Below are 115343 nucleotides of genomic sequence, written 5' to 3' on the forward strand. Positions count from 1 at the left end.
CGGGCACGGGCGGGCGGCGCACGAGCACGACCGGCAGGCCGAGGTGACGGGCGGCGGCGAGCTTGGCGGCGGTCATGGCGCCGCCGCTGTCCTTGGTGACCACGACCTCGATCCCGTGTGCCCGCAACAACTCCAGCTCACCGTCCACTGTGTACGGACCACGGTCGAGCAGGACCTGGACGCCGGGCACCGGCGGGTCGGGCGGGTCGACCGTGCGGGCCACACCCGAGGCGAACGCGGCCAGCTCCTGGCGTCCGGTGGTGATGAACGCCCGCCGACCGGCCACGGCCGCCGCCGCTTCGCGCACGGAGTCGACCCAGTGCCAGTCGTCGCCGGGCACCGGCGTCCAGCCGGGTCGGCGCAGGAGCAGGAACGGCACGCCCGCCTCGCGCGTGGCGGCGAACGCGTTGGCGGTGATGCGCCCGGCGAACGGGTGGGTGGCGTCGACCACCGCGTCGACCGCCTCCCGGCGCAGGTAGGCGAGCAGTCCGGGCACGCCGCCGAACCCGCCGATCCGCACCTCGCCGACCGGCAGCCGGGGCGCGGCCACCCGACCGGCCAGCGACGACACGACCCGCAAGCCGGTCAGCGCCGCCGCGAGCGCCCGGCCCTCGCCCGTGCCACCCAGTACGAGCAGGGTCCTCATGGCCGGCGCATCCTGTCGTGGTGACCCTGCGCTTCGGGTGGACCACCGGCGCCTGCGCGACGGCGGCGACCACGGCCGCCTACACCGCGCTGCTGACCGGCGAATTCCCCGACCCGGTCGGCATCACGCTGCCCAAAGGGCGGACGCCCGAGTTCGCACTGGCCCGCGAGGAACTCCACGCGGACCGGGCGATGGCGGCGGTGGTCAAGGACGCGGGCGACGACCCGGACGTCACGCACGGCGCGCTGGTCCGCGCGACCGTCACGCACGGCGAGCCGGGCAGCGGCGTGGTGTTCCGCGCCGGGCCGGGTGTCGGCACGGTCACCAAACCCGGCCTGCCGCTGGACGTGGGCGAGCCCGCGATCAACCCGGTGCCGCGCCGGTTGATGCGCGAGCACGTGGCCCGGGTGGCGGCCGACCACGGCGGCACCGGGGACGTCGTGGTCGAGGTGTCCGTCGACCACGGCGAGGAACTGGCCAAGCGCACGTGGAACCCCCGCCTGGGCATCCTGGGCGGCCTGTCGATCCTGGGCACGACGGGCGTCGTCGTGCCGTACTCGTGCTCGGCGTGGATCGACAGCATCCGGCGCGGCGTCGACGTCGCGCGGGCCGCCGGGTACACGCACGTGGCCGGGTGCACCGGCAGCACGTCCGAGAAGGTGGCCGCCGAGCTGCACGGCCTGCCCGAGGACGCGTTGCTGGACATGGGCGACTTCGCGGGCGCGGTGCTCAAGTACCTCAAGCGGCACCCCGTGCCCCGGCTGACCATCGCGGGCGGCGTGGGCAAGCTGTCCAAGCTCGCGGACGGCCACCTGGACCTGCACTCCGGCCGGTCGCAGGTGAACCTGGAGTTCCTGGCGTCGCTGGCGCCCGACCTGGCCGCCGAGATCCGCGAGGCGAACACCGCGCTCGGGGCGTTGCGCGTGTGCCAGGCGGCCGGTGTGCCCTTGGGCGACCTGATCGCCGCGCGCGCCAAGGAAACCGCCGACGGTGTCCTGCGCGGCACGCCGGTGGCCGTGGACATCGTGGTGATCGACCGCGCGGGCGTGATCGTCGGCCGGGCCTAGGCATCCGGCCAGGTCCGAACTCCGAACCGACGGCCACAGCGGGCGCGGGTCCGGCCGGACGTCCGGCGTGCCGGGCGCCTCTTCGGACGCCCGCCCGGCGCTCAGGACCGGCACCGGGCCGCCGAGTACAGGTGGCTGTCGACGAACCCCTCGGCCGCCAGCACCCGGCCCACCACGATGATCGCGGTCCGGCGCACGCCCGCGTCCAGCACCTGTCCGGCGATGTCGGCGAGCGTGCCGCGCAGCACGAGTTCGTCCTCGCGACTGGCCCGGGCGACCACCGCGACCGGGCAGTCCGGTCCGTAGTGCGGCAGCAGGTCCGCGACCACCTCGGTGATCCGCTGCACGGCCAGGTGCAGCACGAGCGTGGACCCGGTGCGCCCCAACGACTCCAGATCTTCACCGGGCGGCATGGGCGTGGCGCGTGCGGCCGTGCGGGTGAGCACCACGGTCTGCCCGACGCCGGGCACGGTCAGTTCCCGCTTGAGGCTCGCGGCGGCGGCGGCGAACGCGGGCACGCCCGGCGTCACGTCGTAGGGCACGCCGAGCGCGTCGAGCCGCCGCATCTGCTCGGCCATGGCGCTGAACACCGACGGGTCGCCCGAGTGCAGGCGGGCCACGGCGTGCCCGGCCTCGTGGGCGGCCAGCAGTTCGGCCACGATCTCGTCGAGCGTGAGGTTCGCGGTGTCGACCAGCCGCGCGCCCGGCGGACAGTGGTCGAGCACCTCGACGGGCACCAACGCGCCCGCGTACAGGCAGACCGGCGCGGCGGCGATGAGCCTGGCCGCGCGCAACGTCAACAGGTCGGCCGCGCCCGGCCCGGCGCCGATGAAGTGGACGGTCACGGGATCTCCTTCTCCACCGGCACGATCGCCGCGCCGACTGCCCGGGTGGTCACGGGAACTCCTTGCGCACGGACCAGATCGTCACCGGCAGCTGCGGGCGCCACGCGGTGAACCCGCCGACGGCCGCGTCCCGGCTCACCTCGATCCGGGTGAGCGAGCCGCCCAGCTCGCGCTGCCACCGCGTCAGCACCGCCTCGGACTCCAGGGTGACCGCGTTGGCCACGAGCCGTCCGCCGGTTTTCACGGCACGCCAACAGGTTTCCACCGCACCCTCGGCCGTGACGCCACCGCCGATGAACACCGCGTCGGGCGCTTCGAAGTCGAGCACGTCGGGGCTCTCCCCCACCACCACCCGGATCGTCGGCACGCCCAGGCTCCGGGCGTTGCGCGTGATCCGGGCGGCCCGGGATTCGTTGCGCTCCACGGCGATCGCCCGACAGGTCGGGTGCACCCGCGACCACTCCACGGCGAGGGAACCCGACCCCGCGCCGACGTCCCACAGCAACTCGCCCGGCCGGGGCGCGAGCAGGGCCAGGGTCACCGCGCGCACCTCGCGCTTGGTGAGCTGGCCGTCGTGCTCGTAGGCGTCGTCGGGCAGGCCGGGCACGAGCGCGTACCCGCCTTCGCCGCACTCCACCGCCAGCACGTGCAGCGGGTCGGCGGACGGCAGGTCGTGGTGCACGCGTTCGAGCGGGCCGCCGAGCTGTTCCAGCACGGTGATCCGCGCGTCCCTGGCCACGGCCGCGACCTCGGCGGGCACGCCGCCCAGCACCAGCACGCGCCGTCCGGGGTGCAGGAACGGCACCAGCGCCGCCGTCGGCCGACCGACCAGGCTCACCACGTCGACCGCGTCCAGCGCCCAGCCGAGCCGGGCGCAGGCCAGCGACGCGGACGACGGGTGCGGCACGGCCTTGACGCTCCCGGCGCCCAGCAGCCGCACCAGCGTCGAGCCGATGCCGTGGAACATCGGGTCCCCGCTGGCCAGCACGCACACGGCTTTGCCCGCCAGATCGTCGAGCAACGCCGGCAGGTTGGCCAGCAGCGGCGAGGGCAGCTTCACCCGCTCGTACTGGCCGGGCACGAGGGCCAGCTGCCGCCCGCTGCCCACGAGCACGTCGTGCGTGGCGACGAGGTGGCGGGTCGCGTCCGGCAGGCCGCCCCAGCCGTCCGCGCCGATGCCGACGACGGTGATCACACCGTGCCCAGCGCGCGGGTGACGACGATCTCGATCACGGCCCGCTCCGGGTTGGGTCGCGGCGTGCGGTAGCGGCGGGCGTAGCGCTCCTCCGCGTCGGCGACCGACGCGGCGTCGGTGCGCAGCACGGCCGTGCCCTCCAGCGTCGACCACCGGGCGCCGTCGACCTGGCACACGACGGCACGGCCCGTGGCCACGACGTTGCGCGCCTTGCGCGACCCGCGCGAGGTGATCACCCGGGCGACGCCCGCGGCCACGTCCAGCGTGACGCCGACCGGGACCACGTGCGGTGTGCCGTCCGGTCGCAGCGTGGTCAGCGTGCACAGGTGGCGCTCGGCCCAGAACGTCGCGAAGTCCTCGCCCTTGCTCGACAACATGGGTGCATCATGCGACATCGACCCGCTACGCTGAAAACGTGACGCAGCGATTTAGCCGCCCCCGGCCGGGAATCCCGGCCCTCGGGGCCGTGCGCTAGTCCACCCGCGGTCCCGTCGGCGGACCGGCGCGGGGGTTTCCTCCGTCCACGCCGTTCCCGAGGGGATTCACCCGATGTCACGTGATCTCAGCGATCCCGCGTACGGTCCGCACGCGATGCAGGTCCTGCTCGACGAAGTCCTGGCCGCCCTGCCCGGCGAGGTCCGGGTGGTCCGCGACCACCCCGAGGTGTCCGTCGACGACAACTACACCCGGCTCGGCTACCCGCCGGACGCGATCACCCGCGACGCCCGGTACACCCGCTACACCACGCCCGGACGCATGCTGCGCAGCCACACGACCGCGATGGTGCCGCCCGCGTTGCGCCTGCTTTCCCGGGATGACTGGGCGGACGTCACGCTCGCGTGCGCCGGCATGGTGTTCCGGCGGGACGTGATCGACCGGGTGCACTCCGGGACGCCCCACCAACTCGACCTGTGGCGGATCACGCGCACCCGCCACGACCTGCTGTCCTGGGTGGACACCGTGCTGGGCGCGGCGGTGCCGGGCCTGGAGTACCGCACGGTGCCCGCCACGCACCCGTACACGACGTCCGGGATCCAGGTGGACGTGCGGGTCGACGGGCAGTGGCTGGAGGTGGGCGAGGGTGGTGCAGCGGCTGCGGCCGTGCTGCGCGGTGCGTGGCTGCCGGAAAACGCGCACGGACTGGCGTTCGGGCTCGGGCTCGACCGGTTGTTGATGCTGCGCAAGGGCGTGCCCGACATCCGGTTGCTGTCGTCCACCGAGCCCCGGGTCGCCGCGCAGATGCTCGACCTCGCACCGTACCGGGCCGTGTCGCGGCATCCGGCCGTGGTGCGCGACGTCTCCGTGGCCGTCGATCCCGGGCACGACGGCGAGACCCTGGGTGACGTGGTGCGGGCCGCGGCGGGCGACCTCGTGGAGGAGGTGACCGTGCTGTCGCGGACGCCGGTGGCGGAGCTGCCCGCGGTGGCCGTGGCGCGGTTGGGCGCGAAAACGGGTCAGCAGAACGTGCTGTTGCGCCTGCTGCTGCGGCACCCGACCCGGACTTTGACCGACGCGGAGGCCAACCGGGCCCGGGACGCCGTCTACGCGGCGATTGTTGAACGATCCAGTCATTGAACAATCGCACCCGTCGGCCGCGGGATTGTCAGGGACCCCGGCTGCGGGGAATCTTCTCGGTAACGGAATCGTTGTAGGCGGTGACCGGAGCCGATCCCGGCGTGACGAGGAGGACCGATGGCCACGGTTGAGCTGACCGCGGAGAACTTCGACGAGGTGATCGGCGGGTCCGACCTGGTGCTGGTCGACTTCTGGGCGTCCTGGTGCGGTCCGTGCCGCCAGTTCGCGCCGGTGTTCGAGAAGTCCGCGCAGAAGCACGACGACATCGTGTTCGGCAAGGTCGACACCGAGGCACAGCAGCAACTGGCCGCCGCGTTCCAGATCCGCTCGATCCCGACGCTGATGATCGTGCGCGACGGCGTCGTGCTCTACGCGCAGCCGGGCGCCCTGCCCGAGACCGCGCTGGAGGACCTGATCGAGCAGGCCCGCCAGGTGGACATGGAGAAGATCCGCAAGGAAGTGGCCGAGGCAGAGCGGCAGGGCTGACCGGGGACGGGGGCCGGGCACCGGGTCAGGACCGGTGCCCGGCCCTTTGTCGTCCGTACTCCGATCGTGTGGGCGTACACCGTGACCCGAGTGGGTAGTCGGTGACGGAGACGAGAGGAGACGGCCATGACCCGCGTTCAGGAGGCGTCGACCGCCGAACTGGTCGGCCGACTGTCCGAACAGGTGAGTCGGCTCGCGCGCGAGGAGATGCGCCTGGCGGTCGCCGAGATCAAGGAGAAGGGCCGCCACGTCGGCATCGGCGCGGGCCTGCTCGGCGGTGCCGGTGTGCTCGCCTGGTTCGGCGTCGGCACGCTGATCGCGGCGCTGGTGCTGACCCTGGCACTGGCGATGCCCGCGTGGTCGGCCGCGTTCGTGGTCACCGTCGCGGTGTTCGCCGTCGCCGGGGTGCTGGCGCTGATCGGTCGGCGGCAGATCGCGCGCGGCACTCCTCCCGTTCCCGAAGAGGCCATCGAAAGCATGAAGGCGGACATCTCCACTGTGAGCGAGAGGGCGCACCGATGAGCGACGTGCCGAACGACCCCGACGCGTTGCGCGCGGACATCGAACAGACCAGGCGCGACCTGGGCGACACGGTCGAACAGCTCGCGCACAAGGCCGACGTGCCCGGGCGCGTGAAGGACTCCGTGCACGACGGCGTCGAAGCCGTCAGGGACACGGCAGCCGAGGTGGCCGACCGCACCGGCGACCTGGCCGGCCAGGTCGCCGACACGACCCGCGAGGTCGCCGGCCAGGTGGAAGACCGGGCAAGCCGGCTCGCGGACCAGGTCGGCGAGACCGCTCACGTCGTGGTCGACCGCACGCAGCAGATCGCCGGCGAGATCGCGGACCGGGCCGTCCGCGCGGTCGAGTCCCTGCCCCCGACGGTGCGGGAGCGGGCCCGGCAACCGGTGGTCCTGGCCGCCGCGGGCGCGGTCGTGCTGATCGCCGTGGTGTGGCTGGTGCGCGGGAGGCGCTCGTGAGCAAGCTGCTCTACCGACCCCTCGGCCTGGCGTTCGGGCTGCTCGGCGGGTTCCTCGCGGGCAAGGTCTTCGACCGGCTGTGGAAGCTGGTCAGCGGCGACCGCGTGGCACCGACGCCGACCCAGAAGGACCGGGGCTGGGGCGAGATCCTCCTGGCCGCCGCCCTCCAGGGCGCGGTGTTCGGCCTGGTGCGCGCGGCGATCGACCGCGCGGGCGCCATCGGCTACGACAAGCTGACCGGCGAGTGGCCCGGCGACACGCAGGACGTCGACTAGGTCGCTTGGCGGCCCGGGCCACGACGGTCGGGCCCGCCGGCGGCCTCAGGCCGGTTCGTCGACGTCGCCCGCCCGCCGACGCCGCTCCTTCTCGTCGTCCTCCAGGAACTGTTCGGGGTCCACGTCGAGATCCGGTGGTTCCGGGGTCCCGGGCGCGTACGGCGGGTCGGGATTGATCGGGTGTGCCCCGGGCTGGGTCGTCTCGGACTGGGCCGTTTCGGACTGGGTCGTCTCGGACTGGGTCATGTCGACCTGGTACCCGGCGGCGGCCTCCGGGAACCGGGGCGGGCGCTTTTCCAGGAACGCGGCCACGCCCTCCGCGTAGTCGGCGCTGTGCGCGGCCTCCTCGTAGAGCGCGCGCACCCCGTCGTCCTCCCGCCCGCCCTCGGCGATCAGGTCGACGATCGTCCGCGCCCCGCGCACGCTGACCCACGACCGTGAGGCGATGACCTCGGCCAACTCCTTGGCCCGCACGCGGACGTCGTCGTGCACCTCGTTGACCAGGCCGATCCGCAGCGCCGTCGCCGCGTCCAGCAGCTCCGCGCCGTACAGGATCTGCTTGGTCCACGCCGGGCCGACCAGGTCGACGAGCCGCTTCGTCGACGCGAACCCGTAGACGATCCCCAACTTCGCCGGGGTGATGCCGAACCGCGCGTCCGACGCCGCGATCCGCAGGTCGCAGGCGACCGCGAGCTGGCACCCGCCGCCGACGCAGAACCCGTCCACCGCGGCGATCGTCGGCTTGCCCACGCCCGCCAGCGCCCGTTCACCCGCCGCGACGGCCTCGCTGTAGCGGGCGACGCCGGCCGCACCCGCCCGCAGCTCCCGGAACTCGCCGATGTCCGCGCCCGCCGAGAAGTGCTCCCCGCCCCGCACGACGAGCACGCGCACGCCGTCGTCGGCCCGCACCCGGTCCATCAGCCCCGGCAACGACGACCACATCCCGAACGAGATCGCGTTCCGCTTGGCGGGCCGGTCGATGGTCAGCTCCGCGACCGGTCCCCTGAGGTCGAGCCTGAACGTCACGCCCGCAGCGTATCGCCCCGCCACCCCCGCGAGTCCTCCGCTCGGACACCCCGAAATACGCACTCGGGCACCTTCGATCAGGTGAACACCGCCCACAATGGACCCTCAGCGGGGATACATCCCGGCCAACCCGGCGGGCGGCACGAACGGCCGCCACCCGCCTGCCGGCTGGGCCAGGCGGTCGGCCACGGCCCACAGCACGGCGGGGTTGTGCGCGTAGCCGAGGTGGCTGCACACCACCTCCACGCTCTCGCCGTGCCCGCCCGGCTCCTCACGGCACGACCGCCACGGCACGATCCCGTCCGACTTCGAGTACAGCGACGTCGCCGGCACCGGGAACGGCGGCCGACCCGCCTCGGCCGGCGGCGGAGCCACGACGGCCGACGACAGCCTGGCGAGGAAGCGGTACAGCGGGTTCACGCGGGTGTCCCGCAGGTCCGTCAACCGGTACGGGCTGCCCAGCGTCACGACCTGGCGCACCAGCTCGGGGCGTTCCCGGGCGAGTTCGCGGGCGAAGATCCCGCCGAGGCTCCAGCCCACGAGGCTGACCGGCGCCCGTGCCGCCAACCGGCCGAGCAGCTCGCGCATCCCACGCAACGCCGGCTCCGACGGCCCCAGGTTCCAGCCCAGGCCCCAGCCGTGCACGTCGTACCCGAGGCCGACCAGGAACCTGCGCAGCACGGTCGTCGTCAGGTCCGTGCCGGCCAGGCCGGGCAGCACGAGCACCGTGTGGCCGTCGCCGGTGGGCGCGGACCGCAGCAGGGCGCGGGTCGTGGCGAACCTGCCGAGGTCCACCACCGCGCGCGTCGGCTCGGTGAGGTACCAGATCAGGTGCGGCGCGGTCATGGCGTTCACCCCGCTCCACGTCGAGCGTGTGGGACTCCTCCATGATGTGCCCGGCCGGGTGAAACCGCCAGCATCCCCGCGCCGGCGCGGTCGCGGAAGCACGTCCCACATCCTGGGGGCACTTGGCCGCCCGCCGGGCGGGTGCCAGCATCGGATCCCGTGTCGTCCCAGGCAAGCGGGCTCAGCACGCGCCGCCACGTCGATCTCCGACGGCAGGCGGGCGCGCTCTGCACGTCGTGCCCGTGAACCGTCCACACCGGACCGTCCGAAGGGACCGCGATGTCTCGGCCACGTCGAGCGACGACCGCCTCCACCGTCCTGCGTTCGGTGCTGGACAACGGACCCGTCGCGCGCAGCACCATCGCCCGCCTCACCGGGCTCAGCGCCGCCGCCGTGACCCGGCAGTACGCCGAACTCGCCGACCTCGGTCTGTTACGCGAGGTCGCCGAGCCCCGGGTGCCGCGCGCGACGGTCGGCCGTCCGCACGTGCCCGTGGACATCGACATCGACCGGTTCGTCTGCTACGGCCTGCACATCGCCTACACGCACGTGACGTTGGCGTTGGTCGACCTGCGCGGCCGGGTGTTGCGCCAGGAGTGCGTGCCCCACGAGGGCACGTCGCCCGAGGCCGTGCTCGGCGGCGTGCTGCGGCGGTTCCCGCTGTTCCGGGAGCGGTGCGCCGACGGCCGCACGCCGCTGGGGTTCGGCGTGGCCACCGGAGGTCGGGTCGACCCCGAACGCGGCGTGGTCGTGCGGCACAGCCAGCTCGACTGGCGGGACGTGCCGGTGCGCGACGCGTTGCGACCGCTCGGCCTGCCCGTGCACGTGGAGAACCACACCCGCGCGTTGGCGCGGGCCGAACGGCTCTTCGGCGACCACGGCGACCGCAGCAGTCTCGTGCACCTGTTCGTGGGCAACGTCGTGGACGCGTCGATCGTGACCGGCGGCAGCGTGCACCAGGGACCGGGGTCGGCGGCCGGGGAGCTGGCGCACCTGCGGTTGGACGGCAGCACGGCCGAGTGCCCGTGCGGGCGGCGCGGCTGCCTCCAGGCCACGGTGTCCGACCGCGCGGTCGCCGAGCGGGCGGTCCGGGCCGGGCTCATCCCCGAGCCGTCCCTGCCGACGTTGATCGACCTGGCGATCGCGGGCGACCCGCGGGCGGTGGACCTGCTGCTCGACCGGGCCCGGCACGTGGGGCGGGCGGCCGGGCTGCTGCTGGACCTGATCAACCCCGAGGTGCTCGTGCTGACGGAGGCGGGCTCGATCGTCCTGCCGGACGAGTGCCTCGCCGAGGTGCGCCGGCAGGTCGGGGACCGGGCGGGGTCCGTGGTGGCGACGAGTTTCGGGCCCGACGTGCTCGCGGTGGCCGGCGGGTCGGTGGTGCTCGACGCGGTCTACGGCAGCCCGCACGAGCTGTGCGCGTGACGCGGTGATCACTCGAATGGAGGTGTCCGAGCGCGTGTTCCGGGGTGCCCGAGCGGAGGACTCGCGCGTTCGGGTGACCCGGTGGCGGGTCGGGGGCGTGCGGCGGCACGGCACAATGCCGGGGTGACCACAGCCATTCACCAGAGGATCGCCGGCGAGTTGGGCGTGCGGGACGGCCAGGTCGCCGCCGCCGTCGACCTGCTCGACGGTGGGGCCACCGTGCCGTTCATCGCCCGCTACCGCAAGGAGGCCACCGGGGCGCTGGACGACGCGCAACTGCGCACCCTGGAAGAGCGGCTCGGCTACCTGCGCGAACTCGAGGACCGGCGCGCGGCCGTGCTGGAGTCCATCCGCTCGCAGGGCAAGCTCGACGACGCGCTGGAGGCGAGCATCCTCGCCGCCGACTCCAAGGCCCGGCTCGAAGACCTTTACCTGCCGTACAAGCCCAAGCGCCGCACCAAGGCCCAGATCGCCCGCGAGCAGGGCCTCGAACCGCTCGCCGACGCCCTGCTCGCGGATCCGTCCCTGAACCCGCAGGACGCCGCCGCCGCGTACGTCACCGAGGAGGTCGCGGACGTCGCCGCGGCCCTCCAGGGCGCGCGGGCCATCCTGGTCGAGCGGTTCGGCGAGGACGGCGACCTCATCGGCGACCTGCGCGAACGCATGTGGACGCAGGGCCGCGTGGCGAGCAAGGTCCGCGAGGGCAAGGAGGAGGACGGCGCCAAGTTCTCCGACTACTTCGACTTCTCCGAGCCGTTCACGAAGCTGCCGTCGCACCGCATCCTGGCGTTGCTGCGCGGCGAGAAGGAGGAGGTCCTCGACCTCCAGTTCGACCCCGCCGACGAGAACGAGCCCACCGCGTACGAGGCGCGCATCGCGTCCCGGTTCGGCGTCGACGACCAGGGGCGACCGGCCGACCGGTGGCTCACGGACACCGTCCGCTGGGCATGGCGCACGCGCATCCTCGTGCACCTGGGCATCGACCTGCGGTCGCGGCTGCGCCAGTTCGCCGAGGACGAGGCCGTCAAGGTGTTCGCGTCCAACCTGCGCGACCTGCTGCTCGCCGCGCCCGCCGGCACCCGCGCGACCATGGGCCTCGACCCCGGTTTCCGGACGGGCGTGAAGGTCGCGGTCGTGGACGACACGGGCAAGGTCGTCGCCACGGACACGATCCACCCGCACGTCCCCGCGAACCGGTGGGACGAGTCGTTGGCGAAGCTGGGCAAGCTGTGCAAGGCGCACGCCGTCGACCTGATCGCGATCGGCAACGGCACGGCGTCGCGCGAGACCGACAAGCTCGCCGCCGACCTGCTCAAGCTCAACCCCGACCTGCGGCTGACCAAGGTCGTGGTGTCCGAGGCCGGCGCCTCGGTCTACTCCGCGTCGGCGTTCGCGTCGGCCGAACTGCCCGACCTGGACGTGTCGCTGCGCGGCGCGGTCTCCATCGCCCGTCGGCTCCAGGACCCGCTCGCCGAACTGGTCAAGATCGACCCGAAGTCGATCGGCGTCGGCCAGTACCAGCACGACCTGGCCGAGGCGAAGCTGTCGCGGTCGCTGGACGCGGTCGTCGAGGACTGCGTGAACGCGGTCGGCGTCGACCTGAACACCGCGTCGGTGCCGCTGCTGGCCCGGGTCTCGGGCATCACGACCGGACTCGCGGAGAACATCGTGTCGCACCGCGACGCCAACGGTCCGTTCCGCAGCCGCCGCTCGCTCAAGGACGTGCCCCGCCTGGGCCCGAAGGCGTTCGAGCAGTGCGCGGGCTTCCTGCGCATCCCGCACGGCGACGACCCGCTCGACGCCTCCTCCGTGCACCCCGAGGCGTACCCGGTGGTGCGGCGCATGCAGGACCGCGCCGGTGTCGAGCTGATCGGCAACACGACCGCGCTGAAGACGTTGCGGGCACAGGACTTCGTCGACGACAAGTTCGGCGTGCCCACGATCACCGACATCCTGCGCGAGCTGGAGAAGCCGGGGCGCGACCCGCGTCCGGCGTTCAAGACGGCCACGTTCGCCGAGGGCGTGGAGAAGATCGGCGACCTGAAGCCGGGCATGGTGCTGGAGGGCGTGGTCACGAACGTGGCCGCGTTCGGGGCGTTCGTGGACGTCGGCGTGCACCAGGACGGGCTCGTGCACATCTCGGCCCTGTCGGACACGTTCGTCAAGGACCCGCGTGACGTGGTCAAGTCCGGTGACGTGGTGCGGGTCAAGGTGTTGGAGGTGGACACGACGCGCAAGCGCATCGGTCTGACCCTGCGGCTGAACGACGAGCCGGGGCAGGGTCAGGGGAAGAAGGAACAGTCGCGCGGGCCCCGTCAGGACCGGGGCGGGCAACCGGACCGCGGTCGGCAGCAGGACCGGGGCCGGCAGGATCGGGGCCGCCGCCAGGACGACCGGGGCGCCCGACGTGAGGCGCCGCCCGCGAACAACGCGATGGCCGAGGCGTTGCGCCGGGCCGGGCTCGGCGGCTCGTAGCGAGGTGACCGCACGGCGCCATCGGGTTGGTGGGATCGCGATGGCGCCGCGCGGGTCGACGCGTACGGGCCGACGCCCGTGTCGGCAGCAGGGGCTGGCAGCAGGGTCCCGGCAGCTCCCGCATGCGCGCGGACGCCACTCGCCGAGCGGAGTCGGGTGTCGGCGGTCCGGTGTCGGGGTGGGTGCGCCGCGATCCGGGTCGGCCGTCAGGCGGCCTGGGTCAGGAGGGAGCGCGGTGGGTGACGAGGTCGACGCGGTCGTGATCGGGTCCGGTCCCAACGGTCTGGTCGCGGCGAACCTGTTGGCCGATGCCGGGTGGGACGTGCTCGTGCTGGAGGCGGCCGACGTGCCGGGCGGCGCGGTGCGGACGGCGGAACTCGTGGCGCCGGGGTTTCGCGCCGACCTGTTCAGCGCGTTCTACCCGCTGGGCGCGGCGTCGCCGGTGATCGCCGGGCTCGGGCTCGAGCGGCACGGGCTGGTGTGGCGGCGGGCGCCGGAGGTACTGGCGCACGTGCTGCCCGACGACCGGTGCGTGCTGCTGTCGACCGACCCGGACCGGACGGCGGCCTCGGTCGAGGCGTTCGGCGTCGGGGACGGGCAGGCCTGGCACGCCGAGGTCGCACTGTGGCAACGGGCACGTGCCGCGTTGCTGGAGTCGCTGCTGCGGCCGTTCCCGCCGGTGCGGGCCGGTGCCCGGCTGGTCGGCGCGCTCGGCACGGCCGAGGCGTTGCGGCTGGTGCGGTCGTTCACGCAGTCCGTGCGCGCGTACGGCGCCGACCGGTTCTCCGGCGTCGGCGCACCGCTGCTGCTGGCGGGCAACGCCATGCACACCGATCTCGGTCCGGAGCAGGCGGGCGGGGCGGCGTTCGGTTGGCTGCTGTCGATGCTGGGCCAGGACGTCGGCTACCCGGTGCCCGAGGGCGGCGCGGGGGCGTTGACCGACGCCCTGGTCCGACGGCTGGGCAGGCGGGTGGAGTGCGGCCGGGAGGTGACCGGGGTCGTGGTGGCGGGTGGGCGTGCGCTGGGGGTGCGCGACGCGTCCGGCGGTCTGGTGCGGGCGCGTCGGGCGGTACTCGCGGACGTGCCGGCGCCGACGCTGTACCTGCGGCTGGTCGGCGCCGATCACCTGCCCGCACGGCTGGTCCACGACCTGGCGCGGTTCGCGTGGGACGACGCCACGATCAAGGTCGACTGGGCGTTGTCGCGGCCGATCCCGTGGCTGGCGCCGCAGGCCCGGCTCGCCGGGACCGTGCACCTCGGCGGCGATCTCGACGGGTTGTCGGCCTCGGCCAACGAACTCGAACGCGGCCTCGTGCCGACCACGCCGTTCCTGATCATGGGCCAGATGACGACCGCCGACCCGTCGCGATCGCCCGCCGGCACGGAGTCGGTCTGGGCCTACACGCACGTCCCGCGCGGCGGGCGCTGGCCCGCCGACCGGCTGCGCCGGCACGCGGACGTGATCGAGGACCTGGTCGAACGGCACGCGCCCGGCTTCCGCGACGCGGTGCTGGGCCGGGTCGTGCAGGGTCCCGGCGACCTGGAGGACGCCAACCCGAGTCTCGTCGGCGGCTCGATCAACCAGGGCACGGCGGCCGTGCACCAGCAGCTGGTGTTCCGGCCGGTGCCGGGGTTGGGGCGGGCGGACACGCCGGTCGACCGGCTGTTCCTGGCCGGGTCGTCGGCGCATCCCGGCGGGGGCGTCCACGGCGCGGCCGGTGCGAACGCGGCACGGGCGGCGTTGGCCAGGGCCGGGCTCGCGGGCGACGCGTACCGACTGCTGGTGGACCTGGCCCACCGGGCGGTGTACTAGCGGACCCCGAGAGGCGGGCACGCCCCTGCGGGAGGCGGCAGTCGTGTCGGGTGGCGATGGCGCGGGACCACTTGAGCCCGCGGTGACCTCCGTGTGCGAGGTTCGCGAGCCCGCGCGCGGAGCCGAATCGATCATGACCACCGGGATTCCCGGGCACCGGCCGCGATCGGGGAACGGTGTGGACGCCAGGGGTGCCGGCCGTGCACGTTCGGCGTTCTAATAGCAGGGCCGGCCGAGCCCTGGAGTGTGCATGACACCACCGCGAACCAGTTCCCCCGTCCTCGTCGGTCGAGGGGCGGAACTCGGTGCGCTGATCGACGTGGTGTCCGCGCAACCGTCGGTCGCCCTCGTCGCGGGCGAGGCGGGGGTCGGCAAGAGCCGGCTCGTGCGCGAACTGCTCGGCCGCCCCGAGGTCGCGCCCCTGCACGTGCTCACCGGCTACTGCCAGCCGTTGCGCGAACCCTTCCCGTACGGCGCCGTGCTCGACGCGTTGCGCGGGGTCGGCGTTCTGCTGCGGCGCAAGGAGTTGAGCCCGGTGACCGGCGCGCTGCGCCCCCTGCTGCCGGAGATCGCCGCCCACCTGCCCGGGTTGCCGCAACGCCCCGAGGACCCCCGGCACGAACGCCACCAGCTCTTCCGCGCCACCCGCGAACTGCTGTCGGTCCTCGGTCCCGTGCTGCTGGTCGTGGAGGACCTGCACTGGGCCGACGACGGGTGCCGCAACCTCCTCCGCTTCCTGATGGCCGACCCGCCGCCGAACGCGACCGTGCTCGTGACCTACCGCCGTGAGGACGCGCCCGGCGGCATGCCGTTGGGCAGCGCGTACCGACCACCGGCGGGCGTGCCCGGCGCGGTGCTCGAACTGGCACCGCTGGACGTGGACCAGGTGCGCGAGCTGGCCGCCGCGATACTGGACGTGGACGCCGTGCCCGCGCGGTTCGCCGCCCGGCTGCACGAACGCACGGCCGGCATCCCGTTCGTGGTCGAGGAGATGGTGCGCGCGGTGCGCGGCCCGGACTGGGGGCTGCTCGACGAGGTCGAGGTGCCGGCTCTGCTGCGCGACGCCATGGCCGAGCGCCTGGCCCGGTTGCCGCGCACCGGCCGACGGCTCGCGCAGGCCGCCGCCGTCCTCGGAGTGCCTGCCGACGAAGGACTTCTGGCCCGTGTCGGCGCGGTGGAGCCGGACCGCGCGCGGGCCGCGTTGACGCACGCGTTGCAAAGCGGCGTGCTGTACGAGACGACGGACGTGCGCTACGGCTTCCGGCACGCGTTGGCGCAGCAGGCCGTGTACGACACGTTGACCGGTCCGGAGCGGCAACGCCTGCACGTGCGGGCGGTCGCCGCACTGTCACACGTGACGCCCCGCCCGTACATGCAGCTCGCCGAGCAGAGCCGCCGCGCGGGCCTGCACGCGGACTGGCTGCTGCACGGCGAGGCCGCGGCGGACCGCGCCCAGGAGGTGGGCGAACCGGCGACCGCGACCAACCTGTACCGGCGACTGCTGGACGAGGCCGCCCTGGAACCGTCCGATGTGGACAGACTGGCGGTGAAGCTCGGGCAGGTGGCCCGCGGCGGCATCGACCAGCACGACCCGCGCGCGACGCTGGAGCGGCTGCTGACCGATCCCCGGCTGTCCACGGCGGCCCGCGGCGAGGTGCGGCTGAACTTCGGCTACCTGCTGATCCGGCAGTTCGCGGGCGTCCGGCAGGCACGGGCGCAGATCGAGGTGGCCATCGAGGAGTTGACGTCGCGACCGGACCTGGCGATGCGCGGCGTGACCGTCATGGCGCAGCCGTTCGTCGGGGACACCCCGGTGCGCGAACACCTGCGCTGGATGCGGCTGGTGGACGACTTCATCCGCGAGTGCCCCCAGGACGACGTGCGGTTCTCGCTCCTGGCCAACGAACTCGGGTCGCGGATGAGCATCGGCGAGCACGCCGTGCTGTCCGAACTGGACGAGCTGCCGGAGACCTCGGCGGACGTGGCCACGCGGCGCCACCTGGCGCGGGCGAACTGCAACCTGGCGGACGCGTGCGCGTTGGTCGGCCACTTCGACCTGGCCCGTCGGCTGCTGGACCGGGGGCTGCGGCTGACCGTGGGCGCGGGCGTGCCGTTCACCGCGAGCACCGGCCAGTCGACCAGCATCCACCTCGACTGGTACCGGGGCGAGTGGGGCACGCTGGCCGAGCGCGGCGCGCGCCTGCTGGAGGAGTACCGCGAACTGCTGCCGGTCGCGGCCGAGATCTCGTTGGTGCTGGGCTCGCTGGCGGTGGCGCGGGGCGACTGGCCGGACGCCGAGCGGTACCTGGCGGACAGCGGGGTGCGCGACGTGGAGAACTCGATCACGCCGGTGGCCCTGGGCGGCTTCGCGGCGCTGGCCCGGCTGTGCCTGGCCCGCGGCGACGTGCCGGGTGCCTGTGCGGAGGCGGACCGGGGCGTGGACCTGGCCCGGCGCAAGGGCGTGTGGGTCTGGACCGGCGAACTGGCACCGGCCGCCGTCGACGCGTACTCGGCGGGTGGGCGGGTCGAGGACGCGGTGAAGCTCGTCGAGGAGATGAGCGCGGGCGTGGCGGACCGGAACGCGCCGTTGGCCGATCTCGGTCTGCTCACCTGCCGGGCCTACCTGGCGGACGAGCCGGTGCCGCTGCTGGAGTCGGCACGCCGGGCGGCGGACGCGTTGGTGCTGCCGTACCACTCGACGCTGCTGGTGGAGCGGATCGCGTTGCACGCCTTGGCGAACGGCGACGCGTCGGCCCTGACGGAGGTGGCCGACCGCTTCGACGCCCTGGGTGCGAGCAGGGACGCCGCGCGCTGCCGTCACGTGGTGCGCGGTACCGGCGCCTCCACGCCTTCCCGACGGGGGCGGCGGGGGTACGGCAACGCCCTGTCGCCGCGTGAGCGGGAGGTGGCCCGACTGCTGGCCCAGGGGCGGACGAACCGCGAGATCGCCGACGTGCTGTTCCTGTCGCCCCGGACGGTGGAGCAGCACGTGGCCCGGGTGCTGCGCAAGCTCGGCGTGGCCTCCCGCGCGGACCTGCGCGCCTGACGCGCGAGTCCTCCACTCGGACACCCTGAAACACGCACTCAGGCACCCCGAAACACGCACTGGAGCACCGTGGACCGCATACTCGGGCACCCCCGGACACCCGCTCGGGCACGTGGGTCGCACGTGCCCGAGCTTGCGTGTCCGGCAGAGGACGCCGCGGGTCCGGCGGGAGTCCTCAGAGGTAGGAGCGTTGGCCCCAGGGCATCGCGGCGGCGAGTTGTGCTCGGCGACCGATGTCGAGCTTGCGGTAGATGCGGGTGATGTGGAGTTCGACCGCCCGCGTCGACACCGAGAAGTGCTCGGCGATCTGGCGGTTGGTCATGCCCTCCAACATCATCAGCGCGATCCGGTGCTCATGCGGTGTCAACGGCTCGCGGGTGCGCGAGTCGGCGCTCTGCCCGTCGCGCGGCCGGACCATGCCCGGGACGCGCTCGCCCTCGGGCAGACCCAGCAGCACGTGCCACTGCCGGATGCGCACCTCGGCGATCGACTGCGACCGGACGTACGGGTCGCCACGCACGAGGTCGCGCGCCGCTGCCTCGTCGGGCACCTGGCAGATGAGCAGCACACCGGAGCCGTCGGCCCACGGACCCGTTCCCACCAGCACGCCCTGCTCGGCGAGCGGGCGCCAGTATTCACGATGGGCCAGGTGAATGGAACGACGCACCTGGCGCGCATCACGAAATGTCAACTCGACGGCGAAAGCCACTGGACTGATCCCCATTTCATTCCGCGGCCGACTTTTTCGCCACTACTCAACTGTGGCCCTAATACACTGTCAAGTGAGACACCTCACACGGCCTATTCGACTCCCTGATGGCCCTCATAGCGCCTTGGTGAAGAAGTGCTCCGCGTAGCGGCCCGCGGAGTAGCGCTCGACCTCCGAGTAGCCGTGTCGGGCGTACAACGCCCGCGCTTCCACCAGGTCCGTTCGCGTATCGAGACGGATCTTCGTCGCTCCCCGTGACGACGCCGCGCGCTCGACGGCCATCAGCAGTGCGGCTCCCCCACCGGTGCCGCGACTGCTCCGTTCGACGTAGAGCCGTTTCGACTCGGCCATGTCCGGCGTCACCAGGCGAAACCCGGCGCAGCCCGCCGGTCGCCCGTCGTGGTGGCCGACGAAGAAGCCCACCAGGTCGTCGGTCGGGTCCTCGGCCAACGCCGTGTCGACGTCCGCCGAGGTCGCGGGCCTGCCGTAATAGCGGCCGACGATGTCCGACAGGTACGCGCGGACGAGGCCGGCCGCGACCGGGTCCCCGGGCGCGACCCGGTGGACGGACCAGGAAGTCATGGGCGCATTCTGCGGTCCGATAGGCCATTCGGGCACGGGCTTATCCGCATGCCCGACGCGTGTAAGGTCCGGCCCGTGTCTGAGGGACAGGTCCGCGTGGAGCGGGACGTTGCGGGGCTCGCGATCCTCACATTCGACGCTCCCCCGCTGAACCTCTACACCGCCGATCTGCACGAACTGCTCGACGGCGCGCTCGGCGACCTGGAGGACCGGCCCGCCCGCGCCCTGCTGGTCCGCGCCGAGGGACGCGTGGTCAGCGGCGGCGTCGACGTGAACCTGTTCGCCGTGCAGCACACCGTGACCGGCGCGAAGCTGCTGTTCGACCGGATGATCGACCTGCCGGACCGGGTGGCCGCGCTGCCGTTCCCGACCGTGTTCGCCGCCCACGGGGTGTGCCTGACCTGGGCTTTCGAGCTGGCGCTCGGGTGCGACCTGATTCTCGCCGCGCGCGGCGCGACGTTCGGCCTGGTCGAGAAGGTGATCGGGTTGACGCCGGCCATGGGCGGCACGCAGCGGCTGGCCGCGCGGGCGGGTGTCGGCCGGGCCAAGGAGGTCGTCATGACCGGCGACCGGTTCGACGCCGCGACGCTGGAGCGTTGGGGCGTGGTCAACCGCGTGCTGCCCGACGAGGGCTTCGACGACGCGGTGGTCGCGTTCGCGCAGGACCTGGCGGCCGGGCCGACCCTGGCGCACGCGGCCACGAAACGCGTGCTCGCGCACTACGAGAGCGGCGGGGTCGCCGAGGCGGACGAGCACGTGCCCGCGATCGCGGCCGGGCTGTTCGACACCGAGGACCTGCGCGGCGCCGTGCGGTCGTTCCTGGCGGACGGGCCGGGACGGGCGACGTTCGGCGGTCGCTGAGCCCGACCTCGATGCGGTCGCCGGGCCGGTCGGGACCGGACGGCTTCAGCGCGGGTCGTAGACCTTGGTGCCGTACCAGGCCAGCGCGGACCGCAGCTCGACCAGGTCGCGTTCCCGCCGTTTGCGGTAGCGCTCGTGCGACACCGGGTACACCCGCAGGCCGCCGCCCTTGTGCTTGGCGAAGCTACCCCGTCCGAGTGGCTTCGGGACCCAGCCTGCGCTGGTCAGGTGAACGACGACCCACGGCCGTGCGCGGTGCGTGTCGATGTGCACCCGGGACATCGCGTACCACGGGACCCGGGTGGTCTCCTCGCCGTTGGACAGGGTCAGCCCCTGCGGACCGACGTCGAGCTTGAGCTGCGTGCGCACCGAACCGACGAACAGACGTGCCGCGGCCAGCACGAACACCAGGAACACCACCAGGGCGGCGGCGCGGACGGCCGGGTGGGCGTCCGTGCCGGCGCCGGCCACGGCCGCGCACACGGTCGCGGCGACCACGTTCACACCGGTCCAGGTCAGGCCGACCACCCGCGAGGTGTGGAAGGACTTGCCCGTCGCGGTGACCTTGGCCGGCGTCCGTTCGGCGGTCCGGCGCCGGGGCGGTGTGGGCGCGGGACGTTCCTCCACCAGCACCCTGGTCGGCGGACGGCGTTCGGCCGCCACGCGCGTAGGCGGTTTGGCGTCCAGCCGGCTCAGCTCGGTGTGCCGGGCCTCGACCAGGCTCCGGATCCGCTCGGGCAGCCACGACGGCTCGGCCGACGGCGGGCCCACGAGTTCCAGCAGGCGGGACGGCGTGAGCCGGTCGGCCGGGTCGCGGGCCAGGCAGGGCTTGATCAACGGCGCGAGACCGGGCGGGATCCGCGCCAGGTCCGGGTCCTGGTGCACGACCCGGTAGACGAGCGCGGACGTGGCGCCCTCGCCGAACGGCCCGGCACCGGTCGCGGCGTAGACCAGGATCGAGCCGAGGGCGAAGACGTCGCTGCGGGACGTGATCTCGGCACCGACGACCTGCTCCGGGGACAGGTAGCCGGGCGTGCCGAACACGATGCCGGCCTCGGTCAGCGCCGAGTGCTCCAGCGCGCGGGCGATGCCGAAGTCGATGACGCGCGGGCCGTCCGCGGCCAGCAGCACGTTGGACGGCTTGAGGTCGCGGTGCACCAGACCCGCGCCGTGGATCGCGACCAGGGCCTCGGCCAGGCCGCCGGCGAGGCGACGCACCGCGCGTTCGGGCAGCGGGCCGTGCTCCTGGACGGCCTGCTGGAGCGTGGGGCCGGGCACGTACTCGGTGGCCATCCAGGGGCGTTCGGCATCCGGGTCGGCGTCGACGACCGTGGCGGTCCAGAAACCGCCCACCGAGCGGGCCATCTCGACCTCGCGGCGGAAGCGCTCGCGGAACTCGGAGTTGTCGGCGAGTTCGGGCCGCGCGACCTTGACCGCGACGGGACGCCCGCCACGCGAGCGGGCCAGGAAGACCGACCCCATCGCGCCGCAGCCGAGGCCGGCCAGCAGCAGGTAGTCACCGATCCGCGATGGGGCGTCCGGGGGCAGTGGCTGCACACGACCACAGTAGAGGCGTTCCAGGGGTGGGCAGGGGCGGTCGGCCGGGATCGGTGTCGGGCGGGCCGGCGTGGATTCCGTCCGGGGACCGGGGGTGAGCTGCGCCGGGAGGGTGTGCGGCGACGTCGGGAAGGTGTCGCAACGCACAACCCCCGGTGTCCGGACGCGGAACGTGCGGGTCGAGGGTCACCTGTTCGGAGGTGTCCGAGTGTGTGTTTCGGGGTGCCTGAGCGCGTGTTCCGGGGTGTCCGAGTGGAGGACTCGCGCTACTTGGTGGAGGTCAGGGTGAGGAGTTCGGCGGCGCGGGAGCGCCAGGAGTACTGGAGCACGGAGGCCCGCAGCGTCGCGGCCGGACGGAGGCCGCCGGAGGTGAGGGTGGTGCGGATGGCCGCCACGAACGACGCGTGGTCGGTCGTGGCGCGGACGCGGTCGGTGTAGGAGGCGAGTTCGGCGAAGTCCGTGCTCACCACCGGCAGGCCCAGGGCCAGGTACTCCTTGAGCTTGATCGGGTTCGAGTGCTTGATCCAGTTGTTGTCCAGCCACGGCATGATGGCCACGTCGAACGCCGAGCCGTAGGCCGGGATCGTGTCGTAGGGGCGGAAGCCCAGCCAGTGCACGTTGCCGTACTTGTCGAAGCGCTCCATCGGGTGGTTGGCGTCGCCGATCAGCACCAGGGACGCCTGCGGCAGCTCGGCCGCCACGCGTTCCAGCAGGTCGAAGTCCACGACGAAGTCGTCCAGCGCGCCGAAGAAGCCGATGCGCGGGCCGTCGATCGAGCGGATGTCGTCGGGCCAGTCGAAGTCGGGTCGCGCGGTGAAGTGGTCGACGTCCACGCCGTGGTCGAGGAAGTGCGCGCGCTCGCCGGTGCGCGGCGCCTCCTCGTCCATCAGGGCGTGGCTGACGTAGACCACGTGGTCGGAGTTCTCCAGCAGCCGGTGCTCCAGGGTCTCGATCGCGGTGCGGTCGGCCTCGGGGAAGTCGGAGTGGCGGTCGGAGCGGTTGAACACCAGGCGGTGGCGGCGCATCGGCTGGACCACGTCCCACGCGGTCGGGATGGTCACCATGATCACCGGCAGGTGGATGCCCAGCGCGGTCGCGACCAGCTTGACCTGCGCGCGCACCAGGACGGCGTTGATCTTGCGCAGCAGTGGCGAGCCGTAGAACGGCAGCGGCAGCGGGGACATCACGTAGAAGTTCTTGTGCGGGCGGCGGACGAACTTGGCCACGCTGCGCAGCTTGCGCAGGATGCGCCGGGACACGTGCGTGCTGTTGCCCCGCGTGGGCATGCGCATGCCGATGCTGTTGACCACGAGCACCTTGCGGCGTTCGGCCATGGACAGCATGAGCTGGAAGTCCGAGTGCGCCCGGTTGTGGTACCACCAGTCCTGCGCCGAGAAGCAGATCCAGCCGTCCTCGCGCGGGCCGTCGGGGCGGGCGGGCCAGCGGCGCCAGCGGAGCAGGTCGGCGAGCGCGCGGCGGTGCTTGGTGTGGCGGGGCGCGCGGAGCAGTTCGTTGAGGACGACGACGAGCCACATGAGCAGGGCGGTCGCCCGACCGTTGCGTTCACGCACCATGCGGACGCGGTTCGTGGTGGCCATCGACCACAGCAGCGGGGACGTCGACTGCTCGCCGCCGAGGTGGACCGCCCGCGCGCGCGGCTCGTACCTGATCGCATAGCCCTCGCGGCCGGCGCGGAGCATGTACTCGGTCTCCTCGGAGTACAGGAAGTACCGCTCCTCCACCGTGCCCAGCGCCTCCCGGCACTCCCGCGAGATCAGCCAGGCCGCGCCCGTCGCCCACTCGGTCGTGCCCGCGCCCTCGTAGCGGCGGGGGTCGACGACGAGTTCGCCGAGCGCCGCGACCCGGCCCGCCCGCGTCCCGCCGAGCAGGGCCTCGCCGAGCGCGCGCAACGGCGTGGGCGCGCGGCGCAGCGAGAGCTGGTGGCCGCCGTCGGCGTCGCGCAACCGGGGCACGACGATGCCGGTGCGCTCCTGGTCGAGGGCGGCGAGCAGCAGCGTGATCGCGTCCGGCGCGAGCCGGACGTCGGGGTTGAGCACGAGGATGTCGCAGTCGGGCGCGGCGGCGAACCCGGCATTGACCCCGGCCGCGAACCCGTCGTTGGAGACGCGCGCCACGATCCGCGCGTCGGGCGCGGTGCGGCGCACGACGTCGAGCGTGTCGTCGGTGGAAGCGTTGTCGACCACCACCACCCGACCGTCCGGAACGGACTCCAACGCGACCGCGACCGAGCGCAGGCAGTCGGCGACCACGTCGGCGCTGTGGAAGGTCACGACGACCACGGCAAGGGGCACTTCAGTTCTCCCTGGAACGGTGGGCGCACGGGACGCCCCGGTGTGGGCGGCGGAAAGACCGTCGTGGGTGGCGGAGGCGGCGGGACCGGTGGTCGCCGGCACGTGGACCGCCGACGTCCGGACGCCCCGTCGCGAGCGTAGGTGGCGTGCCGTCGCGGTGGGACGATCGCCGCGCGGGACCACCGACCCGTGCGACGAATTTCACGACGGGGGCGAAGGAACTCCGACCAGCGACATTCCACGTGGGACGGAACACCCTCGCCGTCCCGGCCGGACTCCCGTCGGGAGGGAAGGCCGCGGCAGGCGCGGAGGGAAGTCCGGGATGAGGGCCGAGATCGGAACGAGAGCCGAAATCCGGACGAGCCGGCGAGAGAGTCCGCATTCGGTCGGACGACAGGGGGAAGTCCCGAACCGGCACGGATCGGATGGCACCTCGGACGAACGTGACGCGGGAGTGGCACAGCGGACGCCCGACGAGAACGAGGCCGGACACGGCACCGCAGGCACCGAAGTCGGCGGTGACCAGGCGGCCGACGAACCCCACGTCGACGAAGCCGCGCGAGGCAGAGTCGGCGGCGCGGCCCGACGTGGTGGGACCGGAAGGGATGGGGTGGTGGGCTTCAGGGCGGTGTGGTGCGGAGGTCGAGGTGGGGATGGTCGCCCGGGTGGGGCATGGGCGGCACCCGGATGTCGGAGTGAGGGCCGGGAGGCGCTCACCGGCTGCCGGCTTGGTCCGCAGGGGCGTGGTGGCGCCGGTGTGGGCCCCGAGGATCGCCGAGGTTCGCGGTCGGGCGGGGTCGAGGGGGCCACGGGATCGGCCGGGTTCGTGCGGCGGTGCGGGCGTGCCGGATCGAGGGGTGGGGCGTGATCGTGGAGTTCGGTGGGTGATCGGGTGCCGTGAAGTCAGGTGTGGGGCGTTGCCCGGAATGGAGGTGCCGGGGATTTCCGTTGTCGGAACAAGGGGTTCGGACGGGGGCGCGGGAATTGCCCCAGCGGCTTTTTCAGGGGTGATGGTGGCGCGGCGGCGAAAAATCGCGGTGTGGGCGGGGTCGAAGTGTGGCGAATTGGCGATTCGGGGAGCGCCGGGCACCTCAGCCGGCCTTGTTGTCGCGGCGGGCTCGGGAGCGCAGCGCCTGGGCCAGCAGGCGCAGCGCGAACGGAAGGTCGTCGCGCAGGTAGCGTTTCGCCAGGCGGCGGGGCTCCAGGGCCAGGCGGTGCAGCCATTCGCCCCCCAGCTTCTGGACGGTGCTCGACGCGCGCTTGAACTCGCCGGCCGCCATGGGGATGCCGGCACCGCAGCCCAGGAACCAGGCGTCCGGCAATTCCGCGCGCAACCTGCGGATCAGGAGTTCCTGTTTCGGGAATCCCAAACCCACCAGGACCAGGTCCGGGTTCGCCTTCGCCACCTTCGCCACGGCCTCGGCCGTGCCCGTCTCGTCGCGGTCGAATCCGAACGGGGGCGAGTCCGTGCCCGCCACGCGCAACGCCGGGTACAGCGCCACCAACGCCGCCGCCGCCTTCTCGGGCACACCGGTGTCGCCGCCCAGCAGGTACACCGAACGCCCCTCCCGCGCGGCGGCCTCGGACAGCGTGTAGACGAGCGAACTGCCCGTCACCCGCTCCGGCACGTCGACGCCCGCCAGCCGACCCGCCCACACCACGGGCATGCCGTCGGCCACGACCACCTCGGACTCGGCGATCAGGGCGGCCAGCGACCGGTCACGGGTCGCGGCCCGGACGATGTCCACGTTCGCGGTGACGATCGCGCCGCCGTCCCCGCTGCGCCAGGCGCGCACGACGTGATCGGCCACTGCGGACTCGCGGACGGCCCACACGTCGACGGCGCCCACTCGAACGTGGGACGGAGAGAACTGCGGCATACCCGCGACATCGGGGCGGCGAGGGTCGCCGTTACCCGGTGGTCGAGCGAAATCCGTGCGTTCATCGGCTCTGCCTCCGGCGGGGGCGGATCGGGCGGGACCCCTTCATTGTCGAACTGGTGTTCGACAATGGGCAAGATCACGATCGGGTGGTCGTGACCGCCGGGTAACGGTCACCGCAGGTGACCGATATCGGGAGCATGTACGTCGCATCCGTACGCCCGTCCGAACGCATCAAGGGTCGGGTCCCGGGCACCGTTCTCGCCCTCGGCACGGTGAGCCTGCTCACCGACGTCTCGGCCGAGATGATGACCGCGTTCATGCCGGTCTACCTGCTCGTCACGCTCAACCTGAACTACGCTCAGTTCGGCGTGCTCGACGGCCTGTACACGGGTGCGACGGCCGTCCTCCGCCTCGTCGGCGGCCACCTCTCCGACCGCACCAACCGGCACAAGGCGGTCGCCGCCGTCGGTTACGGACTGTCCGCGGTCACCAAGTTCCTGTTCCCGCTCGCCGGCACGTCGGCGTTCGGCATCGGCGCCACGATGGCCGCCGACCGGGCCGGCAAGGGCCTTCGCAGCGCACCGCGGGACGCGCTGATCTCGCTGGCCACTCCCCCGGACCGGCTCGGCGCCGCGTTCGGCGTGCACCGCACCATGGACACGATCGGTGCGCTGCTCGGTCCGCTGATCACGTTCCTGCTGCTGCAGCAGATCGGCATCGTCGCCGGACCGGTCTTCGCGGTCAGCGGCGCGTTCGCGATCGTGGGCCTGATCGTGCTCATCGCGTTCGTCCGCGAGCACCCGAAGAAGCCCGACCGCGGCCCCGCACCGGCGATCAGGGCCGGGCTCGCCCTGCTGAAGGACAGGAAGTTCCGCCGGGTCGCCATCGGCACGGCCGTGCTGGGCCTGGCCACGCTGTCCGACGCGTTCGTGTTCATCCTCGTGCAGAAGGCCACGGCCGTCCCCCTGGGCCTGCTGCCGCTGATGCCGCTGGGCACCGCGCTGATCTTCCTGGCCGCCGCCACGCCGCTGGGCCGCCTCGCCGACCGGATCGGCCGGTGGCCGGTCTTCCTGGGCGGGCACGTGCTCCTGCTGGCCGTGTACGTGATGCTCCTCGCGCCCGGCAGCGGCTACCTCGGCGTGGGCGCCGCCCTGCTGCTGCACGGCCTGTTCTACGCGGCCACGGACGGCGTGCTGTCCGCCCGGGTGAGCCCGCTGGTGCCCGAGACCCTGCGCGCGTCCGGCCTGGCCGCGGTGCAGACGGGCCAGGCGCTGGCCCGCCTGGTGTCCTCGGTCGCGTTCGGCTACCTGCTCGAGAAGGCCACGTTCCACGCGGCCGTCCTCGCCGCCATCGCCGCGCTCGTGGTGTCCGTCCTCGTCGCCTGGCGCCTCAAGTAGCCCCGAGCAAGCGAAAGGCCCGTGCGTCTCGCACGGGCCTTTCGCTTGGAACGGCGATCAGAACCGGATGAAGCCGTGGGTCGAGACCGCAGCGTGCAACAGGTCGCCCGCGAAGCCCGCGGTGTACCCGCGCAGCAGCGTGGAGAACCCGACCAGGTACCGCACGGTCGCGTCGCACTGCGCCTTGCCCGCCGAGTTCGTGACGGCGGTGCACAGCGGGTGCCCCTTGACCGACAGGAACGTCACCTGCTTGCCCACCACCGGACGCCCGGTGTGCGACTCGGTCAGCGTGGCGTTGAGGCCGCGCACGGTCATCCCGTTGACCCGCAGCACGAGCGACGACGGCAGACCGGCCACGACCTTCGTGGGCGCGGCCGGGACGGCGTGGATCGCGATGCCGACCGGGTTCACGCCCACCGGCACCGTGCCGACGACGGCGAGCTTCGCGGTGTCCACGATCGACACCGAGCCGCTGGTGAAGTTCGTCACGTACGCCCGCGCACCGTCCGGCGTCAACGCCACGCTGATCGGCCGGTCGCCCACGGCGACGACGCCCAGCGACTTCAGGCCGTTCACGTCGAGCACGGACACCGAGTCGTTCTCGCTGTTGGTCACGTAGGCCCGCGAACCGTCCGGCGAGATGGCCACGCCGTGCGGCACGAAGCTGACCGGGATGGTCCCGACGACCGCGTTGGACGCGGTGTCCACGACGGCCACGTTGTCCGAGAACTTGTTGACCACCAACAGCTTGCGACCATCCGGCGTCACGGCCACGGCCGTGGGCGTGTTACCGGTCGCGATGTCGGTCACGACGGTGTTGGTCGTGGTGTCCACGACGGTCACCGTGCCCGGACCGGCCACGTCGTGCGCCACGTACAGCTTCTTGCCGTCCGGCGTCAACGCCACGCCGTCGGCGTTCGCGCCGACCGCGATGGTCTCGGTGGTGGTCGCGGTCGCCGCGTCCACCACGGACACCGTGCCCGCGCGGTAGTTGCTCACGTACACGAAACCACCGGACGGCGACACCACGACACCCGCCGGACCGTCGCCGACCTGGACGGTCGCGTCGATCGTGTTGGTCGGCGTGTCGATGATGGTGAGGGTGTTGTCCCGCACGTTGGTCACGTAGCCCCGCGCGCCGTCGAACGCGACGCCCACGCCGTAAGGCGAATTGCCGCCCGAATCAGTGAGAGTGGCGCCGATCGCGTTCGAGGAGGTGTCCAGCACGGACACCCCGCCGCCGTTGTTCGCCACATAGCCCAGGACACGGGCCGGCGCGGCGGACGCCGTACCCGTCGGCACGAGCAGCAGGGCCGCTCCCAACGTGACGGCGCCGGTCACCGCGCGCAACTGTCCGACCACTATTTCTTCTCCATCCACTCAGGACTCGTAAGAGCCCCATCGCGGCGTGGAGGCGTGCCGTTAGCACAGTGTCAGAAGCGGTACACGTGCACCTGGTACGGGCCGAAATCGTCGACGATCCGGCCGTCCACGATGGGCACGGTGCGGTTCTCGTCCACGACGGTCGCGGTGCCCGAGGACACCGGCACGGTGATCTCGACGGTGGCCTTCCCGCTGCGCGGCAGTGTGGCGTTCCCGTCGGTCTGCGCGATCACCCACCGGGCGCCGGACGCCTTCTTGTGCAGCACCGACACCGGTACGTCGTTGCGGCTCTTGGCCGACACGCCCGGCACCGACGCGGCGTTGAGCACCGGGGCCAGCGCCTTGAGCCGGGCGTTGACCGCCTTGACCCGCTCCTTGATCTCCGGCCGGGTCAGCACGCTGGAGTACTCGCCCTTGCCGTCGGTGTAGAAGCTGTGCGCGAAGTAGTTGATGCCGGTGGCCCCGTGCAGGATGGTGTTCCACACCGCCGACTCGAGCTGGTCCGGCGTGATCAGCTCGCCCTTGTCGTGCGGGTGCCCGGTCTCCACGAAGCCCCACAGCGGCTTGTCCGGGCCGCACCACTTGCGCATGGTGTCGAGCACCTCGCCGTACGTGTACGCGCCCACCCGCTCGTTGCGGTCGGGGTGGGTCCAGCCGTAGTAGTCGGCCGAGGCGATGTCGGCGGCCTGGCAGTAGGTCCGCATGTCCTCTTCGTAGGACTTCTCGATGTAGCCGTAGCCGACACCGCCGCCGGGTGTGCCCATCCACACGCCGAAGTTGATGAACGCCGGGCGCGACGGGTCCTTGGCGCGCACCTCGTTCGACTTCTTGAGGACCGCGGACGGCCACATGTCGGCGTGGAACTGGTCGCCGTAGGCCACGTTCATGTCCGGCTCGTCGACGACCAGGTACCCGACGTAGTTGCGCTGGTGCTCCTTGTCGGCGAGCACCTCGTCGACCCGCTTGGGGTCGGGGTAGGCCCGCCAGTCGGTCTGGACCAGCCCGTCACGCCGCAGGTACCACCACTGGTCCTCCCAGAGCCCGATGCCGAAGTCGATGCCGATCTCCGGGTAGGCGTCCCCGAGCTTCACGCCGCCTTCGAGCGCGGACGGGTCCTGCATCCACACGTTGATCGGGAAGACGGCCGGGTCGCCGGTCGGGTTCGGGCCGTTGGGCCACCGCTTGTAGACCTCCACGACGGAGGGCGGCGGCGCCGCGTCCTCCTCCGTCGCGGCGGCCGTGCACGCGGCCGTTGCCAACAGGACGACGGCCGCGACGGCACGACGCTTCACCGGGTGGATCCCCTCACTGACTGGTCGACGTCACCGACCGCGCGCGGCGATGACCTGCTTGGCCTTTTCGAAACCGTCCGGTCCCAGAACGCGTTGCGCGGCGGTCTTGGCCAAGTATCGGGCGCTGTCACGGGCCACCCGCAAGGGATGTCCCACGAACCGGTCACGCGCCAGGACGCCGGCGTCGGGCTCGGCCACGTCGTCGAGAGCATCACCGAACAACGACCGGTAGGCCGCCGGCGACACGAGCCGGCCCCGGGTGCGATTGCTCACGTTGCCGCCGTGCACGACCTGGAGCCAGCCGGGCTCGCCGCCCAACGACAGGACCTTCGCGTGCCGGTGCAGCCGGTTGTGCCAGTCGGCCCAGCACGTGATCGGGTCGGCCCAGCCCTCGCGCAGGGAGGCGAACGCGTTGTCCTTGTCGACGTGCGCGAACAGGCCCTCGGGGCTCTTCACCAGCCCGTTGCCCAGGTAGTACGCGACCCGGCCGATCCGGCGCGGCTGCGCCTGGAGCCGCTCGACGAAGTCGGCCGCCAGACCGTCGTCGTTGTCGAGGTTGGTGGTGATCAGTTCGTCGCCTTTGACCTCGAACAACGCCGAGATGTCGGCGACCAGGTCGGCCCGGCTGACCTGCGTGCGGAAGATCGGCGTGTACGCGTCGCCGTGCGCGGCGATGCGGTGCTTGAGCCACTGCGGGCTCTCCGGGTCGAAGTAGATGATCCACCGGAAGTCGCGCGACGTCTGCGCCGCCACCGAGGGCAGGCAGTACCGCTCGAACAGCCCGACGCGCTCGGTCAACCACCCCTCCCGCGCCCGCACGATGCTCTCCGCACCGACGGACGGCAGGTTGAAACGCGTCAAGATCACGTGGTCCATCAAGACCCCTTCCCGTTGACCCGTACATCGGGATCGGCGCCGGGGCGTTAACGATCCGCCGGCGTGGGCGATGTCTAGGTCGTGACTGAGCCCTCGGCACGACCCACGGTCGACGTCGTCATCCCCTGCTACAACTACGCCCGGTTCCTGCGCGCCTGTGTGAACAGCGTGCTGGACCAACCGGGCGTCGACGTGCGCGTGTTGATCATCGACGACACGTCGACGGACGACACCCCCGAGGTGATGGCGGAACTCACGCGCGACCCGCGCGTGGAGGGCAGACGGCACGAGGTCAACCAGGGGCACATCGCCACCTACAACGAGGGCCTGCTGGAGTGGTGCAAGGCCGACTACTCCGTGCTGCTGTCCGCGGACGACCTGTTGGCGCCCGGCGCCCTCGCGCGCGCCGTCGCGGTGTTCGAGGCCAACCCGAACGTGGGCATGGTCTACGGCCGGGTCGTCTACTACCAGGACCACGACGACCTGCCCTCGATCGTCACACCGCCGGCCGGCGTCACGGTCTGGTCCGGTGTGGACTGGATCCGGGAGCGCTGCCGCACCGGGCAGAACGTGCTGTCCTCGCCCGAGGCCGTGGTGCGCACGTCCGTGCAGCAGCGGGTCGGCGGCTACCGGCCCGACCTGCCGCACGCGGGCGACCTGGAGATGTGGATGCGGATCGCGGCGGTCTCGGACATCGGCTACGTGCGCGGCAAGCCCGCCGCGTACTACCGCGTCCACCAGCAGAGCATGTTCCGGACGCAGTTCTCGTCGGTGTTCGCCGACCTGGAGCAGCGCCAGGCCGTGTTCGACCGGTTCTTCGCCGAACACCCCGACCTGCCGCCGATCCTCAAGGCGCTGGCCAACCGGTCGATCGCCAAGGACGCGCTGTGGCGTGCCGTGCGCGCCTACGACCGGGACAAGGTCGACGAGATCCCGGTCGACGAGCTGGTCGAGTTCGCCAAGTCCGTCTACGGCGGCACGACCCGGCTGCCCGAGTACCGCGCGCTGCACCGGCGCCGGATGCTCGGCGCCCGGCTGTGCAGCCGCACGCAGGTGTTCGTGGGCTCGCACCTGGTCAAGCGCGGTCGCGGCCTGGTCGGCAAGCAGGTCTGGAAGTGGCGCGGCCAGTGACGACCCTCGAGGGCAAGGTCACCTCGGCCATCCGCTGGAGCGCGATCAACAGCCTGCTGCAACGGGTGGGCCAGGTCGGCGTCGGCGTGCTGCTGGCCCGGCTGATCGCGCCGGAGCAGTTCGGCGTGTTCGCGGTGGCGCTCGTCGTGCTCAACATCGTGCTCAGCGTCAGCGAGATGGGCGTGAGCGTGGCGCTGGTGCGCACCGAACGCCCGGTCGCGGAGCTGGCGCCCACGGTCACCACGCTGTCGATCGCGTCGGGCGTGCTGCTCACCGCCGTGTGCGTCATCGGCGCACCGTTCTTCGCCGACTTCATGGACACGCCGCAGGCCACGGGCGTGATCCAGCTCATGTCCACCGCGTTGATCATCGCGGGCGTGTCCGCCGTGCCGGGCGCGCTGTTGCAGCGCGAGTTCCGGCAGGACCACAAGTTCGCGGCCGACACGACGGCGTTCGTGCTCGGCACGGCGACCGTGATCGTGTTGGCGCTGCTGGGTTTCGGCGCGTGGAGCCTGGCGTGGTCCCGGATCGTGACGAACCTCGCCGCCGCCGTGGTGATGTTCGCCTACACCAAGGAGCGCTACCGGCCGGGGTTCAGCCCGCGGCTGGCGCGCGAGGCGCTCTCGTTCGGCCTGCCGCTGGCCGGTGCCAGCCTGCTCGTGCTCGGCGTGATGAACGTCGACTACATCGTGGTCGGCTCGATCCTGGGCACGGTGCCGCTGGCGTTCTACGCACAGGCGTTCAACCTGGCCAACTGGCCCGTGGGGGCGTTCTCCCAACCGGTGCGCAGCGTGTCCCTGGCCACGTTCTCGCAGGTCCGCGACGACCAGGAGCTGTTCCAGCGGACGTTCGCCCGCGCGCTGGGACTCCTGGCGCTGGTGACCGTGCCCGCGTGCGTGCTGCTCGCCGCGCTGGCCGACCCGATCGTGCGCGTCGTGTACGGCGAACGCTGGGCGCCCGCCGCCGCCGCGCTGGCCCTGCTGGTGCTGCTCGGCGCGTTCCGGGTGGCACTGGAACTGGGGTACGACCTGCTGGCCAGCGTCGGCCGGTCCAAGGCCATCCTGGTCATCCACGTGATCTGGCTGGTGGCGCTCGTGCCGCTGCTCGCGCTGGGCGCGCACCTGGACGGCATCCGGGGCGTGGCCGCCGCGCAGAGCGTCGTCGTGCTGGTGTTCATCGTCCCCGCCTACCTGATCGCCTTCCGCCCGTACGGCCTGCGCGCCGGGGCGCTGGGCCTGGCCGTGGCCCGGCCCGCGGTCGGCGGCGTCGTGATGGTCGCGGTGGCGGTCGGCGTGCAGTGGCTGGTGGCCGATTCGCTGATGCGGCTGATACTGGGTGGAGCACTGTCGCTCGCCGCGTACGCCGCCGTCGTCTTCCCCCTGCGCCACGAGGTGCTGGGGCTGCTGCGAAGGAGCAAGGCGTGAGTATTGCCCGGTCGTTCCAGCGACGCGCGCACCAGGTGTCGCAGATCGTGCGGGAACAGGGTGTGCGCACGCTCGGCGCGCGCGCCCTCCAGAACGCCGCGCGCCGGTTCGGCGCCGATTCCGAGGTCTTCCCGGTGCGCCTGGCCGACGTGCGCGCCGCCGACGTGTCCGTGCGCAAGCCGGTCGTGGTCCCGCCGATCCCCGCGGACGGGAAGCTGACCGTCAACTGGATCAGCACGCCGCCCGCGCCCGGCTCCGGCGGCCACACCACGATGTTCCGGCTCATCCGGCACCTGGAGTCGCTGGGCCACACCTGCCGGCTGTACCTGTACGACGTCTACGGCAGCCGTGCGGTCGACCATGAGCCCACGGTGCGCGCCGCGTACCCGGACTTCCGCGGCCCGGTGCTCGACGTGACCGAGGGCATGGCCGACGCGCACGCCGTGTTCGCGTCGGCGTGGATGACCTGCTACCCGGCGTTCAACGACCCGGCCAAGGGCAAGCGGTTCTACCTCGTGCAGGACTACGAGCCGTGGTTCTTCCCGGTCGGCGGCCTGTCCGCGCTGGCCGAGAACACCTACAAGATGGGCTTCCACGGGTTCACCGCCGGCCGCTTCCTCACCGAGAAGCTGCGCGAGGAGACCGGCATGGCGGCCGACTGGTTCGACTTCGGCTGCGACGTCGACCGCTACCGGCTGCACGAGCGCACACGTCGCGACGGCGTGGTGTTCTACGCGCGCAGGCTCGCACCGCGGCGGGCGATCGAGATCGGCCTGCTGGCGTTGGAGATCTTCGCCGAACGGCACCCGGACGTGACGATCCACACCTACGGCGAGAAGATCGGCTCGATCGGGCCGCGGCACGTCGACCACGGTCTCGTCACGCCCGACCGGCTCAACGAGATCTACAACCGGTCCTACGCCGGGTTGTCGCTGTCCATGACGAACGTCTCCCTGGTGCCGCACGAAATGCTCGCGGCCGGGTGCGTGCCCGTGGTCAACGACGCGCACCACAACCGCGTGGTGCTGGACAACGAGCACGTGGTGTACGCGCCCGCGACGCCGCACGACCTGGCCCGCGCCCTGTCGAAGGTCGTCACCACGCCGGACTTCGACGCGCTCGCCCGCACCGCGTCGGCGAGCGTGGCCGGCCGGTCCTGGGACGCGGCCGGCCACGAGCTGGAGAAGGTGCTGCGGCGGGAACTGCTCGCCTGAATCAGTACTCGCCTGAATCAGTACCGGTAGACGTGGAACCCGTACGGCGCGAAGTCGTCGACGATCCGGCCGCCGGTGATCGGCACCGTCCGGTTCTCGTCGACGACCTCGGCCGTGCCCTCGGTCACCGGCACCGGGATGGCCGCCCTGGTCCGCCCGCTGTCCGGCCGGGCGGGCGTGCCGTCGGCCTGGGCCAGGACATGGCCTTTCTCCAGGCGGACGGTGATCGGGACGTCGCCGTCGCCGCGCATGGTGAACGCCGCGCCGCCGCCGGCGTTGAGGACCGGGGCCAGGCGCTGCAGTCGGGCGTTGACGTCCTTGAGGCGCGCGGCGATCTCCGGGCGGGTCAGCGCGCTGACGAAGTCGTCGTCGCCCTCCGGGTAGAAGCTGTGCGCGAAGTAGTTGATGCCGTCCGCGCCGTGCACGATCGCGTTCCACACGGCCGATTCCACCTGGTCGGCGGTGATCAGCCCGCCGCCCTCGTACGGGTGGCCGGTCTCCACGAAGCCGTACACGGGCTTGCCGGTGCCACACCACTTCCGCATGGTGTCGACCACCTGGCCGTACCGGAACGCGCCGACCTTGTCCGGGTCCGGGTGGGTCCAGCCGTAGAAGTCGGCGGATGCGATGTCGGCCGCCTGGCAGTACGTGCGCATGTCCTGCTCGTAGGTCTCCTCGACGTAGGCGTAGTCGTGCCGGCCGTCGGGCGTGCCCATCCACATGCCGAAGTTCACGAACGTGGGCCGCGTCGGGTCCTGGGCGCGTACCTCGTCGGCCCGCCGCAGGACCGCCGACGGCTGCAGCTCCGGGTGGTAGCGGTGGCCCGCCGACTTCTGCATGTCGGGTTCGTCCGCGACCAGGTAGCCCAGGTAGTGCGCGGCCCGGCCGGGGTCGGCGAGCACGGCGTCGACCTTGCCGGCCGAGACGTACGCCTTCCAGCCGGTCGCGTACAGGCCCGCCTGGCGCTCGTGCCACCGCTCGTCGTCCCACAGGCCGAGCGTGGCCGGCACCCCGATGTCCCGGTAGGCGCGGCCGTCGGGCGTGCCCGTGTCGAGCGAGACCGGGTCCTGCATCCAGACGGTGACCGGGAACACGAACGGGTCGCCGGTGGGGTTGGGGCCGTGGGGCCAGCGCTGGTAGTACTCGGCACCCGGTCCCCCCGGCAGGGGGATCGACGCGGTGTCGTCGGGCGGTGCCGGCGCGCACGCGGCCAGGGCCGCGACGAGCGCGAGGGCGGGGAACCTGCGGTGCATGACGAGCCGTCCTGTCGGGGTGCGCGGTGCTCGCCGATGACATCGCGGGGAACGTCGGACGCGTTCCGCCGGCGGCCGTGGGATGACGGAATGGCGGTGGTCGGGTGCCGCACCCGGCCGGGTCCGATGTGGACGAGGGGTCGACCGGCGCACCGGAGGCCCCCACCCGGTCGGGTCGTCGGGATCGGCAGGGCAAGAGCGGTGGCGGGGAACTCTCCCGGCGAAGCCCGGTGTCCCGGTCCGGCCGGGTGCGTGCCCGCTACACCGGCGACGGCGAGGTGGCGTCCTTGATCAGTACCTTGGCGTCGGCCGACCCGTCGACCGGCGCGGTGTGGATCGCGGCCAGCTTGGCGTCCCGGGGCACGGCCGCGAACGCGACCGTGTCGGCGTCCAGCCAGGTGGCCTGGTCGTCGACGCCCGCGGTGCCCGGCAGCCGGCGTTCCTCGCCCGTGGCCAGGTCCAGCACGGCCAGGTCCCACGGGCCGAGTCGACCGATGCGCTTCTTGTAGGCCACCTTGGTGCCGTCGGGCGACAGGGACGGGCACTCCGCGTCCTTGCGCAGCGACGTGACCTTCTTCTCCACCAAGTCGCCCTTCACCAGCCACGTGTAGCCGCCGCTGGCCAGGGTGGCGTAGAAGGTGCGGTCGTCGTTGGCGACGGTCAGGCCCCAGTAGTTGACGTCCTGGGCGGTCAGCGGCGCACCCTCCACAGTGGCCGCGAAGTGCTCCAGCGACTCGACGGCCGCACCGCTGCGCAGGTCGAAGTACCCCGTGCGGGTGGAGAACCCACCGGGCACGGAATAGGAGTCCCCGGTCACGAAGGACGTCCACGACACGATCTGACCGGAGGCCGAGACCTTAGCCCGACTGGGGATACCCGGAAGTGGGACGGTCTTGACTACCGCTCCGTCGCGTGTCACCTCGGCCGCGTACGTCGGTCCGGGCCCGGCGAGCTTCAGGCACACGCGGGTGCCGGCCGCCTGGTACACCCGCTGGCACGTGAGGTCGGTGCCGCTGCGCGCGTCCGGCTCGGCCCGCTTGACCTGCTCGACCCGGCTGCGACCGTCCGCCAGCTCGACGAACATCAGGTCGACCTGGCCGGCCGCCGCCACCGGAGCGGGGGAAGCACCACGCACGACGGTGGTCACGTAAGCCACGGCCGCCCCGACGACCAGTACGATGGCGATGACGGCGAACACGACGCGTCGCGAGCCCAAGTCCATCACCACCTGTAACGACATGGCGCGAGTCGGCCGATTTCAGAGTAGCAAGCCCCTGCGCGGACACACGCGGGGTAAACGTGGATCGGGGAGCGGATGGACTTCTGGGGCGCCGTGCGAACGCTGCGCAGGCGGTGGTACATCGCCGTGCCCGCGGCGGTCGTCGCCGTGGCTGTCGCGGCGGGCGTGTTCCTCTCTATCCCGACCCGGTACGCGTCGTCCGGCGTGATGGTCCTCACGACGCCGGCCGCGGGTGGCACGTTCTCGCAGAAGGTCTCCCCGGAGGAGGCCGTCCGGATCAACCCGCTGCTGGCCTTCGACGGCAGCCTCGCCACCACGTCGCAGATCCTCGCCCAGATCCTCGCCGACCCGAAGACCCGCGAGGAAGGCCTCGGGCTGGGCAAGAACGCCACGGACACCTACGTCGCCACCGGCGGCGGGCAGAACGGCCCGTTCCTGTTCGTCTCGGGCGAGAGCGACACCCCCGAGGCGGCCGAGAAGATGGTCAGCACGGTGATGGAGTTCGCGCAGAAGCGGCTCAAGCTGCAGCAGGAGGAGCTGAAGGCGCCGGAGCCGACCTTCATCACCTCGCAGATCATCGTGAACCCGACCGAGGCCGAGGCCAAGATCGGCGGCAAGGTCCGGTACGCGGGCGCGGCCTTCGTGCTGCTGCTGTTGCTGACCACGGCGGTGACGTTCGGCGCCGACAGCATCCTGAACAACATCAAGCGCAAGCGGGAACGCGCCGAGCGCGGCGACGTCGATGACGACGAGCGGCCCGAGGACGAGGAGCGGCCCGACCCGCAGCCCCGGCCGACTCCCGGTCCCCAACAGCAGGCACCCCAACAGCAGGCGCCCCAGCAACAGGCACCCCAGCAACAGGCGCCGCAGCAGCCCGGCCCCCAACAGCAGGGTCAGCAGCAACACGGCCAGGCCCCGAACGGCACGCCGGGCGGCCAGCGCCGGCCGCTGCCGCCGGCCGCACCGCCCCGCCTGCCGACCGCCAGCGAGCAGACCGTCAAGGTCGACGCGAAGTCGCTCAACCTGCCGTCGAGCCCGCTGGAGGGACGTCCGCCCGCCGGCGGCCAGAGTGGACAGGTCCACGGTGGACCCGCCCAGAACGGCGGGCAGCAGAACGGCGGGCAACAGAACGGGGCCAAGCCGCAGCCCGGCCCCCGTGAGCCGAACAAGCCCCAGCCGACCGCGTCCGAGCGGACCGTGAAGATCGCGGCGCCCCGTTCGAACCCGACGCCCGGCCGGCCCGCCGGCGACGACCGCGCCTGACCGTGGGCGAGCGTTCCACCACCGATCGCGACCGGGCGGGGAAGAAGGCCCGGTCGGCGAAGGACATCGTCCTCGAACCCGACGTGACCAAGCCCCGACAGCGCGCGGACGGCGCCACGCTGGTGATCGTCTACCTGCTGGCGCTGCTGATCATCCCGGCCCGACTGGTGCTGTCGTTCGTGCCGATGACGCTGCCGCCCGCCCTGGTCATCGCGCTCCTGCTGGGCGTGGTGTGGCTGGCCACGCAGATGGTCGACACGCTCAACATGGGCAAGGGCCGTAACGCGGTCCGCACCGCGCTGGCGCTGATCCTGGCCAGTCAACTGGCGACCTACGGCGTCGCGACCCGGCGGTTCCTGCCGATGGACGAGCTGACCGTCGCCGACAGCAGCATCATCCGCATCGTGGCCACGATCAGCCTGGCCATCTTCATCACCGACGCGATCCGCACCCGCGAGCGGCTCGACAAGGTCATGAAGGTGGTCCTGGGCAGCGCGGCCGTCATCGCGTTCGTCGGCCTGGTCCAGTTCGGCGCGGGCATCGACCTGGCGTCGTACGTGTCGATCCCGGGTCTGCGCGCGCAGGAGAACGGCTACGCGGTGATGGAGAGCCGGTCGATCTTCCGCCGGCCGACCGGCACCACCAACCACCCCATCGAGTACGGCCTGATCTGCGCCATGGCCGTGCCGCTGGGCGCGCACTACGTCTTCAAGGCCAAGGACGAGGGCACGCCCTACATCCGCTGGCTGATCTGCCTGGCGCTGGCCGGCCTGGGCGCCATGACCGCCCTGTCGCGCACCGCGATCCTGGGCATGGTGACCGCGGCCGTCGTCATGATCGTGACGCTGCCGAAGAAGCGGCGGATCACCGCGCTGCTCGTCGGCGGCGGGTTCTTCCTGGGCGCGAGCCTGGTGGTGCCGGGCCTGTTCGGCACGTTGCGCGGCATGTTCTCCAACATCTCCGACGACCCGAGCGTGAAGGCGCGCACCGCCGACTACGAGCAGGCGTCCGAGCAGATCGACCTGAACCCGTGGCTGGGCCGGGGTTTCGGCACGTTCCTGCCGACCAAGTACACGATCCTGGACAACCAGTTCCTGCTCACGCTGATCGAGAACGGCTACCTCGGGATGTTCGCGCTCATCCTGATGTTCCTGACCGCCGCGTACGCGGCGATCCGGGTGCGGATGATCAGCACCGACGAGCACCTGCGCGGCCTGGCGAGCTGCCTGCTCGGCGGCGTGCTCGCGGGCGGCATCGCGGCGGTCACGTTCGACCTGCTCGGCTTCGGCGTGGCGACCGGCACGGTGTTCGTCATGGTGGGGTTGACCGGCGCGACGTTGCGCATCGCCCGCGAAGAAGCGGGGCCGGCCCGGAAGAGGCCGACCCCGCAACTGTTCCGCAAAGCGCGCAAACCCGATCAGCGCACGGACAAACCCTTGTCGCCCTCGACGTAGCCGTTGCCGCAGTCCGGACACGTGAGTTCCGCGTCGAGGCGCTGACCGCAGGCGCAGACCCAGCCCTTGTGCCGGGCCGGGTTGCCCGCGACGAACGAGTGCGCGGCCACGTCCTTGGTCACCACGGACCCGGCCGCGGCGAACGCGTGCTCGCCGATCTCGATCCCGCACACCACGACCGTGCCCGCGCCGAGCGTGGCACCACGCCGCACGGTCGTGGTCAGCAGCGCGTCGCCGGTCCGCTTGATCGCCGCGCGCGGGCGCAGGTCGTTGGTGAACAGCACGTTCGGGCCGAGGAAGACCTCGTCCTCGCACGTGACGCCGTCGAACACCAGCGTGCCGTTCTTGACCGTCACGCGGTCGCCGAGCACGGCCTTGTTCTCCACGAACGCGCCGTCGCAGATGTTGCAGTCCCGGCCGATCCGGGCGCCCGGCAGCACGTGCGCGAACGCCCACACGCGGGTGCCCTCACCGACCTCGTCGCTCTCGCACAGACCCTTCGGGTGCACGAACACACCGCTCATCGGACGGCCTCCGCCAGGGCCGCGGCGACGCGGTCCTGCTGCGCGGGGGTGATCTCGGCGAACAGCGGCAGCGACACGATCTCGCCGGCGACCGCCTCGGCCACCGGGAAGTCGCCGACCTTGTGGCCCAGCGACTCGAACGCGCCGGTCAGGTGCACCGGCGTCGGGTAGTGGATGCCCGCGCCGACACCGGCCTCGTGCAGGGCGGCGAGCACGCGGTCGCGTTCGGCCACACGCACCACGTACAGGTGCCACACCGGCAGGTTGCCCTCCAGCGTGACCGGCAGCATCACACCGTCCACACCGGACAGCAGCTCGTGGTAGCGCGCGGCGGCGGCCCGGCGGGCGGTGTTCCAGCCTTCGAGGCGGCGCAGCTTGGCGGAGAGCACCACGGCCTGGAGCGTGTCGAGCCGGCTGTTGAAGCCCAGCACCGAGTGCTCGTACTTGCGCGGCGAGCCGTGCTCGCGCAGCAACCGCACGGCCGCCGCCAGCTCGTCGGACTTGGTCAGCACGCCGCCGCCGTCGCCGTACGCGCCGAGGTTCTTGCCCGGGTAGAAGCTGGTCGCCGCGATCTCGCCGAGGCCGCCGACCGGCACGTCGAACCGCCGCGCGCCCTGGGCCTGCGCCGCGTCCTCGACGATCGGCAGGTCGCCGACGACCGCGCGGATCTGCTCGATCGGCGCGGCCTGGCCGTACAGGTGCACGGGCACGATCGCCTTCGTGCGCTCCGTCAACGCGTCCGCGATCCGGGTCACGTCGATCAGCCCGGTGTCGGCGACGCAGTCGACCAGGACCGGCGTGGCGCCGGCGCGGGCGACGGCCTCGGCCGTGGCGATGAACGTGTTGGCGGGCAGCACGACCTCGTCGCCGACGCCGACGCCGAGCGCGCGCAGCGCCAGCTCGATCGCGTCGGTGCCGTTGGCCACGCCGACGCAGTGCGGCACGCCCTGGTAGGCGGCGAACTCGGCCTCGAAGGCGCCGACCTGGCGACCACCGATGAACGCGGTCGTCTTCAGCACCTCGGCCCAGCCCTCGGCGACCTCGTCGGCGACCTGCTCGTGCTGTGCGCGCAGGTCGACCAGCGGGATGTCGATCACGAACCGTTCCCCTCTCGCAACCGTCGGGCGGGAACGCCCGCCCAGACCTCACCCGCGGGCACGTCGGTCAGCACGGCCGATCCCATGCCGATCACCGCGCCCGCGCCGATCGAAACACCTTCCCGCACCGCGGCGCCCTGGCCGAAGTAGGCGCTCTCCCCCACCGTCACCGCACCGCCCAACGAGGCACGGCCCGCGAAGGTGACGCCGTCGCCCACGACGTCGTCGTGCGTGATCAGCACGTGCGGCATGGCCACGACGTGCGCGCCCAACCGCAGCGGCGTGGTCACCACGGCACCGGCCAGCAACACCGTGCCGGCGCCGAGCACGGCACCGTCGGCCACGGACGCCGCCGGGTGGACCAGGGTCGCCCAGCGATCCTCCGACAGGCCGAGCCTGCGGGCGACCGCCAACCGGCCGAGCGGGCGGCGCGCGCTGGCGATGCACACCAGCACGGCCGCGTCGGTCCGCTCGTGCACCAGTTCGGAACCGCCGAGCACGGGTACGCCGTCGAGGTCCGCGCCGTGGCGGGCCGGGTCGTCGTCCAGCGCTCCCACCGGCTTCCACTCGTCCGGTCGGAGCCGGGCCGCCGCGAGCACCTCGCGGGCGAGCCCTCCTCCGCCGACCAGCAGCAGCGGCCGTGGCGTCATGCGGTCCCCTTCACTCGGAACAAAAGGCCGGCCGGGTCCAGTGTGGACCCGGCCGGTCGGTCTCAGCTGGTCGAGAAGACCACGTCGACCCAGTAGTGGTTGCCCTGGTAACTGTTCGTCGGATAGCCAGGTCCGACGCTGTAGAGGCCGTTCCCGGCTCCCTCGACCGCGGCGGGCGAGGTCAACGGCGGCGACGTCACGGTGTTGTTCGCGAAGTAGCCGTGGTTGACCGAGTAGTGCCCGTTGGGCGCGGTGTACGACGCCACGTACGTGGTGTTCGCGGTCACCGCCAGCGGCGTGGCGAAGGTCAGGGTCTGCCAACCGGTGGCGCTCTCACCCGAGAACGTGCCGGTCTTCAACGCCTGGCCGTCGAGGTTCCAGATCGTGCCGGTGTGCGTGCCGGAGTTGCCGGTGCCCTTGTGGAACTTGACCCCGGTGACGAAGCCGCTCACCGACGGCGTGAACCGGACGCCCAGCTCGTAGGAGCCGGAGTCGTCGGCCGCCTCGACCGTGGGCACGGTCGCCGCGCTGAACAGCGAGCACGGGCACGTCTGGGTGGTCACCGTGGTGAACTTCCACTCCAGCGCCGACGTCATCAGGTTGCCGCCCAGGTCGGCCGCGAGCACGCGCACGTTGTACTGCGTGGCCGCGGTCAACGGCGCGTTCGACGTCCAGGTCAGCGTCATCTTGTCCGCCGACCTGGCGACCGAGCCGCCGATCCGGGCACCACCGCGGTCGGTGACGGTGAACTGGGTGTTCACCGGGTCGACCGCCTCGTCGAACGTCGCCGTGACCTGGGTGGTCCGCGAGACGTCCGTGGCGTCGGTCAGCGGGGTGTGGCCGGAGCTGACCGGCGGCGTGGTGTCCGCGCTGGGCGTGTAGACGACGTCGACCCAGTAGTTGTTGCCCTGGTGCGACATCTGCGGGAACCCGCCGCCCGGCTGGAACACGCCGTTGAGCGTGAGGTCGCTCGTCTTCGGCGCGGTGAGCGGCTCGGCGGTGACCGCGGTCTTGTAGAAGTACTCGTGGTCGATCGCGTAGTGGCCGTTCGGCGCGTAGTAGGACGCGACGTACGTGGTGTTCGGCGCGACCGTCACGGGCGAAGCGAACGTGAGCGTCTGCCAGCCCGAGGCGGACTCGTTGACGAACGTGCCCGTCGCGATCGGCGTGCCGTTGGCCGTCCACAACGTGCCGGTGTGCGTGCCGATGTTGGTCGTGCCCTTGTAGAAGCGGATGCCGGTGATCTGGCCGCTCTGCTTGGGCACGAACCGCACACCCAGCTCGTACGCGCCGCCGTCGTCGGCCGCCGTGGTGGTCGGCACGGTCGCCGCGCTGAACAGCGTGCACGGGCACGCGGCGGTCGTCGTGGTGGTGAAGCTCCACTTGGCGGGCGCGCTCATCGCGTTGCCGTTGGCGTCCGCGAGCAGCGCGTCCACCGAGTACTTCGTGTTCGGCTTCAGCGGTGCCGACGGCGTCCACGTGACCGTCTTCTGGTCGGCGGACAGCGCGGCGTTGCCGGTGAGCTGCGCGCCACCCTGGTCGGTCACCGCGATCTGCGTGGCGGCCGGGTCCATGGGCTCGTTGAACGTGAACGTGACGGTGCCGTTGAGGCTCACGTTGGTCGCGTCGTCACCCGGCGTGCGGGAGACCAGCGCCGGCGGCGTGGTGTCACCGTTGAGGCCGTTGCGGTAGACCACGTCGACCCAGTAGTTGCCGCCGTTGTAGGACGCGGTCGGCATCTGGCCGCCCGTGCCGTACCGGTAGACGCCGTTGCCGCCGTCGACGCCGTTGCCCAGGGCGCGGATCGCGCCGTAGGTGACGGTGCCGTTCGTGTCGAAGTAGCCCGGCGTGACCGCGTAGTGGCCCTTCGGCGCGTAGTACGACACGACGTAGGTGGTGTTCGCCTGGACGATCACCGGCGAGGAGAACGTCAGGGTCTGCCAGCCCGAGGCCGACTCGTTGACGAACGTGCCGGTGGCCAGCGGCAGGCCGGCGGCCGACCACAGCGTGCCGGTGTGGGTGCCGGTGTTGCCCGGACCCTTGTAGAACCGGATGCCGAGGACCTCACCCTTGCCGTTGAAGCGGAACTTGGTGCCGACCTCGACCGCGCTGTCGTCCGCGGCGCCCGCGGTCTCCGGCGTCTTGAAGTCGTCCCACACCGTGCACGGGCACGTCGCCGGCCGGTTGGCACCGGTCTTGAACGTCCAGTTGTACAGCGTGGCCTCGTTGCCCGCCGCGTCCTTGGCCTTCACCGCGGCGGTGTAGGTGGTGTTGGGTGCCAGCGTCGAGCCGGGCACGAACTTCACGACCTTGTTGCTCTCGGCGAGCGAGGTCGTGCCCGTGACCGGGCCGCCGGGACCGGTGAGCGTGAAGACCGCCGAGCCCGGGTTGAGGGTCTCGTCGTACTTCGCGGTCAGCGTGGGCGTGAGGCCGACGCTGCCGCCCGAGGCGAGCGGGTCGGTGGAGACCAGCTCGGGCGCCCGGGTGTCGGGACCGGGGTCGGACGCCCACACCACGTCGACCCAGTAGTTGCTGTCCTGGGACGAGCGGTCCGGGAAGCCGGCGCCGGCGCGGAACACGCCGTTGGGTCCGTCGACGCCGGTCTGGAGACCGGTGAGCGGCTCCAGGTAGCGCGACGAGCGGCTGAAGTACTCGGTGTCGACGGAGAAGTGGCCCGTCGGCGACAGGTACGAGGCGATGTAGGTGGTGTTCGCCGTGACCGCGACCGGGATCGGGAAGGTCAGGGTCTGCCAGCCCGAGGTCGACTCGTTGACGAACGTGCCGGTCGCCAGGAGCAAGCCGTCCCTGTTCCACAGGGTGCCGGTGTGCGTGCCGGTGTTGCCCGGACCCTTGTAGAACCGGATGCCGCGGACGTAGCCGTCGGTGGCGGCACGCCACTTGACGCCCAGTTCCAGGGCACCGCTGTCGACGATCTCCGGCGTCTTCGGGGTGTCGTTGGTGGTGAACAGGCCGCACGGGCACGTGCGGGCGCTCACGCCCGGCGTCGCCGACACCGGCGAGGACAGGTTGAGCGAGTCGTCGACGGCGCGCACGCGCAACTGCGCGTTGCCCGACGCGGACGGGGTGTAGGTGTAGCTCCAGTTCGCCTGGCCCGCCTGCCACACGGCCGGGTGCCAGCGGTTGCCGCCGTCGGTGGACACCTCGACACCGGTCACGCGACCGGCGGCGTCGTTCACGGTGCCGCTGAACGTGTACGGTGCGCCGACCGTGGACAGCGCCGGCACCGAGTTGTAGGTCACGACCGGCGCGGTGTGGTCCGTCGTCGCGGTGGCCTGGACGAGGCCCGCCTGCAGCGTCGTGGCGGACACGCCCATGTCGGCGAGGAAGTTGACCGTCGCCTGCTTGATCCGGATGTCGGACGTGGGCGTGTTGGTCAGGAACGCGTGCTCGTCGTCGACGCCCCACGCCCACTGGACCGTGCCCGCGCCGAACACCAGCGAGCCGCTGGGGTGCCGGTAGTAGGTGATCGCGTGGGTCTTGGTGTCGGGCGTGTAGTAGTCGCCGTAGTTCTGGAGCACGTACGGGCCGTCGAGCATGGCGACCGTGGTGCGGGAGAACTGGCCGACGCCGGCGGGCTGGAAGCCGTTGTCCTCCACCGTGTTCCACTCGTAGCCCAGCGTGCCGGGCTCGAACTGGTAGGTGGTGCCGGCGGCCATGTTCTGCAACGACGTGTGCCGCCACAGCCGCATCTTGCCGTACTCGGCCGGGACCGCGAGCCGGTCGTCGCGCCGACCGTTGACCGTGAAGATGTTGCCCAGCAGGGCGTTCTCGGGCCGGCCGCCGTCCTCCGGCGGGCTCTTGCGCGGGTCGCGCCAGGTGCCCGTCCAGTCGTTCAGGTTGTCGTCCTGCGTGCCCTTGGTCTCCTTGAAGCAGGCGACGGTGCGCCAGTCGGTCTGGGAGGAGTCGATGCTCTTCTCCCACCGGGTCTTCCAGAAGATCTCGTTGCCGGTGAGGAACGCCAGGTGCACGCCGGCGTCGCGGGCGGCCTCGACGTTGGCGCGCTGCTCGTTCGACCAGTACTCGTCGTGGCCGACGGCCATGAAGACCTGGTGGTTCTTGATGAGGTGACCGCGTCGGGCGGAGTCGGCGTCGGTCGTGTAGCTCAGGTCGTACCCGTTGGCCTCGAGGAAGCGCAGCATCGGGTACTCGGCGTTGAAGATGAAGTTCTCGTCGCCGTCGCCGCCGGTGTACGGGCGGTTGTAGGAGACCTTGTACGCCTGGCCGCCCTGGCCGGGGCCGTCGCCGAAGTAGAGGCTGTTGCCGCCGTAGCGGTTGTAGGCGACCCAGGTGGCGTCGGAGGTCTGGAAGAAGACCTTCGCGTGGCTCGTGTCGTCGCGGACGACGAACACGATCTCGTTCTTCAGGCCGTTGTCGGCGCGCGTGACCCGGGCGTAGTAGATGCCCGAGACGGCGTCGGCCGGCACGTTCCAGGTGACCGAAGTGGACCAGTTGCCGCAGTCGATCAGTGCCGTGGGCACGTCGCGCAGGCACTGGGGCTGGTTCTGCGCGCCGTTGCGGGTCACGGACCCCATGAAGCGCGCGCCGACACCGGCGTACCAGCCGAGTCGGAAGATGTCGATCGTGTACGCCGTCGCGTCGGTGTTCATCTTGAACGCGACCTGGCCGCCGGGAGTGGTGCTGATGTCCGTCGTGTAACCGACGATCGAGTCGTCGCGGGAGGAGACCTGCCAGTCGGGCGTACCCGGCTTGGTGTTCTCGCACGCGACCTTGTTCACGACGGGGGTGTCGCACGGAGCGGCCTCGGCGGTGGCGGCACTCAGCACGACGAGCGGGGTGACCACACCGGTCACCAACAACACTGCGGACAGGGTCCTAAGGAGACGTCTTACCGGCGACGCCATCGACCACTCAACTCCTCGAACGCACTCAGTAGTGCGGTCGTCACTACTCCCCGTAGTGCAACCTCATGTGCTTCGTCAGTCGTGGCAGCAAGTCAAGCCGTTATCCCGAAGCACATCTCGATTGGATGACAACTCATTGGATGCCCAGACAACTACTGTCCGTAGTCGACACCGGGCACGACAAGACCCGGCGACCGGGCCCTGCCCCCGGCCGCCGGGTTCCCCCGCGCTCCGCGCCTAGCCGGTCGCGGCGGTCAACGCGGCCACGACCTCGTCCTGCTCCTCGTCGGTCAGGCCGACGAAGTGGGGCAGGAGGATGTGGTCGGCGGCCACGCGCTCGGTCACGGGCAGCGAGGGGTTCTTGTCGCCCGCGTGGTACACGGGCTCCAGGTGGCAGGCGGTGATGCGTCGCGTGGCGACACCGCGCTGCGCCATGGCGGTCATGACTTCGATGCGCTCGTGCCCGACCAGGCGCACGAGGTAGGACTGGTAGACGTGCCCGAAGCCCTCGGGCTCGTACGGCAGCACCAGGGACGCGTTGTCCCGCAGCAGCTCGTCGTACCGGGCGGCCAGGGCACGGCGGGTCTTGACGACGTGGTCCAGCTTCGGCAGCTGCACCACGCCGACCGCGGCCTGGATGTCGGTCATCTTGTAGTTGAAGCCGACCTCGTCGTAGCTCTCCGCGATGACGGCGGTCGTGGTGTGCCGGGCCAGCGTCGAGATCGACGCCGCGTGCGCCCGCAGCGCCTTGAGCTTCGCCGCGACCTCGTCGCTGTCGGTGGTCACGACGCCGCCCTCACCCGTGGTGAGGATCTTGCGGGCGTCGAACGAGAACACCGTGATGTCGGAGATCGTGCCCAGCCGCACGCCGTCGATCGTCGCGCCGTACGCGGGCGCGGCGTCCTCGACGATCGGGATGCCGTGCTTCTCCGCGATGGCCCGCAGGGCGTGCAGGTCGGCCGGGAGGCCGATCTGGCTCGCGGGCATGATCGCCTTGGTGCGCGGCGTGATGAGCTGCTCGACGTGCGCGGGGTCGATGTTGTACGTGCGCTCGTCGATGTCGGCGAACACCGGCGTGGCACCGGTGTAGCGGATCGAGTTCGGCGTGGCGATGAACGTGAACGACGGGCAGATGACCTCGTCGCCCGCGCCGATCCCCAGCGCCGCCAGGGCCAGGTGCAGACCGGTCGTCGCGCTGTTCACGCTCACCGCGTGCTTCGCGCCGACCTGCTCGGCCACCAGCTCCTCGAACTTGGCCGCGCGCGGGCCGACCGACAGCCAGCCGGACAGCACGGCCGCCGCGGCGGCGTCCGCCTCCTCCTGGCCGACGTACAGGCGGGTGATGGGGATCATGCCGACGCTCCTTCGGACTTGGGCGCGATGTTCGGGTTGCCCTTGGCCGTCTCGACGCGCCACCACTCGACCAGCTCGCGGAGCCCGTCGTGCAGCGACACCGTGGACTCGAAGCCGAGCTTGGCCTTGGCGTTCGCGGTGCTCGCCAGGCGGCGCGGCACGGCGTTGACCTTGCGCTCGGGACCGTGCTCCGGGCGCAGGTCGGTACGGCCCATGACCTCCAGCAGCGCGTCGGCGAGCTGCGCGAGGCTGGTCTCCGTACCCGAGGCGACGTTGAACACCTCGTCGGTGGCGTCGCTCTTGGCCGACAGCACGTTGGCACGCGCGATGTCGGTGATGTAGACGAAGTCCATGGTGGCGCTGCCGTCGCCCAGGATCAGCGGCGGGATGCCCTGGTCGATCCGCTCCATCCAGCGGACCAGGACCTCGGTGTAGACGCCGAAGACGTCCATGCGCGGGCCGTAGACGTTGAAGTAGCGCAGGGCCACGTAGTCCAGGCCGTACATCTCGTGGAAGCTGCGCAGCAGGCCCTCGTTGTAGACCTTGGCCGCGCCGTAGAGCGTGCGGTTGCCGTAGGAGTGGTGGTTCTCCTCGGTCGGGAACAGCTCGGCCAGGCCGTAGATCGACGCCGACGACGCGGCGACGACCTTGGAGACCTTCGCCTGGACGGCCGCCTCCAGCACGTTGAACGTGCCGGTCGCGAGGACGTCGTGGGCGAGCCGGGGCTCCTCGGCGCACTGCGTGATCCGGATCGCGGCCTGGTGGAACACCAGGTCGACACCGTCCACGACGGACCGGACCAGTTCGACGTCGCGCAGGTCGCCCTCGACGAACTTGACCTTGCCGGCGTCCAGCGGACCGGCGAGGTTCTCCATCCGGCCGCGCACGAGGTTGTCGAGCACGACGATCTCGGACACGCCCTCGTCGAGGAGCTGGTCGGCGATGGTCGAGCCGATCAGGCCCGCACCGCCGGTGATCAGGACACGTGCGTCACGCAGGTTCACGCTTGGGCTCCGTAGTGGAAGGCGGGGTTCTTCAGGTAGTCCGCGAGACTCGGGTTCGTGCTGTCCTTCGCGGACAGCGTCGGGTCCTCGATCGGCCACGGCACGTTCACGTCCGCGTCGTTCCACGCCAGCAGGCCCTCGGCCGCCGGGTTGTGGAAACCGGTCGTCTTGTACTGGACCTCGGCCACCTCGGACAGCACGGCGAAACCGTGCGCGAACTCGGGGCCCATCAGCAGCTGGGTGCGGTTGGTCGCGCTCAGCTCGATGCCGAACCACTTCCCGAACGTCGGCGAGCCGACCCGGATGTCCACCACCACGTCCCAGATCGCGCCGACCGTGCAGCGCACGAGCCGGTGCTGCGGCGAAAGGCCGTTCTGGAAGTGGAAGCCGCGCAGCACGCCCTGACTCGACCGCGAGTGGTTGTCCTGGACGAAGTCCAGGTGCAGGCCGTGCTGTTCCCAGCGGCGCTTGCTGTAGGACTCGAAGAAGAAGCCGCGCTCGTCCTCGAACCATTCGGGCTGGACGACGAACACGCCTTCGAGCTCGGTCGGCGTGACCGTCATGTCCATGCCCTGCTTGGGGGCCGCTACCCCGGTCATGCAACCGCCTCTTCCTGTGCCAAACCCGTCGCGCCCCGGCCCGGGACGTCTCTGACGGTCACGAACTCGCCACCACCGGCGAGGCTTGCCGACGCCGCTTCCAGGATCGCCAGCACGCGCAGACCCGACCAACCGTCGGTCAGGGGGGCGCGCTTCTCGGCGATGGAGGCGGCGAATTCCTGCATGACACCGCGCAGGGCTTCCTTCTCCGGCAGCGCGGGCGCGACGGTGTCGCCCCGGCGGTAGGAGATGATCGCCTGGCGGCGGTCCTCGTCGCCCTCGACGCGGTCGGCGCCCCGGTCGTGCACGGACAGCCGCTGCACCATGTTCAGGTCGTCCCACACCACGGTCCGCCGCGAGCCGCCCACGATCATCGTGCGGATCTTGGTCGGCGAGAGCCAGTTGACGTGCACGTGCGCGAGCACGCCGTCGGACAGCTCCAGCGTGAGGTGGCCGACGCAGGCGCGGCCGGCGCCGATCGGGTCCGAGCCGTGCGCGGACACCCGGGTCACGCGCACGTCGTCGGGCAGGATCGCGTCGAAGATCGACAGGTCGTGCGGCGCGAGGTCCCACAGCACGTCCACGTCCGGCTGGACGAGGCCGAGGTTGATCCGCACCGAGTCCAGGTACTGCACGCTGCCGATCTCACCACTGCGCACGAGGTGGCGCAGGTGCTGGACGGTCGGCGTGTAGACGAACGTGTGGTCGAGCATGAGCGTGAGCCCGCGGCTCTCGGCCTCGCGCACCAACTCCAGGCCGTCCTCGTAGCTCGCCGCGAGCGGCTTCTCCACGAGGACGTGCTTGCCCGCGCGCAACGCGGCGAGCGCGACCGGCAGGTGCGTGGCCGCCGGGGTCGCGATGGCGACCGCGTCGACCGCGGGGTCGGCGAGCACGTCGTCGAGCGAGCCGGAGACCCGGACCGTCGAGTAGTCGCCGAGCACACGGCGGGCGCGCTCGGTGTCGAGGTCGCAGAGGTAGCGCAGCTTCAGCCCCGGCGTGGCCTGGGCGTTGCGCACCAGGTTGGGGCCCCAGTAGCCGGCGCCGACGACGGCGATGCCGATCGGCTGGTCCATTCCGTTCTCCAAGTCAGTAGGCCCCCGCGCCGCCGGTGACGGCCCGGATGGTCTTCCACAAGATCAGCGCGTCGAGGGCGAGGGACCAGTCCTCCACGTACCGCAGGTCGAGTCGCACCGACTCGTCCCACGAGAGGTCGCTGCGGCCGGACACCTGCCACAGACCGGTCATCCCGGGCTTGACCAGCAGGCGACGCCGCATGTCAGGCCCGTACTTCGCGCTCTCCTCGGGCAACGGCGGCCGAGGACCAACCAGCGACATGGAGCCGCCGAAGACGTTGAACAGCTGCGGCAGCTCGTCCATCGAGTACCGCCGCAGGACGCGGCCCACGCTGGTCACGCGGGGGTCGCGCTTCATCTTGAACAGCACGCCCGCGCCCTCGTTGACGGCTTCGAGTTCGGCGCGCAGCTTGTCGGCGTCGGTCACCATCGTGCGGAACTTGAGGATGGTGAACTGCCGACCGTCCTTGCCGACCCGGCGCTGCTTGTAGAGCACCGGACCGCGGGTGTCGATCATGATCGCCACGGCGACCGTGAGCAGCACCGGCGCCAGCAGCGCGAGCAGCAGCAGCGAGCCGAACTTGTCGACCATCAGCTTGATCATCCGGCGGATGCCGGTGAACGTCGGCTCCGACACCCGCAGCAACGGCATGCCGAGCACGCCCGTGACGTGCAGGCGGGGACCGGCGAAGTCCATCAGCGCGGGCGCGACGACCATCTCGGTGCCCGTGCCCTCCAGCTCCCAGGCGAGCTGCTGGAGGCGCCGCGGCGTCCAGTACGCGTCGGGCGTGACCGCGACGATGCGGTAACCGCCCCGGCGGACCTGCTCGGCCAGCTCGTTGAACCGGCCGACGACCGGGATGCCGTCGAGCTCGACGCCGATCTCGGCGCGACCGTCCACAGTGCACACCGCGTCGACCCGCCACCCCAGGTGGGGCGCGCGCCGGGTGCGGCCGATCAGGTCCTTGACCGTGTCGACGTTGCCGGCGGCCAGCACCGGCAGCAGGCAGCGGCCTTCGCCGCGGGCCCGGTGCAGCGGGCGGCGCAGCAGGTAGCGGACCGGGAACGCGACGAGCGCGATCGCCGGGCCGACCAGGAACACCCAGAGGCGGGCGCCCGGCAGGCCGGCGGCCAGGCCGCCCAGGCCCAGGACGACCACGGCCCCGACGAGCCCGCGTCCCAGTCTGCGGAACTCCTCGGCGCCCTGGCCGAGCACGGAGGTGTTCCAGACGCGGTTGACGTAGAGGGACGCGATCACCACGAGGATGGTCACGGCCTGGAGCGCCAACAGGGGCAACGGGCCGAAGGTCAGGTGGTTCGCGGACAGCAGGACGCCGGACAGCGCGACGACCACGACGGTGCACAGGACGTCGGCGGCGATGACGCCGTAACGGTAGGCGGGCTCCCAGCCGTTGACGGTGGGACTGGTCATGCGCTTGGTCGGGACCGCGCCCACGACGGGTCTGCGTCGCGTGGGCTGGACCTGCTCGCTCATCGTGAGTTTCCCCCGGTTCGGCCGGTTCGGACGTGCACGTACGCAGGGCATCCCCGACGGACCCGCAAGTGTGTGGCTGGCATAAATCCGCCGGGCTGTTTTCCTCACCTCGGCAAACCGTGATTCGTCACGTGCCCGGCAGGCGTTACACGGGTCGCGAACCGATTCGGACGCGTTTGGACCCCGGTGCCGCCATCGCGACGGTGGAGATTCACCGGGTGACTTCGCGTGACGTCCGTTGACTAGCGGAAAAGGCCGCCGATAGACCCTAGAGGACAGTCCACAGTGGTCACGAGGCGACCGGTCCACGCGTGGCGGGCTAGCTCATCGTCATCGGGACGGCCTTCGTTACAACGACTTTTCGAGATGAGTCGAAACCGACTCGGAATAGGACCGGAAATGGCCCCGGAACACCACGCGGGTTGCGGATGGCGACCACCCGCACACGGTCCGCACGCGACTATTCGGCGCAACGGGCTGGGTTGATCCGATCACACTTCGCCGGAATTCGTCCGGCGATCACCGGAACACTGTGACCCAGTTCACTTTTCGACCGGGCACAATGGTGTGGCCGACGTCATGGCAACCATCGGCGGTGTCGTGGTGCGCCGCCCGGCGCAAATGTCACCCGGTGCTCACGGGAGCTGACCGTTCGCGACCACGCGCGCTTTCTCCCCGCCGACCGCCACCACGTCGCCGTGGTGCAACTGGGCACCGCGGCGGTTCTCGACCCGGCCGTTGACCGTGACCTCGTCGGCTTCGACCAGCTCACGGGCGTGCGCACCGTGCTCGGCCAGCCCCGCCAGCTTGAGGAACTGGCCCAGTCGGATCATGTCGTCGGAGATCACGACTTCGGGGATGCGCATGGCCGTCATCATGCTCCCCGGCGGACCACCGGGATCACCCGGCCTTACGCCGCCGAACAGGTGAGAGCCAGACCCCGACACCGACCAGCATGATCGCGCCGCCGAGCAGCGGCCACACCGACAGCCGCGAGGACCACGGGTCCCGCTCGATGGTCAGGGAACTCTCGAAGGCCCGGCTCCGCTCGCCGACCGACCCGGCCGGCACCTCCTGGCCGGGGGCGAGCACCGTGAACAGGACGTTGCCCGAGGCACCCTCGAACACCCAGTTGAGCCTGTACACGCCGTTCTCGGTCGGCTTCGTCCCCTCGACCGTGGCCGACATCGTCCGGTCCGCGAAGTGGGAAGCGGTGCTCACCCCGCCGCCCGGCGAGTACAGCGCGAGGCTCGCGCGCAGCGAGTCCGGCTGGCGGTCGAAGACCAGCTCGACCCGGTCCGGGACGGCGGTGACGTAGTCCCCGTCGTACGGAGAGCTGCCCAGCAGGACCGGCGGTGCCGCGGCGGCGTCGACGATCGGCACGACACCGACCAGCGCGCCCGCGGCGAGCGCGAACGCCGTGAGTTTCCCCCTCATGGGCACAGTTCTACCGGGCGCGTTCCCCGGCTCGGCGGGCGCGGCACCCGTCAGCCGTCCTTACGCCGCCGCACGGGCGAGAACCACCAGCCCACGCCCGTCAACAGGGCGGCGAGCCCGACCACGGACCACCCGGGCATCGCGAACGGGGACAGGGACGGGGCATAGGAGTAGAACCCGACATCGGTGCCGGAAGACGCCGCTTCGGCCGTCGCGCGCAGGACGACCACAGCGCGACCCGCGTCGTCACCGGGATGCTGCGGCGCTGCCTCGTACGCGTGCCGGTCGACGACGAACCAGTACGTGCCGCCCGTGCCCATCGCGGTCCACGCGACCTCATAGACGCCGTCGGACAGCAGATCCGACCCGATCACCGGGTACGACACGGCGTCCCCGTCGAACCGCCGGACGCCCAACGGCTGTTCGGACCCCGCGGCCGACCGCAGGGTCACGTCCACCGACGCGGGATCGACGACCTGGTCGAACATCAGCGCGATCGCCGACGGCGGGACTTCGAGCACCTCCCCCGCACCCGGCTCGCTGTGGACCGGTCCCGGTTCCGCCGTCGCGTACGCGGGCCCTGCCGTGCCACCCCCGATGATCGCGACGACGAACGCCAACCCCGCCAAACGCCCCCTCATGGCCACAGTTCTACCGCGAGCGGACACCGCCGGCGGGCAGCCTTCGTCGAACGGGCGGCCTCGTCGGACGAACGGTCCACACGCCCGACACGAGGGAGTCCCACAATTCGAGAGGGGCACCCGGAGGGCGGCCGGCCGGAAGAGGGACACCGAAGACGGACACCGCGTCGGACGTCCGGTCCGACGCGGTGCCACCGTCTCAGCGGGTGGGCGGCGTGCCCTGGTCACCCGGCGGTCGCTGCCCGTCCGGCGGCTGTTGCCCGTTGCCCTGACCCCGGCCGTCGCCCCGACCGTCGCGCTGACCGGGGAACTGGCCGCTCTCCAGGATCAGGTCGGCGGTGTCCGCGGTGGCCACGACCGTGACGCTGTCGCCCTTGGCGAGGTCGTCCACGTCGCCCTGGCCGCCGTTGACCTTGGTGTCACCGTCGATCTTGTAGGTCTTGCTGTACCCGTCGGTGCTCTTGACCGTCACGGAGTCCGAGGCGACCTCGGTCACCTCGCCGATCTGGAACTCGCCGTGCGCGGTGTCGCCGAACATCAGGCCGGGACCACCCATCATCATGCCGCCGGGACCGCCGCGGCCGTAGCCGCCGCCCCGGGGCCCCAGGCCCGCCTGCGCGGCGTCGGAGTTGCTCGCCGCGTAGATCACACCGCCACCGGCCGCGGCGATGCCGACCGCGATCGCCACGGCGGCGATCGTCTTGCGACCGGACCAGCGCGGCCCGGGAGCGTCGGCCTGCGGCGGCGGTGCGTCGCCCCAGGTCGGGTTCTCGGAGTTCTCAGTCATGACGACAACAGTGCGGGTCGTGTCTGTGCGTGGGCTGTGAAGCCCTTGGGCGTCCTCTGTGCGTCGGCCGCGCCGCAGCGTCACGGCGGCGTCGCGGCCTCACAGGTGGTACACAGGATCGGCACAGCGTTGCCCCAACCGGACCACAGACGATCGGACCATGCGCGAGGTGACCTCCCCCGAACTCCGCCGGCCCGACGGTACCCCGGTGCGGGTGCTGGTGGTCGACGACGAGTCCACTCTGGCCGAACTCATGTCCATGGCGCTGCGGATGGAACGCTGGGAGGTCCGCACCGCGCTGGACGGCGCCAACGCGGTCCGCGTGGCCCGCGAGTTCCGCCCCGACGCGGTCGTGCTCGACGTGATGCTGCCCGACTTCGACGGCCTGGAGGTGCTGCGCCGGCTGCGCGCCGACCAGCCCGCGCTGCCTGTCCTGTTCCTCACCGCCAAAGACGCGGTCGAGGACCGGATCGCCGGGCTGACCGCCGGTGGCGACGACTACGTCACCAAGCCGTTCAGCCTGGAGGAGGTAGTGCTGCGGCTGCGCGCGTTGCTGCGCCGCACCGGCGTGACCGAGGCGACGGCCGGCACCGAACTGGTGGTCGGCGACCTCGTGCTCGACGAGGAGACCCGCGAGGTGCGCCGGGGCGGGCAGGCCGTCGAGTTGACCGCGACCGAGTTCGAACTGCTGAGGTTCCTGATGCGCAACCCGAAGCGGGTGCTGAGCAAGGCCCAGATCCTGGACCGGGTGTGGAGCTACGACTTCGGCGGCCAGGCCAACATCGTCGAGCTGTACATCTCCTACCTGCGCAAGAAGATCGACGCCGGGCGCGTGCCGATGATCCACACGATGCGGGGCGCGGGATATGTCCTCAAGCCCGCGCCCTGAGCGCCTCAAGCGTTGGAGTCCTAAGGGTTGGCGCCCAAAGGGTTGGCGCCCAAAGGGTTGGCGCCCTGAGAGTTGGGCTCTGCGGACCCGGCTCGTCGTCGGCGTGGTCGGTCTGCTCGCCGCGATCTGCGTCGTCATCGGCGTGGTGGCCAGCTTCGCCCTGCGCGACTTCATGGTGTCCAAACTGGACGAGGAACTCGTCCGCACCGCCGACCGGGCGGCCGGGTTCACCGGGATGCCCCGCCCGGACGGCGACAGCTCCCTGAAACCCCTGGACTTCCCCGGTTTCGGCCCGGGGACGTTGCTCCTGACGTTCCGCGACGGCGCCGCCGACTCCGCCGGACGCCTGCGTCCGGGCTCGGGCAACCGCGAGGAACTGCCGGGCGACCAGCAGCGGCTGCTGGACTCCGTGCCCACCGACGGCCTGCCCAGGACCGTGGACCTCGGCACGCTCGGCGCCTACCGGGTGATCGGCGTGGCCAACCACCGCGGTGACAAGGTGGTCGCGGGCCTGCCGATGGCCACTGTGGACGCGAACACGGTGCAGCTCGGGCTGATCCTCGGCGGCGTGGGACTGGCCGGGCTGATCGCGATCGGCCTGGTCGGCGTCTCGGTGATCCGCCGGGCCCTGCGCCCGCTGGAACGCGTGGCCGACACCGCGACCCGCGTGGCCGAACTCCCGTTGCACGAGGGCGAGGTGGCCCTGGCGGAACGGGTGTCCGAACAGGACTCGAACCCGGCGACCGAGGTGGGCCGCGTCGGGCTGGCGCTCAACCGGATGCTCGGCCACGTCGGCAACGCCCTGGCCGCCCGGCACGCCAGCGAGACCCGCGTCCGGCAGTTCGTCGCGGACGCCTCCCACGAACTGCGCACCCCCCTGGCCGCCATCCGCGGCTACGCCGAGCTGACCAGGCGGGCCAACGCCGACGTGCCGCCCGAGATCGGCTACGCGATGGGCCGCGTCGAGTCCGAGGCCGTGCGCATGACGTCGCTCGTCGAAGACCTGTTGCTGCTGGCCCGCCTCGACGCCGGGCGCCCGCTGGAGTTCGGCCCGGTCGACCTGACCGCGTTGGTCGTGGACACCGTCAACGACGCCCGGATCGCGGGCGGGGACCACGACTGGAAGCTGGAGCTGCCGCCCGAGCCGGTCACCGTGTCCGGCGACCGCGACCGCCTGCACCAGGTGCTGGCCAACCTGCTGTCGAACGCGCGGGTCCACACCCCGCACGGGACGACGGTCACCACCTCGTTGTCCGTGGGGGACGGCGGCGCGACCGAACTGACCGTCGTGGACGACGGACCCGGTGTGCCGGCGGGTCTCCAGCCCGAGGTCTTCGAACGCTTCGCGCGCGGCGACGGCTCGCGGTCCCGGGCCGCCGGGAGCACCGGCCTGGGCCTGTCCATCGTGTCCGCGGTGGTGACCGCGCACGGCGGCACCGTGGCGTTGACCAGCCACCCCGGCCACACCAGGTTCGCGGTCCGCCTGCCCGGCTGACCGGTCGTCCACAGCTCGCTCACAGGAACAGCACAAGGACACCCCAGGGCGCACCGGCACCGTCGGCTCCATGCGAGCGCGACTACCTCTCCTCCTCCTGCTGGCCGGCACCGCCGTGCTGTACCTGTGGCGCCTGGGCGACTCGGGCTGGGCCAACGCGTACTACTCGGCGGCGGCCCAGGCGGGGGCCGAGAGCTGGACGGCCTGGTTCTACGGGTCCACCGACCCGGCCAACGCCATCACCGTCGACAAGACCCCGGCGTCCCTGTGGGTCATGGGATTGTCGGCCAGGCTGTTCGGCGTCAACGCGTGGAGCATCCTCGCTCCCCAGGCCCTGATGGGCGTGGCGAGCGTGGGACTCCTCTACGCCACCGTGAAGCGCACCTCGGGCCGGGCCGCCGGGCTGATCGCCGGCGCGGTCCTGGCGCTGACCCCGGTGGCCGTGCTGATGTTCCGCTTCAACAACCCCGACGCCCTGCTGGTGCTCCTGCTCGTGGCCGGCGCCTACTGCACCGTGCGCGCCACCGAAGCGGCAAGCGCGAGATGGCTCGCCCTGGCGGGCGCGGCGGTCGGCTTCGCCTTCCTGGCCAAGATGCTCCAGGCGTTCCTCGTGCTCCCCGCCTTCGGCCTGGTCTACCTGCTCGCCGCGAACGCGCGGCCCGTGCGAAAGCTCGTGCATCTGACGGCGGCGCTGGGCACCATGGTGGTGGCGGGTGGTTGGTGGGTGCTCGCCGTCGAGCTGGTGCCCGCCGGATCCCGGCCCTACATCGGGGGTTCGCAGGGCGACAGCGTCCTGGAACTCACGCTCGGTTACAACGGACTGGGCCGATTGACGGGCGACGAGGTCGGCAGCGTCGGCGGTGGTCGCGGAGGGGGCTGGGGCGGTACGGGCTGGTCCCGACTGCTCGGGTCCGAAATGGGCAGTCAGATCGCCTGGTTGCTCCCCACCGCGTTGGTGCTGTTGCTCTCCGCGTGGTGGTTCGCCTCCCGCAGCGATCGGGTCGGGCTCGGACTGTGGGGTGGCTGGCTGGTCGTCACGGCGGCCGTCTTCAGCTTCATGAACGGGATCATCCACGCGTACTACACCGTGGCGCTGGCACCCGCGATCGGCGCGATCGTCGGCATCGGCGCGGTCGCGCTGTGGCGACGGCGACACGATGCGATCGCGGCGGCGGCGTTGTCCGGCGCCGTGGCCGTGACCGCGCTCCAGTGCTACCTGTTGCTCGCCGAGTGGTCGACCGGCCTGGCCGCGACGGTGCTCGTGCTCGGTCTGCTCGCCGCGGTCGGGCTGTTCCTGTCGTCGGTGGTCCCGGCCGCCGCGGTGGTGCCGGTGGCGTTGGCCGCCGCGCTGCTGGGACCGGGCGCGTACTCCGTGGCCACGGCCGACACCCCGCACTCGGGCGCGATCCCCAGCGCGGGCCCGGGTCGCGGCATGGGTTTCGGCGGCATGGGCGGTGGCATGGGCGGCCTGCTCAGCGCACCCGAACCGAGTGCCGAGGTCGTGTCCGTGCTGCGCGCGGACGCCGACTCGTACACGTGGGCGGCGGCCGTCGTCGGCTCGAACAACGCGGCGGGCCACCAGCTCGGCGCGGACGTCCCGGTCATGGCCGTCGGCGGGTTCAACGGCACCGACCCCGCACCCACCCTGGAACAGTTCCAGAAGTATGTCGCGGAAGGACGCGTCCACTACTTCATCGCGGGCTCGATGATGCGGGGCGAGACCGGCAGCGACGCCGCCGCACGCATCGCCGAGTGGGTCGACGAGACCTTCACCGCCCGCACCGTCGACGGCGTCACGCTCTACGAGCTGACCGTGTCGGGTCTCGCGGCGGCCGGTCTCACAGCGGACGCACAGCGATGACACACGGGGCACCCAGCGACGCCTTCGAAGGTGATCCCATGACAACCGCGACGCTCACGACGACCACGGTGCTCGACGTGGTGGTCCCCGTGTACAACGAGGAACGCGACCTCGCGCCGTGCGTGCGCAAGCTGCACGCGGACCTCGCCCGGACCTTCCCGTACCCCTTCCGGATCACCATCGCCGACAACGCGAGCACCGACGGGACCGCCGCCGTCGCGGAGGCGTTGGCCGGGGAACTGCCGCACGTCGCCGCCGTCCACCTGGCCGAGAAAGGGCGCGGTCGTGCGCTCAAGGCCGTGTGGAGCGCGTCCGACGCGGCCGTCCTGGCGTACATGGACGTCGACCTGTCCACCGACCTGGCCGCGCTGGGCCCGCTGGTCGCACCGCTGATCTCCGGCCACTCCGACGTCGCGATCGGCAGCCGGCTCGCGCGCGGCGCGCGGGTCGTGCGCGGACCCAAGCGCGAGTTCCTCTCCCGCTGCTACAACCTGATCCTGCGCGGCGCGCTGGCCGCCCGGTTCACCGACGCGCAGTGCGGCTTCAAAGCGATCCGCGCCGACGTGGCCCGCCGACTGCTGCCGCACGTCGAGGACACCGGCTGGTTCTTCGACACCGAGCTGCTCGTGCTCGCCGAACGCGCGGGCGCCCGCATCCACGAGGTCCCGGTCGACTGGATCGACGACCCGGACAGCCGCGTCGACATCGTGTCCACGGCCGTCGCCGACCTCAAAGGCGTGGCCAGGGTCGCGCGCGGCCTGATGACCGGCCGGATCCCGATCGGCGACCTGCGCGCCCAACTGGGCCGCCGCCCGCTGGAGCCGACGACGCCGGGCGTGCCGCCCGGCCTGTTCAAGCAGCTCGTCCGGTTCGGCGCGGTCGGCGTCGCCAGCACGCTCGCCTACCTGCTGCTGTTCGTGCTGCTGCGCGGCGGCATCGGCGCGCAGGGTGCGAACCTGGTGGCATTGTTGCTCACCGCGATCGCGAACACCGCCGCGAACCGGCGTTTCACCTTCGGCGTGCGCGGTCGGGACGGCGCCGGTCGCCACCAGTTCGAGGGCCTGCTCGTCTTCGCCCTCGGACTCGCCCTGACCAGCGGTTCGCTGTTCCTGCTGCACCGGTTCGCCCAACCCGGCGGCACGGCCGAGCTGGTCACCGTGATCGGCGCGAACCTGATGGCCACCGTCCTGCGGTTCCTGTTGCTGCGCAACTGGGTGTTCCGCACCCGTCCGTCCACTGTGGAGAATTCCTGATGACCGCGACCCTGACGGCGACTTCCGAACGGCCCGCCGAGGCCGCCGAACGCCGAGGCCGGAACCTCACGACACCCGCCCTGGTCGTCCTCTTGCTGGGCACGGCGGTGCTGTACCTGTGGAACCTCACCGACTCCGGGTGGGGCAACAGCTACTACGCCGCGGCGACCCAGGCCGGTGCGCAGAGCTGGACGGCCTGGCTGTTCGGCGGCCTGGACGCGGGCGGCGCGATCACCGTGGACAAGCCGCCCGCCGCGCTGTGGGTGAGTGGCCTGTTCGCCCGGGTGTTCGGTTTCTCGTCCTGGAGCGCGCTCGCACCGCAGGCGATCGAGGGCGTGCTCGCCGTGTGGCTGTTGTACGCCACCGTCAAGCGCACGTCCGGCGCGGTGGCGGGCCTGCTGGCCGGGCTCGCGCTGGCCGTGACGCCGGTCGCGGTGCTGATGTTCCGGTTCAACCTGCCCGACGCGCTGCTCGTGCTGCTCATGGTCGCCGGCGCGTACTGCACCGTCCGCGCGATCGAGAAGGCGAGTGCCTGGTGGTTGGCGCTCGCGGGCGTGGCGATCGGGTTCGCGTTCCTGGCGAAGATGGGCCAGGCGTTCATGGTGCTGCCCGCGTTCGCGGTGGCGTACCTGCTGGCCGCGCCGACGTCGCCGGCCAAGCGGTTCCTGCACCTGCTGGGCGCGGGCGCGGCCGTGATCGTGTCCGCCGGCTGGTTCATCGTGCTGGTCGAGCTGTGGCCGAAGGACTCGCGGCCCTACATCGGCGGCTCGGCCGACGACTCGCTGTGGGAACTCGCCTTGGCCTACAACGGTCTCGGCCGGATCTTCGGCGGCGGCGCCGGCGGCGGCATGGGCGGCGGCATGGGCAACGGCAACGTCGGGTTCGGCGGCAGCACCGGCATCGACCGGCTGTTCGGCGCGTCCATGGGCGCGGAGATCTCGTGGCTGCTGCCCGCCGCGCTGATCGGCCTGGTCGCGGGCCTGTGGTTCGCCCGGGGCCGGCCGCGCACGGACCGCACGCGGGCGTCGCTCGTGCTGTGGGGTCTGTGGGTGATCGTGAACGGCGTGACGTTCAGCTTCATGAGCGGCATCACGCACCCGTACTACACCGTGGCCGTGGCGCCGGGTGTCGCCGCGCTGGTCGCGATCTCCGGGCGTGAGCTGTGGCGTGGGCGCAAGCACCTGCCGGTGCGCATCACGTTGGCGGTGATGGTCGCCGCGTCCGGGTTCTGGGGCTTCGCCCTGCTGGCCCGGTTCGGCGACTGGCTGCCGGCGTTGCGCTGGGTCGAGGCGGGGCTGACCGTGCTGGTGGCCACGGCGATCGTGATGGGCGTGCGACGCACGGCGGCGCTCGCGGTCGTGACGTCGCTGGTCTCGGCGGCGGCGATCGGCGTCGCCACGGCGTCGACCACGCACTCCGGCTCGATCCCGATGTCGGGGCCGGCCGGGTACTCGTCCGGGATGGGCGGCTTCGGCGGCCCCGGCGAGGGTGACGATTCGTCGGCGGAACTGAGCGCGTTGTTGCGCGACACCACGGGGACGTGGGCGGCGGCGACGGTCAGTGCGCAGGGCGCGGCGTCGTTGTCGCTGGCGTCCGGCCGCGCCGTGATCGGCATCGGCGGGTGGAGCGGCAACGACCCGGCGCCGACCCTGGAGGAGTTCAAGCGGTACGTCGCCGACGGGCGGATCGGGTACTTCGTCTCAGGTGGCCGCGGCGGGATGGGCGGTGGCGGCGACATCGCGTCGTGGGTCGCCGACAACTTCACCGCGCAGACCATCGACGGGCAGACCGTCTACAAGCTGGGCTAGTTGTACTGCCCTGAGAGGTTGTGGACGGTTCGACACGTAGTCGGATGATGTTGGAATGAGGGAGGGCCTCCGGGTTCGGTGTGGATTGCGACGTCGACACCGAGCCCACGGAGGCCCTCGTGACCCACGCTAACGCACCCTTGACCGAGCTGGGACGGCTGCGCCTGGCCCGGTGTGTCGTGGACGAGGGGTGGCCGCTGCGGCGGGCGGCCGAGCGGTTCCAGGTCTCGCCGACCACCGCCGCCCGCTGGGCCTCTCGCTACCGCGAGCTGGGCGAGGCGGGCCTGGTCGACCGTTCCAGCCGCCCGCACCGCAGCCCGCGTCGCCTGCCCACCCGCCGCGAACGCCGGATCGTCAAGGTCCGCCTGGCGCGTCGGTGGGGCCCGGCCCGCATCGCCCACCTGCTCGGACTGAACCCCTCCACCGTGCACCGGGTGCTGCGCCGCTTCGGCCTGGCCCGCCTGGCCCACCTGGACCGGGCCACCGCCACGCCGGTGCGCCGCTACGAACACGCCGCACCGGGCGACCTGGTCCACGTCGACATCAAGAAGCTCGGCAACATCCCCGACGGCGGCGGCCACAAGGTGCACGGACGGCGGGCCGGCGGGCGCAACAGCTCCGCCCACCGCGACCCGACCAGGCCCCGCAAGGTCCACGGCCGCCCGAACCTCGGCTACGCCTACCTGCACAACGCGGTGGACGACCACTCCCGGCTGGCCTACACCGAGATCCTGCCCGACGAGACCAAGGACACCGCCGCCGCGTTCTGGACCCGGGCACAGGCGTTCTTCCGGGAAGCCGGCGTCACCGTCCGCCGGGTGCTGACCGACAACGGCTCCTGCTACCGCTCACGGCTCTGGCGCGACACCCTCGCCAACGCGGGCATCACCCATAAACGCACCCGCGCCTACCGGCCACAGACCAACGGCAAGGTCGAACGCTTCAACCGCACCCTGCTCGACGAATGGGCCTACGCCCAGGCATACCGGTCTGAGACCGAACGCCGCGAGACGCTGCCGCGGTGGCTGCACACCTATAATCACCACCGCGGCCACACCGCACTCAAAGGCCAACCACCTGCCAGCCGCGTCCCCAACCTCACAGGACAGAACAGCTAGTCCGTGTTCCGGACGTGGGCCGCGGCCCACGTCCGGAACACGGCTCAGGTGGTCTCGACGGACAGGCGGTCGCCCTCGGCGACCGCCTGTCCGCGTCCGGTCCAGGCGCGGTAGTAGACGGTCGCCGCGTACGGGACCAGGTCGCGTCCCCGCCGCCACAGCCAGGGGACGCCCTTGAACACCAGCCACGCGGCGTGGTGCAGCGGCGTGATCCGCAACCCGCCGGTCGGTTCCAACGAGACGGGTTCGCGGGCCGGGAGACCGGCATCGGCCAGCCGGTCGGCGAACGCGGCGGCCAGCCTGCGGTGGCCGACCTCGGACGGGTGCAGGCGGTCGACCGCCCAGGTGTCGAGGTCGTAGGCACCGACCAGCCGGTCCAGGTCGACGCAGCCGATGCCGTGCCTGGTGACGACGGCGTCGATGACCTCGTTGAGTTCCGCGATGCGGGCCTTGAGCGCGGCGCGGAGCACGGTCGGCAGCCGGAAGACGCGGCTGTGGTCGTGGAAGCGGACCGTCACGACCCGCGCGCCGGCGGCCCGGAGCCCGGTGACGATCGCGTCGAAGTCCTCGTGCAGCCGGGCCGCGTCGAAGTCGGACCGCAGCGTGTCGTTCATGCCGACCAGGATCACCGCGGCGTCGGGTCCGGTGGCCAGCGCCTTCGGGAGCTGGGTGCGCCGGACGTCGGCCACCCTCGCACCGGGGAAGGACGGGTTGGTGTACCGGGCGCCGGGGTAGGCGGCGGCGAGCAACGCCCCCACGCCCCGCCACCCGCCGCCGGGGACGGGATCACCCACGCCGAACGTCGTCGAGTCGCCCAGGACCACCAGTCCGCGCACCACGCGCCGACGATCGCGCAACGAGTTGACCGCCCGGGAAACCTCGCCGGTCCGGAACCCGCACACCGCATGACAGCCACTCACCACCCCGGAATTCACCCTCCACCCCGAGCGCGCGAGTTATACGTTCGGACACCGCGAGTTATGCGCTCAAGCACCCCGAAACCCGCGAGTCCTCCACTCGGCCACCCCGAAACACGCGGTCAGGCACCCTGAACTACGCACTCGGGCAGTCCGGGTCGCGTATCCGGACGCCGCCGAACGGCTCAGCGGAACGCCGGGTACAGGGGCAGGGTCGCGGCCTCGGGATGGGTGGACAGCAACGCCGCCACCACGGCGTCGGCGTGGTCGACCACCGCCTGCTCCGCCAACGCCGCCGCATCGGCGCGCAGGCGGCTCCACCGGCACACCAGGATCTGCAACCGGGACGGGGACTCGGCCGCACGGTGGCTGTTCGGCGGCGCGGGCGTCGACTCGGCCAACGCGCGGTACGTCCCCAACCACACCCAGAGGAGCTGGGATTCCAGGAGGCGGGGGCGGAAGACCTCGTCGTCGTCCAGGTCCGGCCACACCGACGACACCTCGGCACGCCAGGCCGCGACCATCGCCTCCGACATCCCGGCGGGCAGGCCGTAGGCGCACCAGCACGACGGGAACGGGACGCGCAGGCACGCCGCGTCGAAGACGACGTCCCGGACACAGCCGCCCTCGAAGTCGAGGAACTTGACGCCCTTGCTGGTCACGAGGTGGTTGTCCGGGCACGAGGTCGACGGGCTGAACGCCCGCCGGCGCGAGGTGACGAAGGACCGCCACGCCCGCACCACGAAGTCGTGCACGGCCGGCGGTGTGTCCACCTCCAGCGACTCCGCCAGCCTCCCGGGGAGTTTGTCCAACGACTCGTACAGGTCGACGGCGATCGGATCGGCGCAGCACTGGCTGCCCTGGCGTCTCATCAGGGCGTCGAAGTCCGCGTCGCGCCCGGCGGTCGCCGCGTGCAGGCGCCCCATCGCGTGCGCCCACGCCAGCAGCCCGCGTTCCGCGGCCCGCGCGTCCGAGCCGAGCAGCTTCTCCGCGAGCCGGGGCGCCTTGCCCAGGTCTTCCAGCACCACCAACCGTTTGCGCGGGTCCTGCGCGACCAGCTCGGGTGTCCGCCGGTCCTCGCCGGGCAGCGCGGTGAGCAGTTTGTGCGACACGGCCTCGTGCGCGAACGGGTCGCGGTCGGCCACCGGCGCGGGGTAGCGCTTGACGACAAGGGTGCGCGGCAACGAGAACGGTGTGGACGCCACCCTGACCCGGACGACGACGGAACGTCCGGTTCCGCCGAGGTCCTCGGGATCGGCGAGCCGGACGGGTGCCCCGAATCTGCTGCTCAGCACCGATTCCGCGGCGGCGACCGCGTCGGGCACCCCCGAGGTGTCGGTCGAGCCGGCGGTGGTTCCCACGCTCATCCCCTCCGACCATACCCCCGGTGCCGGCCGGCCCGACACGTTCCGTCCGAGCACCGTGACGGTAGTGGGCGGACCGGGTCGAAGACCACCGTTCGCCGGAACTGGGACGGTTCAGCTCCGGTTCGGCGAAGGAACACGACACCCGCGTGCGATCGCACGCGGGTGTCGGGGAAATCGTGCCTACTTGTCGGCGGTCTGCTTCTCGGCGGGCTTCGCGTCGACGCCCGCCTCCTTGCGCTGCAACGCCGTGATGGGCGCGGGCGCCGAGGTCAGCGGGTCGAAACCGCCGCCGCTCTTGGGGAACGCGATGACCTCGCGGATCGAGTCGTACCCGCCGATCAGCATGGCGATCCGGTCCCAGCCGAACGCGATGCCGCCGTGCGGCGGTGCGCCGTACTTGAACGCCTCCAGCAGGAAGCCGAACTTCTCCTGCGCCTCCTCGGCGCCAAGGCCCATGATCTCGAAGACCTTGCGCTGCACGTCGGCGCGGTGGATACGGATCGAGCCGCCGCCGATCTCGTTGCCGTTGCACACGATGTCGTAGGCGTAGGCCAGCGCCTCGCCCGGGCTCTCGTCGAGCCGGTCGATCCACTCGGGCGTCGGCGAGGTGAACGCGTGGTGCAGCGCGGTCCACTTGCCGCTGCCGACCGCGACGTCGTCGCCGATCTTGTCGACGGCCTCGAACATCGGGAAGTCCACGACCCACACGAAGGACCAGGAGCCTTCTTCGATCAGGCCGACCCGGTGCGCGATCTCCACGCGGGCCGCGCCGAGCAGGGCACGGGCCGAGTCCGGGTCGCCCGCGCCGAAGAACACGCAGTCACCGGGGTTGGCGCCGACGGCCTTGGCCAGGCCCTCGCGCTCGGCGTCGGACAGGTTCTTGGCGACCGGGCCGCCGAGCGTGCCGTCCTCGGCGACCAGCACGTACGCCAGGCCCTTGGAGCCGCGCTGCTTGGCCCATTCCTGCCACGCGTCGAGCGTGCGGCGGGGCTGGTCGGCGCCGCCGGGCATGACGACCGCGCCGACGTAAGGCGCCTGGAACACGCGGAACGGCGTGTCCTTGAAGTACGAGGTCAGCTCGGTGAGTTCGAGGCCGAAGCGCAGGTCGGGCTTGTCCGAGCCGTACTTGGCGATCGCGTCCGCGTAGGAGATGCGCCGGATCGGGCCGTCGAGGTCGTGGCCGGCCAGGTTCTTCCACAGCGCGCCGATGATCTTCTCGGACAGGGCGATCACGTCGTCCTGGTCGACGAAGCTCATCTCGATGTCGAGCTGGGTGAACTCGGGCTGCCGGTCGGCGCGGAAGTCCTCGTCCCGGTAGCAGCGGGCGATCTGGTAGTACCGCTCCAGGCCGCCGACCATGAGCAGCTGCTTGAACAGCTGCGGCGACTGGGGCAGCGCGTACCAGGAGCCGGGCCGCAGGCGGGCGGGCACCACGAAGTCGCGCGCGCCCTCGGGCGTCGAGCGGGTCAGGGTCGGGGTCTCGACCTCGACGAAGTCCTCGGCGTGCAGCACCTCGCGGGCGATCCGGTTGGCCTCGCTGCGCAGCCGCAGCGCCTTGGCCGGGCCGGTGCGGCGCAGGTCGAGGTAGCGGTGGCGCAGCCGCGCCTCCTCGCCGACCTCCAGGTGCTCGTCGAGCTGGAACGGCAGCGGTGCCGACTCGTTGAGGACCTCCAGCTCCGAGGCGTAGACCTCGATGGCACCGGTCGGCAGGTCGGCGTTCTCGCTGCCCTCGGGCCGCCGGGTCACGTCGCCGACGACCTTCACCACGAACTCCGAGCGCAGCCGGTGCGCGCGCTCGGCCATCTCGCCTTCGCGGAAGACGACCTGGGCGACGCCGGACGCGTCCCGGAAGTCGATGAAGATGACGCCGCCGTGATCGCGCCGGCGGGCGACCCACCCGGTCAGGGTGACGGACTGCCCGGCGTGCTCGGCCCGGAGCGTCCCGGCCTCGTGCGTGCGCATCACGGGTGCTGCTCTCCTCGCTGGTGAGTGCTGCTGACGGGCGTCAAGGCTAGCCAACGCTCCCCCGCCCCACGCCACCAGGTTTAAGATCGCGCGGTGCGCAGACGCCTGATCGCGACCGTGTCCACGGCCCTGCTCCTCGGCGCCTGCTCCTATTCGGTGACCGGGGCGCCCCAGGGAAGCCCGTCTTCCGGGGGACCGTCGATCGAGGGGCCGACCGTCGACTGCGAGTACGTGCGCGACCGGACGGGCAACACGGTCAAGGCCGTCGACCCGCCGTCGGCGAAGGCCGCGGCCCAGGGCGAGTACGTGTTCACCGCGCAGACCAACCGCGGTGTCATGGAATTCCGGCTGGACGCCAAGAGCGCGCCGTGCGCCGTGCACAGCTTCCGGTACCTGGTCGAGAGCCGGTACTACATCGGCTCGACCTGCCACAAGCTGTCGACCGAGGGGCTGTTCTACCTCCAGTGCGGCGACGCGGGCACCACCGGCAAGGGCGACCCCGGCTACCGGTACTCCGATCCGGGTGCGACCACCAGCGGGTACCGGCGGGGGGTGATCGCGATGGCCAGCCCCGACCGGACCGACAGCCACGGCAGCCAGTTCTTCGTCATCTACCAGGACGCGGCCGGCTGGGCGCCGGACTTCCCGATCATCGGCAAGGTCTCCATCGGGCTGGAGAAGGTGGACGACGTCGCCAAGGGCGGCATCGTCGCGGGCACGGCCGAGGACGCCGGCGTCGGCCGGCCGAGCCTGGCGCTGACGATCACCGGCCTGGCCGAGCGCGAGTAGCCACCCCGAGAAGACTTTTCGGACGCGTTTTCAGGGCCGGCCTCCCGCGACGGGAGGCCGGCCCTGGATTCACGTTGCCGTACGACGGTCCGTTCTGTCGGTGTTCAGACCGTCGGCGCGAGGTAGAGCAGGCGGTTCGGCGAGCCGGTACCGGGGTTGGTGACCTTGCTCGGGGTGGACTGGGCGATCAGGTAGCTCTGGACCTGGGCCGGGGTGGCGGTCTTGTTGGTCTGGAGGTACCGGGCGACCGCGCCCGCGACGTGCGGCGAGGCCATCGAGGTGCCCGACAGCGAGGCCGCCGCGGTGTCACTGGTCTTCCAGGCCGAGGTGATCGACGAGCCCGGGGCGAAGATGTCCACGTACGAGCCGTAGTTCGAGTAGCTCGCGCGGGCGTCGGAGCGGTCGGTCGCGCCGACGGTGATCGCCTCGGTCACGCGGGCCGGGGAGGTGGTCGACGCGTCGACGTTGCTGTTGCCCGCCGCGACGACGTAGGTCACGCCCGCCGCGATGGAGCGGCGCACCGCGTTGTCGATGGCGACGGACGCGCCACCGCCGAGGCTCATGTTGGCCACGGCCGGCTTGATGTGGTTCTTGGTCACCCAGTCCACGCCGGCGACGACGCCCGCGGTGGTGCCGCTGCCGTTGTCGTCGAGCACGCGCACGCCGTAGACGGTCGCGCCCTTGGCCACGCCGTACTGGCTGCCCGCGATGGTGGCGGCGACGTGCGTGCCGTGGCCGTTGCCGTCCTGCGCGATCGCGTCGTTGGACACGAAGTCGTAGCCGTTGCGGGCCCGGCCGCCGAACGCGGAGTGCGTGGTGCGGATACCGGTGTCGATGACGTAGACGTTGACGCCCGCGCCGGTCGCGGTGGACTGGTACTGGTAGTTCAGCGGCAGGGTCCGCTGGTCGATGCGGTCCAGGCCCCAGGAGGGCGGGCTGGTCTGCGTGGCCGTGGCCCGCAGCACCTGGTCCTGCTCGACGTACTCGACGGCCGGGTTGGCGGCGAGCTTGCGGGCGGCGGTCTCGGGGATCCGGACCTGGAAGCCGTTGATCGCGTTCTTGAAGACGCGGGCGACGGTGCCGCCGTACTGCTGGGCCAGCGCGGTCGCGTCGGCGACGGAGCCGTCCTTGAGCTTCACGATGAAGCTGTTCTGCACCTTCTCCCGTGCGTCGGCCGCACGGATGTCGCCGGTCGCGGCCTGCGCGACGGGGGTCAGCATGGAGGTCGCGGCGAGGGTGAGCACCGTCATACCGACTCCGGCCAGGACCCGGACCTGTCGTGACTTTCGCATACGAGAATCCGTTCTCGAATTGGCGACCTGACGTGACACCAACGTGGGCTTGCAGGGCCACGCTGCTGGCGTCAGACCGCCGTGTTCTTACTGTGCGTGCCCGACCGGGGTACTTCCGTGTACTCCAGTCGAGTGAAACGCTCCCGACTGCTACCTGAACGACAACCGTTCCGCTCACCTGCGGGCTCCGGCGGCACGAACTCTGGTGGTAAACGTCTTCCCCATGAACCTCGAACCGGTCACGAAGGACAACTACGATGCCGTGGTCGCTCTGGAGGTCCACGAGGAACAGCGGCTCTTCGTCGCGACCAACCTCAAGTCGATCGCGGACGCGTGGGTGCACCGGCCGACGCTCCAGCCCCTCGCCCTGCTCAACGGCGGGGAGCTCGTCGGCTTCACCCTCCTGGACCGGGCCGGGCCGGACGTCCTCGGGATCGCCCGTTTCATGATCGACAGAAGGGCGCAGGGCCGGGGGCTGGGCCGCAAGGGACTGGCGGCCGTCGCGGAGGTGGCCCGGTCGGAGGGCCGCTCCCGGTTGCGCCTCGGTGTCGTGCCGGGCAACGCCGTGGCCCACGGCCTGTACGCGGCGTTCGGGTTCGTGGAGACCGGCGAGGTGGAGAAGGGGGAGATCGTGATGGTGCACGACCTGGCCCCGGCCCACCACGACTGACCTCGCGAGTGCTCCACTCAGGCACCCCGAAACACACGCTCGGACACCCCGGGATACGCACTCGGACACCCTCGACCGCCCACCCGGGCGCACGAAGCACGGTGGCCCGCCGGGGGACCGGCGGGCCACCGTCGTTCACGCCGTGGGCGCGCGGTACAGCAGCGGGCCGGACGAAAGCGGCGTCGCGTCGGCCACCAGGGCCTGGTGCACCTGCGCCGGAGTGGCCCGGGGATGGGCCTGGAGGTGCCGGGCCGCCACACCGGTCACCAGCCCGGTCGCGAACGAGGTCCCGCTGACCGTGTTCGTCGCGGTGTCGGACGTGTGCCAGGCCGACGTGATCCCCACACCCGGCGCGTACAGGTCGACCCCCGGGCCGTGGTTGGAGAACGGGGCACGCGTGTCGGTCCGGGTCGACGCGCCGGACGTCAGCGCCTCGGCCACCCGCGCCGGCGACGTGTCGGTCACGCCGCCGCCACTGCCGCCCGCCGTCACCGACACCGTCACGCCGGACGCGATCAGGCCGCGGACCGCGTCGTCGAGCGCGGCCGACGGGCCACCGCCCAGGCTGATGTTCGCCACGGCCGGCCGCGCGGCGTTGCGCGCGATCCAGTCGACACCGGCGATGACCCGCGAGTACGGCGCGGTGCCGTTCGCGTCCAGCACGCGCACGGCCGCGATCCGCGCACCGTCGGCGGCCCCGTAGGTCCGACCGGCGACCAGGCCCGCGATGTGCGTGCCGTGCCCGTTCTCGTCCTGCGGCACGTCGTCGTCCTCGACCAGGTCGCGGCCGGGTGCGACGCGTCCGGCGAACTGCTCGTGGCTCGCGCGGATACCGGTGTCGAGGACGTACGCCGTGACGCCCTTGCCCGTCGTGACGTGCCGGTACTCCCCGTCCAGCGGCAGGGCACGCTGGTCGGTGCGGTCCAGGCCCCACGGCGTGCCGGCGGCGACGGGCGTGCCGACGCGGACGACCCGGTCCTGCTCGACGTAGGCCACGGCCGGGTCGGCGGCGAGGCGGCGGGCCTCGCGCGGGGTCAGCCGGACCGCGTACCCGCCGAACGTGGGCAGCGCAAGGGCGGGACCGGCGGTGGCAACGGTGTGACCGTCGGCGATCTTCACGAGGTAGGAGCCGGGCACGGCGTCGGGCGAGTCCGCGTACCGGACGACACCCTCCGCGTTCGCGGGTGTCGCGACGGCGCAGAGCACCAGGGCGGCGCCCACGAAGCCGGATAAGAGCGTGCGCATGGGATTTTCCTCCGCAGGGACGGTGAGAACCCCGGGTACGGGGTTCGACTCCGACCCGAGCGTGTCAGGTAGCCGACCCCGGGTACAGGACGCGTTTCGCCGTCCCACACCCCGGAAGTCCATTGTGGATGAACCCCGGAGAACACGGGCTAAACCATTCAACGCTGTGGAGAAAATACTCTTGCCGAACTGCGCCGACAGACCTCCGGCGATCCGACGGCTCGGAGTACGCGACACTGCAACAACAGAGTGGGACGTACCTCACAACCCCCCACCTCGGAGCGATATCGTGCACGGGGAGGCGTCGCGGCGGCCGAACGGGCCGGCACCGATGCGCTGTTCGCCCAACCGTGGCTTCACACGCCGTCTGTTAATGAGAATTCAAACATTCGCTGACAACGGGATTTAGCCCGCCGATTCGGTTAAATTCACGTCGGGAAACCCGATCGGCTGTACCGCGCCGACGATTTCGCGCGATAACGTCGCTCGCCTTGTCCTCGGAGAACGGAGTGGAGATGCCAGCGCCAGTCGCCGGAGCGGAATCGCGGCTACGCGATCCCCGGCGGATCGAGTCGGGAGCGGACCCCTTCGCGGACGCGTTGAGAGCCGCGATCCGCGCGAAGGGGTTGAGCCTGGAACGGCTCCAGCACAAGCTGCGGGCCCGCGGCGTCGCGGTCAGCATCGCGGCGCTGAGCTACTGGCAGTCGGGGCGACGCCGACCCGAGCGCCCTGATTCGTTGACCGCGGTCGGTCACCTTGAGGAGATACTCGACGTCGGCGAGGGTGGCCTGAGCACGCTGCTCGGCCCGCCGCGACCCCGCGGCAAGGCCCGGCCCCGCCAGCGCCCGACGAGCCCCGACGGCTGGTTGCGCTCGGCGGACTACGAGTCCATGGCCGAGCTGCTCGCCGAAGTGGACACCAGCAGCGACCAGGACCTCACCCGCCTGTCCATGCGCGACCAGGTCGAGCTGGCCATGGACGGCAGCACCCGCCGGGTGCGGTCGCGCCAGGTCCTGCGTGCCGAACGCGCCGGTGTGGACCGCGTGCTGCTCGGCTACGACACCCGGCTGCCGGGTGATTCGCTGCCCGTGATCGGCACGTTGCGCTCGTGCAGACTGGGGCGGGTCTCCGCCGATCCGCGCCAAGGTCTGATGATCGCCGAGTTGCTGTTCGACCGACCGCTGCGCAGGGGAGAGCGCACCGCCGTCGAGTACGAGTTGATCCACGTCGCACCGCACCACCCCACCTACGACAACACCCACTCGCGCCGATTCCGGCACCCGGTGCGCGAGTACGTGCTGGAGGTCCGCTACGACTCGCGGTGCAGGCCCGTGCGCTGTGAGCAATTCACGACGGACGTGAACGGTGGCGAGCCCACCGACGTGCGCGAAACACCGGTGGACACCTGGGGTTACGCGTACGCCGTCGCACTCGACTTCGGACCCGGGGTCGTCGGCCTGCGCTGGGATTGGCACTGACTCAACCTCAATAGGAGCGCGGCAACCGCAGGGTGTGCCGGGCCACGAAGTTCAGGATCATTTCCCGGCTGACCGGGGCGATTCGGGCCAACCGGGACGCGGCGAGCATGGCCCCCAGTCCGTACTCCGTCGCGAGACCGTTGCCACCGTGCACCTGGATCGCCTGGTCGACCGCGGCCACCACCGCCTCACCCGCCGCGTACTTGGCCATGTCGGCCGCTTCGCCCGCAGCCCGGTCCGCGCCGGCGTCGTAGAGCGCCGCGGCCTTCTGGGTCATCACCCGGGCGAGTTCGACCTGGATCGCGCAGTGCGCGAGCGGGTGCGCGATCCCCTGGTGCGCGCCGATCGGCGTGTCCCAGACGGATCTGGTCCGGGCGTACTCGGCGGCCTGGTCGAGTGCGCGTCGGGCCATCCCGGTCGCGTAGGACGCGGCCATGATCCGTTCCGGGTTCAGGCCCGCGAACAACTGCGCGAGGCCGCCGTCCTCGGCACCCACGAGGGCGTCGGCGGGGAGGCGGACGTCGTCGAGGAAGCAGGAGAACTGCTTCTCCGGCGACACCACCTCCATCGGGATGTGCCGGTACGCGAAGCCGGGCGCGTCGGTCGGGACGACGAGCAGGGAGAGTCGTCGTCGGGAGCCGACCGCGTGCCCGGCGTGCGCGGCCACGACGAGCACGGCCCGGGCCTCGTCCACGCCCGAGATGTACTGCTTGGCACCGGACAGGACCCAGCCGTCGCCGTCGCGGCGCACGGTCGTGGCCAGCCGGTGCGTGTTGGACCCGGCGTCGGCCTCGGTGATCGCGAACGCCATCCGCACGCTCCCGTCGGCGAACCCCGGCAGCCAGCGGTCCTTCTGCGCGGGCGTGCCGAACCGGGCGAACAGCGTGCCGCAGATCGCCGGCGAGACGAGCATGAGCAGCAGCGGACACCCGCCGGCGGCCAGTTCCTCGCACACGGCGGCCAGGTCGCCGATCCCGCCGCCGCCACCGCCGTACTCGGCGGGCACGGCCACGCCGAGGTAGCCCAGCGCACCCGCCCGCCGCCACAGCTCGTCGGTCTTCTCCCCCGCCCTGGCCTTGGCGACGAAGTACTCCGGCCCGTACTCGGCGGCCAGGTCGCGCACGGCGGCACGCAGCGCGCGGCGTTCCTCGCTCTCCACGAACCCGGTCATGTCCGCGCACCTCCGGCGGCCAGCACCACGAGCACGTCGCCCGCGCCGACCTGGTGCCCGGCCGCCACGCGCACCTCGACGACCGTGCCGGCCGCGCCCGCGAGCACGCGGTGCTCCAGCTTCATCGCCTCCAGCACGAGCAGTTCCGCGCCCGCCGCCACCCGCTGTCCGGGTGCGACGGCCACGCGCACGACCGTGCCCGGCAGCGGCGCCGTGGCCGCGCCCTCGGCGAGGTCCGGTGTGGGCAGGGGAAAGCGCGGCACGACGCGCAGCGTCACGGACCCCACCTCGACCCGGTCGCCGTGGAAGGCGACCGGAAATCGGGTCCGGACCCCGTCGCGTTCCAGCACGACCTCGTCGGGCGCCGTGCACACAACGTTGACTTCAACGTTTGTCGTGACACCTGTTCGGCCGAATCCGTACTCCACCGCGACGATCTCGCCGTCCCGGTCGAACACCGCTTTCTGCGGCTGCGACGGGAGATTGCGCCAGGCGGGAGGCGTCGGGGCGTGCCGACCGACCCGGCCGCGCTCGGCTGCGGCCAGGGCGGCGGCGAGCGCGTAAGGCCGCGGATCGACTTCCGGGGGCGTCACGAGGTCGTGTTCGGCGAGGAATCCGGTGTGCGTGGCACCCCGGCCGAATTCGGGATGCCGAAGCGTCCGCACGAGCAGATCGCGGTTCGTGACGAGCCCGTGGATGTCGGCACGGGCCAACGCGGTGGCAAGCTTGCGCACCGCCGACGCCCGATCCGGTCCCCACGCCACGACTTTCGCCAGCAGCGGGTCGTAATGCACACCCACGACACTGCCGTCCTCGACGCCGCTGTCGACGCGCACGTCCCCCGGAATCCGGAAACGGTGCAACGTCCCACTCGACGGTCGCCAGTCGTGCGCGGGGTCTTCCGCGCACAGGCGTGCCTCCACGGCGTGCCCACGCGGCGCAGGCGGTTCTTCGGGCAGCCGCGCGCCCTCGGCGACCGCGAGCTGCCACGCCACGAGATCCAGCCCGTACACCAGTTCCGTCACCGGGTGCTCGACCTGGAGCCGCGTGTTGACCTCCAGGAACCGGAAGTCGTCGGCGAGCAGGAACTCGACGGTGCCCACGCCCACGTAGCCGACCGCACGGGCCGCCGACACCGCCGCCGCGCACAGCCACGACCGCGACTCCGGCGACACGGCCGGGCTCGGCGTCTCCTCCACGATCTTCTGGTGGCGTCGCTGGATCGAGCACTCCCGCTCGCCCAACGCCCACACCGTGCCGAACGCGTCGGCGAGGATCTGCACCTCGACGTGCCGCGCGTTCTCCAGCAACGGTTCGCAGAACACCGTGCCGTCACCGAAAGCGGACGCCGCCTCACGTCCGGCCGACGCCACCGCCGCGGCCAGGTCCGCCGCCGAGCGCACGATCCGCAGGCCGCGCCCGCCGCCGCCCGCGTCGGCCTTGACCAGCACCGGGAACTCCGTCACGGACGCCAGGTCGAGGTCGGGCAGCACGGGCACGCCCGCGTCGCGCATCAGCCGCTTCGCCGCGGTCTTCGACCCCAGCGCCGCGATGGTGTCCGGGTCCGGACCCACCCAGGTGAGACCGGCTTCGCGCACGGCACGGGCGAAACCGGCGTGCTCCGCCAGGAACCCGTAGCCGGGATGCACGGCGTCGGCACCGCTCGCCAGTGCCGCCGAGACCAGCAGGTCCGCCCGCAGGTACGTGTCGGCGGGCGCGGCACCGGGCAGGAGCACGGCCGCGTCGGCCTCGCGCACGTGCGGCGCGTCGGCGTCCGGATCGGAGCACACCGCGACCGGTGACACGCCCAGATCGCGACAGGTCCGGATGATCCGACGGGCGATCTCGCCCCGATTGGCCACGAGCAGTCGACCGATCACGTGCCCTCCTCACATCCGGAACACCCCGTACCCGTCGGCGCCGCGCACAGGTCCACTGTGGACGGCCGCGAGGCACGTCCCCAGCACGGCACGCGTGTCACGCGGGTCGATGACACCGTCGTCGTACAGCCGACCGGACAGGAACTCGGCGACCGACTCGCGCACCACCCGCGTGGAAACCTCGTGGCGCAGGCCGGCGTCCCGCTCCTCGTCGTACTCCCGACCCTTCGCCGCGGCGGCCTGACGGGCCACGATGGACAGCACGCCCGCGAGCTGGTCCGGTCCCATGACCGCCGACCGGGCGTTGGGCCAGCTGAACAGGAATCGCGGCTCGAAGGCCCGGCCGCACATGCCGTAGTTGCCCGCGCCGTAGGACGCGCCCAGCACGACAGTCAGGTGCGGCACCTGGCTGTTGGCCACCGCATTGATCATCAGAGCGCCGTGCTTGACGATCCCGGCCTGCTCGTAGCGCGTGCCCACCATGTAGCCGGTCGTGTTCTGGAAGAACAGCAACGGCACGTCGGCACGGTTGGCCAACTGGATGAACTGGGCCGCTTTCTGCGCTTCGGCGCTGAACAACACACCCCGCGCGTTGGCCAGCACGCCGACGGGATAGCCGTACAGGTCGGCCCAACCGGTCACCAGGCTCGTGCCGTAATCAGGTTTGAACTCGTCGAACCGCGAGCCGTCCACGATCCGGGCCAGCACTTCGCGCGGGTCGAACGGGACGCGGGCGTCGGCCGGGACCAGTCCGAGCAGCTCCTCGGCGTCGTACCGGGGCTCGTCGACGGGTCCGGGCTCGGCCCCGAGGCGACGCCGGCCGAGACGGGCCACCACGCGGCGCACCGACCGGATCGCGTCGACCTCGTCGCGGGCCACGAAGTCCGCCAGGCCGGACGTGGTGCCGTGCATGCGGGCGCCGCCCAGCGACTCGTCGTCGGCCCGCTCGCCGGTGGCCATGCGCACCAGCGGCGGCCCGCCGAGGAACACCTTCGCCCGGTCCTCGACCATGACCACGTAATCGGACAGGCCGGGCACGTAGGCGCCGCCCGCCGTGGCGTTGCCGAACACCGCCGCGATCGTGGGCACCCCGGCGGCGGACAGCCGGGTCAGGTCGCGGAACGCCCGACCGCCGGGGACGAAGATCTCGCCCTGGTCGGCCAGGTCCGCGCCGCCGGACTCGACGAGCGCGATCAGCGGGAGCCGGTTGGCCAGCGCGATGTCGTCGGCGCGCAAGGTCTTGCGCAGAGACCACGGATTGCTCGCACCACCGCGCACGGTCGGATCGTGCGCCACGACCACGCAATCGACACCCTCGACCACGGCGATCCCGGTGACGACGCTCGCGCCTACCGGGTACGCCGTGCCCCAGGCGGCCAACGGCGACAGTTCCAGGAACGGGGCGCCCTCGTCGACGAGCAGCTCGATCCGCTCGCGGGCCAGGAGCTTGCCCCGCGCGTGGTGCCGCGCCACGTACTCGGGGCCGCCACCGGCGAGCGCCTCGGCGTGCGCGCGGTCGATCTCCGCGATGCGCGCCAGCAGTGCCGCGCGGTTGGCCGCGAAGTCGGCGGCCGTCGGGTCCAGCGCCGACCGCAGGGTCCCGGATAAGTCCGCTGTGGACGTCACAGCAACACGTCCGGGATCTCCATGTGCCGCGACCGCAGCCACTCCCCCAGCGCCTTGCCCTGCGGGTCGTGCCGGGTGGACGCCATGGAGCCGGCGTCGAGCAGGCCGTGCAGCACGAAGTTCAGCGCGCGCAGGTTCGGCAGCTCGTACCGGGTGACGACGCCGGACTCGGGCAGCAACTCCTTGATCCGCGCCGTGGTCAGCTCCCGCGACAGCCACCGGTACCGGGCGTCGGTGCGCACCCACACGCCGATGTTGACGTCGCCGCCCTTGTCGCCCGAGCGCGCGCCCATGATCGTGCCCAGTGGAACCCTCATACGTCGACCACCTCCCCGTTCGGCAGCACGGCCTGGTGCCGGACCTCGTCGCGCAACACGTACGCGGCCCGGAAGATCCCGAACGGCGACCCGTCGCCGGGCGGTCCGGTGATGTGGAAGCCGGGGTAGGAGCTGAGCGCCAGCTCGACCCCGGCCCGGGAGAAGGCCTTGGCGCGCTTGGGGTCCATGGTCCGGATCACGGCGTGCAGCAGCGCGCTCGCCGCCTCCTGCGAGTCGGCGTCGACGTGGTCGGTGCGGGCCAGCGTCCAGCTCAGGTCGGTGCGGCCGACGAGGTCTTCCAGCTGACGCCGGGCGAGCGCGGCCTTGGCCTCGATGTCGAGTCCGCACAGGACGAACGTGATCGAGTTCCGGAAACCGCCCAGGGAGTTGAGGGCCACCTTCAGCTCCTCGGGCGGCGGCGAACCCTTGACGCCGGAGATCCGCACGCCGCGCGGGTCCGCGTCGAGGCGGATCGTGTCGAAGTGGCTCACCACGTCCGGGCCGGGGTAGGCGGGATCGCCGATCTCGTACAGGATCTGGGCGGTGACCGTGTCGATCGTGACCGCGCCACCGGTGTCCTCGTGCTTGGTGATCAGGGCCGAGCCGTCCTCGTGCACCTCGGCGATCGGGAAGCCGGGCGGGGTCGAGAGGTCGAGTTCGGTGAAGAACGCGTAGTTGCCGCCGGTGGCCTGGGTGCCGCACTCCAGCACGTGGCCGGCGACCGTGGCGCCCGCCAGCCGGTCCCAGTCCTCGCGGCCCCACCCGTGGTGCGCGGCGGCCGGTCCGACGACCAGCGACGCGTCGGTGACCCGGCCGGTGACCACGACGTCGGCGCCCGCGCGCAGGCACTCGGCGATGCCCCAGGCGCCCAGGTAGGCGTTGGCGGTCAGCGGGTCGGGAAAGCGCGAACGCAGGTCGTCCCCGGTCACGTAGCCGACCTTGGCGCCGAGCCCGAGCCGGTCGACGGCTTCGGCCAGGCCCCGGGGATTCGTGCCGCCCGCGTTGGAGACGATCTTGACGCCGCGTTCGAGGGCGAGGCCGAGGCAGTTCTCCATCTGCCGCACGAACGTGCGGGCGTAGCCTTGGGTCGGGTCCTCGAGCCGGTCCCGGCCCAGGATCAGCATGGTCAGCTCGGCGAGGTAGTCGCCGGTGAGCACGTCCAGTTCGCCGCCCTCCAGCATCTCGCGCACCGCCGTGAAGCGGTCGCCGTAGAAACCGGACGCGTTGCCGATGCGGATCACCGTGCTCCCTCCCGCCCCGGTCCAGGCGGACCGGCGGACACCCGTCGCGCGACGTGGGTCCATTTTCGGCCTATGCGTCGACTCCGGCGAGACGGCCGGCGAAATCGGGTACGAAATCGGTGCCGAAAGAGGGAATCGGGCCGCCCGCTCCCCCGGCGCGGGCGGCCCGCGGGCCCTACCAGCCGCCCTGGGCCATGGTCTGGAACCGCCAGTCGCCGTCGACCTTGATCAGGATGTCGGCGTACCTGGTCTCGACGGAGTCGTCGCCGAACGTGAAGACCGCGTCGGTGAAGACCACCACGAGGTTCGCGTTGACGAAGACCGGCGTGCGCTCGGACTCCATCGTCCCGGAGCCCGCCAGCGCCTTGCCCATCTCGACCAGGAACCGCTCCCGGTCCCAGATCCGCGCGGAGCCGTCGGTCACCGCGTTCACCGGGAAGTAGGACAGGTCGGCCAACGCCTCGACGTCCTTGGCCACCGCGAGGGCGTCCCACCGCCCGAACCAGTCGAGCACGCTGTGGATCTCTTCTTCGGTCGCCTGATAACCCCGCGTCATGTCGTACATGGTACGGTACGCCGTACGGCACTCGCCACCGCGATGCGCCGTGACACCGGTCACCAACGGACGAGGACGTGTTTGAGCCACCGCACACGCGACTTCGACACCGAACCGGCCGTCGGGTGCGGTGTACGGCACGAGTGGGTGTGATGCGGCGTGCCGGACCATCGGAAGGATCACCGCCCGACGCCGCCGTCACCGCCAGGCACCCGCCCACCGGCGGGCCGACCGGCTCGTCCCGCGACACGACCGCGACACCGGCCGACCACGACGGCCGTCCCCGGCCCACCGATCCAGGCCCTCCGGTGGCCGTCGTCAGGCAGCACCCACCGGCCCGACCTCGCCCTAGAGCAGGGTCAACTGGTCCCGGTCGACCGGAGGTCTGGGCAGCGACGGGGGCAGGCTGCCGGCGGGCCAGGCACCGTCCTCGTTCGACTCCGCATCCGAATCCGCGGTCGCGATCCGGTTCCCGGTCTCCAGGCCGTGCCGACGCAGCAACGGACTCAGCCTCAGGTTGAGCCACCGCTTGTACTTGGCGTCCACATAGGACCCGTTGCCGTAGAGGCGCCGATAGCCGTCGGCCAGGTCGGGACGTTCGCGCAGCAGCCACCGCGCGAACCACTCCCGCGCACCGGGACGCAGGTGCAACGGGAACACGGTCACGCCCGTCGCACCCGCCGCCGCCACCTCCCCGAGCAGCGCGTCCAACCCCTCGATCGAGTCGGTCAGGCCCGGCAGCACCGGCGCGACGAACACCCCGCACGGCAGCCCCGCGTCCCTGATCCGGCGCACCAGGTCGAGTCGGGCGCGCGGGCTCGGCGTGCCGGGCTCCAGTCCGGACTGGAGTTCACGGTCCAGCAAGGCGATCGACACCGCCAGACCCACCGGAACCCGCTTCGCCGCCGAGGCCAGCAACGGGATGTCCCGCGCGAGCACCGTCCCCTTCGTCAGCACCGAGAACGGCGTCCCCGAATCGGCCAGCGCGCGGATGATCCCCGGCATCAACGCGTACCGCCCCTCGGCCCGCTGGTACGGGTCCGTGTTGGTGCCCAACGCGACCGGGTGCCGCTCCCACCTGCGGGACCGCAACTGCCGGGCGAGCACCTCGGGCGCGTTGACCTTCACCACGACCTGGTCGTCGAAGTCCCGCCCGGCGTCCAGGTCGAGGTAGGTGTGCGACTGGCGGGCGAAGCAGTTGTGGCTCACCAGTCCGTTCGCGACGTAGTCGCCGGTGCCGGTGGTGATGTCGAACAGCGTGCGGTCGGCCTCCAGCGGCTCGACCGACACGACCCCCAGTCGTGTCGAGTCGACGGACACCGCCGCGCCGGCCACCACGTCGCCGCGCATCAGGACCGGCGACACCAGGTGCAGGAACCGCAACCGGTCGCCCGCGTCGCCGGCCACCCGCACGCCACGCACCTCCACGGCGTGCGGGACGGACAGCCGGGTCAACGCCGCCACCGCCGCCTCGAACACCGAACCGTCCGAACAGGACAGTGCCACCCCGTCGCCCGTCGCCGTGCCGCGCGCGTCGTGCACCCCGGCCAGGAACCCCTTCGACCACTCCGGACCCGGATCGGCGGGCCACTCCACGAGTTCGTTCTCCCGGGGCACGCGCCCGCCCGCGTACTCGCGCACGCGCGCGGCCACCCCGGAATCCCCGGGCAACCCGCCGCGCACCGCGCCCAGCACGTAGCCGCGCCGGTAGTCGGCGTCGAACCGGGGGCCGCGGGCGAACCCGCCGAACCCCGCGATCCGGTCGCCCCGCACCAGGAACGGCCGCCGCACCGCGTCGTCGCAGCGGCCGGGCGTGGCGTGCCGCCACCCGCGCCCGGTCAGGAAGCGGTGGTCGCCGCCGCACACGACGGACGAGCCGTCGGCCAACGTCACCCGGAAGGCGGGCCGCACGGTCGTCCAGTGCGCCAGCACCTTCGTCCGCACGAACCGCCCGTCCCGGGTGCCGAACACCTCGTCGCCGACGGCCAGGTCCGCGATGGACCGGGTGCGGCCGTCGGCGAGCAGCACCGGCGTCTCGGGCGCGAGGCAGTACGTGCAGCCGTGCGTACACCCCCGGTACGGGTTGACCGTCCACTCGAACGGCAGCCGCCCGCCCGCCACCCGGTTGAGCACCGACTTCGCGTGCACCTCGTGGAAGACCACCCCGTCGAACTCGGGGGTGCGCACGCTGCGCACGAGTCCGGGCAGTGCCGGCTGCCGCTCCTTCTGCCCGTCCCACCGCATTCCCCTATCCGAACACATGTTCGAATCGAGGTCAAACGAGGGTCAGACGACGACCAGCACCTGGTCCAACGACTTGCGCACCAGGTCGGGCACCACGCAGTCGTCGGCCGGGTACCCGACGGGGATCACCGCGAACGCCTTCTCGTTGCGCGGCCGGTCGAGCACCTCGGACAGGAACTTCATCGGCGACGGCGTGTGCGTCAACGCCGCCAGCCCGGCCAGGTGCAGCGCGGTGAGCAGCATGCCGACCGCGATGCCGACCGACTCGTCCACGTAGTAGTGCTTGCGGGTCGTGCCGTCCGGCTCCAGGTAGAAGCGCTGCTGGAACACCACGATCAACGCGGGCGCGTCGGTCAGGTGCGGCTTCACGTCGTCGGTGCCCAGCGGGCGCAACGCGTCGAGCCACTCGTCGCCGAGCCGCCCCGCGTACGAGATCCGCTCCTCCTCCTCGGCCGCCGCCCGGATCCGCTCGCGCACCTCGGGGTTCTTGACCAGCACGAACGTCCACGGCTGCTGGTGGGCGCCACTCGGCGCGGTCGACGCGACCGCGATCGCGTCCAGCACGGCCTGCTCCGGCACCGGGTCGGTGGAGAACATGCGCACGGTGCGGCGCTCGTCCATGCGGGCACGCAGGTCCGCGGCCGTGTGCAGGGACTGCTCGGCGGGCATGCGCTCCGGGCGGTAGGGCACCGGTGCGAACGCCTGCCCGTGGTTGGGGGTCCAGTTCGTGGTCACGCCCGGCAGCGTGGCACCCCGGCACCGCGCCCGGAAGATCCGATGGACGGATTGCCCTTCGAACGTCCGCATATCGGACACCACAAGGTCATCGGGCACTATGTGACCCGTGCACGCCAAGACCGGACACGGGCACGGTCACGGACATGGTCCGGTCGGCCCGTCCTCCGCGCCCGTCCGCAGACTCCTGCTGGTCCTGCTCGTCCCGCTGGTGCTGGCCACCGTCGTCGGCGCGCTGGTGCTGTACCCGTGGGGACACGAGCAGAAGACCGGCGCCGACGTCGGCCTGACCCAGACCCCCGTGCTCGGCGAGGTGACGGCCGTGGCGCGCGGCGGCTGTGGACCGGGCGGCCAGGACACCGGCTGCGTGCTCGTCACCGTGCGGATGACCGACGGCGCCGCGGCCGGGCGCGACGTGCGCGTGCCCGTGCCCGACCAGCCGACCTCGCCCACGTTCGAGGTCGGCGACGAGATCGTGCTGTCGTTCGCGGGCGGCGACCCGGCGGAGAGCACGTCCTACCAACTCGCCGACTTCCAGCGCGGCACGCCCATGCTCGTGCTCGCCGTGCTGTTCGCGGCGGCGGTGCTGCTGCTGGGTCGCCGCCAGGGCCTGGCCGCCCTGGGTTCGCTGGTGGTCAGCCTGCTGCTGATCGCCCTCTTCGTGCTGCCCGCGATCCTGGCCGGCGAGAGCCCGGTCGCGGTCGCCGTGGTCGGCGCGGGCCTGATCATGTTCGTGGTCCTGTACCTGACGCACGGGATCTCCGCACGCACCACCACGGCCGTGCTGGGCACGCTGACGAGTCTCGTGCTGATCGGCGTGCTGGGCGTGGCGTTCTCGGCGTTCTCCCGGCTGACCGGCCTCGACCAGGACTCGGCCAACCTGATCGCCGTGCTGGGCCACGGCATCGACGCGCGCGGACTCCTGCTGGCGGGCACGATCATCGGCGCGCTGGGCGTGCTGGACGACGTGACCGTGACGCAGACCAGCGCGGTGTGGGAACTGCGCCGCGCCAACCCGGCACTGGGTTTCCGCGAGCTGTACGCGGCCGGGTCGCGCATCGGCCGCGACCACCTGTCGTCCGTGGTGAACACGTTGGTCATGGCCTACGCGGGCGCGGCGCTGCCGTTGCTGCTGACGTTCGCGCTGTCCGGCCGCACGCTCGCCGAGATCCTCACCACGCAACAGGTCGCGCAGGAAGTCGTCCGCACGCTGGTCGGCAGCATCGGCCTCGTGGCGGCGGTGCCGATCACCACGGCGCTGGCCGCGTGGGTCGCGGGCCGGGAGGCCGTCGAGGAGCCCGTCCGGAAGATCTGGACACCGCCGCCCGTACCGGAATCCTTGCGGCCCAGGCGGCTGACCGGTGATCTCGGTACCGGCCACGACCGCGCGCAAGGCACCCGACGTCGACCGGGATAATCTCCAGGTGTGGGCAGAACGCGACGCGGCGACGAGACGATCACCCGTGAGGTCGACTCCGGCATCGCCGAACTCTCGCCCGATCCGGACGTGCCGCGGTCGTGGACGTTGCGGCTCAACGGGACCCCGCAGTCCCACGTCGACCTGGACGACCCGACCCACCTGGAGTTCGAGTACGTCCGCCGACTCGGCCACGTGGTCGACCTGGTCGCGCCCGACGGCGGTCCGCTCAGCGCGCTGCACCTGGGCGGCGGCGCGCTGACCCTGCCCCGCTACATCGCCGCGACCCGGCCCCGTTCGAGCCAGCAGGTCGTGGAGATCGACGCCGCGTTGGTCGAGCTGGTCCGCGCGGTGCTGCCGCTGGAGCGGACGTGGCGGGTGCGCATCCGCACCGGCGACGCGCGCGCCGTGCTCGTACGCGCCCCGGAAGGCTCTTTCGATCTCGTGGTCACGGACGTGTTCGCCGGCGCCCGGACCCCCGCGCACCTGACGTCGGTGGAGTTCGTGACGCAGGCCGCGCGGGCGTTGCGACCTGGTGGCGTCTACGCCGCCAACATCGGCGACGGCGGCCCGCTCACGTTCGCCAGGGCGCAGGCGGCGACGGTCCGGGCGGTGTTCCCGCACGTGTGCGTGGTGGCCGAGCCGCCGGTCTTCAAGGGCCGCCGGTTCGGCAACTTCGTGCTGGTCGCCTCGCACGCCGAACTGCCCGTCGCGGACCTGGCCAGACGCGCGGCCGGCGACCCGTTCACCGGTCGCGTCGAGGACGGCGACGGCCTGACCCGGTTCATCGGCGGCACGCCGCCCACGACCGACGCCACCGCGACCCAGTCCCCGCCACCACCGCGCGGCACGTGGGGCCTGTCCTGATCAAGGGAACGTCGGTCGAACAGCTCCTTCCGATCCGACAACCCATCCCCGGCCGGACAACGATCGGGACGGACCGGTACGCGACCGCCCGGACACACAGCCGAACGTCAGGACCACCTGACACTCGCCCCGACGAACCACGACACGACGGCCTCTCCCCTACCGGGCGCCGACCCGTCCCACTCAGTCCAGCGTCGAGACGAACCGCGACACCGCGTCGGGCGTGAGCTTCTGCGCCAGCCGACCCGCCGGCGCCAGCGAACCCAGCCGGTAGAGCGGCCGGTCGGCCGCCGCCAGGCCGCGGGCCTCGGCCCGCAACTGGGCGACGAGCAGCTCGGAGAACACCAACCCCGGCGCGTCGCCACGCCCGGCCAGCACGTCGGCGACCTTCCGCAACGCCAGCACGCCCTGCTCACGCCCGCCCGTGCCCGCGTACACCGCCAGCGCCAGGTTGATCGCCTTGCCGCCGCCGCGCACGAACATCCCCACGGTCCGGCTGCCGCGCACGTCGGTGACCAGCAGGTCGAGCTGGTCGGCCGTGTGCAGGTCGACCTTGCGCGTGCCGATCGCCCGGACGTACAGCACGTGTCCTTCCAGCCACACGCGCCGCCGTGCCTCGGACACCGACAGCAGCACCAACGGCACGAAGAACACCGCCGCCGTGATCAACCCGACCGTCTGCCCGGCGAGCAGTCCCAGCAACCCGCCGAACGCCGCCGCGACCAGCAGTCCGCCGAGCGCCACCCCGCGCGCACGACGGCGCACTGTCGCCGGGTCGAGCAGGTCGAGGGGAATGCGCTCGCTCACCGGCCCAACGCCTCCCGCACCGCGACAACGGCGTCGTCCAGCGGCACGGACCGCTGCTCGCCCGTGGCCAGCTCCTTGAGCTGCACGACACCCGCCTCGATGTCACGTTCGCCCAACACCAGCGCGTACCGCGCACCGGACCGGTCGGCACCCTTCATGGCGCCCTTGAGCCCGCGACCGCCGTAGGACAGGTCGAACCGCACGCCCGCCGCGCGCAACCCCGCCGACAGCCCGACCAGCCGCGCCTTGGCCGCCTCGCCCAGCGGCACGCCGTACACGTCGCACCGCGTCGGCTCGCCCGGACCGACACCCTCGGCCTGGCAGGCGAGCAGCGCCCGGTCGACACCGAGCCCGAACCCGACACCGGACAGCTCCGCGCCGCCGAGCCGGGCCATGAGCCCGTCGTACCGCCCGCCGCCGCCGATGCCCGACTGCGAACCGAGGCCGTCGTGGACGAACTCGAAGCACGTCTTCGTGTAGTAGTCCAGACCCCGGACCATGCGCGGGTTCTCCACGTACTTCACGCCCAACGCGCCCAGGTGCGCCTTGACCTGCTCGTAGTGCGTCCGCGCGTCGTCGGACAGGTGGTCGACCATCAGCGGCGCGTCGGCGACCAGTTCGCGCACCTCGGGCCGCTTGTCGTCCAGCACGCGCAACGGGTTCAGCTCGGCACGCCGCCGGGTGGCCTCGTCCAACGGCAACGTCGCCAGGAACGCCTGCAACTTGTCGCGGTACGCGGGCCGGCACGTGGCGTCGCCCAGCGACGTGAGTTCGAGCCGGTACCCGGTCAGGCCCAGGGCGCGGAAGCCCTCGTCGGCGATCGCGATCACCTCGGCGTCCAGCGCCGGGTCGTCCACGCCGATCGCCTCGACGCCGACCTGGTGGAACTGCCGGTACCGCCCGGCCTGCGGCTGCTCGGCGCGGAAGAACTGCCCGGCGTAGGCGAGCTTGACCGGCAGCTGACCCCGGTCGAGGCCGTGCTCGATCACGGTCCGCATGACGCCGGCCGTGCCCTCGGGGCGCAGCGTCACCGACCGGCCGCCCCGGTCGGTGAACGAGAACATCTCCTTGCTCACGACGTCGGTCGACTCGCCGACGCCGCGCGCGAACAGCCCGGTCTCCTCGAAGACCGGCAGTTCGACGTACCCGTAGCCGGCCAGGCGGGTCGCGCCCAGCAGCGTGTCGCGGACCGCCAGGAACCGGTCGGAGGCCGGGGGGAAGTAGTCGGGGACGCCCTTGGGGCCGGCAAACGCGGTGGATTCGGTCACTTCTACAGTCCTCGGTGCGGTGCGGCCGGCGAGTCGTCCCCGAGTTCCAACAGGAACGGGTTGGACCCGCGCTCACGGCCGATGGTCGTCGTCGGTCCGTGGCCGGGCAGGACCACCGTGTCGTCCGGCAGCGTCAGCACCTTGGTGCGCAACGACGCCAGCATCTCGCGGTGGTCGCCACCCGGCAGGTCGGTGCGTCCGATGGAGCCGGCGAAGAGGGTGTCGCCGGACAGCACGAGCCGTCCGCCCTCCTCCGTGCCGGCGCGGAACATCACCGACCCGCCGGTATGGCCCGGCGTGTGGTCGACGGTCAGCGTGAGCCCGGCGAGGTCGAGCACGGCGCCGTCGGACAGCGGGCGCACCTCGCGCGGCTCGCGCATCTCCAGGTTCCCGCCGAAGAACGCGCGCGACTGCGCGCTGATCCCCTTCAGCGGGTCGCTGAGCAGGTCGCGGTCGGCGGGGTGGACGTACGCGGCGACGTCGTTGCCGTCGCACACCGGCGCGACCGAGAAGCAGTGGTCGAAGTGGCCGTGGGTGAGCAGGACGGCCACCGGCGACAGGCGGTGCTCGCGCAACGCGTCGGCGATCGGCTCTTCGGCGTCCTGACCGGGGTCGACGATGACGCAGGCGCCGCCCTTGCCCGTCGCCAGCAGGAAGCAGTTCGCCTGCAGGGAGCCGGTGGGGAACCCGAGGACGAGCACGTGGGGACACCCCTTGAGGCTGCGGTTCGGCAACGGATCGCCGGCTGACGGTGCGCACCAGCCTATCCGGCACACACCAGCCATATACGAGCCCCCTAGACTGCTGACCCGACGTCGCTGTCGACGCGAGGAATCAGGGAGGTTGCAGGTGCCGACCAACGTGCAGCGCCGCGAGCAGGCCAAGCGGAAGCTGGAGCGCCAAATGGTCCGCCGGGCGGAGCGCGCGAAGCGGCGCCGGGTCGTCGCTGTCGTCTCGACGGCCGTCGTCGTGGTGCTGGTGGCGGGCGGGGTGTACTTCCTCGCGACGTACGACTTCGGCGGCGGGGACGACAAGGCCGCCGCGTCGTCGACCGCGGCCGCCCCGGCCGAGATCCCGACCGAGCTGAAGGCCGCGCCCAAGCGCGAGAAGGCCTTGGACAACCCGGTCAACTGCGAGTACCGCGCGGGCACCGAGGCCGCCGCCAAGGAGGGCACGAAGGCGCCCGAGGCGACCGGCATCTCCTCCAGCGGCACCGTGGGCGCCACGATCAAGTCGAACATCGGCGAGATCAAGCTGACGCTGGACCGCGCGCTCGCGCCGTGCACCGTGAACAGCTTCGTGAGCCTGGTCAACCAGGGCTTCTACAACGGCACCAAGTGCCACCGGATCAGCACCGGCGCCGGCCTGCAGATGCTCCAGTGCGGCGACCCGACCGGCACCGGCAGCGGCGGCCCCGGCTACACGTTCGACAACGAGACCTGGCCCGAGCTGACCTACGGCCGCGGCTACCTCGCGATGGCGAACGCCGGTCCGGACCAGCAGACCCAGAAGGGCACCAACGGCAGCCAGTTCTTCATCGTCTACGGCAACGCCGAGTTGCAGCCGGACTACACGGTCTTCGGGACCGTGGACGAGGCGGGCCTGAAGCTGATCGACGAGGTGGCCAAGGCCGGCGACGACGGCAGTTCGCCCGCGGGCGGTGGCAAGCCGAACAAGGAGGTCGCGTTCGAGACGGTCACGATCGCGGCCTGACCGGACCCCACGCGAAGACCCGGCACTCGGGAGAGGTGTGCCGGGTCTTCGCGTCTCTTCCCCGTCGATCGGTCGGCACGAGGATCGCACCGCGCCCTGACGTTTCGCCGGCATCGACCAAGCATGATCGACAATGACACGCGGTAGTCACTTCGGTGGGTTATCCACCACCTGTTCAGAGCTATCGTTTATTCCCCACCAACCGGTTGACTCAGGTCGCGATCGTTCCGATCGGCGGAGCGACCACTCCACCACTGGGGGATGAGTTGACCAGGACGTCTTTCGTCGCGCGATGTCTCTCGACCGCTGCCGCGGTGTCCGCGGTCCTGTTCGCCACGCTCGTCGGCGGCCAGCCGGCCCAGGCGCAGCCCGCCGCACCGGCAGGTCCCGCGCCGCTCGTCACGTGCAACACCCACCTGGAGTTCGCCGGGTGGTACTGGGGCAACTGCCGGGGCCAAGCGGTGATCATCAAGTTCCGCGCGTTCCCGACGGCACCGTGGACCACGCTCTGCGTCGCCAACGGCAGCGACACCTACGTGTCGTCGGTCAAGGAGTACTACCCCGAGGTCGAGGTGCTCTCGGGGCCGTGCGTGCCGTGATCGGCTGAGCGGTGGGGCGGGGTCCGACCGGTGCGCCGGTCGGACCCCCTCCGCGTTCAGGACGCCGAGGTCACCCGGTAGACGTCGTAGACGCCCTCGACGCTGCGCACCGCCTTGAGCACGTGGCCCAGGTGCTTCGGGTCGCCCATCTCGAACGAGAAGCGCGACACCGCCACCCGGTCACGGGACGTGGTGACCGACGCGGACAGGATGTTGACCCGTTCGTCGGCCAGCACCTTGGTCACGTCCGACAGCAGCCGGTGCCGGTCGAGCGCCTCGACCTGGATGGCCACCAGGAACACCGAGGAGGCCGACGGCGCCCACTCGACGTCGAGCAGCCGCTCCGGGGTGCGGAGCAGCTCGTCGGCGTTGGTGCAGTCCGTGCGGTGCACGGACACGCCGCCACCGCGGGTGACGAACCCGAGGATGTCGTCGCCCGGCACGGGCGTGCAGCACCGGGCCAGCTTCACCCAGACATCGGTGGCGTCACGGACGATCACGCCCGCGTCGCCGGTGACCCGCCGCCGGGTGACCGTGGACGGCGTGGACCGCTCGGCCAGCTCGTCCTCGGCGTGCTCGACGCCGCCGAGCTGCGCGACCAGCCGCTGCACCACGTGCCGGGCCGAGGTATGACCCTCGCCGACCGCCGCGTACAGCGCGGACACGTCCGGGTAGTGCAGCTCCTTCGCCAGGGCGCCCATGGAGTCGACCGACACCAGCCGCTGCAACGGCAGGCCGACCCGGCGGACCTCCTTGGTGATGGCGTCCTTGCCGACCTCGATCGCCTCTTCTTTGCGCTCCTTGGCGAACCACTGCTTGATCTTCGCCTTGGCCCGCGGCGACGCGGCGAACGACAGCCAGTCCCGCGAGGGACCGGCACCCTCGGCCTTCGAGGTGAAGATCTCGACGACCTCGCCGTTCTCGAGCTTGCGCTCCAGCGCGACCAACCGGCCGTTGACCCGGGCGCCGATGCACCGGTGGCCGACCTCGGTGTGCACGGCGTACGCGAAGTCGACCGGCGTGGAGCCGGTCGGCAGCGTGACGACGTCACCCTTCGGAGTGAAAACGAAGATTTCTCGGGCGGCCAGGTCGAACCGCAGCGACTCCAGGAACTCGCCCGGGTCGGCGGCCTCCCGCTGCCAGTCGAGGAGCTGGCGCATCCACGCCATCTCGTCGACCTCGACGGCCTTGCCGCTGTGCGTGCCGCGGGTCTCCTTGTAGCGCCAGTGCGCCGCGATGCCGTACTCGGCCGTGCGGTGCATGTCGTACGTACGGATCTGCACTTCCAGCGGCTTGCCGTCCGGACCGATGACGGTCGTGTGCAACGACTGGTAGACGCCGAACCGGGGCTGGGCGATGTAGTCCTTGAACCGGCCGGGCATCGGCTGCCACAGGGCGTGCACCACGCCCATGGCCGCGTAGCAGTCGCGCACCTCGTCGACCTGGATGCGCACGCCGACCAGGTCGTGGATGTCGTCGAAGTCCCGACCGCGCACGATCATCTTCTGGTGGATCGAGTAGTAGTGCTTGGGCCGGCCCTCGACCTTGGCCGTGATCCGCGCCCCCTCCAGCTGCTGCGACAGCTCGTTGATCACGCCGCTGAGGTACGTGTCGCGCGAGGGTGCCCGGTTGGCCACCAGCCGCACGATCTCGTCGTACTTCTTGGGCTGGAGGATGGCGAACGCGAGGTCCTCCAGCTCCCACTTGACCGTGGCCATGCCCAGGCGGTGCGCGAGCGGTGCGAGCACTTCGAGCGTCTCGCGCGCCTTGCGGGCCTGCTTCTCCGGCGGCAGGAACCGCATCGTGCGCATGTTGTGCAGCCGGTCGGCCAGCTTGATCACCAGGACCCGCGGGTCCTTGGCCATGGCGATGACCATCTTGCGGATGGTCTCGGCCTCGGCGGCGGCGCCCAGCTTGACCTTGTCCAGCTTGGTGACGCCGTCGACGAGCAGCGCGACCTCGTTGCCGAAGTCGGCCTTGAGCTGGTCGAGCGAGTAGTCGGTGTCCTCGACCGTGTCGTGCAGCAGGGCCGCGACCAGGGTGGTCGTGTCCATGCCCAGTTCGGCGAGGATCGTCGCCACGGCGAGTGGGTGGGTGATGTACGGGTCGCCCGACTTGCGCCGCTGGGGCCGGTGCTTCTCCTCCGCCACGTCGTACGCGTGCTGGAGGAGGGCGAGGTCGGCTTTGGGGTGCAGGTCGCGGTGCACGGCCGCGAGCGGCTCGAGCACCTGTTTGACCGGAGCCGCCCGTTGGGCGGTGATCCGACGAGCCAGGCGCGCACGCACGCGCCTGGTGGCCGACGGCGGCCGTGCGGGCACGGGCTGCGCCGTCGAGGCGGGGTCGGTGTCCTGGCTCAACACGCTCCTCGATGGGTCCGGGAAATCGAGAATAACTCCGCACCCCCTCCCCACCACGCCCGTTCCGCCGAGCGGCGTGCCTCACACGCCGAACAGCACCCCGTTACACCCCGACAGGTCGCCCACCCCGGTTACCCCCGGTCCCCTCCCCCACACCCCGCGAGTTGTACGTTCGGACACCGCGAAATGTGCACTCAGGCACCCTCGATCAGGTGTACGTGCGGAGAGCCGAAACCGGGGTCGGCGAGAGGTGGGCCCGACCGCCGAGCCCGGCGATCTCGACCAGGACCGCGACACCGGTCACCACGGCTCCGGCGGACTCCACCAGGGCGCACGCGGCACGCGCCGTGCCGCCGGTGGCGAGCACGTCGTCCACGATCACGACGTGCTGACCGGGTGAAAGGGCACCGGCGGGCAGTTCGAGGGCGGCCGAGCCGTACTCCAGCGAGTACTCGACCCGGTGGGCCACGGCAGGCAGCTTGCCGGGCTTGCGCAGCGGCACGACGCCGTAGTGCCAGCCGTACCCGAGTGCCGCGCCGATGAGGAAACCACGCGATTCGACCGCGGCCACCACCTCGGTGGCCGGGTCGATCGTGTCCTGCAAGGCGTCGACCGCCGCGCGCAACGCGTCGGGGTCCGCCAGGAGCGGCGTGAGGTCCCGGAACACGACCCCCGGTCGGGGGAAGTCCGGGACCTCACGCAGCAGCGCCAAGGCGCGGTCCAGCTTCAACGGTGCTTCTTGCCCGTCGGTCGACGGCGGGCGTCGGCGTTCTTCGTCGTGCGCGACGGCGCACCGGCCGCGGCCGACAGCGCCTTCTCACGCCGCAGCTCGGCGGCCAACGCGTCGTCGTCCGTGGACTCGACGACGTCGCCGGCGGCCTCGACGGTCGTACCGGTCGCGGCGGCCCGCTTGGCCAGGTTCTCCCGCCGGGCCTTGACCCGGTTGGCCTGGGCCTTGTACTTCGGGTCGCGCATCTTGAGGTCCACCGCGACCGGGGTCGCGATGTAGATCGAGGACAGCGCGCCGATGGCCATACCGGTGAGCTGCACGAGCGCCAGGTCCTTCAGCGTGCCGACACCCAGCAGGCCGACGCCGATGGCCAGCAGGCCGATCACCGGCAGCAGCGCGATGAGCGAGGTGTTGATCGACCGCATCAGGGTCTGGTTCACGGCCAGGTTCGCGGCCTCGCCGTAGGTCCGGCGGGTCAGGCCGAGCAGGCCGCGGGTGTTCTCCTTGACCTTGTCGAACACGACCACCGTGTCGTACAGCGAGAAGCCCAGGATGGTGAGCAGACCGATCACCGTCGCGGGCGAGACCTCGAACCCGACGATCGAGTACACGCCCGCCGTGATGACGACGTCGTGGATCACGGCGACGAGCGCCGCGATCGCCATGGAGAACTCGAAGTACAGCGCCAGGAAGATCGCCACGGCCAGGAAGAACACGCCGAGCGCGATCAACGCCCGGGTCGTGATCTCACCACCCCAGGACGCCGACACGGCGCTGTCGCTGATCGACCCGACGCCGCCGGTGGGCTTGACGTCGTTGTTCAGCGCGGCCTTGAGGCTGGTGACCTGGCTCGCGTCCAGCGTCTCGGACCGGAGCTGGATGGTCTCCGAGTCGCCGGTGCCGACCGTCTGGACGGTCACCGGCTCCTTGCCGACCGCCTTGGTGTAGCTCTCCTTCACGGCGTCCGTCGTGATCTTGCCGGACGCGCTCGCGGCGGGCAGCTGGATGCGCGTGCCGCCCTCGAAGTCGATGCCCAGGTTGAACCCGCGGAACACGATCGACGCGAGGCACACCAGCAGCACGACGCCGAACAGCACGTACCAGCGCTTGCGCTTGCCGACGATGTCGAACGCGCCCGTACCGACGTAGAGCCGGTGGAAGACGCTGCCCTTGGACTGCGACACGTCAGACCTCCTTCACGGCGGCGGACTTGGCGAGGGCGCGTTCCTCGGCGCCTGCCTGGACCGCACCGCCGAGACCCGAGAGCTTCGGGTTGGACAGGGACTTCGACTTGGAGACCAGCACGACCAGCGGGTGCGTGACCAGGAAGACCACGACCAGGTCGAGCACGGTCGACATGCCGAGGGTGAACGCGAACCCCTTCACCTGGCCGACCGCGATGAAGTACAGGATGGCCGAAGCGAGGAAGCTGACCGCGTCCGCCGAGAGGATCGTACGGCGGGAACGGACCCACGCGCGCGGCACGGCCGAGCGGAATGTCCGCCCCTCGCGCACCTCGTCTTTCAGTCGTTCGAAGAAGACGACGAACGAGTCCGCGGTGATACCGATCGCCACGATGAAACCGGCGATGCCGGCGAGGTCGAGCGTGAACCCGATCCAGCGGCCGAGCAGCACCAGCACCGCGTAGACGACGACGCCGGACAGCACCAGCGACAGGATCGTCAGCACGCCGAGCAGGCGGTAGTAGAACAGGCAGTACAGGAAGACCAGCGCGAGGCCGATGCCGCCCGCGATCAGGCCCGCCTCCAGCGAGGCCAGACCCAGCGTCGCCGACACGGTCTCGGCCTCGGACGGCTCGAAGGACAGCGGCAGCGAACCGTACTTGAGCACGTTCGCGAGGCCGTCGGCTTCCTTCTGGTTGAAGTTGCCGCTGATCTGGGTGCTGCCGCCGAGGATGGCCTCATTGATGCTCGGTGCCGAGACGACCTGGCTGTCGAGCACGACGGCGATGAGCTGGCCGACGTTCGCCGAGGTGAACTTGCCCCACTTCGCGCCGCCCTCGCTCTTGAAGTCGAGGTTCACCACGAAGCCCGCGCCCTGCGGGTTGGCGCCGGAGATGGCGTTGGCGATGTCCTCACCGGTGAGCCGGGAGTACATGCTGTAGTCGTCGTCCTTGACGCTGCCGTCGGCCGGCGGCGTGACCGGCGCGAGCAGGTACTTCTGCGTGCGGTCCTGGTCGCAGGTCAGCAGCGGCAGGGCCGGGTCGTCGTTGCCGAGCAGCGGGTCGATCTTCGGGCACACGAACGCGCCGAGCGCCTGCTGCACGACCTGCGGGTCCAGGGCGGCCCACTGCGGGTTCTGCCGGCACTGGCGGGACTCGTCGATCGCCTTGGTCGCGTCGTCCGAGTACTCGCCGGCCAGCAGCACCTTGTCGCAGTCGGCCGGCTCGGGCTGGGCGGACGTGGGCGGTGCGGACGCCGACGTGGCGGGCGGCGCCGAGGAGTCGGCCGGTGCGGTCGTGGTCGGCTGCTGCGCCTCGACGGCGGGCGCCGGACGGCCCTGCGCGGTCGTGGTCGGCGCGGACGCGGTCTCCGAGGCCGGCGGCGGCGTGCTCGCGGACGTCGTCGGCGCGGCCGAGCCGGAGGCGGGCGCGCTCGGCGACGTGCTCTCGGGCGTGGCCTCCGCGTTGGGCACCGGCGAGCCGATGACCTTGCGGAAGTTCAGCTTCGCCGTCTGGCCGAGCCGCTTGGCACCCTCGCTGTCGGTGCCGGGAACGGTGATCACCAGGTTGGTGCCGTCGCGCACCACCTCGGGACCCGCGACGCCCAGGCCGTTGACCCGGGTCTCGATCAACATCCGGGCCTGGTCGAGGGCCTCGTCCGACGGCGTTTTGCCATCGGGGGCGCGCGCGGTCAGCGTGACCCGCGTGCCGCCTTGCAGATCGATACCGAGTTTGGGGGTCGGCTTGTGGTTCCCGGTGAAGAACACCAGGGAGTACAGCGCGACCACGATGAGGACAAATGCGCCCAGGTACTTCGCTGGGCGGATCTGCCCGGCCGGAGGTGCCACGGTCCGTCCGTCTCCTCGAGAGGGAAATGGTGGTGTCGACCCGCCGCCTGGTAGCCGATCGGGCCTGGGCAGCACGCCTTCGCCCGGATGTGGTGAAAGTCCGGGCGAGGGCGCAGCGTACCCCGCGTCGTGTGAGCTGCGCGTCACTGCCCGTCGGTGATCCGTTGACCGTTGCCGGTCGACGCGACGGCGCGGCTCACGCCCTGTGGATCAGGCCTTGTCCTCGTCCTTGCGGGTGTCGTCGTCCGCGCGGGTGTCGGCGGTCGCCGGCACCTCGACCTCGTCGGCGACCTTCTCGCGGATGGCCTGGCGCAGCCAGGTCGTCACGATGCCCTCGGAGATCTCCAGGTCGACCGTGGTGTCGTCGCTCGCGTCGTAGACGGTGCCGTACAGGCCCGACGTGGTCATGACCCGGTCGCCCGGTTCCAGCGACTTGAGCAGCGACTGCTGCTCGGCGACGGCCCGCTTCTGCTTGCGCGCGCTGAGGAACAGCGGCACCGCCAGCAGCACGAGCAGCAGCGGGAACATCAAGGAAGAGAGGTTGCCCATCATTCTCCGATCGACCGGACTGCGGGCAGGGGTGCCCGGAACGTCCGAATTCCTGGGGTAGCGCCGCCGATTGTGCCAGGGCGCCCGCCACCCGCTTTCTCCGGGCGTGACGGCGACCGCATTCGACGGGGTCCGGCGCTCGGCGTCCGGCGGCGTCCGGCGGCGGTCGGTCGGGGTCGCCGCGGCGATCCGGCGACCGGCCGGGATGGCCGGAGACCTCGGCCCGGCGACCGGGCCACCGGAGCGTCGGGCCACCGGAGCGTCGGGCGGTCGCGGTCCCGGACCCACCGAAGCATCGGGCGGCGGGGCCGGGATCGCCGAAGGAGTCGAGAGGGCAGTCGGAGCCCGCCGATCGGCCGGGATCGCCGTGGAAGTCGGCGGCCAGGCGGGATCACCGACGGCGTCGGGCACCAGCCGGAGACCTCGATCAGCCACGATCGCCGTAGGCCTCGGGCGACTTGGCGGGATCCCCGAAGGTGTTGGGCGGCTGCGCGGGGTCGCCGAAAGCGTTGGGCGGTGGTTGCAAACCGAGGTGCAGCCACGCGGCGGCGGTCGCGACGCGGCCCCGGGGCGTGCGGGCCAGCATGCCCACGCGGACCAGGTACGGCTCGCAGACCTCCTCCACGGTGGTCGGCTCCTCCCCCACCGCGACGGCGAGCGTCGACACGCCCACCGGCCCGCCGCCGAACGAGCGGACGAGCGCGCCGAGCACCGCCCGGTCGAGCCGGTCGAGGCCCAGTTCGTCCACGTCGTACACGGCGAGCGCGTCCCGGGCCACGTCCCGCGTCACGGCGCCGTCCGCGCGCACCTCGGCGTAGTCCCGGACCCGGCGCAGCAGCCGGTTGGCGATGCGGGGCGTGCCGCGCGACCGGCCGGCGATCTCGCGCGCGCCGTCCGGCCGCAGGTCGATGGCCAGGATCGCGGCCGACCGGCGGACGATCAGCTCCAGGTCGTCTGCGGAGTAGAACTCCATGTGCCCGGTGAACCCGAACCGGTCGCGCAGCGGGCCGGTCAGGGCGCCGGACCTGGTCGTCGCGCCGACCAGCGTGAACGGCGCGATGTCGAGCGGGATGCTGGTCGCACCCGGACCCTTGCCCACCACGACGTCGACCCGGAAGTCCTCCATCGCCAGGTAGAGCATCTCCTCGGCGGGGCGGGCCATCCGGTGGATCTCGTCGATGAACAGCACGTCGCCCTCGACCAGGTTCGACAGCATCGCGGCCAGGTCGCCCGCGCGTTCCAGTGCCGGACCCGACGTGATGCGCAGCGACGCGCCCAGCTCGGCCGCGATGATCATGGCGAGGCTGGTCTTGCCCAGTCCGGGCGGGCCCGACAGGAGGACGTGGTCCGGCGGCGAACCACGCCGCAAAGCGCCGTGCAGCACCAGTTCGAGCTGTTCGCGGACCTTGGCCTGGCCGACGAACTCGGCCAGGTCCCTGGGCCGCAACGTGGTCTCGACGTCGCGGTCGACCGGGTCGGGCAGCGGGTCGAGCGTCATCGCTTCCGACCCAGCACGGCCAGGGCCCGGCGAAGGACCTCGGACGTGCCCAGCGTGGCGTCCTCCGCGAGCACGGCGTCGACGGTCGGTTCCGCCTGCTTGGCCGGGAAGCCCAGGCCCAGCAGGGCTTCGGCGACCTGGGTGCGGACCTGGCCGGCCGTGCCGCGCGTCGCCGTCGTCTCGCCGACCTTGTCGCGCAGCTCGATGATCAACCGTTCGGCGCCCTTGCGGCCGATGCCGGGAACCTGGGTGAGCACGGTGATGTTGCCCTCGGCCAGGGCGGCGCGCAGCTTGTCCGGGTCGAGGACGGCGAGCGTGGCCAGCGCGAGTCGCGGGCCGATGCCGGACACGGTCTGGAGCAGGCCGAACAGTTCCCGCGAGTCGGGGTCGGTGAAACCGAACAGCGTCAACGAGTCCTCGCGGACGACCAGCGCGGTGGCCAGCGTCGTCTCCTCGCCGCGCCGCAGCGTGGCCAGGGTGGACGGGGTGGCCTGGACGGCGAAGCCCACGCCGCCCACGTCGACCACGACGTGGTCCAGACCGACGGACAGCACGGCACCGCGCAGCGAGGAGATCACCGCGTCATCCTCTCCCGAGCCTCCGCGAGTTTCGCGCGGTGGGTCCGGGCGAGTTGTTCGGCGCGGGCCCTGGCTTCGTCCAGGCGGGACTTCATGGGTGCGCGCCACAGGTGGCAGATGGCCAGGGCCAGGGCGTCGGCGGCGTCGGCGGGTTTCGGGGCGGTCTTGAGGCCGAGGACCTTGGTGACCATGGCGGTGACCTGGGCCTTGTCGGCGCGGCCCGAACCGGTGACGGCGGCCTTCACCTCGCTGGGGGTGTGGAAGACGACGGGCAGGTCGCGGCGGGCGGCGGCCAGGGCGACGATCCCGCCGGCCTGGGCGGTGCCCATGGCCGTGCGGACGTTGTGCTGGCTGAAGACCCGTTCGACGGCGACGACCTGTGGCCGGTGGTCGTCGAGCCACTTCTCCACGGCGTCGGAGAGTTGCAGGAGTCTTCTGGAGAGGTCCTCGTCGGCGGGGGTGCGGATGACGTCCACCGCGACGGGGCGGACGGTGCGGCCCGGACCGCCGTCGACCACGCCGAACCCGCACCTGGTCAAGCCGGGGTCGACCCCGAACACCCGCACCGGACCTCCAGATCGTGCGCCGAACAACTGTTCGAACCTTATCCGTTTCGGGCGTCGCGGTGCTGGTCGACACCCCGGGTGGGTCGCGCGAGTTATGCACTCGGACACCGCGAGTTGTGCGTTCAGGCACCGCGAAATGTGCACTCGTGACCCCGACCTCGCGAGTCCTCCGCTCGGACACCCTGAAATACGCGTTCGGGCGGTGTGAAACTCGCGCTCGGGATCCTTCGACCGGGCAGGGTCGGTGGGGCGGGTGTGTGCTGGACGTGGCGGTACGGGTGGAGGGGGTTCTTGTGGCCACTGTGGAAGCGGGGCGGGTGGTCTGGTTTCGGGAGTTCGGGGTCTTCCGGGAGTTCGGGGTCTCGCTTCGTTTTGGCGCGGGCGGTCGGAAAACGGGTGCGTGGTGGGGTCCTCCCCGCGATCGACACAGTGTCACCGGGTCACTACAGTGGCGCGGTCCACTGATCGACTCCAGTCTCGGCAGGCGGGTGCCATGACACTGAGACGGTTCGGCGTTCTTGTGGGCCTGGTCTGTCTTGTGGTCTTCGTGCTGGTCTGTCTGGTCGTGTCGGGCGTACTCGGGCGGCAGTGGTCGTTGGTCGTCGACAAGTTCGGGCAGCTCGGGTTCGCGTCCGCGGCGGCTGTGCGGTTCTGGCGCAGTGGCGCACGGCGGGTCGGCGCCGCCCGGCGGTGGCGGTGGTGGATGGCGGCTGCCATGGGTGCCCTGGTGGTCGGGCTGGGATCCTGGATCTGGGGGCAGATCTTCCTCGGGGTCTCCCTGCCCTCGACCACGGTCGCCTCGGTCGGGTTTTTACTGGTCCCCGCGTTGGCCCTGTGTGCCGTGCTGGTCCTGGGGCACGGTGGCAGCGGGTCGTTGCCCGCCCATCGCAGTCGCGTGGTCGTGGTGCTCGACGGGGTGATCGTCGTCGGCTCCCTGTTCGTCCTGACGTGGGTCTCGCTGCTGGAGTCCGTGGTCCGGGCCTGGGCCACGTCGGGACCCGGGTTCGCGACCGTCGTGGCGCACCCGGCGGCCTACGTGGTGTTGATGGTGGCGTTGCTGGTCTCGTCCTGGACGCATCGGGCGGTGCGACAGCTGCCGATGTTGTTCGTGGCGTTGGCGGCCGTGGCCCAGTCGTCCTCCGGGTGGGCGTTCGCCTACCTGGTGAGCCAGGGCGCCGGTTCGATACCCACCGTCGCCGACATCGGGTTCATGGTCTCGCCCGCCCTGTTCTTCCTCGCCGCGTTCGCGCCCGGCGCGGGGCGGCGGGATCGGGCCGTGCCCGGACGACTGGGTGCGGGCGAGTTGCTGCACCTGCTCGTCCCCTACCTGCCGATGCTGGTCACAGGCCTGTTCATCGTCGTCGGCACGGCCACCGGGGTGCGGCTCAACCCCCTGGAGATCTACGTCGGACTCGGGGTCGTGCTGTTGGTCATCGCACGCCAGCTACTCACCCTGATCGACAACGTCCGCCTGCTCGACCAGCTCCGGATCAGTCGCGAACGCCTGCGCCACCAGGCCTACCACGACCCGCTCACCGGGATCGCCAACCGCGTCCTGTTCCGCGAGCACCTCGACCAGGCCCTCGACGGCTCCGACCCGGTCGTCGTGCTGTTCATCGACGTCGACGGGTTCAAGCGGATCAACGACGAGTACGGGCACGCCGAAGGCGACACGATCCTCCAGGTCGTGGCCGCCCGCCTCAAAGGTTGTGTCCGCGCACACGACACGGTCGCCCGGCTGGGCGGGGACGAGTTCGGCGTCCTGGTCACCGGCTACGAGCAGGCGCCCGAGGAGATCGGCGAACGCGTGCTCGACGCGTTGCGCGAACCGCACGCCACGGCCGCCGGCGAGCACACGATCCGGGCCAGCGTCGGCATCGCGCACCGGGCCCGTGCCGAGCGCGGGCCGACCTCCGACGACCTGCTCGGCAGCGCGGACGCGGCGATGTACGCGGCGAAACGGATGGGGAAGGGCATGGTCGTGGTGCACGGCACGGTCGAGGCGGAGCTGTCGTGACGCCGGAGGAGGCGATCCGCGAACTCGGTCTGGAGCCGTTGCCGATCGAGGGTGGCCACTGGTCGCAGTCGTGGCGTTCGCCCGAGGTGTCCGCGATCCACTACCTGCTCGAGGCGCCCGAGTTCTCGGCCGTGCACCGGCTCGACCACGTGGAGATCTACACGTTCCACGCGGGCGACCCGTTGCGCATGCTGCTGCTGCACCCCGACGGCACGGTCACCACGCCCGTGCTCGGCCTGGACCTCGCGGCCGGACAACGGCCGCAGGTGGTCGTGCCCGCCGGGGTGTGGCAGGCGAGCGAACCGGACGGCGGGTGGTCACTGGTCGGCACGGTCGTGGTCCCGCCCTACACCGACGACATCGTCACGTTCGCCCACGCCGACGAGATCGCGCCCGCCTACCCCTCGCACGAGGGGCAGGTCAGGCGCCTCTGCCGGTTCTAGCCGAGCTTGCGCAGCAACGGCAGCACATCTTCGGCGAACTGGCCCAGGAACCGCTCCTGGTCGTGACCGGGTCCGTGGAACACCAGGTGGTTCAACCCGGCGTCGACGTACGGCTTGATCCGCGCCACGGCCTCGGCCGGGTCGGAGGCGACGATCCAGCGCTTCGCGACCTGCTCGATCGGCAGTTCGTCGGCCAGCCGTTCCATCTCCTCGGCGCTGTCCACACTGTGCTTCTGCTCGGGCGTGAGCGACAGCGGCGCCCAGAACCGGGTGTTCTCCAGCGCCGCCGCCGGGTCGCGGTCGTAGGACAGCTTGATCTCGATCATCCGGTCGATGTCGTCGAACGAGCGGCCCGCCTGTTCCGCGCCCGCCTTCACAGCCGGGATGAGCTGCTCGGTGTACAGGTCCATGCCCTTGCCGGACGTGCAGATGAACCCGTCGCCCGCGCGGCCCGCGTACCTGGCCACGGTCGGTCCGCCGGCCGCGACGTACACCGGCACGGGCCGCTCGGGCCGGTCGTACACGTTGGCGTTGACGAGCTTGTAGTACTCGCCGGCGAAGTCCACGTGCTGCCCGGTCCACAGCTCGCGCACGAGTTTCACGGCCTCGCGCAGCCGGGCGAAGCGCTCCTTGAACTCGGGCCACTCGCGGCCGGACACGGCGATCTCGTTGAGCGCCTCACCGCTGCCGACGCCGAGGAACACCCGGCCCGGGTAGAGCAGGCCGAGGGTGGCGAACGCCTGCGCCACCACGGCCGGGTTGTACCGGAACGTCGGGGTCAGGACGCTGGTGCCGAGCGTGACGCGCTCGGTCCGCTCCCCCACCGCGGCCAGCCACGCCAGCGCGAACGGCGCGTGCCCGCCCTCGTGCCGCCACGGCAGGAAGTGGTCGGACACGGTCACGCTGTCCAGGCCGACCTGTTCGGCCCGGACCGCGTACTCCACCAGGTCACGCGGACCGAACTGCTCCGCGGACGCCTTGTACCCGAATTTCAACGCCATGAGCCGCCCCTGTGTCGTCGTCGAAGCCCCGGGAGGGGCAAGTCCGGACCCGGCCCACGGTATTCCCTCAGCCCATGGTCTTCTGGCCGTCGATCGACTCGCGGATGATGTCGGCGTGGCCCGCGTGCTGCGAGGTCTCGGCGATCACGTGCTGGAGCACGAACCGGTTGGACCACTTGGCGCCGGGCGGGAACCAGGGCGCCTCGGGCAGCGGGTGTTCGTCGTCCAGGTCGAGCGTGGCGATGATCGCCTCGGTCTTCGTGGCGGTCTCCTCGTAGTCCTCGAGCAGGCCGTCGAGCGTCTCGCCGGGCAGCATGCGGTGCTGGTCCTCCCAGTTCTGCCCCTCCCAGCCCGCGTTCATCAGCTCGGCACCGCCGACCGCGAACCGCAGCCACGACTCCTCGACGCCGCGCACGTGCTTGATCAGACCGCCGATGCACAACTGGCTGACGGTGGGGCGGGACGCCGCCTGCTCGTCGGTCAGGGCCTGCGCGGTGTGCCGCAGGAAGCCGCGCTGACGGGCCAGCATGGCGATGAGGTCGGTCTTCTCGGACATTCGGTGCTCCTTCTTGGTTCCGTGTGCCACCACGGTAGGAGCAATAGCGGACAGGTTCGGTCCTCATTCGCACACCCGGTGGAAAATTCGTCTCCGATCTACCCTCCGGTGGTGAACCTGCCCGTCCGCCCTCCGGTACGGCCGATGCTGGCCAGGGCCGTGCGCGAGGTGCCGCGCGGCGCCGGCCTGGTATACGAGCCGAAGTGGGACGGCTTCCGCTGCGTGGTGTTCCGCGACGGCGCGGGGATCGAGCTGGGTTCACGCAACGACCGGCCGTTGACGCGGTACTTCCCCGAGGTGGTCGAACTGCTCGCGGCCGGGCTGCCGGACCGGTGCGTGGTCGACGGGGAGATCGTCGTCGTGACACCCGATGGGCTGGATTTCGGCCTGCTGCAACTGCGCCTGCACCCGGCCGCGTCGCGGGTGCGCCGGCTCGCCGCCGAGACGCCCGCGTCGTTCGTGGCGTTCGACCTGCTCGCACTGGCCGACCGATCGCTGCTCGACGTGCCGTTCGGGCGCCGGCGCGAGCTGCTGGTCGAGGCGGTGACCGAGCTGCCGGGCCTGTACGTGACGCCGTGCACCGACGACCCGGACGTGGCGCAGGACTGGTTCACGCGGTTCGAGGGCGCCGGGTTCGACGGCGTGGTGGCCAAGGACGTCGATCTGCCCTACCAGCAGGACAAACGCGTCATGTGGAAGGTCAAGCACGAACGGACGGCCGAGTGCGTCGTGGCCGGATTCCGGTGGCACAAGGACGGCGAAGGCGTCGGCTCGCTCATGCTCGGCCTGTTCGACGACGTGGGGTTGCGCAGCGTCGGCGTGGCGTCGAGTTTCAGCGCCGCGCGCCGGGTCGAACTGCTGGCCGAGTTGGCGCCGTTGCGCGAGAACGCGCTCGACGGGCACCCGTGGGCGGACTGGGTCGGCGACCCGACCGGCGCGCCGAGCCGGTGGAACCCGGACAAGACGCTGACCTGGGAACCGGTCCGCACCGAACTGGTCGCCGAGGTGCGCTACGAGCACGTGCACGACCACCGGTTCCGGCACACCGCCCGGCTGGTCCGCTTCCGCCCCGACCGCGATCCGGCGTCGTGCACGTTCGCGCAGCTCGAGGAGGTGGCACCCGCGGAACTCGCGGCGATCTTCGCGGTGCCGGTCCCCTCGGCGCCGAATCCCTCAGGCGAGCACGACGATCGTCGCGTTGAGCATCGTGGCGAACCCGACCCACAGCAGGTAGGGCACGAGCAGCAGCCCGGCGACGAGGTGCCGGCGGACGAACAGGGCGAGCAGCAGCGCGATCACCACTAGCAGCGCCACGATGTCGACGAACGCGAACCCGAGCTTCCCGGCACCGAAGAACAGCGGCGTCCACGCGGCGTTGAGCACGAGCTGCACGCCGTACACGACGTGTTCCCAGACCAGGCCGTGCCGCTGCCAGACCAGCCAGCCCGACAGCGCGATCAGCACGTAGAGCACCGTCCACACCGGACCGAACAGCCAGGCCGGCGGCGCGAAGTCGGGCAGCGTCAGGCTCTCGTACCGCTCGCCCGCCGACGTCGCGGCCAAGGCGCCGATCAGGGCCGTCACCCCCACGGCGGCGGCGAACGCGACGAGTCCGAGCACCGGGCGCGACCGCTGACCGATCATGTGGTCGAGACTATTGCCCGATCGGGCGACCCGCACGCCGGGAAGGGCCGGGTGCGGGGTCCTCCGCGCCCCGGAGGACCCCGCACCCGGGGTCACGGTTCGTCGTGGTCGACCACGACGACGGTCACGTTGTCCCGCCCGCCGGCCAGGACCGCGCGCCGGACCAGGGTGGTCGCCGCCTCCTTGGCGTCGGGCAGGGCGTCGAGGATGTCCGCGATCTCCTGGTCGGGCAGCTCGTTGGTCAGCCCGTCCGAGCACACCAGGAACCGCTCCCCCGGCTCGGGCGGGAACACCCACTGGTCGGGTTCGGGGGCCACGCGGGCGCCGAGCGCGCGGGTGATCACGTTGCGCTGCCGGGCGGTGCGGGCCTGCTCGGCGGTCATCGCACCGGACGCCACCAGGGCGGCGGCCTCGGTGTGGTCGGCGGTCAACGGCACGAGTCCGCCGCCGACGTGCCGGTACACCCGCGAGTCGCCGATGTTGAACACGGCCCAGTGCGGCGAGCCGTTGAACCCGGTCAGCACCAGGCCGGTGGCCGTGGTGCCCATGCCGGCGCGGTCGGGGTCGGCGTCGGCGGCGTCGCGGATGGCGTCGTTGGCCGCGACGAGCACGGCCCTGATGTGCTCGGGACGCGGCTCGTCCACCTCGTCGAGGCCGCGCAGGGCGTCGACGGCCATGGCGCTGGCGACCTCGCCCGCCGCGTGGCCGCCCATGCCGTCGGCCACGGCGAACACCCGCCGCCCGACCAGCAGGCAGTCCTCGTTGGACGTGCGCACGAGCCCGACGTGCGTGGCGGCGCCGACGCGCAGCGGGCCGATCACCGGGTCACCAGCTCGGCGATCCGGGCCACGGCGAGGTCGCGCGAGGACGGGCTGGTGCGCGTCGGTGACGCGAGCGTGTCCGACATCGACCACGTGCCGTCGTCGTCCACGGCCACCGCGAGGTCGACGCTGCCGGTGGCGCCGGCCGTGCGCACGAGCAGCGTGGACCGCCGCTTGCCGGTCAGGTGCCGGTCGAGGAACCGGGCGACCTGGTCGCGCAACGACTCGGCGCGGCCGGGCCGGTGGGCGGTGAACCGGTCGGGCCGGGCCGACACCAGTCCGATGTGGACACCGGGGCCGGTGAGCAGGTGCGCGACGACCGGACGGTCGCCGTCCCAGCCCAGCAGCCTGATCAGCCGGTCCGCCCGGGACAGGCCGTCGGCCACCGCCGCCACCGCCGCCGCGAACACCACCCGCCCGCCGGCGAACCGGCACAGACCGCGCGCGGTCAGCGACCGGCCGCCCGCGTCCGCGTCGGCGGGCGCGAGATGGAGTTCGGTGCGCAACGAGTCCAGCGCGGGCGGTCGCACCCGGAGCAGGAACTCGACTTCGGCACGGCTGAGGGCGAGCGGATCGACCATGGTTCCTTCCTGACGCCGGCGTCCGGTCGGGACGCCGCTCAACGAAGGTCATCGCCGCATCCGTCGGGAATGTTGCACCCGGCACGCACCGTCAGCGGCACTCGTCACACGGTCAGTCGCGGGACGGCGGGGAACGTTCGCACTTTCGTCGTAACCCCCGGTCCGGAACCGGGTCGAATCGGCTTCGGTCCGATCTGGACGTCACTCCACCGCGCAGATCCGTCCCCCGATCAGTTGAAGACCCGCCGGCCGTCGACGTGCAGCTCGACCCGGCCGCCGTAGAACGCCACCAGCCCGGCGATCGGCGCGCTCTCCGGCAGCGGTGTGCGGTACCCCCACGCGACGTCCTCGTGCACGCGTCCATCCAGGACCGCGGACCAGTAGGACGCGGTGCCCTTGTAGGGGCAGGAGGTGGTCGTGGCCGTCGGTCGCAGCACCTCTTGGCGCACGTCGGCGAGCGGGAGGTAGTACCGCGGCGGCAGGCCGGTCTCGAACAGCACGACCGGACGACGCGACTCCGCGATCACCACGCCGTCGATCACCACGCGCACGTGCCTGCTGGAAGGCAACGCGTCCACGCGCACGTAAGGGTCACGCGGGTGCACGTAGACGGGCTGGTCCTCCTCGAACCACTCGTCGAACGCGTCCCACTCCAGCCGGACCAGGTCGCGCAGTTCCGGCTCGGGACGGGTCAGCGCCGCGTTCCGCGCGGTCGTGCCGCCCACCGTGACGTCGTGGACGACGGCGCCGTCCCGGGTCTCGCCGGTCGGGGTGAGCGTGGCGGGCACGTCGGCCGCCGGGAAGTAGTAGGTCGGGCAGTAGGGCTTCTCCCACACCAGCACCGGACGCGTGGTGTCCGCGGCCGGCACGCCGCCGAGGAAGGCGCGGACCCGCTTCGCGCCTTCCTCGAGCCGGATCGTTTCGCTCATGCGGTCGACGCTACGCGCCGCCGACCCGGCGCCCGGTAGGCGAGATCCCACACCCACTCGACCGGCCCGCGCCGGAACCGCTTGGTCCACCACGTGGCCGCGACCAGCAGGAACGTGGCGATCACCAGCCAGACCGCGACCGTGTACGCCGCGCCGAACCGACCGAACGCGGCGGTGAGGTCCAGGCCCCAGCCGTAGCAGAGCGCGGCGGCCAGGACGTTCTGCGCGATGTAGCAGGACAGCGCGGTCCGGCCGACCGAGGTCAGCCCGGTGCGGATCGGTCCGGGCTCGCCCATCCGGTGCACCAGCGCGGTGATCGCGCCGAGCAGGCCGAGCGCCACGAACGGCGCGCAGACGTACCGGTCGACAAGGAACCACTGGCCCGGCGCGAAGGCGGACAGGGCGTTGAGCGGCAGGCCGACGCCGAGCCCGGCGAGTGCGAGCCGGTGCTGGAGGCGTCGACCACGTACCGAGTCCTCCAGCGCACCGGCGCGGAAGAGCAGGATGCCGATCAGGAACAGGACGGTGCTCAGCGGCAGCACCAGCACGCCCTCGGCGCGGAACACCCCGATCAGCTCGATCCGGGTCGCCACCTGCGCGGTCCAGCTGTCGGTCGGGTAGGTCGCCGTCGGCGGTCCGAGGTCGCCGGCGCCCATCAGCACGACCGTGAGCAGGCCGACGACCGCCAGGTGCAGCGCGCCGAACGCGACGAGCCACCGCCGCACGACCCGGTCCGGGCGGCCGACCAGGAACGCCACGACCACCGAGACCATGGCATAGAACATCAGCACGTCGAACTCGAACACCAGGACGTAGTGCAACGCCCCTTCGACCAGCAACAACGTCGACCGCCACAGGTAACGGCCGGGCCACCGCGTCCCGCGCCTCACCGCCGACCGGTGCTGGACCGCCAGCCCGATGCCGAACAGGATCGACAGCAGACCGAGGAACTTCCCGTTGGACAACGCGGTCAGCGCGGTCTCGGCGGTCCCGCCGCCGGCGAAGAACCCGCTGGGTCCCGCCGGATCCGTGAAGATCCAGATGTTGGTGCCCAGCGTGCCCAGGATGGCCACTCCGCGCAGCACGTCGAGCGCGACGATTCTCCCCATGCCGCCAGCCTGACCTCCCGACCTCCTCCCCCGCGTCGGTCGTTCAGCCACCCCGACGTCCGACCTTCGGACGACCCGACCCGCGAGTCCTCCACTCGGACACCCCGAAATACGCGCTCAGGGACCTTCGATCGGGTGATCCGCGACCGCGTGCTCGTGGTCCAGCAGCTGCGCCGCCCGGTCGACCAACAGCCGGTAGTCCGACTCCCGGGCCATCGCCGCCGCCCGTGCCGCGTGGTCCCGCGCCTCCGCCGGGTCGTCCGCCACGACGGCCAACCCCAGCAGGCCCTCCACCGCCGCGTACCGGACCCGGGCCGACATGGCCAGGTCCAGCGCCGTCCGGTGGTGGCGGCGCGCGGCCGGGCGGTCGCCCCGCACCGCGTCGACCCGGCCCAGGACGTTGTGCGCGTTGGCCTGGTGCTGACGGTCGTGCGTCTCGAACGCCTCGGCCAACGCCTCCCGGGCCAGCCGGTCCGCCTCGGCCGGTCGGCCCAGGTCCAGGTGCACCGCCGCGAGGTTGCGCAGCACGTCCGACAGCCCGCTGCGGTGCCCGGTCAGGTCCATCAGCTCCCGCGCCCGCTCCAGGTGGCTCAACGCCTCCACCGGTCGCCCCATCGTGTGCAACGTCTGCCCGATCTCGCCGAGCGTCACGGACATGCTGGACTGGCCGCCCAGCCGCAGGTCCAGCTCCAACGCCTGCCCGTGCAGCTCGAACGCCTCGTCCAGGCGGCCGAGTTCGCGCAGCACGATCGCCAGGTTCGCGATCGCGGTCGTGGTGCCGCCCTCGTTGTCGCTGCGCGCGTGCAGGTCACGTGCCCGCATCAGCTGGTCGGCGGCCAATGCGGGCTTGCCGCGCCGCCAGTGCACGCCCGCCAGGTTCGACCGCGCCGCCGCCTCGATGCGGATCCACCCGAACCGCCCGGCGATCTCCAGGCTGCGCGAGTAGTAGCGCACGGCACCGTCGTGGTCGGAGAGCTTGAAGCGCAGGTCGGCCAGGCTGAGCAGGGCCGCCGCCTGGCCCTCGTCGTCGCCGCACGCGATCGCCGCCGCCAGCCCGCCCTCGGCCGTCGTGCGCCAGCCCGTGGCGTCCATGCGGTGCCAGAAGAACCCGCGCAGCACGTCCGCGAGCCGGCTCGCCGCCCACCCGCGGGCCGCCGCCGTGATCGCGATCAGGTTGTTGCGCTCGGCCTCCAGCCAGCGCTGGCCGGACAGCTCGTCGGGGATGTCGGCGATCGGGCCGCACGACTCGCCGACCGAGAGCCGGGTCTTGATCGGGTACAGCCGGGTCGCGGCCCGGTCGGCGCTGTGCAGGTACCAACTCTCCAGCCGGCCCAACGCCGCCGGGTCGCGCTCACGGCCCTGCTCGGCCGCGTAGAGCCGGACCAGGTCGTGCATCCGGTACCGGCCCGGCACGTGCTGCGCGACGAGGTGCGCCGCCTCCAGCACACCGAGCAGCGACCGGGTCCGCGGCACCGGCAGGTCTGCCATCGCCGCCGCGGCCTCCAGCGGCACGTCCGGTCCGGGCACCAGGCCGAGCAGTCCGAACAGGACGGCCGCGTCCGGCGGCAGCGCGCCGTACGACCACGAGAACACGGTGCGCAGCGCGGCGTTCGGCTCGCCCGCGTCCAACGTGTCCAGCCCGGACTCCTCGGCCAGCGACGCCAGCGTGGCGTTGGGCTGCGCCGCCGCGCGCGCCGCCACGATCCCGATCGCCAGCGGCAGGCCGGCGCACCACCGCAGCAGGTCGGCCGCCGCGTCCGGTTCGGCGTCGACCCGGCTCGCGCCCAGGCGCGTGGTGAACAGGGCGTGTGCCTGGTCGGGTTCCAGCACGTCCAGGGCGACCGCGCGCACGGCGTGCGTCGCGGCCAGCCCGCCCAGCCGGTTGCGGCTGGTCACGAGCACGGCGCAGCGTTCGCCGCCGGGTAAGAGGGGCTGCACCTGCGCGGTGTCGCGGGCGTTGTCCAGCAGCACGAGCATGTGCCGGTCGGCGGTGAGCGTCCGGTACAGCGCGGCCTGGGCGTCGACGTCGCCGGGCATGCGCTCGGCGGGCACGTCCAACGCGTGCAGGAAGCCGCGCAGCGCGGTGCCCGGTGGCGTCGGCCGCCCGCTCGGCTCGAAGCCGCGCAGGTCCGCGTGCAGCACGCCGTCGGGGAACCGGCCCGCGTTGCGATGTGCCCACGACAGCGCGAGCGCGGTTTTGCCGACGCCGCCGATCCCGCTGATCACCGTCACCGCGTCGCCGACCGCGGCGTCCAGCGCGGCCAGTTCCGCCTGCCGCCCGGTGAGCACGCGGGGCGGGGCGGGCAACTGGCGCGGCACGGGCGAGTCCGACAGCAACCGGCGGTGCAGCTCGCGCAGTTCGGCGCCGGGGTCGGTGCCCAGCTCGTCGCGCAACGCGGTACGGGTGCGGCCGAACGCGTCCAGGGCGGCGGCCGTGCGGCCGTCGCGGTACAGCGCCCGGATCAGCTGGGCCGCGATGCGCTCGTCGAGTGGGTGGCGGGCGGCGCGGGCGGCCAGCTCGGGCAGGAGTCCGGCGTGCCCGCCCAGTCGCAGCACGACGTCCGCGTGGTCGATCTGGGCGGCCAGCCGCACGTCCGCCAAATCGCGGCGCAGCTCCACCAGCCACGGCACGTCGAGGCCGGTGAACGGCTCACCGCGCCACAGGTCCAGCGCCTGGGCGTAGAGCGCTCCCGCGGTCTCGTCGACTGTCGTGCGCGCCTTGGCGACCAGGCGCGTGAACCGGTGCAGGTCGATCGCGGCCGGATCGAGGTCGCACGCGTACCCGCCGGCCCGGTGCGTGATCGTCAGGTCCGGCACGACCTGGCGCAGCCGGGTCACGTAGCTGGCCAGCGTCCGCCGGGCGCTGCGCGGCGGGTCGTCCCCCCACACCCGGTCGACCAGCCGGTCGACCGGCACCGCGCGGCCGGGCTCGACCACCAGCGCGACCAGGACGCACACCTGGCGCTGGTGGCCCAGCTCGACCACGCGGTCGCCGACGACCGCGCGCACCTCCCCCAGCACGTCGATCCTCAGCACCACTCCGCCTCCCCAACAGTCGTTCAACCGGTGCTCAACCGCGGTCGTGCAACCTCTCCACCGGGTGGCAGCCGGACGAGGGGTGGGCTGCCGCCGCAGGGTCACCGCCGCCGGGGTCGACGACCACGACACCGACGGCCTCCCGCGCGGAGCGGGCGACGTCTGGTCCGGGCGTCTCCCCCGCGCCGACGGCCGGGGTGCGCGAACGGCTGCGCGCACCCCGGCTGGTCGCAACGCGTGGTCGTCGATCTGTCGACCCCATCAGCCTAGTGAATTAACCCCATCAAGTGGATCAATCCGGCTCCGGGTGGGCGAAATATCCACCGTGTCCACAGGTGCGCCACCTGGACGGTTGGACTTGGTGGGCAACCGGTGGAACGCCCTTGAGGGTCGCCGAAGGTGATCACTACGTTTCGGAGCGTGTCCGGGACGGTTCACCACGGGCACGGAGGGGAAATCCATGTCCGTCTACACCACCGGCCTGCTCTGGGTCGGCGGCGCCGCCGTGTTCGCGTCCCTGCTGGCGTACGTGATCCGCAAGTACGGTCCGGACGAGGGTCGCTCGGAGAACAACGAGGCGGCGGGACAGGTCTTCACGATCGTCGGCGGTCTCCAGGCCGTGCTCGTGGCGTTCGTGCTGATCGCGTTGTTCGACGGTGTCGCCGCGGCGGGCAACGCCTCGTACGAGGAGGCCGACAGCCTGGTCGCGGCCACGTGGGCGGGCGACGCGCTGGGCGAGCGGACCGGCGACGAGGTGCGGCGGCTGTCCCGCGAGTACCTGGAGACCGTGGTCGACGAGGAGTGGCCGCGGATGCGGTCCGGCGACGAGTCCGACGACGCGGGGTGGAGCACGCTCGACCGGCTGCGGCGCGTGATCGCCGAGGCGCCCGCGACCGACGCGTGGCTCGTCGACCGCAAGACCGAGGCCGCCGACAAGCTGTGGCAGGTCTACCAGGCCCGGCAGACCCGGCTCGACTCCGCGACCGAGGGCGTGGACGCCGTGGTGTGGTTCGTGCTCGTGATGGGCGGCATCCTGACGATCGGGCTGCCGCTGCTGTTCGGCGGTCCGCTGATGCGCACGCACGTGATCATCGTGGCGACGCTGGCCGCGACGATCACCCTGCTGCTGTACGCGACCTACCAGTTGCAGAACCCGTTCGGCGGCGGCGCCGAGTTGCAGCCGGACGCGTTCAGCGCGGCGCTGTCGAGACTGTGATGCTCGCGGAACTCGCTTTCTGCGTCTCGATCCACGTCGCGGCGGACGAGGACGGGCCGTCCACCGTGTTCCGGGTCGAACTGCCCGCCGGTGTCGCCCGGCCGCTGGGCGTGCTGCCGGTGCGGGTGACGGCGCTGGGGTACTCGGCCGCGCAGGACCGGCTCTACGGCGTGACGGAGGCCGGGCGGTTCGTGGTGCTGGACCGGAACGGACACCTGCTGGAGACCCGGCGTTCGCCCGAGTTCCGGTTGCGCGCGGTCCAGTCGGGCGCCGTGGTCGGCGACCGGTTCCTGGTGCGGTCCGGCTCGCACCTGATGGCCGTGGACGTCGACCCGGCGAGCCCGGACTACCTGACGGTGGTCGACGACACGCACCTGTCGCCGCTGGGGTACTCGGTGGACGACTTCGACCTGAACCCGGCGGACGGCCTGCTGTACGGGGTGTCGACGTCGTCGGACGGTGCCCGGGTGGTGACGCTGGACCCCGTGAGCGGGAGCGTGCGGGAGGTGCCCGGCACGGGCGACCTGCCCGGTGGCGACGGGTACGGCGCCGTGGTGTTCGGGCGGGACAACGCTTTGTACGCGACCAACAACCGGACGGGTGGCCGCAGCACGTTGTGGCGGATCGCGCTGGACGGGTCGGGCGGCACCGTGCCGCTCGCGTACGGCGGACCGTTGCACACCATCGACGCGAGCGGGTGCCTGTCCGTGCCGCCGGTGCCGGAGGAGCCGCCGCCGAGCCCGCCGCCGTCGCCGACCCCGGTGCCGCCGGTGCCGGGCGTCCCGGCGCCGGAGAACCCGCCGCCGGTGCCGGCGGAACCCACGTCGACCGTGCCGCCGACGTCGCCGACCCCGACGCCGGTGCCGCCGTCGTCGGCCGCCGCGCCGCCGGCGGACTCGCCCGAACCCCCGACGTCCCGCGAGATCCGGGTGCCCGAGGAACGGGCCGCCGCCGCGGAGTCCGGTTCCGCCCGACTGGTCCGCGACCAACGCCGCTGGAGTCTGGCCGTGGTGATCCTGGTGCTGGCGGCCGGGGCGATGGCCCGTGCCTCGGCGCGGCGACGCTGATCGTCCGACGGTGCCCGAATGCACATTTCGTGGTGTCTGAACGCACAACTCGCGGTGTCTGAACGTATGACTCGCGGGTCAGGGGGCGAAGAGGAGGGCCAGGCCGCCGGCGGTGTAGACGACCATCAGCACGAGCAGCGGGACCTGGGCGGTGACCTGGTCGGCCTTGGGCAGCAGGCCGAGCGTGCGGTCGTGGGCGGCGACCACGCCGAGCAGGTGGCCGACCAGCACGGCACCGATCTGCACCGACGACACCACGAGCGGCGCGACCAGTGTCTCGTCGGGGGTGAGGTCGATCCGCAGGAGCAGGGCCGCGGCCCGTTGGCCCTCGACCACGAGCAACGAGTAGTAGTGCGCCACCACGTACCCGGCGACGATCGGCACGAGCGTGGGTGCCAGCGCGGCGGCGAACCCCCTGGTCGCGAGCTGGTACGAACCCGCCACCAGGAGCACCGTCAGGACCAGGCCCAGCCAGTCCGGCACGGGTGACAGCCGGGCCCACGTAGGCGTCCCCCCGATGCTGTCGAACGCGGTGGAGCCCAGGCACACCGCGACGACGGCGACCAGCCCCGGCGCGGGCGGCGTCGCGGCGAGCACGCGGAACGGGTTGCCGCGCACCGGGGACAGCCGGCCCAGCAGCGACGAGTACACCTCGAACCCGTCCGCGTTGGCGAACCAGGAGGCTCCGAAGACCCACCCGCCCGCCAGGTTCAGCGCCGCATAGCCGACCAGGAACCACGGCAGGGCATGGGGTTCGACGAGTTCGACCCAGGTGAACGCCAGCAGGGTCACGGCGGCGGGCCAGTGGCCGAGGCGTTCCGGGTACCGACGGCCCCGCGCCACCAGGACGACCAGGCGCAACGGGTTGAGCACCCGCCACACCGGGCCGAACAGCATCGACAGCACCGCGAAACCGACCCACAGCAGCACGAACACCACGTGCGGCCACGCGGCACCGGGCACGAACGGCAGCCCGGCCGCCACCACCGCCCGCACGATCCACCGCCCGGCGGGCTCGGGCAGGACCAGCGGCGTGAACCGGGGCTTCGTCCACAGCAGACCGAGCGCGAGGAACGACGCCAGCAACGCCACCGCCGCGCCCTGGAGCACCAGGTCCAGGGGCAGCGGCAGGTCGTGCCGGGAACCGACCCCGTGCGCGAGAACGCTCACCGCACCACCAACTGCGCCAACAGCGTCTCCGGGTGGGCCTCGACGTCGAACGTGCCGGTGCGGTCCGCGGTGAACTCCAGCCGGGCGGGCCGGTCGCGGTCGGCCTCGGCGAGCTTGTCGAACCCGTGCACGTGCACGTCGACGGGCTTGTCGCTGTGCACGGTCAGCTTCACCTTGGAGTCCTTGCGGAGTTCCACGCGTCGCGGCGTCGGCTTGTCCGCGAACAGGTCCAGGTCCAGGTCCCCGGCGGGCGGCGCGGCACCGGCGGAACAACCCGCCACGAGGACGAGGGCGAGCAGCAGGACGCGGATCACGAGGACGTTTCCCTTCTCATACGGGCGAATCCGCCGACGGCGAGACCGAGTCCACCGCCGAGCGTGAGGGCGACGAGCAGCCGGTCCAGGTCGGCGGGACCGGCGAACGGCAGGTAGGCGAAGCGGAAGCTGTCGAGGTCCGGGATGCCCGCCACGACGAGCATCGCGCCGACGATCGCGGCCACGAACGCGGTCGCGGGCCGACGGCGGACCGCGGTCACGACGGCGACCGCCGCGAGCGGCCAGCACACCAGGCCGACCCCGCTCGCGCTGATCAGCAGGGGCACGAACGACTGCCCGACCACGACGAGCGTCGAGCCGATCGCGTGCCACACGTGCGCACTGGCGACCACGACCACCCCGATCGCGAGGAGCGCGCGGGACCGGCCGAGCAGCCACCCGCCCAGCGTCAGGGCCGGGATCACCGCCCACCACAACGGGTTCGGGCCGGGCGCCGGTTCGGCCACGC

96 protein-coding genes and 3 pseudogenes (2 of these 99 cut by a window edge) are annotated in these 115343 nt (G+C 71.9%); 36 read left to right on the forward strand and 63 right to left on the reverse strand.

Features of this window, described 5'->3' with window-relative positions; translation table 11 throughout:
• Positions 1-646, reverse strand: partial view of a cobalt-precorrin-6A reductase gene (locus F4559_RS22080; RefSeq protein ID WP_184671553.1) — the 5' portion only. The gene continues 68 nt to the left of window position 1, outside the view; the window shows 646 of its 714 coding nt (coding positions 1-646); it begins with the start codon at positions 644-646; the stop codon falls past the left edge of the window.
• A 17-nt stretch (positions 647-663) separates the two neighbouring features.
• Between F4559_RS22080 and F4559_RS22085 the strand changes: the two genes are divergently transcribed.
• The gene (locus F4559_RS22085; protein WP_184671555.1) at positions 664-1713 is read left to right on the forward strand and encodes a cobalt-precorrin-5B (C(1))-methyltransferase; all 1050 of its coding nucleotides are present in this window, start codon (positions 664-666) and stop codon (positions 1711-1713) included.
• Between the two features lie 101 nt (positions 1714-1814).
• Here F4559_RS22085 and cobM read toward each other — a convergent pair whose 3' ends face one another.
• Genes cobM through F4559_RS35410 form a run of 3 tightly spaced genes read right to left on the reverse strand, consistent with a single transcriptional unit; the run spans position 1815 to position 4130 of the window.
• Positions 1815-2558 (reverse strand): precorrin-4 C(11)-methyltransferase, encoded by a 744-nt coding sequence (gene cobM, locus F4559_RS22090; RefSeq protein ID WP_184671557.1) that lies wholly within the window; start codon positions 2556-2558, stop codon positions 1815-1817.
• Between the two features lie 49 nt (positions 2559-2607).
• Positions 2608-3753: a precorrin-6y C5,15-methyltransferase (decarboxylating) subunit CbiE gene (gene cbiE, locus F4559_RS22095; RefSeq protein WP_184671559.1), complete on the reverse strand. Its 1146-nt coding sequence runs from the start codon at positions 3751-3753 to the stop codon at positions 2608-2610.
• A complete protein-coding gene (locus F4559_RS35410) occupies positions 3750-4130 on the reverse strand; it encodes a pyridoxamine 5'-phosphate oxidase family protein (protein ID WP_184671561.1) in 381 nt (126 codons plus the stop codon). Before F4559_RS35410 ends, cbiE begins: the two co-directional genes overlap by 4 nt.
• A 172-nt stretch (positions 4131-4302) precedes the next feature.
• On the opposite strand from F4559_RS35410, the gene srmL reads away from it, so the two are divergent.
• The 5 genes from srmL (at position 4303) to F4559_RS22125 (ending at position 7069) form a co-directional block, all read left to right on the forward strand.
• Entirely contained in the window at positions 4303-5328 is a 1026-nt protein-coding gene (gene srmL, locus F4559_RS22105) for a PheS-related mystery ligase SrmL (protein WP_184671563.1), read from the forward strand.
• A 117-nt stretch (positions 5329-5445) separates the two neighbouring features.
• Positions 5446-5814, forward strand: coding sequence for a thioredoxin (trxA, locus tag F4559_RS22110; protein ID WP_184671565.1), 369 nt, complete (start codon positions 5446-5448; stop codon positions 5812-5814).
• 126 nt (positions 5815-5940) lie between these two features.
• On the forward strand, positions 5941-6336 hold the full coding sequence (locus F4559_RS22115; protein ID WP_184671567.1) for a phage holin family protein: 396 nt from the start codon (positions 5941-5943) through the stop codon (positions 6334-6336).
• Positions 6333-6794: a DUF3618 domain-containing protein gene (locus F4559_RS34575; RefSeq protein WP_221447342.1), complete on the forward strand. Its 462-nt coding sequence runs from the start codon at positions 6333-6335 to the stop codon at positions 6792-6794. The genes F4559_RS22115 and F4559_RS34575 overlap by 4 nt, the downstream gene beginning before the upstream one ends.
• Positions 6791-7069: a DUF4235 domain-containing protein gene (locus tag F4559_RS22125; RefSeq protein ID WP_184671569.1), complete on the forward strand. Its 279-nt coding sequence runs from the start codon at positions 6791-6793 to the stop codon at positions 7067-7069. The genes F4559_RS34575 and F4559_RS22125 overlap by 4 nt, the downstream gene beginning before the upstream one ends.
• A gap of 276 nt (positions 7070-7345) precedes the next feature.
• Here the strand turns inward: F4559_RS22125 and F4559_RS22130 are convergent.
• Positions 7346-8095: pseudogene (locus F4559_RS22130) on the reverse strand (enoyl-CoA hydratase/isomerase family protein); the annotation flags it as partial.
• Positions 8096-8200: 105 nt separating this feature from the next.
• Positions 8201-8941, reverse strand: a complete 741-nt coding sequence (locus F4559_RS22135) for an esterase/lipase family protein (protein WP_184671574.1) — start codon at positions 8939-8941, stop codon at positions 8201-8203.
• A gap of 159 nt (positions 8942-9100) precedes the next feature.
• Between F4559_RS22135 and F4559_RS36815 the strand changes: the two genes are divergently transcribed.
• From F4559_RS36815 to F4559_RS22155, 5 genes are all read left to right on the forward strand, one after another.
• The gene (locus tag F4559_RS36815; RefSeq protein WP_376774722.1) at positions 9101-9187 is read left to right on the forward strand and encodes a putative leader peptide; all 87 of its coding nucleotides are present in this window, start codon (positions 9101-9103) and stop codon (positions 9185-9187) included.
• 81 nt (positions 9188-9268) lie between these two features.
• The gene (locus F4559_RS22140) at positions 9269-10366 is read left to right on the forward strand and encodes an ROK family protein (protein ID WP_312865764.1); all 1098 of its coding nucleotides are present in this window, start codon (positions 9269-9271) and stop codon (positions 10364-10366) included.
• 123 nt (positions 10367-10489) lie between these two features.
• Positions 10490-12841, forward strand: coding sequence for a Tex family protein (locus tag F4559_RS22145; protein ID WP_184671578.1), 2352 nt, complete (start codon positions 10490-10492; stop codon positions 12839-12841).
• A 235-nt stretch (positions 12842-13076) separates the two neighbouring features.
• Positions 13077-14654: a phytoene desaturase family protein gene (locus F4559_RS22150; RefSeq protein WP_312865765.1), complete on the forward strand. Its 1578-nt coding sequence runs from the start codon at positions 13077-13079 to the stop codon at positions 14652-14654.
• Positions 14655-14904: 250 nt separating this feature from the next.
• Positions 14905-17700 (forward strand): ATP-binding protein, encoded by a 2796-nt coding sequence (locus tag F4559_RS22155; RefSeq protein WP_184671583.1) that lies wholly within the window; start codon positions 14905-14907, stop codon positions 17698-17700.
• 175 nt (positions 17701-17875) lie between these two features.
• On the opposite strand, the gene F4559_RS22160 is transcribed toward F4559_RS22155, so the two are convergent.
• The gene (locus F4559_RS22160) at positions 17876-18367 is read right to left on the reverse strand and encodes a LuxR C-terminal-related transcriptional regulator (protein ID WP_312865766.1); all 492 of its coding nucleotides are present in this window, start codon (positions 18365-18367) and stop codon (positions 17876-17878) included.
• Between the two features lie 156 nt (positions 18368-18523).
• A complete protein-coding gene (locus F4559_RS22165) occupies positions 18524-18991 on the reverse strand; it encodes a GNAT family N-acetyltransferase (RefSeq protein ID WP_184671587.1) in 468 nt (155 codons plus the stop codon).
• Between the two features lie 48 nt (positions 18992-19039).
• Here F4559_RS22165 and F4559_RS22170 point away from each other — a divergent pair, with 48 nt between their 5' ends.
• Positions 19040-19852 carry an enoyl-CoA hydratase/isomerase family protein gene (locus F4559_RS22170; RefSeq protein WP_184671589.1) on the forward strand — a complete coding sequence of 271 codons (813 nt, stop codon included), beginning with the start codon at positions 19040-19042 and terminating at the stop codon, positions 19850-19852.
• 45 nt (positions 19853-19897) lie between these two features.
• On the opposite strand, the gene F4559_RS22175 is transcribed toward F4559_RS22170, so the two are convergent.
• The 3 genes from F4559_RS22175 to F4559_RS22185 all read right to left on the reverse strand — a co-directional run bounded on the left by F4559_RS22175 (position 19898) and on the right by F4559_RS22185 (position 25571).
• Positions 19898-21409 carry a serine/threonine-protein kinase gene (locus tag F4559_RS22175; RefSeq protein WP_184671591.1) on the reverse strand — a complete coding sequence of 504 codons (1512 nt, stop codon included), beginning with the start codon at positions 21407-21409 and terminating at the stop codon, positions 19898-19900.
• Between the two features lie 266 nt (positions 21410-21675).
• Complete coding sequence (locus F4559_RS36510; protein ID WP_184671593.1) at positions 21676-23721, reverse strand: glycosyltransferase; 2046 nt, start codon at positions 23719-23721, stop codon at positions 21676-21678.
• A 1091-nt stretch (positions 23722-24812) separates the two neighbouring features.
• Positions 24813-25571 (reverse strand): WecB/TagA/CpsF family glycosyltransferase, encoded by a 759-nt coding sequence (locus F4559_RS22185; protein ID WP_312865768.1) that lies wholly within the window; start codon positions 25569-25571, stop codon positions 24813-24815.
• Positions 25572-25801: 230 nt separating this feature from the next.
• Here F4559_RS22185 and F4559_RS22190 point away from each other — a divergent pair, with 230 nt between their 5' ends.
• A complete protein-coding gene (locus tag F4559_RS22190; RefSeq protein ID WP_184671597.1) occupies positions 25802-27001 on the forward strand; it encodes an MFS transporter in 1200 nt (399 codons plus the stop codon).
• Positions 27002-27058: 57 nt separating this feature from the next.
• Here the strand turns inward: F4559_RS22190 and F4559_RS22195 are convergent, their stop codons facing one another.
• The 3 genes from F4559_RS22195 to F4559_RS22205 form a co-directional block, all read right to left on the reverse strand.
• The gene (locus tag F4559_RS22195; protein WP_312865769.1) at positions 27059-28363 is read right to left on the reverse strand and encodes a beta-propeller fold lactonase family protein; all 1305 of its coding nucleotides are present in this window, start codon (positions 28361-28363) and stop codon (positions 27059-27061) included.
• Positions 28364-28434: 71 nt separating this feature from the next.
• Positions 28435-29676 (reverse strand): hypothetical protein, encoded by a 1242-nt coding sequence (locus tag F4559_RS22200; RefSeq protein WP_184671601.1) that lies wholly within the window; start codon positions 29674-29676, stop codon positions 28435-28437.
• Between the two features lie 30 nt (positions 29677-29706).
• Positions 29707-30552, reverse strand: a complete 846-nt coding sequence (locus F4559_RS22205; protein ID WP_184671603.1) for a glycosyltransferase — start codon at positions 30550-30552, stop codon at positions 29707-29709.
• Positions 30553-30633: 81 nt separating this feature from the next.
• Between F4559_RS22205 and F4559_RS22210 the strand changes: the two genes are divergently transcribed.
• The 3 genes from F4559_RS22210 to F4559_RS22220 are packed head-to-tail and all read left to right on the forward strand — an operon-like array spanning position 30634 to position 34321.
• Positions 30634-31683 (forward strand): glycosyltransferase family 2 protein, encoded by a 1050-nt coding sequence (locus F4559_RS22210; RefSeq protein ID WP_184671606.1) that lies wholly within the window; start codon positions 30634-30636, stop codon positions 31681-31683.
• The gene (locus F4559_RS22215) at positions 31680-33107 is read left to right on the forward strand and encodes a lipopolysaccharide biosynthesis protein (RefSeq protein ID WP_184671608.1); all 1428 of its coding nucleotides are present in this window, start codon (positions 31680-31682) and stop codon (positions 33105-33107) included. The genes F4559_RS22210 and F4559_RS22215 overlap by 4 nt, the downstream gene beginning before the upstream one ends.
• Entirely contained in the window at positions 33104-34321 is a 1218-nt protein-coding gene (locus F4559_RS22220) for a rhamnosyltransferase WsaF family glycosyltransferase (RefSeq protein ID WP_246445300.1), read from the forward strand. Before F4559_RS22215 ends, F4559_RS22220 begins: the two co-directional genes overlap by 4 nt.
• 17 nt (positions 34322-34338) lie before the next feature.
• Here F4559_RS22220 and F4559_RS22225 read toward each other — a convergent pair whose 3' ends face one another.
• Complete coding sequence (locus F4559_RS22225) at positions 34339-35574, reverse strand: hypothetical protein (protein WP_184671610.1); 1236 nt, start codon at positions 35572-35574, stop codon at positions 34339-34341.
• A gap of 259 nt (positions 35575-35833) precedes the next feature.
• Entirely contained in the window at positions 35834-36814 is a 981-nt protein-coding gene (locus F4559_RS22230; RefSeq protein ID WP_246445302.1) for a TolB family protein, read from the reverse strand.
• 75 nt (positions 36815-36889) lie between these two features.
• On the opposite strand from F4559_RS22230, the gene F4559_RS22235 reads away from it, so the two are divergent.
• The gene (locus F4559_RS22235) at positions 36890-38077 is read left to right on the forward strand and encodes a hypothetical protein (RefSeq protein ID WP_184671612.1); all 1188 of its coding nucleotides are present in this window, start codon (positions 36890-36892) and stop codon (positions 38075-38077) included.
• 2 nt (positions 38078-38079) lie between these two features.
• Positions 38080-39531 (forward strand): O-antigen ligase family protein, encoded by a 1452-nt coding sequence (locus tag F4559_RS36515; RefSeq protein WP_184671614.1) that lies wholly within the window; start codon positions 38080-38082, stop codon positions 39529-39531.
• Here F4559_RS36515 and F4559_RS22245 read toward each other — a convergent pair.
• From F4559_RS22245 to F4559_RS22305, 13 genes are all read right to left on the reverse strand, one after another.
• The gene (locus tag F4559_RS22245; RefSeq protein ID WP_184671616.1) at positions 39495-40055 is read right to left on the reverse strand and encodes an acyltransferase; all 561 of its coding nucleotides are present in this window, start codon (positions 40053-40055) and stop codon (positions 39495-39497) included. The genes F4559_RS36515 and F4559_RS22245 overlap by 37 nt on opposite strands.
• The gene (locus F4559_RS22250) at positions 40052-41152 is read right to left on the reverse strand and encodes a DegT/DnrJ/EryC1/StrS family aminotransferase (RefSeq protein WP_184671618.1); all 1101 of its coding nucleotides are present in this window, start codon (positions 41150-41152) and stop codon (positions 40052-40054) included. The genes F4559_RS22245 and F4559_RS22250 overlap by 4 nt, the downstream gene beginning before the upstream one ends.
• Entirely contained in the window at positions 41149-41802 is a 654-nt protein-coding gene (locus F4559_RS22255; protein ID WP_184671626.1) for a NeuD/PglB/VioB family sugar acetyltransferase, read from the reverse strand. Before F4559_RS22255 ends, F4559_RS22250 begins: the two co-directional genes overlap by 4 nt.
• 62 nt (positions 41803-41864) lie before the next feature.
• Positions 41865-46643 carry a DUF4082 domain-containing protein gene (locus F4559_RS22260; protein ID WP_312865770.1) on the reverse strand — a complete coding sequence of 1593 codons (4779 nt, stop codon included), beginning with the start codon at positions 46641-46643 and terminating at the stop codon, positions 41865-41867.
• Between the two features lie 279 nt (positions 46644-46922).
• Positions 46923-48038: a DegT/DnrJ/EryC1/StrS family aminotransferase gene (locus F4559_RS22265; RefSeq protein WP_184671630.1), complete on the reverse strand. Its 1116-nt coding sequence runs from the start codon at positions 48036-48038 to the stop codon at positions 46923-46925.
• Complete coding sequence (locus tag F4559_RS22270; RefSeq protein WP_312865771.1) at positions 48035-49042, reverse strand: NAD-dependent epimerase/dehydratase family protein; 1008 nt, start codon at positions 49040-49042, stop codon at positions 48035-48037. Before F4559_RS22270 ends, F4559_RS22265 begins: the two co-directional genes overlap by 4 nt.
• Entirely contained in the window at positions 49039-49641 is a 603-nt protein-coding gene (gene rfbC / locus F4559_RS22275; RefSeq protein ID WP_184671632.1) for a dTDP-4-dehydrorhamnose 3,5-epimerase, read from the reverse strand. Before rfbC ends, F4559_RS22270 begins: the two co-directional genes overlap by 4 nt.
• On the reverse strand, positions 49638-50714 hold the full coding sequence (locus F4559_RS22280; protein ID WP_184671634.1) for a Gfo/Idh/MocA family protein: 1077 nt from the start codon (positions 50712-50714) through the stop codon (positions 49638-49640). Before F4559_RS22280 ends, rfbC begins: the two co-directional genes overlap by 4 nt.
• 13 nt (positions 50715-50727) lie before the next feature.
• Positions 50728-52146: a sugar transferase gene (locus F4559_RS22285; protein WP_246446192.1), complete on the reverse strand. Its 1419-nt coding sequence runs from the start codon at positions 52144-52146 to the stop codon at positions 50728-50730.
• Positions 52147-52844: 698 nt separating this feature from the next.
• Entirely contained in the window at positions 52845-53075 is a 231-nt protein-coding gene (locus tag F4559_RS22290) for an RNA-binding S4 domain-containing protein (protein WP_184671638.1), read from the reverse strand.
• 34 nt (positions 53076-53109) lie between these two features.
• Positions 53110-53646, reverse strand: a complete 537-nt coding sequence (locus F4559_RS22295; RefSeq protein ID WP_184671640.1) for a copper resistance CopC family protein — start codon at positions 53644-53646, stop codon at positions 53110-53112.
• Positions 53647-53696: 50 nt separating this feature from the next.
• Positions 53697-54287: a copper resistance CopC family protein gene (locus tag F4559_RS22300; RefSeq protein WP_184671642.1), complete on the reverse strand. Its 591-nt coding sequence runs from the start codon at positions 54285-54287 to the stop codon at positions 53697-53699.
• Between the two features lie 199 nt (positions 54288-54486).
• Complete coding sequence (locus F4559_RS22305; RefSeq protein ID WP_184671644.1) at positions 54487-55074, reverse strand: hypothetical protein; 588 nt, start codon at positions 55072-55074, stop codon at positions 54487-54489.
• 160 nt (positions 55075-55234) lie between these two features.
• Between F4559_RS22305 and F4559_RS22310 the strand changes: the two genes are divergently transcribed.
• From F4559_RS22310 to F4559_RS22335, 6 genes are all read left to right on the forward strand, one after another.
• Complete coding sequence (locus tag F4559_RS22310) at positions 55235-55963, forward strand: response regulator transcription factor (RefSeq protein WP_184671645.1); 729 nt, start codon at positions 55235-55237, stop codon at positions 55961-55963.
• Positions 55941-57458 carry a sensor histidine kinase gene (locus tag F4559_RS22315; protein WP_221447343.1) on the forward strand — a complete coding sequence of 506 codons (1518 nt, stop codon included), beginning with the start codon at positions 55941-55943 and terminating at the stop codon, positions 57456-57458. Before F4559_RS22310 ends, F4559_RS22315 begins: the two co-directional genes overlap by 23 nt.
• 70 nt (positions 57459-57528) lie before the next feature.
• Positions 57529-59319 carry an ArnT family glycosyltransferase gene (locus tag F4559_RS22320; RefSeq protein WP_184671646.1) on the forward strand — a complete coding sequence of 597 codons (1791 nt, stop codon included), beginning with the start codon at positions 57529-57531 and terminating at the stop codon, positions 59317-59319.
• 38 nt (positions 59320-59357) lie between these two features.
• Positions 59358-60572 carry a bifunctional glycosyltransferase family 2/GtrA family protein gene (locus F4559_RS22325; RefSeq protein ID WP_246445303.1) on the forward strand — a complete coding sequence of 405 codons (1215 nt, stop codon included), beginning with the start codon at positions 59358-59360 and terminating at the stop codon, positions 60570-60572.
• Positions 60572-62380, forward strand: a complete 1809-nt coding sequence (locus F4559_RS22330; RefSeq protein WP_184671649.1) for an ArnT family glycosyltransferase — start codon at positions 60572-60574, stop codon at positions 62378-62380. Before F4559_RS22325 ends, F4559_RS22330 begins: the two co-directional genes overlap by 1 nt.
• 119 nt (positions 62381-62499) lie before the next feature.
• The gene (locus F4559_RS22335; protein ID WP_184667470.1) at positions 62500-63498 is read left to right on the forward strand and encodes an IS481 family transposase; all 999 of its coding nucleotides are present in this window, start codon (positions 62500-62502) and stop codon (positions 63496-63498) included.
• Positions 63499-63542: 44 nt separating this feature from the next.
• On the opposite strand, the gene F4559_RS22340 is transcribed toward F4559_RS22335, so the two are convergent.
• From F4559_RS22340 to aspS, 3 genes are all read right to left on the reverse strand, one after another.
• Positions 63543-64337: an SGNH/GDSL hydrolase family protein gene (locus F4559_RS22340; RefSeq protein ID WP_312865773.1), complete on the reverse strand. Its 795-nt coding sequence runs from the start codon at positions 64335-64337 to the stop codon at positions 63543-63545.
• 263 nt (positions 64338-64600) lie between these two features.
• Entirely contained in the window at positions 64601-65782 is a 1182-nt protein-coding gene (locus F4559_RS22345) for a hypothetical protein (protein ID WP_184671650.1), read from the reverse strand.
• Positions 65783-65962: 180 nt separating this feature from the next.
• Positions 65963-67747 carry an aspartate--tRNA ligase gene (gene aspS / locus F4559_RS22350; protein ID WP_184671651.1) on the reverse strand — a complete coding sequence of 595 codons (1785 nt, stop codon included), beginning with the start codon at positions 67745-67747 and terminating at the stop codon, positions 65963-65965.
• 93 nt (positions 67748-67840) lie between these two features.
• Between aspS and F4559_RS22355 the strand changes: the two genes are divergently transcribed.
• Positions 67841-68536, forward strand: a complete 696-nt coding sequence (locus F4559_RS22355; protein WP_184671652.1) for a peptidylprolyl isomerase — start codon at positions 67841-67843, stop codon at positions 68534-68536.
• A gap of 104 nt (positions 68537-68640) precedes the next feature.
• On the opposite strand, the gene F4559_RS22360 is transcribed toward F4559_RS22355, so the two are convergent.
• Entirely contained in the window at positions 68641-69786 is a 1146-nt protein-coding gene (locus F4559_RS22360) for a S8 family peptidase (protein ID WP_246445305.1), read from the reverse strand.
• Positions 69787-70051: 265 nt separating this feature from the next.
• On the opposite strand from F4559_RS22360, the gene F4559_RS22365 reads away from it, so the two are divergent.
• Positions 70052-70498, forward strand: coding sequence for a GNAT family N-acetyltransferase (locus F4559_RS22365; RefSeq protein WP_184671654.1), 447 nt, complete (start codon positions 70052-70054; stop codon positions 70496-70498).
• 135 nt (positions 70499-70633) lie between these two features.
• Here the strand turns inward: F4559_RS22365 and F4559_RS22370 are convergent, their stop codons facing one another.
• The gene (locus F4559_RS22370; protein ID WP_184671655.1) at positions 70634-71743 is read right to left on the reverse strand and encodes a S8 family peptidase; all 1110 of its coding nucleotides are present in this window, start codon (positions 71741-71743) and stop codon (positions 70634-70636) included.
• A gap of 515 nt (positions 71744-72258) precedes the next feature.
• Between F4559_RS22370 and F4559_RS22375 the strand changes: the two genes are divergently transcribed.
• On the forward strand, positions 72259-73221 hold the full coding sequence (locus tag F4559_RS22375) for a hypothetical protein (RefSeq protein WP_184671657.1): 963 nt from the start codon (positions 72259-72261) through the stop codon (positions 73219-73221).
• Positions 73222-73228: 7 nt separating this feature from the next.
• Here the strand turns inward: F4559_RS22375 and F4559_RS22380 are convergent, their stop codons facing one another.
• The 7 genes and pseudogenes from F4559_RS22380 to F4559_RS22410 form a co-directional block, all read right to left on the reverse strand.
• The gene (locus F4559_RS22380; RefSeq protein WP_184671659.1) at positions 73229-74392 is read right to left on the reverse strand and encodes an acyl-CoA dehydrogenase family protein; all 1164 of its coding nucleotides are present in this window, start codon (positions 74390-74392) and stop codon (positions 73229-73231) included.
• Positions 74389-76272: an acetyl/propionyl/methylcrotonyl-CoA carboxylase subunit alpha gene (locus F4559_RS22385; RefSeq protein ID WP_184671660.1), complete on the reverse strand. Its 1884-nt coding sequence runs from the start codon at positions 76270-76272 to the stop codon at positions 74389-74391. Before F4559_RS22385 ends, F4559_RS22380 begins: the two co-directional genes overlap by 4 nt.
• Positions 76273-76281: 9 nt before the next feature.
• Entirely contained in the window at positions 76282-77898 is a 1617-nt protein-coding gene (locus tag F4559_RS22390) for an acyl-CoA carboxylase subunit beta (RefSeq protein ID WP_184671662.1), read from the reverse strand.
• A pseudogene (locus tag F4559_RS22395) lies at positions 77895-79456 on the reverse strand (acyclic terpene utilization AtuA family protein). Before F4559_RS22395 ends, F4559_RS22390 begins: the two are co-directional and overlap by 4 nt.
• A 175-nt stretch (positions 79457-79631) precedes the next feature.
• Entirely contained in the window at positions 79632-80012 is a 381-nt protein-coding gene (locus F4559_RS22400) for a nuclear transport factor 2 family protein (RefSeq protein ID WP_184671664.1), read from the reverse strand.
• Positions 80013-80360: 348 nt separating this feature from the next.
• Positions 80361-82256: an intein-containing Rv2578c family radical SAM protein gene (locus tag F4559_RS22405; RefSeq protein WP_184671666.1), complete on the reverse strand. Its 1896-nt coding sequence runs from the start codon at positions 82254-82256 to the stop codon at positions 80361-80363.
• A 42-nt stretch (positions 82257-82298) separates the two neighbouring features.
• On the reverse strand, positions 82299-82925 hold the full coding sequence (locus F4559_RS22410; RefSeq protein WP_246446195.1) for a nitroreductase family protein: 627 nt from the start codon (positions 82923-82925) through the stop codon (positions 82299-82301).
• Between the two features lie 175 nt (positions 82926-83100).
• Here F4559_RS22410 and F4559_RS22415 point away from each other — a divergent pair, with 175 nt between their 5' ends.
• Both F4559_RS22415 and F4559_RS22420 read left to right on the forward strand, forming a co-directional pair.
• On the forward strand, positions 83101-84408 hold the full coding sequence (locus tag F4559_RS22415; protein WP_184671670.1) for a YibE/F family protein: 1308 nt from the start codon (positions 83101-83103) through the stop codon (positions 84406-84408).
• 9 nt (positions 84409-84417) lie between these two features.
• A complete protein-coding gene (locus F4559_RS22420; RefSeq protein WP_184671672.1) occupies positions 84418-85275 on the forward strand; it encodes a spermidine synthase in 858 nt (285 codons plus the stop codon).
• Positions 85276-85458: 183 nt separating this feature from the next.
• On the opposite strand, the gene F4559_RS22425 is transcribed toward F4559_RS22420, so the two are convergent.
• From F4559_RS22425 to F4559_RS22435, 3 genes are read right to left on the reverse strand one after another with little or no spacing between them, the layout of a single operon-like run.
• Positions 85459-86082: a hypothetical protein gene (locus F4559_RS22425; protein WP_184671674.1), complete on the reverse strand. Its 624-nt coding sequence runs from the start codon at positions 86080-86082 to the stop codon at positions 85459-85461.
• Complete coding sequence (gene hisS / locus F4559_RS22430; protein WP_184671676.1) at positions 86079-87350, reverse strand: histidine--tRNA ligase; 1272 nt, start codon at positions 87348-87350, stop codon at positions 86079-86081. Before hisS ends, F4559_RS22425 begins: the two co-directional genes overlap by 4 nt.
• A 2-nt stretch (positions 87351-87352) precedes the next feature.
• Complete coding sequence (locus F4559_RS22435) at positions 87353-88051, reverse strand: MBL fold metallo-hydrolase (protein WP_184671677.1); 699 nt, start codon at positions 88049-88051, stop codon at positions 87353-87355.
• Between the two features lie 148 nt (positions 88052-88199).
• On the opposite strand from F4559_RS22435, the gene F4559_RS22440 reads away from it, so the two are divergent.
• Together F4559_RS22440 and F4559_RS22445 are read left to right on the forward strand one after the other, a co-directional pair.
• A complete protein-coding gene (locus F4559_RS22440) occupies positions 88200-89063 on the forward strand; it encodes a peptidylprolyl isomerase (RefSeq protein ID WP_184671679.1) in 864 nt (287 codons plus the stop codon).
• A gap of 314 nt (positions 89064-89377) precedes the next feature.
• Positions 89378-89662: a hypothetical protein gene (locus F4559_RS22445; protein ID WP_184671681.1), complete on the forward strand. Its 285-nt coding sequence runs from the start codon at positions 89378-89380 to the stop codon at positions 89660-89662.
• Positions 89663-89718: 56 nt separating this feature from the next.
• Here the strand turns inward: F4559_RS22445 and F4559_RS22450 are convergent, their stop codons facing one another.
• The 8 genes from F4559_RS22450 to ruvC form a co-directional block, all read right to left on the reverse strand.
• Positions 89719-92019: a RelA/SpoT family protein gene (locus F4559_RS22450; protein WP_184671683.1), complete on the reverse strand. Its 2301-nt coding sequence runs from the start codon at positions 92017-92019 to the stop codon at positions 89719-89721.
• Between the two features lie 208 nt (positions 92020-92227).
• A complete protein-coding gene (locus F4559_RS22455; RefSeq protein ID WP_184671685.1) occupies positions 92228-92749 on the reverse strand; it encodes an adenine phosphoribosyltransferase in 522 nt (173 codons plus the stop codon).
• On the reverse strand, positions 92746-93933 hold the full coding sequence (gene secF / locus F4559_RS22460; protein ID WP_184671687.1) for a protein translocase subunit SecF: 1188 nt from the start codon (positions 93931-93933) through the stop codon (positions 92746-92748). The genes F4559_RS22455 and secF overlap by 4 nt, the downstream gene beginning before the upstream one ends.
• 1 nt (position 93934) lies before the next feature.
• A complete protein-coding gene (secD, locus tag F4559_RS22465) occupies positions 93935-95779 on the reverse strand; it encodes a protein translocase subunit SecD (protein ID WP_184671689.1) in 1845 nt (614 codons plus the stop codon).
• A gap of 210 nt (positions 95780-95989) precedes the next feature.
• The gene (gene yajC, locus F4559_RS22470; protein WP_184671691.1) at positions 95990-96328 is read right to left on the reverse strand and encodes a preprotein translocase subunit YajC; all 339 of its coding nucleotides are present in this window, start codon (positions 96326-96328) and stop codon (positions 95990-95992) included.
• Positions 96329-96755: 427 nt separating this feature from the next.
• A complete protein-coding gene (gene ruvB / locus F4559_RS22475) occupies positions 96756-97826 on the reverse strand; it encodes a Holliday junction branch migration DNA helicase RuvB (RefSeq protein WP_246445307.1) in 1071 nt (356 codons plus the stop codon).
• Positions 97823-98404: a Holliday junction branch migration protein RuvA gene (ruvA, locus tag F4559_RS22480; protein WP_184671693.1), complete on the reverse strand. Its 582-nt coding sequence runs from the start codon at positions 98402-98404 to the stop codon at positions 97823-97825. The genes ruvB and ruvA overlap by 4 nt, the downstream gene beginning before the upstream one ends.
• A complete protein-coding gene (gene ruvC, locus F4559_RS22485; protein WP_184671696.1) occupies positions 98401-98970 on the reverse strand; it encodes a crossover junction endodeoxyribonuclease RuvC in 570 nt (189 codons plus the stop codon). Before ruvC ends, ruvA begins: the two co-directional genes overlap by 4 nt.
• 493 nt (positions 98971-99463) lie before the next feature.
• Between ruvC and F4559_RS22490 the strand changes: the two genes are divergently transcribed.
• On the forward strand, positions 99464-100987 hold the full coding sequence (locus F4559_RS22490) for a GGDEF domain-containing protein (RefSeq protein ID WP_184671698.1): 1524 nt from the start codon (positions 99464-99466) through the stop codon (positions 100985-100987).
• On the forward strand, positions 100984-101430 hold the full coding sequence (locus F4559_RS22495; RefSeq protein ID WP_184671700.1) for a cupin domain-containing protein: 447 nt from the start codon (positions 100984-100986) through the stop codon (positions 101428-101430). The genes F4559_RS22490 and F4559_RS22495 overlap by 4 nt, the downstream gene beginning before the upstream one ends.
• Here F4559_RS22495 and fgd read toward each other — a convergent pair.
• Positions 101427-102431 carry a glucose-6-phosphate dehydrogenase (coenzyme-F420) gene (gene fgd, locus F4559_RS22500; RefSeq protein ID WP_184671702.1) on the reverse strand — a complete coding sequence of 335 codons (1005 nt, stop codon included), beginning with the start codon at positions 102429-102431 and terminating at the stop codon, positions 101427-101429. The genes F4559_RS22495 and fgd overlap by 4 nt on opposite strands.
• Positions 102432-102498: 67 nt before the next feature.
• Entirely contained in the window at positions 102499-102987 is a 489-nt protein-coding gene (locus tag F4559_RS22505; protein WP_184671704.1) for a DinB family protein, read from the reverse strand.
• 111 nt (positions 102988-103098) lie between these two features.
• On the opposite strand from F4559_RS22505, the gene F4559_RS22510 reads away from it, so the two are divergent.
• Positions 103099-104292 carry an ATP-dependent DNA ligase gene (locus F4559_RS22510; protein ID WP_312865775.1) on the forward strand — a complete coding sequence of 398 codons (1194 nt, stop codon included), beginning with the start codon at positions 103099-103101 and terminating at the stop codon, positions 104290-104292.
• Here F4559_RS22510 and F4559_RS22515 read toward each other — a convergent pair.
• The 6 genes and pseudogenes from F4559_RS22515 to F4559_RS22535 all read right to left on the reverse strand — a co-directional run.
• Positions 104233-104631 (reverse strand): annotated as a pseudogene (locus tag F4559_RS22515) (TspO/MBR family protein); the annotation flags it as partial. The gene F4559_RS22510 and the pseudogene F4559_RS22515 overlap by 60 nt on opposite strands.
• A gap of 92 nt (positions 104632-104723) precedes the next feature.
• Positions 104724-105452, reverse strand: a complete 729-nt coding sequence (locus F4559_RS35420) for a PP2C family protein-serine/threonine phosphatase (protein ID WP_312865776.1) — start codon at positions 105450-105452, stop codon at positions 104724-104726.
• Positions 105449-106033: a hypothetical protein gene (locus F4559_RS35425; protein WP_246445310.1), complete on the reverse strand. Its 585-nt coding sequence runs from the start codon at positions 106031-106033 to the stop codon at positions 105449-105451. Before F4559_RS35425 ends, F4559_RS35420 begins: the two co-directional genes overlap by 4 nt.
• 230 nt (positions 106034-106263) lie before the next feature.
• The gene (locus tag F4559_RS22525) at positions 106264-106962 is read right to left on the reverse strand and encodes a DUF427 domain-containing protein (protein WP_184671710.1); all 699 of its coding nucleotides are present in this window, start codon (positions 106960-106962) and stop codon (positions 106264-106266) included.
• Complete coding sequence (locus F4559_RS22530) at positions 106959-108071, reverse strand: DUF418 domain-containing protein (RefSeq protein ID WP_184671712.1); 1113 nt, start codon at positions 108069-108071, stop codon at positions 106959-106961. The genes F4559_RS22525 and F4559_RS22530 overlap by 4 nt, the downstream gene beginning before the upstream one ends.
• Positions 108072-108188: 117 nt before the next feature.
• Positions 108189-111110 carry an AfsR/SARP family transcriptional regulator gene (locus F4559_RS22535; protein ID WP_184671714.1) on the reverse strand — a complete coding sequence of 974 codons (2922 nt, stop codon included), beginning with the start codon at positions 111108-111110 and terminating at the stop codon, positions 108189-108191.
• A gap of 457 nt (positions 111111-111567) precedes the next feature.
• On the opposite strand from F4559_RS22535, the gene F4559_RS22540 reads away from it, so the two are divergent.
• Complete coding sequence (locus F4559_RS22540; protein WP_184671716.1) at positions 111568-112323, forward strand: bestrophin-like domain; 756 nt, start codon at positions 111568-111570, stop codon at positions 112321-112323.
• Positions 112323-113390, forward strand: a complete 1068-nt coding sequence (locus tag F4559_RS22545; RefSeq protein WP_184671718.1) for a DUF6923 family protein — start codon at positions 112323-112325, stop codon at positions 113388-113390. The genes F4559_RS22540 and F4559_RS22545 overlap by 1 nt, the downstream gene beginning before the upstream one ends.
• 78 nt (positions 113391-113468) lie before the next feature.
• Here F4559_RS22545 and F4559_RS22550 read toward each other — a convergent pair whose 3' ends face one another.
• The 3 genes in view from F4559_RS22550 to F4559_RS22560 are tightly spaced (each overlapping or abutting the next) and all read right to left on the reverse strand, a layout consistent with a single transcriptional unit that may run on beyond the window.
• The gene (locus tag F4559_RS22550) at positions 113469-114560 is read right to left on the reverse strand and encodes a hypothetical protein (RefSeq protein WP_184671720.1); all 1092 of its coding nucleotides are present in this window, start codon (positions 114558-114560) and stop codon (positions 113469-113471) included.
• Positions 114557-114874 (reverse strand): hypothetical protein, encoded by a 318-nt coding sequence (locus F4559_RS22555; protein ID WP_184671721.1) that lies wholly within the window; start codon positions 114872-114874, stop codon positions 114557-114559. The genes F4559_RS22550 and F4559_RS22555 overlap by 4 nt, the downstream gene beginning before the upstream one ends.
• A protein-coding gene (locus F4559_RS22560) for a hypothetical protein (RefSeq protein ID WP_184671723.1) crosses the window boundary here: on the reverse strand, positions 114871-115343 show its 3' portion. 301 nt of this gene lie beyond the right edge of the window; the window shows 473 of its 774 coding nt (coding positions 302-774); its start codon lies off the right edge, out of view; the stop codon is at positions 114871-114873. Before F4559_RS22560 ends, F4559_RS22555 begins: the two co-directional genes overlap by 4 nt.

This window comes from Saccharothrix violaceirubra (assembly GCF_014203755.1).
Classification (GTDB): Bacteria; Actinomycetota; Actinomycetes; order Mycobacteriales; family Pseudonocardiaceae; genus Actinosynnema; species Actinosynnema violaceirubrum.

Bases quoted from the DNA above. Each gene is read 5' to 3' on its own strand.
- trxA (WP_184671565.1), top strand. From the start codon at position 5,446: ATGGCCACGGTTGAGCTGACCGCGGAGAACTTCGACGAGGTGATCGGC.
- F4559_RS22245 (WP_184671616.1), bottom strand. From the start codon at position 40,055: ATGAGCGGTGTGTTCGTGCACCCGAAGGGTCTGTGCGAGAGCGACGAG.
- F4559_RS22205 (WP_184671603.1), bottom strand. From the start codon at position 30,552: ATGGACCACGTGATCTTGACGCGTTTCAACCTGCCGTCCGTCGGTGCG.
- F4559_RS22155 (WP_184671583.1), top strand. From the start codon at position 14,905: ATGACACCACCGCGAACCAGTTCCCCCGTCCTCGTCGGTCGAGGGGCG.
- F4559_RS35425 (WP_246445310.1), bottom strand. From the start codon at position 106,033: ATGGTCGATCCGCTCGCCCTCAGCCGTGCCGAAGTCGAGTTCCTGCTC.
- F4559_RS22235 (WP_184671612.1), top strand. From the start codon at position 36,890: ATGGACTTCTGGGGCGCCGTGCGAACGCTGCGCAGGCGGTGGTACATC.
- F4559_RS35410 (WP_184671561.1), bottom strand. From the start codon at position 4,130: ATGTTGTCGAGCAAGGGCGAGGACTTCGCGACGTTCTGGGCCGAGCGC.
- F4559_RS22490 (WP_184671698.1), top strand. From the start codon at position 99,464: ATGACACTGAGACGGTTCGGCGTTCTTGTGGGCCTGGTCTGTCTTGTG.
- rfbC (WP_184671632.1), bottom strand. From the start codon at position 49,641: ATGACCGGGGTAGCGGCCCCCAAGCAGGGCATGGACATGACGGTCACG.
- F4559_RS34575 (WP_221447342.1), top strand. From the start codon at position 6,333: ATGAGCGACGTGCCGAACGACCCCGACGCGTTGCGCGCGGACATCGAA.
- F4559_RS22370 (WP_184671655.1), bottom strand. From the start codon at position 71,743: ATGCGCACGCTCTTATCCGGCTTCGTGGGCGCCGCCCTGGTGCTCTGC.
- F4559_RS22315 (WP_221447343.1), top strand. From the start codon at position 55,941: ATGTCCTCAAGCCCGCGCCCTGAGCGCCTCAAGCGTTGGAGTCCTAAG.
- F4559_RS22530 (WP_184671712.1), bottom strand. From the start codon at position 108,071: ATGGGGAGAATCGTCGCGCTCGACGTGCTGCGCGGAGTGGCCATCCTG.
- F4559_RS22255 (WP_184671626.1), bottom strand. From the start codon at position 41,802: ATGACGCCACGGCCGCTGCTGCTGGTCGGCGGAGGAGGGCTCGCCCGC.
- F4559_RS22545 (WP_184671718.1), top strand. From the start codon at position 112,323: ATGCTCGCGGAACTCGCTTTCTGCGTCTCGATCCACGTCGCGGCGGAC.
- F4559_RS22325 (WP_246445303.1), top strand. From the start codon at position 59,358: ATGACAACCGCGACGCTCACGACGACCACGGTGCTCGACGTGGTGGTC.
- F4559_RS22380 (WP_184671659.1), bottom strand. From the start codon at position 74,392: ATGACCGGGTTCGTGGAGAGCGAGGAACGCCGCGCGCTGCGTGCCGCC.
- F4559_RS22230 (WP_246445302.1), bottom strand. From the start codon at position 36,814: ATGTCGTTACAGGTGGTGATGGACTTGGGCTCGCGACGCGTCGTGTTC.
- F4559_RS22400 (WP_184671664.1), bottom strand. From the start codon at position 80,012: ATGACGCGGGGTTATCAGGCGACCGAAGAAGAGATCCACAGCGTGCTC.
- F4559_RS22505 (WP_184671704.1), bottom strand. From the start codon at position 102,987: ATGTCCGAGAAGACCGACCTCATCGCCATGCTGGCCCGTCAGCGCGGC.
- F4559_RS22540 (WP_184671716.1), top strand. From the start codon at position 111,568: ATGTCCGTCTACACCACCGGCCTGCTCTGGGTCGGCGGCGCCGCCGTG.
- F4559_RS22115 (WP_184671567.1), top strand. From the start codon at position 5,941: ATGACCCGCGTTCAGGAGGCGTCGACCGCCGAACTGGTCGGCCGACTG.
- F4559_RS22345 (WP_184671650.1), bottom strand. From the start codon at position 65,782: ATGAGCGTGGGAACCACCGCCGGCTCGACCGACACCTCGGGGGTGCCC.
- F4559_RS22330 (WP_184671649.1), top strand. From the start codon at position 60,572: ATGACCGCGACCCTGACGGCGACTTCCGAACGGCCCGCCGAGGCCGCC.
- F4559_RS22365 (WP_184671654.1), top strand. From the start codon at position 70,052: ATGAACCTCGAACCGGTCACGAAGGACAACTACGATGCCGTGGTCGCT.
- F4559_RS22225 (WP_184671610.1), bottom strand. From the start codon at position 35,574: ATGCACCGCAGGTTCCCCGCCCTCGCGCTCGTCGCGGCCCTGGCCGCG.
- F4559_RS22165 (WP_184671587.1), bottom strand. From the start codon at position 18,991: ATGACTTCCTGGTCCGTCCACCGGGTCGCGCCCGGGGACCCGGTCGCG.
- F4559_RS22320 (WP_184671646.1), top strand. From the start codon at position 57,529: ATGCGAGCGCGACTACCTCTCCTCCTCCTGCTGGCCGGCACCGCCGTG.
- ruvB (WP_246445307.1), bottom strand. From the start codon at position 97,826: ATGACGCTCGACCCGCTGCCCGACCCGGTCGACCGCGACGTCGAGACC.
- F4559_RS22295 (WP_184671640.1), bottom strand. From the start codon at position 53,646: ATGAGGGGGAAACTCACGGCGTTCGCGCTCGCCGCGGGCGCGCTGGTC.
- F4559_RS22410 (WP_246446195.1), bottom strand. From the start codon at position 82,925: ATGCCCGCCGAGCAGTCCCTGCACACGGCCGCGGACCTGCGTGCCCGC.
- F4559_RS22300 (WP_184671642.1), bottom strand. From the start codon at position 54,287: ATGAGGGGGCGTTTGGCGGGGTTGGCGTTCGTCGTCGCGATCATCGGG.
- F4559_RS22265 (WP_184671630.1), bottom strand. From the start codon at position 48,038: ATGATCCCCATCACCCGCCTGTACGTCGGCCAGGAGGAGGCGGACGCC.
- srmL (WP_184671563.1), top strand. From the start codon at position 4,303: ATGTCACGTGATCTCAGCGATCCCGCGTACGGTCCGCACGCGATGCAG.
- F4559_RS22310 (WP_184671645.1), top strand. From the start codon at position 55,235: ATGCGCGAGGTGACCTCCCCCGAACTCCGCCGGCCCGACGGTACCCCG.
- F4559_RS22375 (WP_184671657.1), top strand. From the start codon at position 72,259: ATGCCAGCGCCAGTCGCCGGAGCGGAATCGCGGCTACGCGATCCCCGG.
- F4559_RS22290 (WP_184671638.1), bottom strand. From the start codon at position 53,075: ATGCGCATCCCCGAAGTCGTGATCTCCGACGACATGATCCGACTGGGC.
- F4559_RS22360 (WP_246445305.1), bottom strand. From the start codon at position 69,786: ATGACGGTGCTCACCCTCGCCGCGACCTCCATGCTGACCCCCGTCGCG.
- F4559_RS22305 (WP_184671644.1), bottom strand. From the start codon at position 55,074: ATGACTGAGAACTCCGAGAACCCGACCTGGGGCGACGCACCGCCGCCG.
- F4559_RS22280 (WP_184671634.1), bottom strand. From the start codon at position 50,714: ATGGACCAGCCGATCGGCATCGCCGTCGTCGGCGCCGGCTACTGGGGC.
- F4559_RS22405 (WP_184671666.1), bottom strand. From the start codon at position 82,256: ATGCGGTGGGACGGGCAGAAGGAGCGGCAGCCGGCACTGCCCGGACTC.
- F4559_RS22525 (WP_184671710.1), bottom strand. From the start codon at position 106,962: ATGAGCGAAACGATCCGGCTCGAGGAAGGCGCGAAGCGGGTCCGCGCC.
- F4559_RS22285 (WP_246446192.1), bottom strand. From the start codon at position 52,146: ATGACCAGTCCCACCGTCAACGGCTGGGAGCCCGCCTACCGTTACGGC.
- yajC (WP_184671691.1), bottom strand. From the start codon at position 96,328: ATGGGCAACCTCTCTTCCTTGATGTTCCCGCTGCTGCTCGTGCTGCTG.
- fgd (WP_184671702.1), bottom strand. From the start codon at position 102,431: ATGGCGTTGAAATTCGGGTACAAGGCGTCCGCGGAGCAGTTCGGTCCG.
- F4559_RS22190 (WP_184671597.1), top strand. From the start codon at position 25,802: ATGTACGTCGCATCCGTACGCCCGTCCGAACGCATCAAGGGTCGGGTC.
- F4559_RS22135 (WP_184671574.1), bottom strand. From the start codon at position 8,941: ATGACCGCGCCGCACCTGATCTGGTACCTCACCGAGCCGACGCGCGCG.
- F4559_RS22170 (WP_184671589.1), top strand. From the start codon at position 19,040: ATGCCCGACGCGTGTAAGGTCCGGCCCGTGTCTGAGGGACAGGTCCGC.